This is a genomic window from Azospirillum sp. SYSU D00513 (assembly GCF_017356015.1).
In the GTDB taxonomy this organism is placed as follows: Bacteria; Pseudomonadota; Alphaproteobacteria; order Azospirillales; family Azospirillaceae; genus Azospirillum.
Window position 1 is genome coordinate 1 of the sequence record NZ_JAFIQV010000003.1, and the last position, 108,536, is coordinate 108,536.

Below are 108,536 nucleotides of genomic sequence, written 5' to 3' on the forward strand. Positions count from 1 at the left end.
TCCGCAGTTGCGCTTCACTTCGCTCGCCGTGATCAGCTTACGATGGGACTTGCACCCACAAGAGAACGCCCATGCTGGGCGCACCAAGAGAACGCCCATGCTGGGCGCACAAACCTGAGAAGGCGGGGCCATTGAGGCCCCGCCCCTGACGAAAACAGCCTCAGATCACCCGGCGCAACGACCGCAGGAAGCCGTCCATCTCGCTGCCCAGCCGTTCGGACTGGTGGGACAGTTCGGTGGCGGCGGCGAGGACCTCGCGGGAGGCGGAGCCGGTCTCCGTGGCGCCGCCCGTCACGTGGTGGATGCGCTTGGCGACCGACGCCGTCCCTTCGGACGCCTGCTCCACGTTGCGGGCGATCTCGTCCGTGGCGGCGCGCTGCTGTTCCAGCGCGGTGGAGATGGTCACCATCGTCTCGTCCACCTCGGTGATGGCGTGGCCGATATTCCGGATGGCGTCCACGGCGTGGCGTGTCGCGTCCTGCATGGCGGCGACCTGGAGGGAGATTTCCTCCGTCGCATGGGCGGTCTGGTTAGCGAGGTTCTTCACCTCGTTGGCGACGACGGCGAAGCCCTTGCCGGCCTCCCCCGCGCGGGCCGCCTCGATGGTGGCGTTCAGCGCCAGCAGGTTCGTCTGGGCGGCGATGGTCCGGATCAGCGTCACCACCTCGCCGATGCGGGCGGCACTCTCGTCCAGGCCGCTCACGTCGCCGTCGGCGGCGCGGGCGCGCTCCACCGCGTGGCGGGCGACCTCGGCCGAACGGACGACCTGACCGGCGATCTCGCCGATGGAGGCCGCCAGCTCGTCCGCCGCCGTCGCCACCATCTGCACGTTGCCCGACGCCTGTTCGGCGGCCGAGGCCACGGCCAGCGCCTCCCGGCTGGTCGAGCCTGCCACGTCCGACATGCCGCCGGCGGTCGCGCACAGCTCGGTCGAGGCCGACGCCACGCTGGACACCACCCCCTTCGCGGTCTCCTCGAACCGGTCGGTGACGCCCTTGAAGGTCACGATCTTCCGGTCCATGGCCGCGATGGCGCGGTTGATCACGGTGGCGCCCTGCCGGAATCCGCCGACCATGCCGCGCTCGATGACCGTCCGGTGGTAGCGCTGCTCGGTCACCGCCTCCAGCGCCGCCTTGGCTTCGCGCACGAAGGCGTCCGTGCGGTCGGCGAAGGCGTTGATGGCGTGCAGCAGCGCGCCGGTCTCGCCCCCCTCGCGGATGTCGATGACGCGGGCCTCCATGTCGCCCTTCTCCAGCCGCCTTAGCACGGCGAGGCCGCGCGCGACCTCGCGCCGGACCGCCCGCGCGCACAGGAAGGCGGCGAGGATCGCCAGGAGCGTGAGGGCATACGGAATCAGGGCGATGCCGCCGGAGCCGCCGGCCAACGCCAGCGCGCCGCCGGTGAGCGCCGCGAGAAGGGCCGCCGCGACCGCCGCCTCAAGCCTGAAGAGAGAAGATGAAGCGTTCATAATCCAGCCCCTTGGCGTTCAGCACGTCGGTAAGGCGGCCGATGGCCGCGTTCATGCCCTTGGCGCGGCTGTCGTGCCGGCCTTCCTCCTCGAGAAGGGTTTTGTAGAGGGGCGCTATGACCTCGGAGACGACCTTCGGGTCGGGCACCCGGCGGTTCGAATGGTAACCGGTGATGGCGCCGGAGTTGTCGTAGGTCGGCGTCACATGGGCGAAGACCCAGTAATGGTCCCCGCTCGCCGCGCGGTTCAGCACATAGGCGAAGATCTCCCGCCCCTGCTGGATCGTGTCCCACAGCAGCTTGAAGACGCAGCGCGGCATGTCCGGGTGACGGATCAGGTTGTGCGGCTTGCCCAGGACCTGTTGCTCGGTCATCTGGCACATGCGCAGGAACACCTGGTTGGCGTAGGTGATGCGCCCGCCCGTGTCCGTCTTGGTGACGATGACCTCATCCTCGCCGAAGAAGCGCTCCTTCCCCGTCAGGGTGGGCCTCGCCAGCTCCGTTTCCGCCATGCCTGTTTCCCCCTCGTTCGTTGGGGATACAGCTAAGGCCGCGCCGCAAGGCCGGGCCATGACCTGAATCAATTGGGGTGTGATCACGCCCCTTCGGACGGCGTGCCCTCGGGCCGCTTCTCCTCGGCCAGGGCGTGGGCGAAGTCCGCGACACCCTTGGCCCCGGCCTCCGTCAGGCTGTAGACGCCCCGCCCCGCCCGCTCGAACCAGCCATAGACGTTGCGCTGGAGGATCGCGGCCACGTCCGCAGGCGCACCCGCCGCGCGCATGGCCGCCAGCGCCATAGGTCCCTCCCGCAGCAACCGGGCGCAGCGCAGCGCGTCCTGGCGGTAGGCGGTGACGATGGGCACGCGGGTGGAGCCTCCCCGGTTCGGGTCGCCCGCCCGCCGCTTGTGCTCGCCCAGCAGCCGGGTGGCGCGCTTGCGGTCCTTGCGCGGTGTGTAGGGCGTGGGGTCGAGCAGCACCTCCACATGCGCGCCGTCGGCCCGCGCCGGATCGACGATCAGCAGCCCGAGCCCGAGCCGCCGGCACAGCTTCTTCACGCCCGTGTCGTAGGGGGAGGGGCCGGTCGCCTTCCGGCCGGGCTGCGGCACGGCCAGATAGACGGCGTCCGTCACCGCCAGCCGGTCCACCCCCTGCAGTAGAAGCTCCAGCGTGAAGCGCTTCTTGAGCTCCACGATCACCGGCGGCTCCGCCTCCCGCACGGCCACGAGGTCGCAGCCGTGCACCTCCGCCTTCACCTCGTAGCCCCGGGATTCGAGGAACGCCTTCACCGGGGCGTAGAGGTCTGTCTCCGCGGCGATGGGCACGTCAGGCGGTCTGCCTCTGCCCGCGCAGGATGCCGAGGATCTCGGCGGCGGCCCGGGGAATGTGGGTGCCCGGCCCGTAGATCGCCGCGACGCCCGCCTCCTTCAGGAACGGGTAGTCCTGCGGCGGGATGACGCCACCGCACACCACGAGGATGTCGCCCGCACCCTGGCGGCGCAGCTCCTCGATGAGCTGCGGCACCAGCGTCTTGTGCCCGGCGGCCTGGGAGGAGACGCCGACGACGTGCACGTCCGCCTCGATAGCCTGGCGGGCGGCCTCCTCCGGCGTCTGGAAGAGCGGGCCGATGTCCACGTCGAAGCCGATGTCGGCGAAGCTCGTGGCGATCACCTTGGCGCCGCGGTCGTGGCCGTCCTGCCCCATCTTGACGACGAGGATGCGCGGCCGGCGCCCTTCCTCCTCGGCGAAGGCGGCGATGTCCCGGCGGATCGCCTCGAAGCCCTCGTCGCCCTCGTAGGCCGCGCCATAGACGCCGGAGACGGAGCGGATGACCGCCGTGTGCCGGGTGAAGACCTTCTCCAGCGCCTCGGAGATCTCGCCGACGGTGGCGCGGGCGCGGGTGGCCTCGACCGACAGGGCCAGCAGGTTGCCGGTGCCGTCGGCGGCGGCCTTGGTCAGGGCATCGAGCGCCGCGCGGCACGCCGCTTCATCACGGGTGGAACGGACGCGGTTCAGCCGGGCGATCTGGGATTCGCGGACCGCGGCATTGTCGATGTCCAGCACCTCGACATGGTCCGGGTGTTCGGGGCGGTACTTGTTGACGCCGACGATCACCTCCTCCCCCCGATCGATGCGGGCCTGACGGCGGGCGGCGGCCTCCTCGATCAGCAGCTTCGGAAAACCGTTGTCCACGGCCTTGGTCATGCCGCCCATCGCCTCGACCTTGTCGATCAGCTCCATGGCGGCCTTGGCGAGGCTGTGTGTCAGATGCTCGATGTAGTAGGAGCCGCCGAGCGGATCGATCACCTTGGTGACACCGGTCTCCTCCGCGATGATGAGCTGGGTGTTGCGGGCGATGCGGGCGGAGGTCTTGGTCGGCAGCCCCAGCGCCTCGTCGAAGGCGTTGGTGTGCAGCGACTGGGTGCCGCCCAGCACGGCGGCCATCGCCTCCACCGTCGTGCGGATGACGTTGTTGTAGGGGTCCTGCTCGGTCAGCGACACGCCCGACGTCTGGCAGTGGGTGCGCAGGGCGAGCGAACGCGGGTCCTGCGGGTCGAACTCCCGCTTCATCAGCGTCGCCCAGAGCAGCCGCGCCGCGCGCAGCTTGGCGATCTCCATGAAGAAGTTCATGCCGATGGCGAAGAAGAAGGACAGGCGCGGCGCGAACTTGTCCACGGCCAGCCCCTTGGAGCGGGCGGCGCGCACATAGTCCAGCCCGTCGGCGATGGTGAAGGCCAGCTCCTGCACCGCCGTCGCCCCTGCCTCCTGCATATGGTAGCCGGAGATGGAGATGGAGTTGAACTTCGGCATGTGCGCCGCCGTGTAGCCGATGATGTCGGCGATGATCCGCATCGAGGGCTCGGGCGGGTAGATGTAGGTGTTGCGGACCATGAACTCCTTCAGGATGTCGTTCTGGATGGTGCCGCTGAGCTTGTCCTGGCTGACCCCCTGCTCTTCCGCCGCGACGATGTAGCCGGCCAGAACCGGCAAAACCGCCCCGTTCATCGTCATGGACACCGACATCTTGTCGAGCGGGATGCCGTCGAAGAGGATCTTCATGTCCTCCACGCTGTCGATGGCGACACCCGCCTTGCCCACGTCGCCGACGACGCGCGGGTGGTCGCTGTCGTAGCCCCGGTGGGTGGCGAGGTCGAAGGCAACCGACAGCCCCATCTGGCCGGCCCGCAGGTTGGCCTTGTAGAAGGCGTTCGACTCCTCCGCCGTGGAGAAGCCCGCATATTGCCGGATGGTCCAGGGCCGCACCGCGTACATCGTCGCGCGCGGGCCGCGGGTGAAGGGGGCGAAGCCGGGCAGGCTGTCCGTCTCCATCCCCTCCAGGTCCTGCGCCGTGTAGAGCGCCTTGACGTCCAGCCCCTCCGGCGTGCGCCAGGTCAGGCGGTCCAGGGACCCTTCCGCCCCGATGTCCTTGGCCGCCAGGGCTTCCCAGTCGGACAGGGACTTCTTCGGAAAATCGCTCATGGTCGGCTCCTGAAAGAAGGACAAAGGCGCTGGAGGTAAAACCAGTTGCAGGACGCGACGTCGGTCACGGACCACCACTTTCCGTCATCCCCGCTTTAGCGCTACGGAATGCACATATCTCCAGAGCAGAATTTTCTGAAAACCAACCACTTGACCGTCACCCCCGCGAAAGCGGGGGTCCAGGACTCTTCCACAGCGTTCGCTCTGAGGCGTTCTGGATCCCCGCTTTCGCGGGGATGACGGAAAGGTAGCTGCTTATCGGTATGTTGCTGCCTTTGGAGATCTGTACACTCCATAGCCTTTTGGCTGGAACGACGGGTTCATCATGGCGGGGAGCAATCTCCGCTTCTTAACGCCTCACGCGAACTCGACGATCTTCTGGTCCACGGCGAGGCTGTTGCCGGCCTCCGCGTGGATCTTGGCGATGACGCCGTCCTGGGGAGCGCGCAGGATGTTCTCCATCTTCATCGCCTCCACCACGGCCAGCACTTCGCCGGCCTTGACCTCCTGCCCTTCCGACACAGCGAGCGAGACGAGCAGGCCCGGCATCGGCGACAGCAGGTACTTGGACAGGTCGGGCGGCGCCTTGACCGGCATCAGCGCGTCGTACTTCGCGACCAGCGGGCTCAGCACCTTCACCAGCGCCTGGGCTCCGCCGTGGAACAGCCGGTAATGCAGGCCGACCCGGTCGATCTGGAGGCTGACCGGCTCGCCGTCCACCGTGCCCCGGAACAGCGGCTGGCCGGGGCGCCATTCGCCGCGCACGGTGTGCGCCTTGCCGTCGAGCGTGACGGTGCAGCCGTCCCCCTCGCCCTGCACGGTCACCACGTGGCGGTCGTCGTTCACGACCACCACCCAGTCCTGACGCAGCCGCGCCCGGTGGCCCGGCATCTGGCCGGAGATGCGCAGCTCGCGCTCCACCACGGTACGGTGAACCGCCGCGGCGACGGCGACCAGCACCGCCGGGTCCTTGGGTGGCAGGTCGGCGGCGCGGAAGCCGTTCGGGTATTCCTCGGCGATGAAGTTGGTGGTCAGCCGCCCTTCCACGAAGCGCGGGTTCGCCATCAGCGAGGCCAGGAAGGGAATGTTGTGGCTGACGCCCCGGATGTAATACTGGTCGAGTGCGGCCCGCATGCGCGCCGTCGCCTCGTTCCGCGTCGGCCCCCAGGTGCAGAGCTTGGCGATCATCGGGTCGTAGAACATCGAGATCTCGCCGCCCTCGTAGACGCCCGTGTCCACGCGCACGTTCGGGTCGTCCGACGGCGGGCTGTAACGGGTCAGCCGGCCGGTGGAGGGCAGGAAGTTGCGGAAGGGGTCCTCGGCGTAGACGCGCGCCTCGATGGCCCAGCCGTTCAGCCGGACCTCCTCCTGCCGCAGGGTCAGCCTTTCGCCGGCCGCGACGCGGATCATCAGCTCGACCAGGTCCAGCCCGGTGACCAGCTCCGTCACCGGATGCTCGACCTGGAGGCGGGTGTTCATCTCCAGGAAGTAGAAGTTCCGCTCGGCGTCCACGATGAACTCCACCGTGCCGGCGGACTTGTAGTCCACGGCGCGGGCGAGCGCCACGGCCTGCTCGCCCATGGCCTTGCGGGTCGCCTCGTCCAGGAAGGGGCTCGGCGCCTCCTCGATGACCTTCTGGTGACGGCGCTGGATCGAGCATTCGCGCTCGCCCAGATAGAGCGTCGTGCCCTGCCCGTCGGCCAGCACCTGGATCTCGATGTGGCGCGGCTGCTGGATGTATTTCTCGATGAAAACGCGGTCGTCGGCGAAGCTGGAGCGCGCCTCGTTCTGGGCGGAGCGGAAGCCCTCGCGCGCCTCCTCGTCGTTCCAGGCCACGCGCATGCCCTTGCCGCCGCCGCCGGCCGACGCCTTGATCATCACCGGATAGCCGATGTCGCGGGCGATCGTGACCGCCTCGCCGTCGTCGGCGATGACGCCGAGATAGCCGGGGACCGTGGAGACGCCGGCCTGCTTCGCCAGCTTCTTGGATTCGATCTTGTCGCCCATGGCGGCGATGGCGTGGGCGTCCGGCCCGATGAAGGCGATGCCGGCCGCGGCCAGCGCCTCCTGGAACTCGCGCTTTTCCGACAGGAAGCCGTAGCCCGGATGGACCGCCTGCGCGCCCGTCTTCCGGCAGGCCTCGACGATGCGCTCCACCTGGAGGTAGCTCTGCGCCGAGGGGGCGGGGCCGATGTGGACGGCCTCGTCGGCCATCTCGACATGCAGGGCGTTGCGGTCGGCGTCGGAATAGACGGCCACCGTCTTGATGCCCATGCGGCGCGCCGTGCGGATGACCCGGCAGGCGATCTCGCCGCGGTTGGCGATGAGGATCTTCTCGAACATGGCGGCCGGCCTCAGAGCGGGATGTTGTCGTGCTTGCGCCAGGGATTCTGGAGCTGCTTGTTCCGGAGCATGTTCAGCGCCTTGCAGACGCGCCGCCGCGTGCCGTGCGGCATGATCACGTCGTCCACATAACCGCGCGCGGCGGCGATGAAGGGGTTGGCGAATTTCTGCCGGTATTCCTCGGTGCGCGCCTCGATGGCGGCGCTGTCGCCGAGGTCCGCGCGGAAGATGATCTCCACCGCGCCCTTCGGCCCCATCACCGCGATCTCGGAGGTCGGCCAGGCGTAGTTGATGTCGCCGCGCAGGTGCTTGGAGGCCATCACGTCGTAAGCGCCGCCATAGGCCTTGCGCGTGATGACGGTGACCTTCGGCACGGTCGCCTCGGCGTAGGCGAAGAGCAGCTTGGCGCCATGCTTGATGATGCCGCCATACTCCTGAGCGGTGCCCGGCAGGAAGCCCGGCACGTCCACGAAGGTGAGGATCGGGATGTTGAAGCAGTCGCAGAAGCGCACGAAGCGCGCCGCCTTGCGCGAGCTGTCGATGTCCAGGCAGCCGGCCAGCACCATGGGCTGGTTGGCGACGATGCCGACGGTCGAGCCGTTCATGCGCGCGAAGCCCGTCAGGATGTTCGGCGCGAAGTCCGGCTGAAGCTCGAAGAAGTCGCCCTCGTCCACGACCTTCAGGATCAGCTCCTTCATGTCGTAGGGCATGTTGGGGTTGTCCGGGATGAGCGTGTCGAGCGACGGGTCGTCGCGGTCGATCGGGTCCGCGCAGGGCCGCTCGGGCGGCTTCTCCCGGTTCGACGCCGGCAGGAAATCGACGAAGCGGCGCGCCTGGAGCAACGCCTCCACGTCGTTCTCGAAGGCGAGGTCGGACACGCCGGACTTGGCGGAATGGGTCACGGCGCCGCCCAGCTCCTCGGCGGTGACGACCTCGTGCGTGACGGTCTTCACCACGTCGGGGCCGGTCACGAACATGTAGGAGCTGTCCTTCACCATGAAGATGAAGTCGGTCATGGCCGGCGAATAGACGGCACCGCCGGCGCAGGGCCCCATGATCAGCGAGAGCTGCGGGATGACGCCGGACGCGATGGCGTTGCGCTGGAACACCTCGGCATAGCCGCCGAGCGAGGCGACGCCTTCCTGGATGCGGGCGCCGCCGCTGTCGTTCAGCCCGATCACCGGCGCCCCGACCCGCATGGCCTGGTCCATGATCTTGCAGATCTTTTCGGCGTGCGCCTCCGACAGCGAGCCGCCGAACACCGTGAAGTCCTGGCTGAAGACGAAGACCAGCCGGCCGTTGATCGTGCCGTGCCCGGTGACGACGCCGTCGCCCGGCACCTTCTGGCCTTCCATGCCGAAATCGGTGCAGCGGTGCTCGACGAACATGTCGAACTCCTCGAAGGAGCCCTCGTCGAGCAGAAGGTCGATGCGCTCGCGCGCCGTCAGCTTCCCCTTGCCGTGCTGGGCCGCGATGCGCTTTTCACCGCCCCCCAGCCGCGCCGCCGCGCGCATGGACTCCAACTTGGCCAGAACATCGTGCATCAGGCGTTTCCCACAGTGACGTGCGGCCCCTAGTCCGCCGGTTCGGTTGGATTATTCACAGGATTTGCAACGGGGCAACCAGACGACCGGATGATTCGTGCGAACTTGCGAACATCTTTGCGACTGCGTTACAAGAATTGCGAATCTTGCGAAGTCACCTTTCACGACACTCCGGCCGCCGAGGTAAACCCATGCAGAAGAAGCTTTATCTCGGTCACAAGCTGCGCCGCCTGCGCGAGCAGCGCGGCCTGACCCAGGCGGCCCTTGCGAAGGCGCTGGAACTCAGCCCCAGCTACCTGAACCAGCTGGAGAACAACCAGCGCCCGCTGACCCTCGCGGTGCTGGTGAAGATTTCCGGCGTGCTGGAAGCCGACATCACCCACCTGCTGGAGGACGAGGACTCGCGCCTCGTCTCCGACCTGCGGGAGGCGCTGGCCGACCCGCTCTTCGCGGGGGCGGCACTCGGCACGGCCGAGCTGCGCAACGTGGTGGGGGCGAGCCCGGAGACGGCGCGCCGCATCCTCAGCCTCCACCAGGCCTACCAGAAGCTCCATGAGCGGGTGCAGTCGCTGGCCGACAGCCTGCACAGCCAGGATCTCGGCGACCCGACCGGCGCGCAGTTCCCCTACGAGGAGGTGCGCGACTATTTCCACTACTGCAACAACTACATCGGCCCGCTGGACGAGGCGGCGGAGCGGCTGTGGGACGCGGAGGGGTTCCGGTCCGGCGACCTGCAGAACGACCTGATCGCCTATCTGAAGCGCCGGCACGACGTGCGGACCACCGTGCTGACCGACGTGGCGGCGGAGACGGCCATGCGGCGCTACGACGAGGCCACCGGCACCCTGACCCTCTCGGCCCTGCTGAACGGCCCGTCGCGCGCCTTCCACCTGGCGCACCAGATCGCATTGCTCGGCTGCGGCGCGATGATCGAGGATCTCGTGGCCGCGGCGAAATTCTCCAGCGAGGACGCGCGGAGCATCTGCCGCGTCGGGCTCGCCAACTATTTTGCGGGCGCGCTGGTCATGCCCTACCGCGCCTTCCTGGCGGAGGCGCGGGCGCTGCGTCACGACGTCGAACAGCTGCAAAGCCGCTTCGGCGCCAGCTTCGAACAGGTCTGCCACCGGCTCTCCACGCTCCAGCGGCCGGGCGCGCGCGGGCTGCCCTTCTATTTCGTGCGGGTGGACATGGCCGGCAACATCACCAAGCGCCATTCCGCCACGCGCTTCCACTTCGCCCGCTTCGGCGGCGCTTGCCCCCTGTGGAACGTGCATGAGGCTTTCGCCCAGCCCGGCAAGATCCTGGTGCAGTTCGCCCGGATGCCGGACCGGACCGCCTACATCTGCATCGCCCGCACGGTCACCAAACGCGGCGGCGCCTACCTGAAGCCGTCGCGCCAGTTCGCGGTCGGGCTCGGCTGCGAGGCGAGCTTCGCCAGCGAGCTGGTCTACGCCGCGGGCATCGACACGGCCGACGAGGCCGCCGCCGTCCCCATCGGGGTGAACTGCCGCATCTGCGAGCGCACCGACTGCCAGCAGCGCGCCTTCCCGCCGATCGGCAGCCAGCTGACGGTGGACGAACACCACCGCAGCTTCGTGCCCTATCTCTTCACCCAGCCGGGCCGGGTCGAGGAGGAGGTCTGACGGGCCAAGTCCGAGAGGCCGGCTCAGCGGAAGGCGCGCAGGCGGGCGAGAGGGATGAACTCGTCGTCATAGTCCGAGTCCTCGTAGCGCACCACGCAGCCGCGCACACCCTGCCCGGCTTTCTCCTTGGTCCGCGCGAGGACGCCCGGAAACCAGACTCCGTCCTCCTCGGCGAGCACGGCGGCGCCGGGGCGGCAGCCGCGCAAAGGGTCGCCCGGCCCCTCCGGCGTCCAGGGCATCATCCGGTCGGGACCGGCCACCTCGTCCTCCTCCGCCGAATAGCCGTCGAACCGCACCCGGCATGCGCCGGCCTGCCGCGCCGGGCCGCGCGCCCGCGCCGGATACCAGGCGCCGTCCGAAAAGACGAAGAGCCGCTCGCGCTCGGCGCAGCCGGCGGCGGAAGCGGGCTGCGGCTCGGGCACGGCGGCCGGCTTGTCCGGCCTCACCCAGGCCTGCGGGGCCTCGGCCCCGGCATTCTCGGCGAAGCGCGTGCCGGGGAAGATGGAGGCGACCCAGCTCCGCACGCCCGACACGCGGGTGAACCAGGAATGGTCGCCGTACTGGGCCGTGCCGTCACCGGCGGCGTTGATGCCGACGATGGCCCAGCCGCCGCCGACCCTCATCCAGGCGGAACCACCGCTGTCCCCGGCCCCGAGCAGTCCGGCATAGCGCGACACGGGCCGGCGGGAGCCGCCCAGGCTGTTCTCGACGCGCCCGTCCTCGCGCGGCAGAACGATGGTCAGGTAATTGCCGGGATCGCCGTCCTTGCCGAAGGAGCGGCGGAGCGCCACGACCTCGTCCACCACGCCTTGCGCGGCGGCCTTGTCCGTGCCCTCGTGGTAGCGGTCGTCCTCGCCGCTCGTGCCCGTGCCGCGCATGCCGAACCCGAGAAAGGTGATGGTCTGCCCCTTCTCCGCCGTGCCGCCATAGAGGGCCGGCGGCTCCCCGGCGTCGGTCACCGGGCGGTCGAGCCGCACCACGGCGACGTCCACGCCGGTGCGGTCCTCATCGGCGCTGTAGCCCGGATGGACCCAGCCCCGCACGCCGCGCAGGACGGTGCCGCCCTCCGTCCGGAAAAGGGTTTCGCCGGGCTCGGCGCCGTCGAAATTGTGCGCGGAGGTCAGCACGTAGCCGTGCGAGGCGTCGTTGCCGATCCAGGTGCCGGAGCCGTCGCCCCACGTCTTCCCGCCGTCGAAGGACAGCGTGACCAGCGCCCGGAACTGCGGCTCACGGGCGAGCCGGATGTGGGCGCCGAATCCCTCGGCCTCGCGACCGCGCCCGCCACCCTCCTCCCGCCAGGTGCTTTCGAGGATGACGACGGCGGGCAGGGGCCGGGGCGCCAGCAGCCCGGCGATCACGCACAGGGAAAGAACCCAGCCCGAACCGCTCCGCCGCATCGCCGCCCCTTGCCCCCTTAGGCCCGCTCTACCGGCCTTACTTCTTCTTCCAGACCTCGGTGCCCTTGCTGCCTGGATCGGTCCGGCGCCACCAGGGGCCCTGGAGGCTTCCGTCGGCGTTCACGTTCATCAGCATGACGGTGTTCTTGCCGTCGGCGATGGCCGCGACGGCGAGCACGTTGCCGGTGAGCTGGCCGACGCCCACGAAATCGCCGCTGTCCCACTTGAGGCCGAGCGCGCCCGACTTCTCGGCCGAGATCACCAGCGTGCCGGCATCGGTGTAGGGGGTGCCGTCCGTTTCGGTGCCGGTGTAGCTATAGGTTCCGACGAGGTTGGAGGCGGACTGCGCGAAGGCGGGCGCCGCGAGACCGGCGACGAGAAGCGTGGATAGGGCAACGGCGCGAAGCATCGAAGTCTCCGAAGTCTTTCAGGAAGGTCCAGCTGGCGACCGCCGCCAAGCATCGGAGGAAAGACTACGCCGAAGTGGTTATTCCGCAAGAACATTCGGGTTACGTCTTCATGTCGAAATCGACATGTTCTTTTCTTTCCAGCGGCCCGCCATGTCCTTGCGCGCGGGGGCTTCGCAAAGATCAGCCCGGCGGACCGGTCAGGCGCCGGCCGCGGCTTCGCACTCGGCCACGGCGCGGTCCTTCACCGCGCCGATCAGAAACTCCTTGTTCCCTTCCGGCCCGGTGATCGGGCTTTCCGTGACGTCCAACACGCGCCAGCCGGGAAGCCCGTCGAGCCAGGCACGGATGCGGTCGCAGACCTCCTGGTGCAGTTCGGGCTCCCGCACGACGCCGCCCTTGCCGACCCGGCCCTTGCCGACCTCGAACTGCGGCTTGATCAGGGCGACCAGCCGTCCGCCGGGCACCGTCAGGTTCAGCGCCGCCGGCAGAACGGTCTCCAGCCCGATGAAGCTGGCGTCGCAGACGACGAGATCGACCGGATCCGGGATTTCCGCGTTGGTGAGATTGCGGGCGTTGGTCTTTTCCAGCACGACCACCCGCTCGTCGGTGCGCAGCTTCCAGGCGAGCTGTCCGTGCCCGACGTCCACGGCATAGACCTTGGCGGCGCCGCGCGTCAGCAGCACGTCGGTGAAGCCGCCGGTCGAGGCGCCGACATCCACCGCCGTCAGGCCGGCGGGGTCGATGCCGAAGGTGTCGAGCCCCTTTACCAGCTTCAGCCCGCCGCGCGACACCCAGGGATGGTCCTGCCCCTTGACGGACAGGGGTGCCTCGGCGGGGATCAGGTCGCCGGCCTTGGCGATGCGCTTGGTGTCCGAATAGACCAGCCCCGCCAGGATCAGCGCCTGCGCCTTGGCGCGGCTTTCGGCGAGTCCCCGCTCCACCAGGGCGACATCCACCCGCACGCGCGCCATCGCTCAACTCCATTCACTCGACCGGGAGTGATGCATGGCGCAGGACGGCCACGGAGGCAAGCGCGCACTATCCCTGAGCGGCTCCGGTCAGCCCGGCAGGTCCACCGAGAAGCGGGCGCCCGGCCCGCCATCCTCGGCGCGCAGCTTGCCCTTGAGCTGGCCGGCGAAGGCGCGGATGACCTTCATGCCCAGCGTGTCGGAGCGCACGGGATCGAATCCCGGCGGCAGCCCGCGCCCGTGGTCGGAGACGCTCAGGCGGTAGCCGCCCTCCGGCAGGGCGTGCAGCCCGACCTCCACGTCGCCGGGCACGCCCGGCGGGTAGGCGTATTTCAGGGCGTTGTTGACCAGCTCGTTGACGATCAGCGCCAGTGGGATGACCGATTCCGGCGGCAGCGACACCCGGTCGGCCGTGGCGACGATGCGGCGCTCCGGCCCGCTCATGGAGGCGCCGGCCTCCATTTCGGCGCAGAGGTCGCGCAGATACTGCCCGAAATCGACTTTGACCTCCTTCTCCCGCTCGGCCATGTGGACGCGCTGGTGGGCCTGCGTCACGGTGCTGATGCGCCCTCCGGCCTCCTGGAAGGCGCCGCGCATGACCGGGTCCTTGGTGGTCAGCGCCTGGAGCGTCATGAGGCTGGAGACGAGCTGGAGCGTGTTCTTGACCCGGTGGCTGACCTCGCGCATCTGCTTGTCGCGCTCGGCCAGCGTGGCCGCCAGCTCCTCCGCCGTGAGGCGGCTGTCGTTGGCGGCACGGGCGGACACCAGGATGCCCCGGACCTCCCCGTCGGTGCCGCACAGCGGCGTCGCTTCCAGCTCCCAGGAGCCATTCCGGCGCTTCTGCGGCTGGCGGCTGGCGGTGGCCTCGTCCAGCAGGGTTCGGTCGATGGCCGGAAAGGCCTGCGTCAGCACGGCGCCCGGCACCACCCCGCAGTTGCGGAAGGCCGCGTTCGCGTAGGTGCAGCGCTGGTCGCGTCCGTCGAGGATCGCGTAGCAGGTCGAGGCATGATCCAGCACCGCGCGCAGAACGGCCGGGTCCTCCATGTCCACGCCCGTGCCCCGCGAGGCCGGAAGGACGATCGGTTCGGCCTGAGCCGTCCGGCCATGATCGGACGCGAGGACGTGAGGCATGCGGGAAAACCCTTTGACCTGGGAAACAGGGGCCGTCGCGGGAAACCGCCGTCTTTCAGAACGGTAACCCGTGACCACGAGTCGTACCAGTGAAGGCGCGGCTCGTTTACCCCGCTAATGGAGCTAGGACCTTTGTGAGAATCCAGATGAATTCATCCGGATTTTCACACACATTCGATCAGCGGAGCCGCCGTCAGGCGCGGACCGCCGCGGCCTCCAGCCCCAGGGCCTGGAGCGCCGTCGCGACGATGCCGCGCGCGTTGAGCCCCGTCCGCTCGTACTGCTTGGCCGGCGAGTCATGGTCCAGGAACACGTCCGGCAGCACCATCGGCCGGATCTTCAGCCCGTTGTCCAGCAGGCCGGCGGTGGCGAGATACTGCAGCACGAAGCTGCCGAACCCGCCGACGGAGCCCTCCTCGATGGTGATCAGCACCTCATGCTCCAGCGCGAGGCGGCGCACGAGATCCTGGTCCAGCGGCTTGGCAAAGCGGGCGTCGGCCACGGTGGTGGACAGGCCCCGCGCACCCAGCTCCGCCGCCGCCCGGCGGCATTCGGCCAGCCGCGTGCCGTAGCTGAGGATGGCGACCTTCGTGCCTTCCTGGACGATGCGCCCCTTGCCGATCTCCAGCACGCTGCCGCGTTCCGGCAGCTCGATCCCGATGCCTTCGCCGCGCGGGTAGCGCAGGGCCGAAGGCCGGTCCTCGATGGCCGCGGAGGTCGCGACCATGTGCATCAGCTCCAGCTCGTCCGCCGCCGCCATCAGCACGATGTCGGGCAGGCAGCCGAGATAGGCGATGTCGAAGGAGCCGGCGTGGCTCGCCCCGTCCGCGCCGACGAGGCCGGCGCGGTCGATGGCGAAGCGCACCGGCAGGTGCTGCAGCACCACGTCATGGATAACCTGGTCGTAGCCGCGCTGGAGGAAGGTGGAATAGAGCGCGCAGAAGGGCTTGTAGCCCTCCGTTGCCAGGCCGGCGGCGAAGGTCACGGCGTGCTGCTCCGCGATGCCGACGTCGAAGCAGCGGTCGGGGAAGCGCTCGCCGAACAGGTCGAGCCCGGTGCCCGAGGGCATGGCCGCCGTGATGCCGACGATGGTCGGATCGGCCGCGGCCTCCGCGATCAGGGCGTTGGCGAAGACGCGGGTGTAGGTCGGGGCGTTCGACTGCGGCTTGGACTGGGCGCCGGTGATGACGTCGAACTTGGCGACCGCGTGCAGCTTGTCGGCCGAGGCCTCCGCCGGGGCGTAGCCCTTGCCCTTCTTGGTGACGACGTGGATAAGGACCGGCTTGTCGCCTTCGGCGTCGCGCACGTTCTGGAGGACCGGCAGGAGATGGTCCAGATTGTGTCCGTCGATGGGGCCGACATAGTAGAAGCCCATCTCCTCGAACAGCGTGCCCCCGGTGACGAGGCCGCGCGCGTATTCCTCCGCCCGGCGGGCGGCGGTGCGCAGGGGGCGCGGAAGCTGGTCGGCGATGTCCTTCGCCAGATGGCGCAGGGACAGGTAGGGCTTGGAGGAGATCAGCCGCGACAGGTAGGCGCTCATCGAGCCGACGGGCGGCGCGATGGACATGTCGTTGTCGTTCAGGATGACGATGAGGCGCGAATTGGTGGAGCCCGCGTTGTTCATGGCCTCGTAGGCCATGCCGGCGCTCATCGAACCGTCGCCGATCACGGCGACGACATGGTTCTTCTTGCCCTTCAGCTCGCTCGCCACCGCCATGCCGAGCCCGGCGGAGATGGAGGTGGAGCTATGGCCGGCGCCGAAAGGATCGTAAACGCTCTCCGACCGCTTGGTGAAGCCCGACAGCCCACCGCCCATGCGCAGCGTGCGGATGCGGTCGCGCCGGCCGGTCAGGATCTTGTGCGGGTAGCACTGGTGGCCGACATCCCAGATGAGCCGGTCATCCGGCGTGTCGAAGACGTAATGCAGGGCCACCGTCAGCTCGACCACGCCCAGCCCGGCACCGAGATGCCCGCCGGTGACGGACACGGCGTCGATGGTCTCGGTGCGCAGCTCGTCGGCGAGCTGGCGCAGGTTCTCCTGCGGCAGCGCGCGCAGGTCGGCGGGCTCCTGCACGAGGTCGAGAAGCGGCGTCTTGCTGGTGGCGGTCACGAGTGTTCGTCCTCCCTTCAGGCGCGCCGCGCGACGACGAAGTCGGCAACGGCCTTCAACATATCGGCACGGCCCTCGAAGATCTCCAGGTGCTCGGCGGCCTGGCGCGCCAGCATTTCCGCCTGCGCGCGGGCGCGGTCGCGGCCCAGGATGGACACGAAGGTGGCCTTTCCGGCCTGCGCGTCGCGCCCGACCGCCTTGCCGGTCTCCGCTTCCGTCCCCTCGACGTCCAGCAGGTCGTCGGCGATCTGGAAGGCGAGGCCGAGGTCATGGGCGTAGGCGCGCAGGGCATGGTGCTGCGGCGGCGAGGCCTTGCCGAGGATGGCGCCGGCCTCGCTGGAAAAGGCGATCAGTTCGCCGGTCTTCATGCGCTGCAGGCGGGTCGTCGTGCCGAGATCGAAGGTCTCGTGCTCGGCGATGAGGTCGAGCATCTGTCCGCCCACCATGCCCTGCGGCCCGGCCGCCCTGGCGAGTGCGGCGACGAGCTGGCAGCGGACGTTCGGGTCCTCGTGCGTCGCGGGATCGGCCAGCAGCTCGAAGGCGTAGGTCAGCAGGCCGTCGCCCGCCAGGATCGCGGTGGCCTCGTCGAACTGCCGGTGCACCGTCGGGCGGCCGCGCCGCGTCGTGCCGTCGTCCATCGCCGGCAGGTCGTCATGGATCAGCGAATAGCAGTGGACCAGCTCGACCGCCACGGCGACGCGCAGCGCGCAGTCCGGGTTGACGCCGAACAGGCTCGACGACTGCATCACCAGGAAGGGGCGCAGCCGCTTGCCGCCGCCGAGGCTGCCGTAGCGCATCGCCTCGAACAGCGGCGCCTCGGGCAGGTCGGTGACGGGCACCAGCCGGGCGATGGCCTGCTCCAGCAGGTCGGCCATTTCGGCCATGGCGTTCTTGAGGGTCATCGGGTTCCCGGAATCCGTCGGCACGTCAGTCGATCCGGGCGGGTTCGGTGCCGAGCGTTCCGTCGGCGGCCACGGTGATGCGGTCGATCTTGGCCTGGGCCTCGCGCAGCTTTGCCTCGCAATGGCGCTTCAGCGCCGTGCCCCGCTCGTATGAGGCGATGGACTCGTCCAGCTTGCCGCGCCCTTCCTCGAGCTGGCGCACGATGCGCTCCAGCTCGGCCAGGGCGTCCTCGAAACTGAGGGCGGCGACGTCGGGGGGGATCTGTGCGAACTCGGCCATCATCGAACCATGGGTGAAAAGAGTTCCCGAAAGTATGACCACGCGCGGGCATGCGCAAGGCTCGCGGCGGACGTATGACCGGGCAAGCGGGGGCGCACGCCTCTGCCGGGCGGGGTAAGCCGGGCGGCGCAGCCATCGGCCTAAGGTACGGCGCGCACCGGCGACAGCACGGTCAGGCGCACATCAGCTCGCGCACATGCGCCACGCTGGCCGAGGCCAGTGCGCGCAGGTTGTAGCCGCCCTCCAGCACCGACACGATGCGGCCGCCGCAATGGAGGCGGGCGAGATCGGCCAGCTTGCGCGTGGCCCAGGCGAAATCCTCGTCGGTCAGGTGCAGGTCGGCCAGCGGGTCGCGCGAATGGGCGTCGAAACCGGCGGAGATCATCAGCAGGTCCGGCCGGAAGGCATCGATGGCCGGGAGGATGCGTTCGGTCATGGCGTGCCGGAACTCCGGCGACCCGGCGAGCGCCGGCAGCGGCGCGTTCACGCAGTTGCCGAAGGCGCCCCGCTCCCGCGCGTCGTCCCCGGTCCAGGGAAAGAGGGCGGCCTGGTGGGTCGAGCAATAGAGCAGGTCCGGATCCCGCCGCACCAGGTCCTGCGTGCCGTTGCCGTGGTGGACGTCGAAGTCCAGGATGGCGACCCGCTTCAGCCCGTGCGCGGCGCGCGCGTGGTGCGCCCCGATCACGACGTTGTTGAACAGGCAGAAGCCCATGATCCGGTCGTGCTCGGCGTGGTGCCCCGGCGGGCGGACGGCGCAGAAGGCGTTGCGGACATGGCCGGCGGCCACGGCGTCCACGGCCGCCACCACGGCCCCGGCCGCGCGCAGGGCCGCCTCTCCCGAGCCGCGCGACAGGATGGTGTCGTCATCCACCCCGACATGCCCATCCTCCGGGATCAGGGACAGAACATGCTCGATGTGGTCGCGGGAATGGGCGCGCGCGATCTGCTCCAGCGTGGCGCGCGGCGCCTCCTGCCGTTCGAGGAGGTGGAACTCCTCCGCCTCCAGGGCGGCGAGCACGGCGCGCAGCCGGTCGGCGCATTCCGGATGGCCTTCCCCGGTGTCGTGCTCCAGGCAGGCCGGGTGCGTGAACAGCATGGTGAACATTGTTTGATCGTTCCGCGGAGCGTTTCCCCGCCGGCATTCTTCCCGGAACGGCACTGAAAGTACAGGAGGATTCCCGCCACGCGGGCATCCCCGGCGGGCCGTGTCAGGCCCGCCGCTCGATGACGAAGCGGTAGACGCCCGCCTCTTCCCCGCTTGACAGGAGCGCGTTGCCCGAGGCTTCGCAGAAGGCCGCGAAATCCTTGGGCGCGCTCGGGTCGGTCGCCTCGACCGTCAGCCGGTCGCCGACGGCCGCCGCCTTCAGCGCCTTGCGCGCGCGCAGGACCGGCAGCGGGCATTGCAGTCCCTTGGCGTCGAGATGATGCTCGTTCATGTCCGGTCTCCCTCGAAGCGGTGGCCGCCACGGGCGGCGGGCAGGACGGCCGCGACCGCCAGCAGCAGCCAGCCGGCCATCAGCGCGGTCCCGCCGAGCGGCGCGGTCGAGCCGACGGGTGGCGTGGCACCGCTGCCCAGCATGTAAAGCGTCCCGCTGAACAGGACGACTCCCGCCACGAACAGCCAGCCGGCCAGCCGCAGGGCGAGGCGCTGCGCACCCGCCGCCCGCCCGGCCAGCAGGACCGCCCCGACCAGCGCCAGTGCGTGCCACATCTGGTACTGCCCGGCGGTGCGGAACAGCTCCTGCGCGCGCGGATCGCCGGCCAGCCCGTGACTGGCGTAGGCGCCGGCGCCGACGGCGACCCCGCCGTTCAGCGCCGCGAAAACAATCCAGAACCGGTCCACCAGACCCATGCCCGTTCCCTTCCTCCACTCACCGGCGCGACCATAGCCAATCGCCGCCGGCTGGAACAGGGGCGCGGGGTCGCACCCATCGGAGGGATCAGAAGGACGAGTTCGGCTCCGACAGGAAGGCGATCTCGTCGGGCGTGCTCGCGCGGCCCAGAATGGCGTTGCGGTGCGGGAATCGGCCGAAGCGCTGGATGATCTCCAGGTGGCGCTCGGCGTAGAGCACGGAGTCCGGCTCGGCGACCCGGTCGCGGAACAGCGCCACGGAGCGGCGCTGACTCTCCATGTCCTCGTGATGCTCGAAGGGCAGATAGAGGAAGACCCGTTCGGCCGGGTCGAAGTCCATGTCCATGCCGGCGGCGACGGCGTGCGCCGCGACGGCGCGGGCCTTTTCGTCGGTGGCGAAGGCGCGCGGGGTTCCCCGGAACATGTTGCGCGGCGCCTGGTCGAGCAGGATGCAGAGCGCCAGGCAGCCGTCCGCCTCCTCCATCCAGTGATCGAGGGCGCCGGACGCCGCGGCCTCGTGCGGGGCCAGCAGCCGGTCCGTGACGGCGCGGTCGAAGCTGTCCGACCGCTGGAACCAGTAGGGCTTGCTGGTCTCGTCGAACCAGAAGCGGATCACCTCGTCGATCAGGCTGTCGTCCATGGGCGCTCCTTCACCGTCGCACCCCAATAACGGAACAGGGCGCCCGAAGGCGCCCTGTCCGTCACGATTTTCCGCGAAGCGGCGATCTCCCGGCGATGCCGGTCAGTGGATCGTGCTCCAGAGACGGCGCTTGACGGCGTACATCAGGCCGGCCAGCACGATCAGGAACAGGATCACCTTCACGCCCATCTGCTTGCGGGCATCCAGGTGCGGCTCCGCGGCGAAGGTCAGGAAGACCGAGACGTCGTGCGCCTGCTGCTCCACCGTCGCTGCCGTGCCGTCGGAGTAGGTCACCCCGTCCGGAACCAGCACATTGGGCATGCCGACCTGATGGCCGGGGAAGTACTTGTTGTAGTTCATGCCCGGCATCAGGTTCACGCCCTCGGGCGGGTCCTCGAAGCCGGTCAGGAACGCATAGATGTAGTTCTCGCCGCCGACGCGGGCCTTCGCCATCAGCGACAGGTCCGGCGGAAGCGCGCCGCCGTTCGACGCGCGGGCCGCGTTGTCGTTCGGGAACGGGCTCGGGAAGCGGTCGGCCGGGATGCCCGGCCGCATGAACATCTCGCCCTCGTCGTTCGGGCCGGCCTGCACCTCATAGCCGGCGGCGAGCGCCTTCAGCTCGTCCTCGGTGAAGCCGATGCCCGCCAGCGTGCGGATGGGGACCAGATGCATGGAGTGGCAGGCGGCGCAGACCTCCTTGTAGACCTGGAAGCCGCGCTGGGCCGACGGCTTGTCGATGGTGCCGAAGACACCGTCATGCGACCAGTCCTGCGAGGGAATGTGGACGCCCTCCGCCGCCTGGGCGGCGCCGGCCAGACCCAGGGCGAAGGCCGCGGAAAGGATTGCAGACTTCAACGCGCGCATCACGCCTTCTCCTTGGGCTTCAGAACGGCTTCGCTGATGCTGGCCGGCAGCGGCAGCGGACGCTCCAGCTTGCCCAGAACAGGCAGCAGAATCAGGAAGTGGAAGAAGTAATAGGCGGTGCCGAGACGGGCCAGCCACAGCCACAGCCCCTCGGCCGGCATTGCGCCGGCATAGCCGAGCAGCAGGGCGTCGAGCGCGAGCAGCCAGAAGAAGATCCGGTAGATCGGGCGGAACTTCGTGCTGCGCACCTTGGAGGTGTCGAGCCACGGCAGGACGGCCAGAACGGCGATGGCGCCGAACATGGCGAGAACGCCGCCCAGCTTGTCCGGGATCGCGCGCAGGATCGCGTAGAAGGGCAGGAAGTACCATTCCGGAACGATGTGCGCCGGGGTCACCAGCGGGTTGGCCGGGATGTAGTTGTCCGGATGGCCGAGGTAGTTCGGGGCGAAGAAGACGAAGGCCGCGAAGAAGATGAAGAACACGACGACCGCGAAGCCGTCCTTGATCGTGACGTACGGGTTGAACGGCACGGTGTCCTGCGGGCCCTTCGGGTCGATGCCCAGCGGGTTGTTCGAACCGGACACGTGCAGCGCCGCGGTGTGCAGGATGACGAGCGCGAACAGCACGAACGGCAGCAGGAAGTGCAGCGCGAAGAAGCGGTTCAGCGTCGGGTTGTCGACCGAGAAGCCGCCCCACAGCCAGGTCACGATCGGGTCGCCGATGATTGGGAAGGCCGAGAAGAGGTTCGTGATGACGGTGGCGCCCCAGAAGCTCATCTGACCCCAGGGCAGAACGTAGCCCATGAAGCCGGTCGCCATCATGACGAGCAGGATGATCACGCCGAGGATCCACAGGATCTCGCGCGGCGCCTTGTAGGAGCCGTAATAGAGGCCGCGGAACATGTGGATGTAGACGGCGATGAAGAACATCGACGCGCCGTTGGCGTGCACGTAGCGCAGCAGCCAGCCGTAGTTGACGTCGCGCATGATGCGCTCGACCGACTCGAAGGCGACCTGCGTGTTGGCCGCGTACTGCATCGCCAGGAACAGGCCGGTCAGGATCATCACGATCAGCATGACCATGGCGATGGCACCGAACGCCCACAGATAGTTGACGTTCCGGGGCATCGGATACTGGTTGTACTCGTGATCCAGCATCGTGAAGATCGGCAGGCGGCTGTCGATCCAGTTCACGACCGGATTCTTGAACTTGGGCGTGTGAGCCTGAGCCATTCTTGGGGTCTCCAGAACCTAGGGCCGCTTAGCCGAGCCGGATCGCGGTGTCGCCCGTGAAGGCATACTGCGGAATGACCAGGTTGGCGGGAGCCGGGCCCTTGCGGATACGCCCAGCGCTGTCGTAGTGCGAACCGTGGCAAGGGCAGAACCAGCCGTCGAAGTCGCCCTTCGGATCGGCGGGCTTCTGCCCCAGCGGCACGCAGCCGAGGTGCGTGCAGATGCCGATCATGACCAGCCATTCCGGCTTCACGACACGCTCGGAATCGGGAGCCGGGTCGGGCAGGTCGCCGAGATTGACGGACTGCGCCTCCTGGATTTCCTTCTCCGTGCGGTGCCGGATGAAGACCGGCTTGCCACGCCAGGTGACGGTGATCGCCTGGCCGACCTCGACCGGTGCCAGATCGACGTCGATGGAGGCCAGCGCCAGCGTGTCGGCGGCGGGGTTCATGCTGTCGATGAAGGGCCACGCCACGGAACCGAGGCCCACGACCCCGGCGCCGGCGGTGACCAGGTACAGGAAGTCGCGGCGGTTCGTACCGTCACCGCCATGGGCCCCATGGGCACCCGTCCCGGGCGGATGCGTGGTATCAGCCATAAGCTCTTCTCTCCTCAAGCATACGCAGCGCGACAAGGCGCCGGATGACACGTTTGATCGTCCACGAACACGATTTGACGAGCCTGTCCGCCGTTAGGGTAAATCCGGGCACGCCGCGTCGGCCGGGGTGTGGGCCCCGATGATTCCGGGTGGGGTATACCGCCGCGCCACAGCCTTGAAAAGGTTTGTCTGCGGGCAGAGTGTCGCACCGTGAAATAGGGCACCCGCTGTTGCCCGGAATCATCGTCTGACAGGAGGACCGTTGCATGCGTCTCGTGCTCTTCGAACCGGACATCCCGCAGAACGCGGGCGCCATGATGCGGATGGCCGCGGGACTCGGGGTGCCCATGGACCTGATCGAACCCTGCGGCTTCGTCCTCGACGACCGTCGGCTGCGGCGGGCGGGCATGGACTATCTCGACCAGCTCGACCTCACCCGGCACAGCAGCTGGGCCGCCTACGCGCAGGCCACGCACCAGGGGCGGCTGGTGCTGTTGACAACGCGCGGGGCCATTCCCTACACCGACTTCGCCTTCGCGCCCCAGGACCGCATCCTGGTCGGCCGCGAGAGCGCCGGCGTTCCCGAGGCCGTGCACGAGGCGGCCGATGTCCGTCTCGTCATCCCGCTGAAGCCGCCGGCGCGTTCCCTTAATGTTGCACTCAGCGCGGCGATGGTGCTGGGTGAAGCGCTGCGACAGAGTGCCGCAGCCACCCCATAGAGAGACGCCCGCCCATGCCGACCGTCCCCACCGAGGAGCAGAAGGCCCGCGCGACCGCCTGGTTCGCCGAGCTGCGCGACCGGATCTGCGCCGCCTTCGAAGCGATCGAGGACGAGCTGACCGGCACCCACTCCGACATGGCTCCCGGCCGCTTCGAACGCAAGGCCTGGACCCGCCCGGACCATGGCGGCGGCGAGGGCGGCGGCGGCACCATGGCGATCATGAAGGGCCGGGTGTTCGAGAAGGTCGGAGTGAACATCTCCACCGTGCACGGCACCTTCAGCCCGGAATTCCGGGGCAACATCACCGGCGCGGGCGAGGACGGCCGGTTCTGGGCGGCGGGGATCAGCCTCGTGGCGCACATGCGCTCGCCGCTGGTGCCGGCCACCCACATGAACACGCGCCACATCGTCACCAGCGTCGGCTGGTTCGGCGGCGGCGCGGACCTCACCCCGATGGTGCCGGACGAGGGGGACACCGCCGACTTCCACGGCGCGCTCCGGGGTGCCTGCGACGCGCACGACCCGGCCTACTACCCGAAATACAAGGAGTGGTGCGACCGCTACTTCTTCCTGCCGCACCGCAACGAGACGCGCGGCGTGGGCGGCATCTTCTACGACAACCTCGACAGCGGGAGCTGGGACGACGACTTCGCCTTCACCCGCGACGTCGGGCTGGCCTTCCTGGACGTCTACCCGAAGCTGGTCCGCCGCCACATGAACCGCCCCTGGACGCCGGAGCAGCGCGAGCACCAGCTCGTCCGCCGCGGCCGCTATGTGGAGTTCAACCTGCTCTACGACCGCGGCACGACCTTCGGGCTGAAAACCGGCGGCAACGTGGAGGCCATCCTCATGAGCATGCCTCCCGAGGTGAAGTGGCCGTAACCCCGAATTCAGGCCTGAGCGGCGAGTTGCCGTGCCCGTTCCAGACAGGCCTCCCGGCCGGGCCGGAAATCCTCGGCGATCCACCACTCCTCCGCGCGCTTCAGCAGGGCGCCGAGCCCCGGGCCGGGCTTGAGGCCGAGCGCCAGCAGGTCCCGTCCGGCGACGGGGAAGCGCAGGGACGGCAGTTCGTCCGCCGTGGCGAGCGCCGCCCGCACCCCGTCGAGCGCCAGCGGCCCCGGCGCCCCGGCGGCCGACAGCAGCACGAGGTCCCGGTACAGCCCGGCATCGCCCAGCCGGTAGAGCGCGTGGCGGCGCCTGGGTTCGTCGTCCATCGAATTTATGGCCTGCGGTGGCTCGGCCAGGGCGGCGAGGCGGTCGCGGTCCGCGTTGGACAGGCGCAGCCTTTCGGCGGCGGCGAGCGCCCCGGCCCGATCCACCGCGAGCGCGGCGGCAAGCCGGCGCAGAGGGTCGGCGGGTTCGCCCAGCGCCCTCTCCAGCCGGACGAGGCCGTCGAGCCGCCCGGTGTTCGTGGCGTTCGGCAGCAGATGCTCCATCACCCCGGCCCCGATCATCAGCCGCCAGACCGGTGCCGGGTCGGCCGCCGTCAGCAGCCGCAGGGTCTCGGCCTGGAGCCGTTCGCCCGAGAGGGCCGGCAGGAGCGGCGCCAGCTCGGCGCAGGCCTCCAGCGCTTCCGCCTCCGGCTCGCCCCGGCCGTAATGGGCGTGGAAGCGGAAGAAGCGCAGGAGGCGCAGCACGTCCTCCCGGATGCGGGTGCGCGGGTCGCCGACGAAGCGGACGCGGCCCGCCGCCATGTCCTCGATCCCCCCGAAAGGGTCGTGGACCGTGCCGTCCGGCGCGCAGCTCAGCGCGTTCATGGTCAAGTCGCGCCGCGCCGCGTCCTCCGTCCAGTCGTCGGTGAAGGCGACCAACGCGTGACGCCCGTAGCTTTCCACGTCGCGGCGCAGGGTGGTGATCTCGAAGGGCACGCGGTTGACGAGCGCCGTGACGGTGCCGTGCGCCAGCCCCGTGGGGATCGCCCTAACGCCGGCAGTATTCAGCAGCTCCATCACCCGCTCCGGCGGGGCGGGCGATGCGATGTCGATGTCCTTGACCGCACGGCCGAGCCAGCCGTCGCGCACGCAGCCGCCGACGAAGCGTGCTTCCACGCCCCCGGCGGCGAGGGCGGCGAGCACGGCGCGCGTCTCGGGCGCGGTCATCCAGGGCTGCGGGTCGAGGCGGGCGGTGCGGATCATGGCGCGAAGGCTAGCCCGGCGGCCGGGCCGATGCCAATGGGTTCAAGTGGCCTGGGGCTTTAGGGCATGCAGCTTCAGGGCGTGTCGCCCACCGGCTCCCCGCCCAGTGACTCATCGCCGAGCGGCCCAGCGGACAGCACGTCGCGCAGGTTCACCAGCATGCCGGCGGTCGCTCCCCAGATGTAGCGCTGCTGGTAAGGGAAGGCATAGAAGAAGCGTTCCCGCCCCTTGAACTCGCGGCTGTGGCGCTGCGGGTTGGCCGGATCGAGGATGACGGCCAGCGGCACCTCGAACACCTCGGCCACCTCGGTCGGGTCGGGCCTCAGCTCGAAAGGCGGGTGGACGAGCCCGACCACCGGCGTCACCTGGAAGCCCGTGCTGGTCACGTAGGTGTCCAGCCGCCCGAGGATCTCCACGGAGCCGCGGGCCAGCCCGATCTCCTCCAGCGTCTCGCGGAGCGCCGTCTCCTCGGGGGAGGCGTCCTCCGGCTCCCGCCGGCCGCCGGGGAAGCTGATCTGCCCGGCATGGGCGGACAGGGTCGCGGTGCGCTGGGTGAAGATGACCGTCACCCCCTCCGGCCGGTCCACCAGCGGCACCAGCACGGCGGCCTCGCGCAGGCTGTCCGGGGGCGCCGAACTCGGGTTCAGGTCATGGTCGCCGCGGATCTTAGCGGCGGCGGTCAGCTCCGCCTCGTCGGCGACGTGCAGGCTGGCGGCGGCGCTGCCGGGAAAGCGGCGGCGCACCTCGTCCAGCGTCAATCGCCAGGCAGCCTGCCCAGCGCGAAGAAGGTCTTGTTGCTCCATACTCCCACCTCAGCCTCGGCATCTTCACCCTTCGGCACGGCGCGGTCCACCAATTCATAGAAGACGGACCGCAGGATGCGCGCTTCCAGCCCTTTCCTGATCTCGACATAAGGGGCAGGCTCGCCCGTTTCGGGATTGTGGACGACCCGGATGGGGTGGTCCGGCCCGGCCTCGGCCCAGTCGTCCAGGTTGGTGCGGAAGGCCAGGACCTGCTCCTCCCCTTCCCCGCGCGCCGTCATCTCCACGGCGACGAAGGGCGCGTCCTCCACCAGGATCCGCCCGCGCTCGGCGGGGGTGATCAACCAGTAATCGCCGGCGTCGTCGCGCCGCAGCACCGTGGCGAACAGCTTCGCCAGCTCGATCCGGCGGATCGGCTCGCCCTCATGGTGCCAGGTGCCGTCGCGGGCGATGCGTATGTCGTAGGCCTCCTCCGTCGGCCCGAACGGCAGGGCCGCGGGTCCTTCCGACGGCATCGTACCACTTGCCCGCTTGCCAACGCCCTCTCCGTCACCGACCTTCATCATGCCGCCCTCCGGTACCAGCCGGGGGATCCGCTGGCAGGGCGGATCGTTCCCGCGGCGCAACGTAATTTCGCCACAGTCGTCACATAGGTCCGTAAAGCCGGATTTTGAATGGGAGTAGAGACGTGAGCGCCACCGACCTCACCCGCCCCGCGCCTGAGAACCCCCATCAGCTGATGGCCGAGATCGAGGCGCTCGGCGGCCGTCTGGCCACGGTGCGCGAGCGCATCGGGCGCGTCATCTTCGGCCAGCAGGAGGTGATCAACCTGACTCTGATCACGCTTCTGGCCGGCGGTCACGTTTTGTTGATCGGCGTTCCGGGCCTTGCCAAGACCCGCCTGGTGGAGACGCTGGGCAAGGTGCTGGGCATGGAGGAGAAGCGCATCCAGTGCACGCCCGACCTGATGCCCGCCGACATCCTGGGCTCCGAGGTGCTGGAGGAGGATGAGAGCGGCCGCCGCTCCTTCCGCTTCATCCCGGGCCCGGTGTTCAGCCAGCTGCTGATGGCCGACGAGATCAACCGCGCCAGCCCGCGCACCCAATCCGCCCTGCTCCAGGCGATGCAGGAGCGCCGCGTGTCGGTCGGCGGCCAGTACCATGACCTGCCCGCCCCCTTCCACGTGCTGGCGACCCAGAACCCGCTGGAGCAGGAAGGCACCTACCCGCTGCCCGAGGCGCAGCTCGACCGCTTCCTGATGCAGGTCGAGGTGGTCTATCCGGACCGCGACGCCGAACGGCGCATGATGATCGCGACGACGGGGTCCACCGACGAGCAGGCGGTGACGGTGCTCACCCCCGCCGACCTCCAGGCCGCCCAGCGGCTGGTGCGCCGCGTGCCGGTCGGCGAGAGCGTGGTGGAGGGCATCCTCGACCTCGTCCGCCGCGGCCGTCCGGAGACCAGCGACCTGCCCGAAGTGCAGCGCCACGTCGCCTGGGGCCCCGGCCCGCGCGCCAGCCAGGCCCTGATGCTGGCGGCCCGCGCCCGCGCGGTGCTGGACGGCCGCATCGCCCCGTCGCTCGACGACGTGGTGGCGCTCGCCAAGCCCATCCTGCGCCACCGCATGGCGCTGAACTTCGCGGCCCGCGCCGACGGCATCACGCTGGACGACGTCATCGACCGCCTCTGCGCGCCGCTCGCGTGAGGGCGCGGGGCATGGCGTCCTCCAACACCGGCCAGCCCGGAACGGGCCAAGCGCGGGCCGGGACGGCCCAGGCAACCGAATCCCTGCGCACGCGCCAGCGGGCGGAGGGGCTGGCCTCCACCCTGCCGCCGCTGCTGGTCGCGGCGGAGCGCGTCGCCTCCACCGTCGCGCAGGGCGTGCACGGGCGGCGGCGCGTCGGGCTGGGCGAGACCTTCTGGCAGTTCCGCCGCTACCAGCCGGGCGATTCGCCGACCATGATCGACTGGAAGCAGTCGGCCAAGACCCAGCCCGTCTATGTGCGGGAGAAGGAGTGGGAGGCCGCGCAGAGCGTCTGGCTGTGGCGCGACCGCTCGCCCTCCATGGACTACCGTTCCGCCCCCGGGCTGCCGACCAAGCGCGAGCGCGCCGACCTGCTGGTTCTCGCCACCTCGGTGCTGCTGGTGCGCGGCGGGGAACGGGTGGCGCTGCTGAATTCCGGCGCCCGGCCGGACCATGGCCGCCACGCGCTGGACCGCATGACCAACCTGCTGACCGATCCGCGCGCGGCCAGTGCCCCCGATCCCCTGCCCCGGCCGGAGCCGCTGCCCCGCCACGCCCAGGTGGTGCTGTACGGCGACCTGCTGTCACCCCTGCCGGAGATCCACGCCACCGTATCGGCCCTGGCCGGACGGGGGCTGCGCGGCCATCTGGTCCAGGTGCTCGACCCGGCGGAGGAAACCTTGCCCTTCGACGGGCGCGTCGAGTTCGAGGGGCTGGAGGGCGAGGACGAGCTGCTGGTGCCGCGCGTGGAGGCGGTGCGGCAGGCCTATCTGGAGCGGCTGCACGCACACCGGGACGGGCTGGCGGCGCTGGCGCGCACGGCGGGCTGGAGCTTCGCCACCCACCGCACCGACCGGCCGCCGCAGGCTGCACTGCTCGCCCTCTGGGGCGCCCTCGCCCAGGCGCCGGTCTAGCCGGTGCGGGGGACCGGTTCGAGCGCTTGCGCCGGGGCCATCGAGGGCACAGGTGAAGATTTCGCGCGCTGGACGCAACCTATGACGCTGGAACGCTGATGCTGGGCTTGGGACCGTTCGCCTTCGCCGCACCCTGGGTGCTCGCCGCCCTGGTGGTGCTGCCCGCCCTGTGGTGGCTGCTGCGGGTCACCCCGCCGGCACCCCGCGTGGTCCGCTTCCCCGCGATCCGGCTGCTGCGCGACCTCACGGCACCCGAGGAAACGCCGGCCCGCACCCCCTGGTGGCTGCTCCTGCTGCGGCTGCTGGCCGCGGCGCTGCTGATCCTGGCGCTCGCCGGCCCGCTGCTGAACCCCCGCGCGGCGCTGCCGGGCGGCGGGCCGCTCCTGCTGGTGGTGGACAACGGCTGGGCCGCCGGGCGCGACTGGCCCGCCCGCCGTCAGGCCATGGAGGAGCTGGTCGGTCAGGCCGAGCGGCAGAACCGCAACGTCATCCTCCTGCCGACGGCACCGTCGGCGAGCGGCGAAAAGCTCCAGGCGACGGCATCCCTGCCGCCGGTCGAGGCCCGCCGCATCATCCAGGCCATGGAGCCCCTGCCCTGGCCGGCCAACCGCGCCGCGGCGCTGGAAGCCGTGCGCGCCTTGAGGCCCGAAGGGGCCCTGCACGCTGTGTGGCTGTCCGACGGCCTTGGCGACGCCTCGGCCGCCGCCCTGGCCGAGGCGCTGCAGCGGCTGGGCTCGGCCGAGCTGCTGGACGACCTGAACCGCGTGCCGGCCCATCTGCTGCTGCCCCCGGCCATGGAGGATTCGGCGCTGATCGCCCGCGTCGCGCGGGCCGACGCCACGCGTCCGGAACCGGTGACCGTGCGGCTTTCGGCCGACGACGGGCGGCTGCTGACGCGGCAGACCGCCGCCTTCGAGCCGGGCCAGAAGATCCGCGACATCCGGCTGGAGATCCCGAGCGAGCTGCGCAACGAGGCGGCGAGCCTGCGGGTGGAGAACGACACCACCGCCGGAGCCACCGTGCTGCTCGACGAGCGCTGGCGGCGGCGCCCGGTCGGGCTCGTCTCCGGCCGTGCCGAGGGAGAGACCCAGCCGCTGCTGTCCGACCTGCACTACCTGGAACGGGCGCTGGCGCCCTACAACGAGGTGCGGCGCGGCGGCACGCTCGAACTTCTGGAACGCGACCTGTCCGTGCTGATCCTGTCCGATGTCGGCTCCCTGACCGGAGAGGAGGCGGAGCAGGCCGAGGAATGGGTGAGGGAGGGTGGCGTGCTGCTGCGCTTCGCCGGGCCGCGGCTGGCCCAGAACGCCGACACGCTGGTCCCGGTGCGGCTGCGCATCGGCGACCGCGCGCTGGGCGGGGCGCTGTCCTGGTCCGAGGCGGCGCGGCTCCAGCCCTTCGACGCCAAGAGCCCCTTCCACGGGTTGCGCATCCCGGACGACGTGACGGTCAGCCGGCAGGTGCTGGCCGAGCCCTCGCTCGACCTCGCGGACCGGAGCTGGGCACGGCTGGCCGACGGGTCGCCGCTGGTGACCGCCGAGAAGCGCGGCGACGGCTGGATCGTGCTGGTCCACACCAGCGCCAGCCCGGACTGGTCGAACCTGCCCATCTCGGGCCTGTTCGTGGACATGCTGCGGCGTGTCGCGGCCTTGAGCAGCGGCGTCGCCGGCAGCGGGCGCGCCGTGGCGCTGGAACCGTTGGAGCTGCTGGACGGCTATGGCCGGCTGGTGCCGCCGCCAGCCACGGCCTTCCCCATCCAGGGCGACGCCGCCCCGGCGGAGCTGATCGGGCCGCGCCATCCGCCGGGCTTCTACGGCACCGACGATTCGCGCCAGGCCCTGAACCTCAGCGCCGCCGTGACCGCCATCGAGCCCTTGGGCGGCCTGCCGCCGGGCATCGCCCGGTCGAGCTTCGGCGGGCGCGGGGAGATCGCGCTGAAGCCTTCGCTGCTTGGCTTCGCGCTGGCGCTTCTCACCATCGACCTGCTGATCGCGCTGGCGTTGCGCGGGCTGCTCGGCCGCTGGGGCGGGCGCCGGCGGGCCGGTGCCGCAGCCGCGGCAATCTTGCTGGCCGCCAGCTCCCTCGCCGCCTTCGCCGTTCCGTCGCGGCCGGCCCTGGCCGACGATGCCCGCGCGGTCGAGGTGACGGCGGAAACCTACCTCGCCTATGTGCAGACCGGCGACGCCACGGTGGACAACCTGTCCCGCGCGGGGCTGGAGGGGCTGGTGGACGTGCTGACCCGGCGTACGGCGGTGGAGGCAGCCGGCGCCCGGGCGGTGAACCTGGAAACCGACGAGCTGGCCTTCTTCCCGCTGCTCTACTGGCCGGTGTCGCAGGGCCAGGCGGCGCTGAGCGACCAAGCGCGCGGACGCGTGAACGATTACCTGCGCAACGGCGGCACCATCCTGTTCGACACGCGCGACCGCGGCACCGGCATGGGCCTGAGCGGCGGAGGCGGCAGCCAGTCGCTCCAGCGGCTGGTTCAGGGCATCGACGTGCCGGCGCTGGCGCCCGTGCCGCCCGATCATGTGCTGACCAAGTCCTTCTACCTGCTGAACGACTTCCCCGGCCGCTACGCCGGCGGCGAGCTGTGGATCGAGGCGCGCGAGGGGCAGGCGAACGACGGCGTCTCGCCGGTCATCATCGGCAGCAACGACTGGGCCGCCGCCTGGGCGGTCGATCAGGCCGGCCGGCCTATGTACGCGGCCGTGCCCGGCGGCGAGCGCCAGCGCGAGATGGCCTACCGCTTCGGCGTCAACGTCGTGGTCTATGCGCTGACCGGCAACTACAAGGCCGATCAGGTTCATGTCCCCTCGATTCTGGAAAGGCTCGGCCAGTGATGTTCGAAGGGACCTCGATCGCCTTCGCCCCGCTTCTGCCCTGGGCGATTCTGCTGCCCTTGCTGGCGCTGGCGCTGGCGGTGGTGGCGCTGGCGCTGTTCCGGCGCGCGCGGGGCACGCTGCTGCGCCTCGCCGCCGTCGCGGTGCTCGCCGTGGCGCTGCTCAACCCCTCGCTGGTGAACGAGAAGCGCGACCCGATCAAGGACGTGGCGGTGGTGGTGGTGGACGCCTCCCCCAGCCAGAACATCGGGGAGCGGCGGGCCCGCGCCGAACGGGCACTGGCCGATCTGACCGAGCGGCTGAAGGCCTTCGACGACCTGGAAGTGCGCGTCGTGCGGGCCGGGGCCGAGGCCGGCGGCGCCATCAACGAGACGCACCTGTTCGAGGCGCTGGCCGCCGCCACTTCCGACGTGCCGCGCCGCCGGCTGGCCGGCGCGGTGCTGATCACGGACGGCCAGGTGCACGACGTGCCGGAGAACGTCGCCAAGCTGGCCGAGGGCGGGCCGGTCCACACGCTGCTGACCGGCAACCGCGAGGAAGGCGACCGCCGCCTCGCCATCGTGCAGGCGCCCGCCTACGGCATCGTCGGCAAGCCGGTGGAGCTGACCCTGCGGGTGGACGACATGCCCGGCCGGCAGGCGGACACCGCCAGCGTCACGATGCGCCAGGACGGCGGCGCCCCGACGACGGCGCGGGTGCCCGTGGGCCGTGACTTCACGCTGGATCTGCCCGTCTCGCACGGCGGGCAGAACGTGCTGGAGATCGAGGTGGAGGCGGCGGGTCAGGAGCTGACGCTCGCCAACAACCGCGCGGCCGTGGTGGTCAACGGCGTGCGCGACCGGCTGCGCGTGCTGCTGGTGTCGGGCGAGCCGCACGCCGGCGAGCGCACCTGGCGCAACCTGTTGAAGGCCGACCCCTCGGTCGATCTCGTCCATTTCACCATCCTGCGCCCGCCCGAGAAGCAGGACGGAACCCCGATCCGCGAGCTGTCGCTGATCGCCTTCCCTATCCGCGAGCTGTTCGAGGTGAAGCTCGACGAGTTCGACCTGATCATCTTCGACCGCTACCGCCGGCGCGGCGTGCTGCCGCAGATGTATCTGGAGAACATCGCCCAGTATGTGCGCAACGGCGGCGCCCTGCTGGAGACGTCGGGCCAGGGATACGCAACGCCGCTGTCCCTGTTCCGCACCCCGCTCGGCGACGTGCTGCCGGCCGAGCCGACCGGCGAGACCCTCGACCAGCCCTTCCGCCCGAAGGTGACCGAACTGGGTCGCCGCCACCCGGTGACCAGCGGCCTGCCCGGCGACCGCCCCGACGGCGAGCCGAGCTGGGGACGCTGGTTCCACCAGGTGGAGGTCCTGCCGGGCGAGGGTTCCGTCGTCATGGAGGGTGCGCAGGGCAGCCCGCTGCTGGTGCTCCAGCGCGTCGGCGAGGGGCGCGTGGCGCAGCTCGCGTCCGACCAGATCTGGCTGTGGAGCCGCGGCTTCGAGGGCGGCGGCCCGCAGGCGGAGCTGCTGCGCCGGCTCGCCCACTGGCTGATGAAGGAGCCGGAACTGGAGGAGAACGACCTCCGCGCCCGCGTGGACGGCAGCCGCATCACGGTGGAGCGCCGCTCCCTGGAGCCCGATCCGCGTTCCGTCACCCTGACCACCCCGTCCGACGAGACGCGGACGCTGGAGATGACGGCAAGCCAGGGCGGCCTCACCAGCGCCACCGTGCTGGCGGGCGAGCCCGGCATCTACCGCGTCACGGACGGCGAGCGCACCGCTCTGGCCGTGGTGGGTGCGGTGAACCCGCCGGAGCTGGCCGACGTGCGCTCCACCGGCGACAAGCTCGCCCCCGTGGCCGAGGCGACCCGCGGCGGCATCCAGTGGATTGCCGACACCGAAAGCGGCCCCCGCCCCGGCGTGGAGGTCCGCCGCACCCGCCCCGACCGCGACCAGTCCGGCAACGGCTGGATCGGCCTGCGCGCCAACGGCGACTATGTCGTCACCGGCGTGACCGAAGTCCCCCTGCTGCCTGTCGCCGCCGTCCTGGCGCTGGCGCTGGGCGCCCTTCTGCTTGCCTGGCGCCGGGAGGGCAAATAGGCGAAAAAGGGGTGTTGCAGCCGGCCGGCTTTCCGGTTAGTTTGCCGACCCTTCCGGCCTTCAAGGCCGGTCTGCTGGGGCGTCGCCAAGCGGTAAGGCAGCGGTTTTTGGTACCGCCATTCCCAGGTTCGAATCCTGGCGCCCCAGCCATCTATATAAATCAATGACTTAGCAGCTGTTACAAACAGTGTGCGTAACACCCCGACGGGGTGGTCATGCGGGGCACTTCTCCCTCTCTGTTCATACACGTTAAGCGCATCGTTTGTATTCTTGTCATCGGCTCAGGCGACCGAAGTTGGTGATCGCTGTCACAGCCGTCCTTGGCCGCGTCGCATTTTCACAAAAAATCTTGTAGTTTCTTTCGATATGCGCAACAATATTACATTCTTCCTTGCGACTTTAGGCGCCCCATGCTTCCCGTCGAGCCCTTCGAGTTCTGGCCCGAGCCGGCTACGGCCTTCGCCGTCGAGCTGTCCAGCCCGCCTCCTCCGATTGACACCGCGCAGGCCAGCGAACAGGAGTCGGCGCCGTGGGCATGAAGCTGACCGGCACCGGCAATCTCGCCACGATCCTGCGCCGGGTCCAAGCCAACGTGACGCGGGCCGCCGCCGCCGAGATCCATCGGCAAGGCGAGACGATGAGGACTGTCTCCCAGCTCAACGCGCCGGTCGATGAAGGCGATCTCGAAGCCGCGCACTTCGTCGAGACCACGACCCGCCCCGGCGGCAGCACGACGACGGTCGGCGTCGGCGGTGATGACGTCGATCCCTACGCCCTCCAGATGCACGAAGGCCTCGGCCCCTACGGCTCCGGCGCCTTCCAGCCCGGCCCCGGCACTATCGCCAAAGGGCAGCAAGCCGGCGGCAAGTTCCTGGAGCGCGCCTTCGACGACCAGAGGGGCGAGATCGCGCCCGCCGTCGCCGACGCCGTTCGCAAGGCGCTGACATGACCACCGCCACGGCCAAGCGCAGCAAGATCGCCGATTGGCGCGACGGCAGCGCCGGCTTCTTCCTGTGGCTCGACGACGTCAAGCCGCTGGTGCCCAGCGCCAAGGGCGGCTTTGAGCCCTACGTGCCCGGCCAGCGCGAGCGCGAGGAAATCGCCAAGGCGCTCGACGGCGGCTTCTCGACCGTCGTCTTCTGCTGGCCGCGCCGGCACGGCAAAACGCTCGTCTCGGCGCTGATCATCGTTTGGCGGTTCCTGACGCGCCAAACGCAAAACGTCGCCGTCGTCGCCAACAGCGAGCGGCAGACGACCGACACCGCCTTCCGCACGATCCGCACCGTCATCGAGCAAACGCCCTACACGAAGGCGCTGGTCAAGGCCGGCTCTATCTCGATCACGGCCGACAAGATCGAGTATGCCGCCCTCGGCAACGTGATCCAGGGCTTCGCGTCGTCGCCGGCTGCGCTCTACGGCAAAAAGATCACCATCGCGCAGATCTCCGAACTGCACGCCGCGCGCACCGATGACGCCTATCAGGTGCTCGCCAGCTCGACTATCGACACCGACGACGGCCTGGTTCTGGTGGACAGCACGACCGGCTCACGCAGTTCGCCCTTGTTCGCGCTCTACGGCAGCGCCCAGCGAGGCGACGATCCGACGCTCTTCTTCAGCCATATCAGCTATCGGGATCTCGAAGACGCCTGCGCCAACGCGCCACGCTGGATCTCCCCGGCAAAGCTCCGCTCGCGCGCGTCCCAGATGCTGCCGGCGGAGTTCGCGCAACAGCACCTCAACCTCTGGACCGCGTCATCCTCGGCGCTGTTCCCGGCCGACGTGATCGAGCGGTGCCGCGACAGTTACCGGATCGACCTTCCGTCAATCACCGGCGGCGCGGCCCATATCGTCGGCGCCGGCCTCGACCGCGCCTTCGGCTTCTCGATCCACGGCGACGCCACCGTGACGACCGCCGTCGTCAAGCTGCTGGTCGGCGAAGATGACCACTTCTACGTCCTGGCCTCCGACAAGGTCCGCTTCAGTGGCGCCAGCGGGATCAAGAGCAACTTCTCGCGCTACGCCCGCGACTACGGCCTGAAGCGGGCGGCAATCGAATCCTACAACGCGCAGGACATTTCCGCGTGGTGCGGCGATCAGGCCTTCGACCATGAAGTGATCCACCCCACCGCCGAGAGGCAGGCCAACGCCTTCACGACCCTGCACACCATCGCGGCGGAAGGCCGGCTCCACATTCACCCCAGCTTTGAGAGCCTGCTCGCCGAGCTGGGAACCTTCGAGTACCAGCACGACGGCGGCGGCTTGCCGAAGTTTGAGGCGATCAAGGGCGCCCACGACGATTTCGTTTATTCGCTCGCATGGGCGGTCTACAGCCTGCGCGACGTCGAGCTGAATCCGTACGAGCTGAAGGGAATCGACTGCAACGGCCCCGGTCCGGCTCCGACCTTGTGCCTTCTCAACGGCGGCGGCGAGATCCCACCGTGCGCCGACGGCTGCCGCTCGATGCGGGCGGCCCGCGACCTGTACCGCGCTTATCGGGCGCGCGGCAGCCTGATCCCGTTGGCCTTTGATGACTTCGCCATCACCAAGCTGAAGAACGTCGGCGCGCACGTTACGCCCCGGTGACGCGCAATAATATTGCTTGACTGTTTCGGCTAATATTCCTAGCATTTAGGAATGCAGTCCAAGAGCTGCTGTGATCGAAGCTGCACGGCAGTACTTCCATGTTTGGTCGCGTCTTCAACTCCGTTGATCCCGTCGTCAGCCTTGTCATGGCTTCAAGGGCTCGCAAGCAGCGCGCCGAAAAATGGCTGCGCTACTACCACGATCAACAATCCGACGAGACGCTTCGCCTGATCGGGCAGAAGTGGAGCAAGCCTGAAGCCTTCCGGCTGTTCCAAGTCAACATCGTGAAGAAGACGATCAACAAGCGCGCCAACCTCTACCGATTGGCGCCGCGCCGTATCTTTACTGGTCTCGATCAGGAAGCCGGCGACGCGCTCTATCGGGCGATGAATGCCGACGTCGTGCTGAAGCGCGCCTCCCGGCTGGTCAAGCTGCTGAAGACCGGCGCCCTTCAAGTTGGTTGGAGCGCCACCGGCCCGACGCTGCACGTCGTCACCCCGAACGTTCTCGACGCCATCGCGCCGGATCCTGAATTCCCCAATCGCCTGATCATCACGCACAACGCCGAGCGCGAGATCGACCGGACCTTCTCCGACTGGACCGCGACAACCTACCAGCGGCGCGACTACCGTGGCGCGCCCCTGGCGATCTCCGGCAACCCTGGCAACGTGAACCCCTACGGCGTCTTGCCGTTCGTGGCGCTCTTCGACCGTCACCCCGACGACTGCTTCTTCCTGCCGGGCGGCGACGACCTGATCGAGGCGCAAGAGGCGATCAACGTCGCCCTGACAAACCTTTGGCGCGCCGTCGAGCTGCAAGCGCACGGGCAGGCATGGGCAACCGGACTGCCGGCGGGCGAAGCCGTCCGCATCGGTCCCGAGCGGGCGATCACCCTGCCCGATGGCGGGAAGTTCGGCTTTGCCGCGCCCAACGCGCCGATCAGCGACATTCTTGAAGCGATCCAGTTCGTCATGCGTCAGACGGCGGCTGCGAACGATCTCTCCGCCGACGTCTTCGATCTCGACCGGGCGTCGGAAAGCGGCGCCGCGAAGCACGTCGAGCAGATCGACCTCAAGGAAGCCCGGCTCGATGACATTGCGCTATGGCGCACCTTCGAGGCGCGGCTGTGGAACGTGATTAAGGCCGTGGTCAACACCCACCGGCCCGGCACCATTCCGGCCGACGCGACCATGACCGTCGATTTTGCTGAGCTTCAGGAGAACGTCAGTGAGACCGAGCGCCTGACGAACGCCCGCACGCGGATCGAGCTGGGCGCGTGGTCGCCGGTGGATCTCCTGCGCGCCGAGAACCCCGACGGCTTCCCCACCCGCGAGGACGCCCTCGCCGAGCTGATGAAGCGCAAGGCCGAGACCGAAACCCTGCGGCCGACGCCCGCCGTCGCCGTACCCGCCCCCGTCGAGCCCGTCGCGGCCGACACCGACACCCAGGAAAACGACGATGACCACGCCGCCGAATGATGCGGCGCCGGCACCCGCCGACGCGCCCGTTCCCGCCCCGGCCGACACGCCCGCCGATCCGATGGCCGCGATCCTCGCCGCCGTCACGGCGCTGACCGCCGAAGTCGCATCGCTGAAGGCCGCCGCTGCCCAGCCCGCCGCGCCCGCTCCGGCAGCCCCGGCGCCCGTCGTGCCGACCACCGACACCGCCCGGCCGGCGATCACTCCGACCACCCCCGATCTCTCGACCTTGCCGCCGGTGGCCCGGATGGCGGCGGGCTACCGCTCCAAGTAAAAGGAACCTGGAAAAATGCTGACCGTCAATGAATGGGCAAAACTCAACCCGTCGCCGCTGGCGTCGGGCGTTGTCGAGATCTTCGCCCGCGAGAACCCGGTTCTCGCCCTGCTGCCGTTTGCCAACATCGCCGGCAACTCCTTCCGCTACAACATCGAGCAGACCTTGCCCGGCATTGCCTTTCGCGACTTCAACGAAGGCTATGCGGAGTCCACCGGCGTCATCAACCCGATGACGGAGAAGCTGACCATCGTCGGCGGCGACTCCGACTATGACGTCGCGCAGATCGCGATGCAGACCGGCGACAACAACAGCCGCGCCGTCCATGACGCCATGAAGGCCAAGGCCCTCACCCTGGAATGGCTCAAGACCTTCTTCCACGGCGACACCGCCGTGAACGCGAAAGCCTTCGACGGTCTTAACAAGCGCCTGACCGGCAATCAGGTGCTCATCAGCGGCGCCAACGGCGCGCCGATCTCCCTGTCCGCCCTGGACGAGCTGATCGACGCCGTGACCGGCGCCCCGTCGGCGATCTTCATGCCGAAGGCCGTAATCCGCCAGCTGCGCGCCCTGCTGCGCGCGTCGGGCGGCACCGCGCCCGATCAGCTCATGGTCCCCGACTTCGGTCGCCCGGTCATGTCCTACAACGGCGTGCCGGTTCTGCCGATTGAGGAAGGCGCCGACGGTGCCGCGATCCTCGATTTTAACGAGACCGTCGGCACAAACGAAGAAACCGCCAGCGTCTACGCCGTCCGCTTCGCGCCCGATGCGCTGCACGGCATCCAGACGGCGCCGATCAGCGTGCGCGATCTCGGCGAGATCGACAGCAAGCCGGCGCTGCGGACCCGCACCGAGTGGTATTCGGGCGTGGTGCTGAAGCACCCGAAGTGCGCCGCCCGCCTGACGGGCGTCGCGAAGGCGTAACCCCTGCTGATCACCCGGCGGTGGCGCCTTGCGCGCAGCGCCACCACCGGGTGCCGGGGTCTCCGTCGGGCCATCGTCCCGCCTCCCAAAAGCAACCCCGACCGCCCGCGGCACGCCTCTAGGTCTCCCAGTGTGCGCGGCGGGCTTCTCCCCTTCAGGACCGCCGTCATGCTCGAAGCTCTCGCTGCCCGTCTGCAATCCGCGCTCAGCCTACCAGTCTTCGTCGGCTTCAAGCCGCCGAGCCATGGCCGTTGCGTCGTGCTGCGCGCTCTGCCGACGGCGATTGACGCCGAGCTGCCCGGCCTGCACCGGCTCGACTTCGTCGTGACGGCCTTTTCCGACGATCTCGCCGACGCGCTGCAGACAGCCGGCGCCACGTCGGCCGCGATCAACCTTCTCGGCGCGCCGCTCGCCGAGTGGTGGGTTCTCCACTGCCGGCCGCTGACCTTGCCTGTCCCGAACAACCCGGCGCCGGGCGTGACCACCGCCGAGTTCCGCGCCACCGCCCGTTGGAGGCTCGCTTGATCGACGATCTCGCCGACCTGATGCCCGATGTTGTCGAGCATGCGCCGGCAAACGGCCATGACGTCTACGGTGCGCCGAGCTACGGCCCGGCCAGCACCTACCGCGCCCGCGTCGCCTACCGCTCGCGCCTGGTGCGCGACCGTAACGGCGACACCGTCGCTGCGCGCGGTTCGGCCTGGTTGGCTGGCGCGCCCGTCGTCGGGCTCGACGACCGGGTGACGCTGCCCGACGGCACAAGCCCGCCCCTTCTCGCCGTGGACCGCCTCACCGATGAGCGCGGCGCCACCGTCGTCAAAATTCACTTCGGATGACTGCGCCATGCTGACCGTTGGAACGAACGCCTACCTCGACGCCGCCACGGCCGACGCCTACTTCGCCGACCAGCTGCGCGCCGACGGCTGGACCAAGGCGAGCGCCGAAGACCGCGACCGGGCGCTGATCATGGCGACAGCCGCTCTCGATCGCCTCAGCTTTGCCGGCATGATCGTCAAAACCGAACAGCGCCTTGCATGGCCGCGCGCCAACGTCCGCGACGGCGAACGCCGTTCACTTCCGGCCAACATCGTGCCCGACGCGATCCGCCGCGCCGTTTGTGAATGGGCACTCACGCTTTTGACCGCTGCGCCCAGCTCCGGCCCGGCAATCAGCTCGCGCAGCGTCGGCGATCTCCGCGTTGATTACCGGCCGACCACGGCCGACGGCGTGCCGCCAACCGTGCGCGCGATCCTGTCGCCCTTTCTGCGCTCCGGTGGGCATGACGCCGACCTGATCGCCTGACGTCGCCAAGATCGGACAAGCCGCCATGCTTGAAGACCGCGATCAGATCAACGGCGAGCGCCACCTCTGGCGCGCCGTCATCCTCCAAGCCCTTCGGGATGCGACAAGCCGGATGCCGGCGGGCATCCATCAACCCAAGCGCGCCAATCTCGTGCGCCTCGCCGCCCGCGAATGGTTTGAAGCGGCCGATCAAGACTTCATTGAAGCGTGCCTGCGCGCCGATCTCGATCCCGACGCCGTGCGTGAAGCTGCGCTCTTCGCCATCAATGCGCCACCACCACTGCACCGCCGGAACCGTTCATGCACAAGCCAGAAGCCGAAGCGCAAAGCCCAGCACTGACAGAGGACACCGCCGGGGCGTAGCCGCTACGGCCGGAAGGGACATAGGAGATCCCTCCCAACTCCGCCGGTGAATGGATACGCCCAAGTTCCATCAACGCTCCCGCCCGCGAGCAATTCCCCGATCAGCCGAAAGCCCAGCGTTCCCAAGGGCCGGAGCTGCCAAAAACGTTATTATGTAACATTCATGCCCGACCGATAGGAGCCCGTCATGCCCCGCACCGCCACCGTCCCGGCCGACCTTGCGCCGAGCCTTGCCGAGCCCTTCGATCTCGTCTTGAACGGGGAGAAGATCGACGGGCGAACCCAACTCGCCCGCCGCTACAAGACCATTGCCGGCGATCTCATGGCGCAGCTGGGCAACGCCGTCACGCCCGCCGAGAAGATCCAGTTGCGCGCGGCTGCCGTCCTGGCCTTGCTGATCGAGCGCGACACCGCCGCGCTGTTGGAGGGGCAGGAGATCGACGCCGAAGGCCTGCGCCGGAACGTAACGGTGCTGGGCGCGCAGCTGATCCGATTGGGCATGGCCGCGAAGTCGAGAGACATCACGAAAGGCAACCGGAAGGCCTTCGACGCCCATGCAAGCGCGATCCTCGACGCCGACGAATGAGCCCCTTCCGGCGGCAAGAGTGAAACCGCCCGTAAAGATGTTCTACCTATACGGGACGTAATAAGATGAATTATGGAAAATAAAATCTAGGCGCGCCGAAAACGGAAAGCGAGGGCTTCCAACGGGTCCAGCGTTTGGGCTTCTGGTGGGCGTGGCGCGGCGGACTCTGGTCTCAGCATCCAGGGCATTTCGTCACCCCGGAGCGCCCCTTTTGGCCCGTCCTTGTGACCGCTGTCCTAGATTTCTTGTCGGCCGGGCGCCGGCCTCACGCTGCGCGGCGCGGCTTAGATCACGCGCGGTTGTACCGTTCGGGCGCTGCGGATCAGTCAACGATCTCAGCGGAAGGCTGGATCGCGGGCAGCTGTCCTGACGTCCGAATGTAGCGCGGCTTCCCCGCTTCCAGGCGCAACAGGATCTCGCCCACGACGTTGTTCGAGCTTCGGCCCCAGCCCCAGGAGACGCCGAAGACATGATCGCCGGGCGGGAGGTAGAGGGTTGCGCGCTCGCCCGCCTCTAGCGTGGCGGCTTCAACCCCATCAACCTTGATCGTGTGAGAGGCGCCGCCTCCCGTGAAGCCGCTGTCACGCACGATGATGACAGTTGCCGCGCCGGGTGCTTCCTGCCCGTACGCGTAGACGCGATCCGCCGGCACCAGAGCGGCTTTTGATGCCTTCACCGGCTCCGTCGCGCATCCCGACACAAACAAAGCCGCAGCAAGCGCCGCTGCCGGCAAGCCGTACCGCATCATCCTACCCCGAAGCTGAACCATGGCGGCCGGATTGTAGGGCGGCCATCAACGGGCAGCAACGCCCGCCTAGTTCCGGTCGAGCGTGCCGGCGCGGCGCCCGCCCCGGTCGCGGATCACCAGCTGATCGGAGCCACGGTAGAGCGGCGCCACGCTGCCAACGCTCCGGCCCGCCCGGTCGCGCAGCGTGTAGCTGTCGCTGCCCTGGTAGAGCGGCCGGGCCGTGCCCGTACTGCGGCCGGCGCTGTCGCGCAGCTGGTAGGTCTCGGATCCCTTGAAGAGCGGCCGAGCGCTGCGGGTCTCGCCCAGGCTATCCAGGCTGCCGGCATCGGCGGGCGTCATGACAAAGGTTGCCGCCGCGATCAGTAAGGCAAGGGTGACGATGGCGCGCAGCATGGCAAGGACTCCGCTGGTTTCACCCTGACGTGAACACGTCGCCGGCCCGTGGCAATCCCTCGACCGTGGCAGGACGGGGCGGGCGCGGCACCGTGCCGCAGGCGGGCCGGGCCGGGCGCTGCCGGCCGCCCGGCACCCCATCCCCTCCCCAGGGGACTCGTCCGGCAGGTGGTGCACCCACGAAATAACTCGGACCGCGCTCTTCTAAAAGGCATAATCATCGTATTGATGTCTGGAGCGCCTTACGATGGAAGCACCTGAAGCTTTGAAAATAAAAAGAGCGCACTGCAACGGCTGCTTAGGATTGCGAAAACAATTCATACTTGGCGAGACGAAATGGCGCTCAGGTTCGGTTGTGGCAGCTGGCTATGAATTCGAGTACCATAGATGCCTATTTGCGCTTAAGTGTTGCGGATGCGATCACTTCAACATCAAAGAAGAAGGATACTTCACAGATATAGGCGAAGAACCATCAGGAGATCCTGAATACGAAAATTATTACCCGAGCAAAATGTTTAGAAAACTGCCTGGGCGCTCAAGCTTCCACAGCTTGAGGAAGCATGCGCATATATATGATCTTCTTGAGGAAGTAATCCATGCTTATCATGGAGAACATTATAGACTTGCAGGAATGGGGCTTAGATCCGTATTGGATTATGTGCTTACAGATATACTCGAAGGCGACAAGGGATTTCAAGAGAAGATTGATTGGATGGTTGAAAAGGGGCATATATCACAGCGGGATAAAAGTACATTGGCAAAATTCATTGAGATAGGGAACGCAGCAGTTCATAGGGGGTTTGCGCCATCGCAAGAAGACGTCGATATTCTTCTTGACTATGCGATGACCTTCCTAAGAAATTTCTACGATTTTGACGCTTCTTTGGCAGAAATACATGGGCGCGTGCCACCCAGTGCACCGAAACTTCCTAAGTTGCCAAAGAGTCGCACGCCGTCTGATGGTTCGGCAGCATAAGTTTGCATCATCGTCCTACAAGCAACGAGGGCTTATGGTATCTAAATAACTGAAGCAATCAGAGCCGACATACGCGCCAGCCGTCGGCTCACATGCGCCCTATGCTGCCCGCTTCAGCGCGTCGGCCGGCATGTCTGCCCACGGCCCACCTTCGCCGTACAGCTGCTCTAGCATGTCGAGCCATGCCGGCGGCTTCAGCACCCTCAGAACAGCCAAGGCGGTCTGATCCTGCTTGAGGCGCTTCTCAAATTCCTTCAGCAATGCCTCACGGCTGGCGCCCTGGTCACATTTCCCCAAGGCTGTCCAAGCCGCCATGATCGCAGAGGCATGGGCGCGCGCCCACGCTTGACCCTCCTCGTTGGGCTCGGCGGCCGTCCACGTTTCCAACTTCCTACGAGCGTTCTCCTGTTGTCCGTGCACGTGCGTAACTCTCTTGGCGAACCTAATGGGGTCATAGCTGACCGGCTTTGCCCTGGCCGGCTTCGGCTTGGCCGCCTTCTCGGCTTCGAGTTGCTTGGCGAAATGATCGTGCCGGCTTGCCACGTCACGCGCCGCACGCTCCCACGGCCCGCCTTCGCCGTGCAGCTGCTTCATCCGGTGCACATAGCGGTCAATGGCGTCGTCGGACCCTGCCACCAACTCTGCGGCGCCCTCGATCTTCGCGAGTTCATCCTTGAAGTGGCGCGGTCGCACCTTGGGACCATGCGCCTGCATGCAGCTGAGATACGCGACCGCCGCCATCAGCAGATCGTCAACGCGGCCCTTGAGCTGGCGTGCTACCGGCGCCGGCTGTTGATCGAGCCAAATCCTCAGCTCATCTCTGCGGGCGTCAGAAACGATCTCCAGCATCGGCGGCGGCTTGGGCGTCATTGCCTTGGCCTTGGCGCGCTGGGAGCGCTTGTATCTGGCATCGCGGATCAGAAGGGCGATGGCAGCGGACGGCAAGGCACCCTCCTCGACGTGCCGATTCCAGATCTCCGCGTCCTGCGCGGCGTCGGCGCACTCTGCGCCCTTGGCCTTCGCGTAGGGCTCAAGCGCCGCGTAGGCGGCGGCCGGGTCACTGAACCCCTTCCAGTCGAAGGCGCCCGGCTCCGGCTGCCAGCTAGGATCGCGTAGCGCGTCCTGCATCCGGCGAATATCCTCAGCGCGGCACTCAGCTTGCGCCTTTTCCTTCACGGCCTTGCGTTCCGCCTTGAACGCTGCAAACGACCGGCCCAGCTCGGTTCGCTCGGGCGTCCCTTTCTCCGCCAGTTCATAAGCTGAACGTTGCAGTTCCTCCCGGCGGTCATCTAAGAGCCTCAGACGCTGGACCATCTCGGGCGTCAGCTGGTCCACCATGCGCTTTTCGAGCTTGATGATTCCAGCAAAGACCCTGCGCAGATATGCAAACTTGGCTATAAAGTCATCGTCAGATGCGCCACCCGTTGTCTTGGTATTAGGAGGTAGATCGACCACGACAGAAGAGGATTCGGCGACTGCATCCGGGTGATCGTCACCAAGCTTGTCAATGATACTGAAAAGATCGTCGTTATCTCCATTGCCTTCGGCGCCACAGGAGATAGATAGATGGGGCGATAAAGGCGGCTTTCCCTCTAGAAAGTCGTTGAAATCGGCGATGTTCATAGATAAATTCCTTCTCGTGCTGTAGCAGCGGCATCAAGCAGGGGCGCCTGTCGCCACGGGCACCCATCGAAAAACCCGACCTCTCCCTGGGGTCGGGTTTTTTGTTACGCGGCCGGTGAGTCGAGCTTCCCGGCCTCACGGCGCAACTGGCGCGCCAGATCCCGCGCGAGCGCCCGCGACATGACGCGTTTGCCGGCCTCGGCATACCCTTCAGCCTTGATCAGCATCCTCATGCCGCGCCCGTGCCGAACGACGGCAATGATGCACCCATCGGCCGTCTTCAGCGCGGCCGATGGTGGGTTCGTGGTGTAGCTGGTGCCCTCCAGAGCCTCGGCGAACGCGCGGGCTTCGGTCGGGTTCAGGCCGACAATGGGACAGGCGATGGCCGAAAAATGGACGAAGCATTCTCCCTCGTCCGCACAAGCGAGAACCTCATAGCCGGGCAGCGCGTCGGATACCCCGGTCTCGGCGATGGCGCTTGAGATCCATTCGTCCAGCAGCTCGGCGGCGCTGACGCCGTAGAACGCGACAAGCCGGCGGAGCTGTTCGCCGCGCTCGGCAGGAATCATGATCGTGGAAACGTTGCGCGACATCGGGCCGCCCCTTCAATGCTATAGCTTGGATCCTCTATAGCGGCCGGAGCATCAAGCTACGCCGAAACAGGCATTATCTTTAGCAATGTAACAAAGGTCATATGTTGCGGCGGCTGGCGGTGACGCCCGGAGCGGCCAAGCTCCTCGACCGGGCGGCGGCTCGTGCGAGGCTTATCTCCCGGAGAAGGCCGCGAGGAATCCGTCAGATCTCTTCCCCGCTCCCGGAGAGGGTCGCGGAAAATCTGTCCGGTGCGCTCCATATTAAGAAAGAAAGAGGAAGAGGAATGGAGAAGAATTTAATAGAGCCCATCGGACAGATTTCCCGCGACCCTCTCCGGGAGCCACGGCGGATCCGCTTCGCTGAGTTGAGGGTGAACCCGTCCCGGTCGCGTCTCCGGGCTCCGGGCGAAGGATCCGGCCCCCGCCCTGCCCCCTGGATCACTCAGTTTTGACTGACCTTCGGCCCCTGACCCCTCTAACCCCCTCCGGCCGCCCCATACGATGCCCCTGGCAGTCCGCCAGAGCGCCGCTGAGTGCGTTCTGGTCATGCGCCGGCTAAAACGGGTAGCCAAACACCATCAGACCGCATCCAGCGGCCGTTTTTTCAGGATTGGCCCTGCCGCGCTCGCCCCGCTCGTCAATCCCGCGATCCCGGCCGGTCGAACCGACGGCGGCGCCCTCTCCCAGCGCCGGCACGCGACGGGCTCGCCACCGGCGGCGCTGACCGGCGCTCAAGCGTCGCTCGACAGCGAGACGGCCTCGCCGGGCGCGGCTCAATCCACAACGCGGCGGGTTAAGCGCGAGTAAACCGCCGACGGCGTCTTTTGGCCGCTGGTAAAGCGCGGCAAGGGCCGCGCAGAGGCGACAAGATCCGCAAGGCGGCCTGTCACGCCCGACCAGCGCGGCGGAACGCCGATTTCAATCTTGTAATCTGCGCGGCAAGCCTCGAGAGGGGCGGCAAGATCCGAAACGTGGGCCGTTGCCGGCAATCAGCGCGCTGCTGAGGAATACTGAGCGACTGCTTCTGAAAGCCAGAAGCAAAAGATAGCATGCACCGAGCGCTGCCTACGGCGCACTTACAATAACAACCGTTCTGACTAATATTTTTTCCTGTAAGTCGTTATCATTTGGTTTAGATTCGATAGCATTTCATCGGCAGACTGCCGAGCCTTTCCTTCCTCAACGCTAGAACACTCTGCAGCTATCCATTGTCGTGTAAGTGGATTCTGGCAGCATCGGCTTTGTTCGTCTTCAAGCTTCAAACGAACAAAATCAACCGTACTAACAACCATATATGCAACAGAGACTAGTCTTGCCTCGTATTCTGCCGCAACATGGGGTTTATCACATCGCATAGCATGCCATTGCGCCTTAGCAACTGGGTAATAAATCCCTACATCAAGGTAGCTTGATATTCTTTGCTCCATTTGCTTTTTGCTAAGCTTATCAAGCTCTTGCGCAGAGATGTCGCTTGAACAGAAACAGAACAATAAGACTATGACAGCGCAGTGCTTTAGCATGGCGGGTCCTCTATGATTCGGCTGCGTAAATTAGAAATTTATCAATTCTCCGTCAATCGGAAGCTTAGAGAAGCCTACCGCAAACGCAGTGGCGTGCGAAAGATCGTAAACACACTAACCCGGCGCATGTAGGTGGCTAAGATCCAACTCACCGTAGCGGACCTTTTCCACCATCATGGCGCGTTCTTTCGGCCCGAACTCGGTGAGCGAGCCGTAGCTGGCGGTGACGGTCACGTTCGCTTGGCCGATAATCGATGCTATGGTGCTATCGGGATAGCCTGCCAGCCGCATCGCGTCGGCAAAGCTGTGGCGGAATGAGTGAAATGTCAGGCGCTCGTCCGTTTTGACGCCGACGCGCCGGGCATACTTGGCGAAGGTCTTGCTGTAGTCGCTGGAGATGCGCCCCAAAGCATCCGGCTCAATCTCTGGAAAGAGCCGGTCGGCGCCGTCGGCACGCTTGCGCTCGATGAACTCAAGAAAGCCAAGGCGCTTCAGTTGCGGATGAATGGGCACGATGCGCTTTGACGCCTTGCGCTTCACTCGCTTGCCGCCGATGGTGTTGATGTTGATGCAATCGACGCCTTGAAGGCGCTGAACGTCGCTAATTTGAAGCTGAGCTAGCTCACCAAGGCGCGCGCCTGTCCACAAAGCCAGCAGCGGAAGCCAAAACCGGTGATCCCGCACTTCAACGCGGCCGGCAATGTGCAGCTCGCGATTGTCGTCGGACTTGCTGCCGGTGAACAGCGGCGACGTGAACAGTTTTTGCAGCTGCTCGACGGTGAAGGGATCGCGCTTGTCCTGATCGTCGCCTTCCGACAGCGACATATCGTCCGAGACCGGGTTCGCGTCTATGTATTCGTGCGTCTCGAGCCATTGCGCGAACTGGCGTAACGCGCTCAGGTATTTGTTGATTGTCCGGGCGCTTAGGGTCGGGCGCCCCTCTTGCTTGTTGCGGGCGATGATCTCCTGGAAGCTTCCCTTTTCGCCGCGCATGGTGCCGCGCGAGGGGAATTGAAGAAGCGCCTCCTTCCAGGCGCGCACGTCGCGCTTCGTGATCGAGCTAACTGCCCGGCCAGCGCCGATATGCTCGACGAAAAGGCGGATGATGGCCCGGTTCGTCAACCGCCATTCGGCTGTGATGTCCTGGCGCTCGGCAAGGTACTTCTCGTGCAACTCAGCGAGTGTTTCGCCGGGCTGAGCCACAGGCGTCGCCACTAACGGCGCTGGGGGCGGGCCGCTCGACGAAGCCGCCGGCGCGGCAGGCGCCAGCACTGAATCCGCGGGCCGACCGCCAAAATTGCCCCGGTCGCGTTCGCTCATCCGATGGAATGCTTCGGCCTTCGCGCGCATGAGCCACTGGCAAACCTCCCGATAGCTTGGATCGTCGCGGCGCAGGATCGGCGTCCCTTCCTTGCCCTGCCCGGTATCCTCCTCTGTCGGCGGCCGTACCTGCCAACCGTAGCGCTCGAAGATTGCATCCGCCGCGTGGTGAACGTGGACGGAGTTACCCGTCATGCCGAGATCCTGGCCTTGGATCTGAGCTGTCCGCTGGCGCAGCTGCACCATTTCGACGGACAGCCCATTCACCCGCTCGCGCGCGTCCGTCGCAAGCTCATGCTCGTAAAACTCCTGCGCAAAGCGCCGCAACTCGTCAGCGCTGAAGCGTGGCGGGCTCGTGCTGGGTGGCATCGCCGCTCCATCGTGATCGCGCTGCAAACGGCAGTCGTCAAACAGCCGGTGCAGGTCAGCCATGGCGGCAGGAAGAAGCCGGCGCGCCTCCTGCGGATCCTTGGTTCCCAGTGACCGCCAGATCTCGGCGCGCCCCATGTGCGCCAGCAAATCCTTGGGCACGCGGGCGCGGACATAGTAGGTTGCGCCGCGCCGGACAAGGTTGGTTGCAAGACACATGGCATTCTCGCGCGTAGCTGCATTGAGGTGCATCTATGCGTAACAGCATGCCTGAAAAAGTCCAATTATATCAGCTACAAAGGCGTTGATGCATGCTGGATTAGAATCCTGGCGCCCCAGCCATTTCTCAAAATATCAAAACCCGTTCCATTCCACTGGCCAAGCTTTGGGACAATGCTTGCCTCGGGACAACATGTGTCCTGGCCATTGATGCGGAGCGGTAGACGGCTATCGATCTCAAAAACGGTAAGCACCGCGTTCGAGCACGATTCAAGGGTATTGGCTACACGGCACTGTTCACAAGCCGCTCACAAGACGTGGAGTGAGAAGCAAGAGCCAAGGCCAGGCAACTGCCCGAACAGAGCGAAGCTCGTCTTGAAGCGGCACCTAAGAATGTCCGTACGGTGTTGTTTGGAGAGGAAGCCGAAAGCTCTCTCGTGCGCATCACCCCAAGCGAAGAACGGCGCTCGCTCCGAGTCATACCGGCTGAAACGGCTTATGGATGGCACACTCGGTCGGATGCCATTGGCCGATTTTCGATTCCATCATACTCAAGCGTACGCGGATGCTCTCGCGGCGGCTGGCGCTGCTTTCAGCATCATTTACGACAATCTCTCCCCCATTTCTGAAGTTTTCAAAGAGGCCATGCGGCAAGAGCAGTATGCATGTCTACGGACTGGCAGCGGCTGAGTGCCGGCGACATTGCCAAAGGGCCGCGGTTGTACGACTGGGCGCACAGGACCTATCCATCACTCCATGATGGCTGTTGCCGCGGCCTGCTGGTACGGCGTTCCTTGAGCGAACCGGACACGCTGACCTACTGCCTGACCTATGCCCCGGAGGGCACGCCGCCGGCCACGCTGCTTGTTGTCGCCGGCTCACGCTGGACCATTGAGTCCTGTTTTGAAGCCGCCAAGGGCGAAGTCGGGCTCGACCAGTACGAGGTGCGCTCCTGGACCGGATGGCACCGGCATGTGACGCTCGCCATGCTGGCCCTGGCCTTCCTGACCGTCGTGCGAGCAGCGGCCATCGGGGGGAGGAGACCCTCGACCTGAACGCCGACCTTCTACCGCTGACTGTCCCCGAGATCCGTACCCTCCTGGCTGCCTGGCCCGGCCGGTCACCCGCGCCACCAGACGCCGTTATCGCCTGGTCCCTCTGGCGAAGACGACACCAGCAGGGTGCGCGCCGTTCACATTGGAAACGACGAACTCGAAACGGTAGAGACCGGCTCTAGTACTAAGCGTTTTAGCAAAAACTAAGCGCATGTTAAAACTTGTCCTCTACACTGGCGGCGCGCCTCTTTCAGGTCTGAAACGCTATCTCCGTTCACGAAGGAACCATCCCATGCAGGCCCAGCTCGATGTGAGCCGCTATGTCCTCGAGCCCTACAAGTTCGGGTCCGGTGCATTGATCACCTACAGCCTCGATTCCCTCCGCAACTACACCAATGTCGAGGAGAACGGGGCGCGCGGCGACCGCCACCCCTTCGACTACCGCCTCAACCTTCCGGGGTTCGACTGGCGCGGCGCGATCCGGGAGGCCTTCGCCACCTGGTCGAGCGTCGCAAACGTGAATTTTCAGGAAGTGTCCGACGCGAGCACGGTCGACATTCGGTTCGGGCAGGACGACATCGACGGCCCGTCGCAGACGCTCGGCATCTGCTACACCATCTACGCGCAGGATAACGTCCTGTGGGCCGACATCGCGTTCGACGCCGCCGAGACCTGGACCCACGAGTTTTTCCGCACCGTCGCGATCCATGAGATCGGGCACGCGCTGGGGCTCGATCACGAGGACCGCGCGCAGACGATCATGTCGAGCTTGGTCAACCCCTCCATCACCACCCTGACGCAGGACGACATCAGCGGCATCCAGTTCCTCTACGGGGCCAGGAGCGCGCCCGGAACGCTGCTGAACGGAACCACCGGGCCGGATAACCTGCTGGGTGGTGTCAACGCCGATACCCTATCCGGCAGCGATGGCGACGATATCCTGACCGGGCTCGACGGCGGCGACTCTCTGTCGGGAGGGGCGGGCAACGATGCTATCTACGGCAATGCAGGCGACGATATTATTAATGGCAACATTGGCGCAGACCTTCTCCTAGGGGGAAAGGGAAATGACCTATTACAAGGAGGACAAGGGTTCGATACTATTCAGGGCGCACTTGGTTCTGATACTTTAACCGGGGGTCTGGGCGACGACAATCTTCGCGGCGGCGGCGACAACGACCTGCTTGTGGGTTCAGCCGGGAATGACATATTAACTGGTGGACTAGGGGCCGATACGTTCTCTATTTCCGCTCGGCACGGCTCTGACATCATAACTGACTTCGATTTCAATTCCGGCGACCGCATAAAACTGGAGGCTAACGCTCACTTTACCGCTTTCGGTACAGAAAGCGATACTTTTCTAACGATTACATTTGCGGATGGCAGCACATCAGATCTTACCTTTACTGGCGTGAACGCCTCTACTTTCGTCAACACTTGGGTGATTGTTTAACCCCGACCCCAATGGACAGCGTATGGAGCATGATTTAGAGCGCAAATCAAAAAACTCTGCTTAGGGGAGCCAAGCCGTTGATCTGACTGAGAGCCTGATTGGTTTTGAAAGGCACTTTAGGCGAGACCCTCAAGCCGCCCTATCAAGTTTTAATAAGATCGCTTCTACAAGGGGCATGGCACTACCGGGATACGACAAAGCCTGCGGTGCCATGCTCCGCTGGCATTCACATTGAATGGGCTCTTGGTTTTTTTACTGCTTTAAGCAAAAGTCCGCACGCATCTTTGTTCCAAATGAACCCTACGCCTTACGACAGCCTTATTTTCTTGTGAATTTTTTCTTTCGATGCCGCTCTGCGGTGCCCATCTTATAGATCCGAAACTGCCACACCTGCGATTCAGTTCTGTGCTTGAGATCCCGTTCACGGCGGAACAGGTCATCCAGCTGGGTCAAAGCAAGAGGTGTGATGGATACGGGGCGACTCGCGCGGGCCTGGATGCTGTGTGAGAAGACATGGAAAGCAACCGTTCCACAGGAATCATAGCCGATAAACACGCGGATCATGTCCAACCTCGATGAATAAAGCCGGGTGACGCCACCCCCATGAACGCCCCCGGACAATGCCCCCTGACTCCATCCAATATCCGTCACGGGCGGATGCCGGACCGGTTCCGTGGACGGCTGTCGGAGCCAAAGGACGATTGCGGTGATGGCGGCGACGGCGAGATAATTCCTGGCGGTTTTCTCGTATCGTCTGGCCGGGCGCCGGAACCGCTTGAGCTTTGCAAAGCAACACGTCCAGAGGGAGCGGCACAGCATGACCGGCAGCAGCGAGTTCTCCTGGAGCGAGCACGCGCTCACCGACGTTTCGCAGGCCATGCCGGGTGCGAGAGTCATTGCCGCCGACACATCCCAGGACAGCAACTGGGCCGAGCTTCGGACGGTTGCCCGCCGCACGCCGTCGGGCCGGATCGTGCTGGACAATGGAGCCGCTTACCAGCAGCAGGACGGGATGACGTTCGAGGGCATTGAGCCCGCCAGGGGCACGCTGTTCGCCGCCACGCCCCAGACGCTGGCGGAGGCGGAGCGCCGCATTGCCGACATGCGCGCGAACGGGCCGAAGGAGCGCTTCCGGGATGCCGCCCGTGCGCTCCGCGAGATCGCCGACCGCGCCCATGACCTGGAGCGCAACGCCCTCTCCCTTGCGGAGCGGTTCAGCCGCGCCGAGGCAGCCGACGCTCGGGCGCTGGAACTGTTGCGGGACGCTCACCAGCGCATAGGCTCTCTGCTCGGATCGGTGCCGCAGCCCGCGGCCGCGGAGACGCAGACGGACAGGGAGGAGGGCTGAGAGGCCACCGGGCGGTTGCGCCTCGCGAAGGAGAGGCTTCCGTTCCCGCGAACAGCGTGGAGCAGCCGGGTGTGGAGCACCCGGGTATGTTGCAATTTGTGTAAATTTTATCCTGGATGCCAGCAATCAGGCGATACACCCTCCGGCATAGGTCCCATACTTATGTCTGAAAAGAAGGGGAGTCCGGACGATGCCCGAGGATGGTTTATCCGAAGACGATTTAGCCCCCGGCTATGATCCAAAATTCGACATGCTGGTCGCCATCAGCGGCGAGCCCGCGAGCCACCTCCGCCGGCAGATCGCGCGCATCCTGGAGAAGCCGGACACGGGCGGGACAGCCGCCCCGGCGCGCCGCACGTCCGTACCCCGCCTGCCCGCGACGCTGCGTTCTCGGGGCGCAGGCAGCCCGCCATGACACCCAAGCAATGCCGAAAAGCCTGCCAGTCGGTGGGCTGGCCGATGCGCGAGCTTGCCGAACGTTCGGGCGTCTTCCTCAGCGCGATAAGCTGCTACGAACGGGAACTCAGGCCTCTGGCGCCCGACAGGATCGAGAAGGTCCGCAAGGCCTTCGCCGACGCGCGCATCGACGTGGATGCGCTCTGAGCGCCCGCAGGTTGTCCGGAAACATCAGACGCCCTCCGCGGCGACCGCATTGATGATGGTTCTAAAAAACCGTTACAGAATGGAAACATTCCTTAGGAGTTTATCTGTAAAGCGATACTATCTTTTATGCCCAGGTCTCTTGTAGCCTGCGACCCGCCCGGTGGCAGTGCCTATAATCAACGAAGAGGGAGGGGTGTATGGTCGCGTTTCTGAACGGTTCCGAGTTGAGTGCTAAGCTCAACGCTCTGGACAAGTCTCAGGCGATCATCGAATTCGATCTCGACGGCACGGTCATCACCGCCAACGAAAAATTCCTGAAAGCGGTGGGCTACTCGCTCGACGACATCAAAGGGAAGCATCACAGCCTCTTCGTCGCCGAGAGCGACCGCGACACGGATAGCTACAAACAATTCTGGGAGAGTCTTCGGAGCGGCCAATACCTGACTGGAACATTCAAGCGGATCACCAAGGCCGGAAGCGAAATCTGGATCCAGGCCAGCTACAACCCGGTCCTCGGCCGTAACGGCAGGCCCTACAAGGTGGTCAAGTTCGCGACCGACGTCACCGAACAGACCTTGAGATTCGCGGACTACCAGGGACAGATCAACGCCATCAACAAATCGCAGGCGGTCATTCATTTCCAGCCGGATGGAACCATCCTCGATGCGAATGACAACTTCCTGCGCGTGGTCGGCTACACGATCGGGGAAATCAAGGGCCGGCATCACCGGATGTTCGTCGATCCGGCGTTCCGCGAAAGCGAGGAGTACGGCCGCTTCTGGGACTCCCTGAACCGGGGCGAGTACCAGGTCGCGGAATACAAGCGGCTCGCCAAGGGCGGCCGGGAGGTCTGGATCCAGGCGAGCTACAACCCGATCTTCGACCCCGCGGGCAAGCTGCTGAAGATCACCAAGTTCGCGACGGACGTCACCACCGAGGTCGAGGAACGGCTGCGGCGCGCGGCGGTGCAGAGAGACATCGACACCGACATCGGCGCGATCACGCAGTCCCTAGCCTCGGCCAACGAGCAGGCCAGCACCGCGGCCGGTGCTTCCGTGCAGATATCGTCCAATGTTCAGGCCGCGGCGGCCGGGGCGGAGCAGCTTGCGGCCTCCATCACCGAGATCGGCCGCCGCATGGCGGATGCCGCATCGGTGACGGCCCAGGCAGTGGATCAGGCGAACAGCACGGCCGCCATCGTGGCGAGCCTTACCCACGCGGCGTCCCGCATCGGCGACGTCGTCAAGCTCATCCAGGACATCGCGAGCCAGACGAACCTGCTCGCCCTGAACGCCACCATCGAAGCGGCCCGCGCGGGAGAGGCAGGCAAGGGCTTTGCCGTGGTCGCGAACGAGGTGAAGAACCTGGCCGGACAGACCGCCAGGGCCACCGCCGATATTTCCGAGCAGATTTCCAGCGTGCAGAGCGCCACGGGCAAGGCCGCGGCCGCCATCAGCGACATCTCGGACGTGATCAACCAGATCAACGACATCTCCACGACCATAGCCGCGGCCGTGGAGGAGCAGGACGCGGTGACCCGCGAGATGTCGTCCAACATGCAGTCGGTCGCGCAGGGCGTCAGCGGCATCAGCGACAGCATGAGCGGCATCGCCTCGGCCACGCGGGCAGCGAACTCCTCGACCCGCAAGGTGAAGGAAATCTCGCAGTCGCTCGTGCGGTGACAGCCGGCCGCCCCAGCCTGACGGAAGGACTCGGCCCCGGCCCGTTCACCCGCGGCCGGGGTCCGGCAGGGGTATGTCCGCGTCGGATTTCAGCGTGTCGAGCACGATGCTGGACTTCACGTGGGCGACGCTGCGGTGGGGCAGCAGCACGTCGCTGATCAGGGTGGACAGGCCGCGCAGGTCGGCAACGATCACCTGCAGCACGTAATCGGTATCGCCGGTCACCGACCAGGCCTTCTGAATCGCCGCGATGCGGCCGACCAGCGCACGGAACTCCGTCGAGGTGTCGGGGCTGTGGGTCGCCAAGGTGACCTGCACCAGCGCCGTGACCGTCATGCCCAGCCTTTCCGGGTCGAGCTCCGCCCGGTAGCGCCGGATCACCCCCGCCTCCTCCAGCGCCGTCCGGCGGCGCGAGCATTGCGAAGGCGACAGGTGGACCTCCTCGGCGAGCTGCTGGTTGCCGAGCCTGCCATCGCGCTGCAAGGCGTGCAGGATACGGACGTCGAATTCGTCCAAAGTGCGGGCAGTCACGTCATTTCTCCTGTTCCATGCACGATCCGTGCATGACTAGCCCATTTTCTCCACCGCTTTGCAAACCTGTTTCATGCCCTCCGACGCACAATGGCGGGATGAGTGGTCCGGCGCCCCCCATGTGTCCGGATCGGCCGGCCAAGCAAGAGCGAGCCCGGCGGTGCCGAACCGGCCCCCGCGCTCCGAAGGAGGAAACGCCATGGGTCCCTTTCCGCAGGACGCCCCGACCGCCCGGATCACCGACGACAACCCGGCGGGAACCGACGGTTTCGCTTTCGTCGAATACACCCACCCCGACCCGGAAAAGCTCCATTCGCTCTTCCGCCTGATGGGCTTCACGGCGGTCGCCCGGCACCGGACGAACGGCAGCACCCTCTACCGCCAGGGGGACATCGATTATCTGGTCAGCGCCGGCGCGGGCACCCAGGCCGCGGGCTTCGCCGCGCTGCACGGCCCCAGCGTGCCCTCCATGGGATTCCGGGTGGTCGATGCCCGGCACGCCTACGAGCGCGCGCTTTCGCTCGGCGCCGAGCCGGCTGATCCGGCCGACGGCGCCAAGACCCTGGACGTGCCGGCGATCAAGGGCATCGGCGGGAGCCTGCTGTATTTCGTGGACGTCTATGGAAAGAAGGGCTCCGTTTATGACGCGGAGTTCGAATGGCTGGGCGAGCGCGACCCGGCGCCGGCCGGGCGCGGGCTGTTCTACATCGACCACCTGACGCACAACGTCTACCGTGGCCGCATGGATGTCTGGTACGACTTCTACAAGCGCATCTTCAACTTCCGGCAGATCCGTTATTTCGACATCGAAGGCAAGATGACCGGGCTTTTTTCCCGGGCCTTGACCAGCCCCGACGGCCGCATCCGCATCCCGCTGAACGAGTCGGCGGACGAGAAAAGCCAGATCGAGGAGTATCTGAACGAGTATAAGGGCGAGGGCATCCAGCACATCGCCACGGGCTGCCGCGACATCTACACCACCATCGAAAGGCTCCGCGAGGACGGGCTGCCCTTCATGCCCTCGCCTCCCGGCGCCTATTACGACCGCATCGACACGCGTCTGCCGGGCCACGGGCAGGACGTCGCCCGGCTGCGCCGGTCCGGCATCCTGATCGACGGCGAGGGGGTGGTGGAACGGCGCGAGGCCCGCATCCTCCTGCAGATCTTCTCGGCCAACATGATCGGCCCGGTCTTCTTCGAGTTCATCGAGCGCCGGGGCGACGACGGCTTCGGCGAGGGCAATTTCCGCGCCCTGTTCGAATCCATCGAGGAAGACCAGATCCGCCGCGGCGTCCTGAAACCGCGGGACGCGGCATGAGCGAACCGGCTGCGGACGTTCCAGGCCAGGAAAACCACAGCCGGGAGAGCCACGAGCTGCGGCCGGGGGGCGTCTCCCTCGGCCGGGTCGGGGATTACCCGGAGGGCGTGACTCCGGTCCGCCGCACGGTCGGGGAGGAGGAATTGCCGCTGCTCGTCCTGCGGCAGGGCGGTGCGGTGCGGGTGTTCCGGGACCTCTGCCCGCATGTCTTTCTGCCGCTCACCTACCGCGGCCCCCGCGTGCTCAGCGCCGACGGGCTGCGGCTGCGCTGCACGAACCACGGGGCCGAGTTCGACGCGGAGACCGGCGCCCCGGTCGCGGGCCCGGCCTGTGAGCCGCTGATGGCGGTAACGGTCCGGCTCTCGCCCGACGGCGGCATCATCGCGGATCTCGCATAGGCGACGATGGCCGCCGGGGGTGTTCCGGCGGCCATCCGCACAGCTCCGGAAAGGCCGCAGCCCAACCACGGGATCAAGCCAGCAGGCCGGCGATCAGCTCCGCCGCCGCGGCCACGCCGGAGGGCTCCACTGGTGCCGGCGCCGGGCCGTCCAGCAGGGCGAGCAGCCGGTCCCCGTAGCCGCCCTCCGCAAGGTCCGAACGGCCGATCATCATCGCCCTTCCCTTCGCGCGCGCCCAGCCGTCCATGCCCGCGGTCTCCGGCCAGTCCGGGCGCTCGCAATAGACCACGCGCGTCCCGTTGCACACGGCCTCGACGATGGTCCCGTAGCCTGGCTTGGTGACCACCAGGTCGCAGCTCCGCAGCACGTCGAGAAAACGCAAGGGAACCGCCGACACCGGGGTGACGTCGTCGCGGCCGGGGAGGCTGGCGGCGAGGTCGGGATCGGCCAGCCACCGCAGCCCCGGCACCCGCGGCAGGCGGCACATCGAGGCGGGACCCTGGATCCCGCCCAGGGAGGCGAGCGCGAACCGGTCGGACGGCCGTCCCCCGAGGGCGTCGGCCAGTTCCGCGCGCCGGTCGGTCCCGAGCCGCGCGACCGGGCCGACGGAGCGTCGGTTGGGCAGATCCGTCATCGGCAGATGCGGCTCTATCTGCAGGAACATCCGCGCGCTGCGATAGGCGTCGAGCATCTGCCCGTGAACCGCCGCGGCACCCGGAAAGCCGAGGCAGTAGGTCCGGTAGATGTCGGCCCAGTTGAGGGAGGACAGGGCCACCGCCGGCAACCCGGCGCGTGCCGCACCCGCAAGCCCGGCATAGCCGACGCCCGACAGCAGCAGGGTGGGCGCCAGCGCCGCCAGCTTTTCCGCCTCCTCCGCCACGACGGCCGGCCAGGCGGCGTGGAGCGCCGCGTAGGCCTCGGCACTGCGCTCCCCATCGACGTCGATGGGGCTGTGCATGGCCATGCCGAAGTCCGGCGGAGGTGGTGCGAACCCGCAATCCTCGCCCAGGAAATCGCGCACGATCTCCGCCCTCAACAAGCTGCGCACCGTGAGCCGAAGACCCGGCACGCGGTTTCGCAGGGCGAGAACGACGGGTGTGACCTGGCTCAGATGGCCGTAGCCATGGCCGGTGACGTCGACGACGAGATGCGGTGTCACGCAAGCGCCCCAAGAAGTTGGCCCGGATCGCGGCGGGCCGCCGTTCCCGGCACTCCTCGCGCGGGCCACACCCTTACCGCCGGGCGTCGGGACGTCAACCAGCCCAATCGGGCAGCACGCTCAATTCTGAGGGGCGAACAGGCCATTCCCGTCGGGCAGCCCACCGGAATCGGCGTCCCCGTCGCGCAACTCTCCCTGCCCATGGGTCTGAGAGGCGTTCATGTTGAGACCGCCTTCCCGGTCGACTCCGTACAGGCTGCGCCCACCCTCCCCCGCCATGCCGCAGGCGGCGCACAGGTTGAGCAGCGCCAGCAGGGCGGCGGCCGTCATCGTGGGTTTCGTCATGGGGTGGTCTCCAGCGGGTTCCCGGGCGGGTCTCCCGGCAACACGCGCTGCTCCACCAGGGTTCCGGCCGGACCGAACCAGTCCCCGGTCTGTTTACCGGTCAACACCACGGAAATCCCCAGGAGACCCGCCATGCAGGAAAACGACCGCGATGACCCCACCTTCGCCAACGACATGGACGGCCTGCCGACGCCCTCCACCGAGACATCGCCGGGCATCATTCCCCAGACGCCGCTGCCCGGCCGGGCTCCCTCCCGCCCGCAGGCGGACGAGAACAGCGAAGTGACGGGCGCGAGGAACCGGCCCTGACCGTGTTGTAGGGGTGCGCCGCCGGCTTTCCAGCCGCGAACGGCGCCGCAACAACGGGAAGAACTCCATCATGTCAGCACAGGCACTCAAGGAACTTTTCATCAAGGAATTGCAGGACACCTACAGTTCCGAAACCCAGATCATGGAAGCGCTGCCGAAGATGGCCGAGGCGGCCTCCTCGCAGCAGCTGAAGCAGGCGTTCCAGACCCACATCCAGGAAACGCAGGGCCAGATCCAGCGGCTGGATCAGGTCTTCCAGATGCTGAAGGCCGATCCGGGCGGGAACACCTGCGAGGCCACCCAGGGCCTCGTCGAGGAGGCCGAGGAAATCATGGGCGAAGGGCTCGCCCCGGAAGTGCTCGACGTCGCCCTGATCATGGCGGCGCAGAAGGTCGAGCATTACGAGATCGCCGCCTACGGATCGCTCCGCACGCTCGCCGAGACCTGCGGGATGACGGACGTCGCACGCCTGCTCGAGGAGACGCTGGAGGAGGAGAAGGCGACCGACCAGAAGCTGAACCAGCTCGCCGAGGGCGACGTGAACATGCGCGCCTTCAAGGCCGCGTGACCGGGCGATCGGGACTCCATCATTCCGGAAGCGTCTAAGTCGAAAAGCGCCTGAGTCGAAAGGGCCGTGGCCGCGAAAGCGGCCACGGCCCAATCATTCATCCTGATCATTCAGGGGGCTTGATTCAGGGCGGCATGAAGAACGCCTTACTGGTAGCCGCCGTTCTCGGCCCGCTCCTTGGCGGCGTCTTCCTGCGCCTCGCTCATCTTGTCATCGATCTTTCCGGCATTCGGGGTTTGTGCCGGCTTGTCGCCGGATTCGTCCGTCATACCGCTGTTCTCGCCACGCTTCTCGTCCATGCCTGTCTCCGGGTTGGAATGTTCCTCCCTCGTGAACACGCCCGGACGGCTGGCGTCACGGCGCCGGCATCACGGATTCGGGCGGGGCTGTTCCGGTTGCCCGTCGCCGCGGGCGGCGTCGCGAGCGCCCTCTTCGATGGAGCGGCCGGCGTCCTGAAGCATCTCGCCCGCCCCCTCGGTCACCTTGCCGACCGCATCGCCGATCCGCTCCGCCGTCTGGTCGACGGCGCGACCGATCTCTTCCCCCGTCCTCTCCGCGGCCTGCTGGTCGTCGCAGGCGGCCAGGACGGGGAGGCCAAGCAGCAGCAGGGCCGCCGCACCCGCACGGATTTTGGGTTTCATGGCTGTCATCGCTGTCTCTCCTCGATGGGATGTCACGAACGGAACGCACCGGTGCCGGGAAAGTGCCCGGCACCTCCCGTCAGGACAGGCGGCCCGTCAGGACATGCGGCGCCAGTCGCCGTCGATGACGGTGGACGCGCCCGTCCGGCCCGACCCCGCCTTGGAAGCGCCCGCCCCCGGTCCGGTGCGGTCGATGTGCTCCGCAAGCAGAGCCATGTTCTTGCGGTTCGCCTTCCAGAAGACGTCGGCCACGGTGCCCAGCACGGGAACCGAGCTGACCACGCTGTCCAGCGCCACGTTCGCCGCCATGCGCGCGATGGTGCCGCGCGGAACGCCCAGCCGCCAGGCTTCGGCGATCAGGTAGGCGGACACCGCCGTGGTCGCGAGATTGCCGGCCACCGGCACCATGCCGAGCAGGGCGTCGGCGCCCAGGCGGATGTTCGTGCCGGGAACGCGCAGGGCGCTATCCATCGCCCAGGTGAGCCGCTCCAGCCGTTCGCGCAGATTGCGCCGCGCGGGGCCGTCGTAAACACCATACTGATTTGAAAAGAAAGACGCGGCGGTCACTGAACCCTCCAGATGGGGACGGCGCTTCCGTCCTCGCAGGTGAAGGGCTCCGACATCGCGGTCCGCGCAAGAGCGGACCGCCAGAGGGGCCCGGAGCCGATGCCACCCCAGATGGCCCCGTCCCGACCCCGCTGCAAGAGGCCAGCACACCCGAAAAGAGCGGATCCGTCTTTGAGCCCCCGCAAGGCGGACCTTTCCAAATATCGGGCGAGCCTGGGCGGCGGAGGTACCGACACGGATCAGGGCAAGGAAAGCGTCGACGGTGGAATAAGACTTGGACCCCTCACGTTCATCCTTGCACAACCTCCCCGACACGCCTCCTTCTCGGAGAAGAGCCATGCGCTTACGCTTGTGGGCCGCCGGCCTGTGCCTGATCGCGTCCGCCATTCTGCCAGCGCCGCTGCAGGCGCACGATCATTGGCGGGGCCATCGTGGCGACGGGCCGTCCTTCGGCGAGGTCCGGCGCGCCTGCGACTGGGGCAACCGCCGCGCCTGCGTCCGTATGGGCCAGATGATCGAGCAGCGCCGCGACGCCCACCGGGAATGGCGGCGGGAGCGCTGGCGCGAGGAGCGCCGCTGGAACCGGGAGCGCGAAAGATATTATCGCGGCTGGTAATCGTTTCCGTCGTCGTAACGAATTGCTAACCATGCGGAGCCTACAAAGGGCGTGTCCGCCTTTGGACGTGCCCTCTGGACCGAGCCGCATGCACAGCCAAGCCGTCGCCGCCGCAAACGACCCGACCGATGCGGCCCTGGAAGTGATGGACGAACTGTCGAGTGCCATGATGCGCGACCGGACGGAGCCCGGCTCCCTGCGGGACCTCGTCAAGGGCAGCTTCGGCCGGTTCGAAGAGGTGCTGACGGCCGCCATGACCGACGCGCCCTGGCGCAGGCGGCAGTTCTACCTCAGCGTCCGGCTCTGCCTGCGCGCCATCCACGCGGGCCAGGACCTCGACATGGCGCTCGCCATGTCCTGGCACGCGGACGAAGGCGCGCTCCGGGTCCAGTGAGAATGATCGGACCGTCCCGGCGCAAGGGGCGGTCATGAACCCGGTGTCCGGCGGTTGAGTCTCTCGACGACCACCGGAGAGCGCGATGCGCATGATCCCCGCCCTCACCCTGTTTCTTGCCATGACGGCGCTGGCCGCGACGCCCGCGCGGGCCGGCGACGCGTTCGGCCGAAGCATGGGAAATGCTACGACCGGGACCGCCAGACCCTTTCATCCGGGCTCTGAAAGCTACCAGCTGCGCGACGGCGCCGGGCGCCCGGCCGGGACGGTCCGGCCCCTGCATCCGGGGTCCGACCAGATGGTGGTCCGCGACCCGGCTGGACGCGTTCTGTCCCCGGTGAAACCGCTCCATCCTGGTTCCGACCGGTTCGTGATCCGTGACGGCGCCGGCCGCCTGACCGGCACGTTGGACCGGCGCTAGCCGACGGCGCGGAAGGATTACCGAAAGAGGACCGCCCGTTCGGGCAGGGCACCGGGCCGGGCCGTGCTGGCGATTGCGCGGCCTTCGTCCTTTTCATGGTCCCGCTCCCCACCCTGCCCTCGGATTTCCGCCCTACCCTTGCTGCGGCGCATCGACGCAAACGTTTGCGCAAACGTTTCGGCGGTGATAGGAGGTCATCGTCCGGTCGCGGAACGCTGCCGCCGGACACAGCTTCCCCGCCGGATTGCGGAGCCTTCGAACGATGAAACGGTCCACTCTCCTGAACGCGCCGCTCAGCCATGCGGTCGCATGCCTGGGCCACACCCAGACGCTGGTGATCGCCGATGCCGGGCTGCCCATTCCGGCCGGTCCGCAACGGATCGACCTGGCACTGGTGCCCGGCCTTCCCTCCTTCCTGGACGTGCTGGCGGCGGTGGCCGGTGAGATGATGATTGAGGGGGCGGTGATCGCCACGGAGATGGCGTCGGGCAACCCCGTGCTGCGCCATCAGCTGGACGAGGTGCTGGCGGCCATCGGCGCCGCCCAGGGCCGCCCCATCGAGATCGAGGCGGTTCCGCACGAGGAGTTCAAGCGGCAGACCGCCTCCGCCCTGGCGGTGGCGCGGACGGGGGAATGCAGCCCCTACGCCAACATCATCCTGAAATCCGGCGTCACCTTCTGAGGGCGGACGGCATGCCGAGCGAGCGCGACACGGCGGTTCCGCCGGGACCGGCGGACCAGGATGGACGTCCCGTCCTTCTCGACCTGTCGGGGGTCAGCAAAGCTTTCAACGGCGTCGGCGTGCTGTCCGGGGTCGCCCTGCGGGTCCATGCGGGCGAGGTGATGGCCCTGATGGGCGAGAACGGCGCCGGCAAATCGACGCTGATGCGCATCGTCACCGGCATCATTCCGGCCGATCCCGGCGCCACCATCCGCCTGCGCGGCCGGCCCGTGCAGTTCACCACGCCGCGCCAGGCAATCGACGCGGGCGTGGCGATGATCCACCAGGAACTGAACCTGCTGCCGCATCTGACGGTGGCTGAGAACATCTTCCTGGGCCGCGAGCCGCTCAACCGGCTGGGGCTGACCGACGGCGCCCGGATGCGGCAGGAGGCCGCACGGCTGCTGGACCGGCTGCGGCAACGGATCGACCCGGACCGCCGGGTCGGGACCTTGAGCGTCGGCCAGCAGCAGATGGTGGAGATCGCCCGCGCCCTGGCGCTTGACGCCGAACTGATCATCATGGACGAGCCGACCGACGCCCTGACGGACGTCGAGACGGACGTCCTGTTCGAGGTGATCCGCGGCCTGCGGGCGGAGGGCAAGGGCATCATCTACATCTCGCACCGGCTGGCGGAGATCTTCGCGCTCTGCGACAGCGTGACGGTGCTGCGCGACGGTCAGATGGTGCACCGGGCGCGCGTCGCCGATCTGGACGAGGCGGAGCTGATCCGCCACATGGTCGGCCGCACCATCGCCGACCAGTTCCCCTACCTGCCCTGCGCGCCCGGCCCGGAACGGCTCGCGGTGGAGAATCTCCGTGCGGCGGGCGTGAACGACGTCAGCTTCACGGCAGCCGGCGGCGAGATCGTCGGCTTCGCCGGGCTGATGGGCGCCGGCCGGACCGAACTCGCCAAGGCCATCTACGGCGCCAACCCGCTCAGCGGCGGCCGCGTGCGCGTGGACGGCGCCGAGGTCAGGCTCGGCCACCCGCGCGACGGCGTGCGGGCCGGCATCGCCTATGTGCCGGAGGACCGCAAGTTCGAGGGGCTGATCCAGGCCCATTCGATCCAGACCAACATGTCGCTCGCCGCACTGGAGGGTCTGAGCCGGCCCGGCGGGCTGATCCGCCGGGGCGAGGAGCGCTCCGCCGTGCGCCGCTTCATGGACGCCTTCTCGGTCAAGGCGCGGGACATCGACGCGGAGATCCGCACCTTGTCCGGCGGCAACCAGCAGAAGGTGTCGCTGGCGAAGGCGCTACTGCTCGCGCCCAAGGTGGTGATCCTGGACGAGCCGACGCGCGGCGTCGACGTGGGCGCGCGGCGCGAGATCTACACGCTGATCAACGAACTGAAGGCGAAGGGGCTGTGCATCCTGCTGATGTCCTCGGACATGCCGGAGCTTCTGGGGCTGGCCGACCGCATCCTGGTGATGTCCGGCGGCCGCCTGACCGGCCGCTTCGACCGCGGCGAGGCGACCCAGGAGAAGATCCTGGCCCGCGCCGTCGCCTGACCTGACAGCCGCCGCCCGACGCTGGGAATAGAGACGATCATGGACCCGCTGAAGACCTTCCTGTCCCGCAACAAGCCCCTCGTCGGCCTCGTCCTGCTGATGGCGGCCGTCTCGCTGCTGAGCCCCAGCTTCCTGACGGTGGACAACCTGCTGAACATCCTGCGGCAGACCTCAATCAACGCGGTCATCGCCGTCGGCATGACCTTCGTGATCCTGTCGGGCGGCATAGACCTGTCGGTCGGATCGGTCCTGGCGATCTGCGGGGCGGTCTGCGCCTCGCTCGTCGGCGCGGACGTGAACCTGTGGCTGGCGGTCGCCCTGGCCCTGACGCTGGGCGCCGGGCTGGGGGCCGCCAACGGCATTGCCGTGGGCGTGGGCGCGGTGCAGCCCTTCATCGCCACGCTGGTGTCCATGACCATCCTGCGCGGCGCCACGCTGGTCTACACCGACGGGCGGCCGATCACCACGGGCGAAGGCGCGGCGGCGGACGCCTTCTGGTCGGTCGGCGGCGGCTATGTGCTGGGCCTGCCCGTGCCGGTGCTGATCGCGGCCCTGGTCTTCGCCCTGGGCGCCGTGGTGCTGACGCTGACCCGCTTCGGCCGCTACACCTACGCGGTGGGCGGGAACGAGGTGGTGGCGCGGCTGTCGGGCATCGGCGTCAACCGGGTGAAGACCGCCGTCTACGCGCTTTCCGGCCTTCTGGCGGCACTCGCCGGCGTCATCCTGACCGCCCGGCTGGAGAGCGCGCAGCCGACCGCCGGCGCCAGCTACGAGCTGGACGCCATCGCCGCGGTGGTCGTCGGCGGCACCAGCCTGTCGGGCGGCCGCGGCTCCCTCTTCGGCACCCTGGTGGGGGCGCTCATCATCGGCGTCCTCAACAACGCGCTCAACCTGATGGACGTGTCCTCTTATTACCAGATGATCGCCAAGGGCGCCGTCATCCTGCTCGCGGTCCTGCTGGACCGCCGCAAATCCCACTGAACCGGCGCTGAAAGACCGGTTCGGCAAACCTCGAAGGAAGGAATCACCATGCGCAAGTTCCTCACGGCGGCCCTCGCGGCCACGGCCATCATGGCGTCGGCCTCGGCCCAGGCGGCGGACAGCATCGCCCTGGTCGTCTCGACCCTGAACAACCCCTTCTTCGTGAACCTGAAGAACGGGGCGGAAGCCAAGGCCAAGGCGCTCGGCTATGACCTTCTGGTCCTCGACTCCCAGAACGACCCGGCCAAGGAGCTGGCGAACGTCGAGGACGTGGTGAACAAGAAGGTCAAGCTGCTGATGGTGAACCCGACGGATTCGGACGCCGTGCGCTCGGCCGTCCGCGCCGCCAACCGGGCCGAGATCCCGGTCATCACGTTGGACCGCTCGGCCAGCGGCGGCAAGGTCGCCGCGCACATCGCGTCCGACAACGTCGCCGGCGGGCGCATGGCCGGAAAGCTGCTGGTCGACACGCTGGGCGGCCAGGGTTCGGTGGTCGAGCTGCAGGGCGTGCCCGGCGCCTCGGCGGCGCGCGAGCGCGGCCAGGGCTTCCACGAGGTCGTGGACAAGGCGTCCGGCATCAAGGTCGTCGCCAGCCAGCCGGCGGACTTCGACCGCACCAAGGGCCTGACCGTGATGGAGAACATCCTCCAGGCGCAGCCGAAGATCGACGCCGTCTTCGCCCACAACGACGAGATGGCGCTGGGCGCCGCCAAGGCAATCCAGGCCTCGGGCCGCGAGATCCCGGTGATCGGCTTCGACGGCACCGAGGACGGCGTGGCCGCCGTCCGCGACGGCAGCCTGCACGCCACCGTCGCCCAGCAGGCGGCGCTGATCGGCGAGCTGGGCGTCGAGACCGCCGCCAAGCTGCTGAAGGGCGAGACGGTCCCGGCCTCCCTGCCGGTCGAACTGAAGCTCGTGACGAAGTAAGGCCGCCGGCGCCTCCCTTGCCGCCCGCCGGCCGGGGAGGTGCTTGCGCCGGAACGGCTTCCTTCTGCGAGCAACCGAACATGGCGACCATCAGGGATGTGGCCCGCGCCGCCGGCGTGTCGGTCAGCACCGTCTCCCACGTGATCAACGGCACGCGCTTCGTGGCGCCGGAGACCGCACGGCTGGTCCGGGACGCCATCGGAACGCTCGGCTACGCGCCGAACGGCATCGCCCGCGCGCTGAAGGGCAGCCGCACCCGCACGCTGGGCATGATCGTCACCGCCAGCTCCAACCCCTTCTTCGCCCAGGTCATCCACGGGCTGGAGACCGCCGCCTTCGAGCGCGGCTACAGCCTGATCCTCTGCAACTCCGACGACGATCTGGACAAGCAGCTGCGCTGCTTCGATTCCCTGCACAGCCGCCGCATCGACGGTCTGGTGGTGATGACGTCGAACGCCGACCTCGCCTTCCTGGAGGTGGTGGAGGCGCGCGCCCCCGGCCTGCCGCGCCTGCTGCTCGACAGCCCGCCGCGGGACGGCTGCTGCGCCGTCGCCGACGATTCGGTGCGGGGCGGCCGGCTGGGGGCCGGGCTGCTGCTCGGCTGCGGCTTCCGCCGCATCGCCTGCATCACCGGCCCCGGCCCACACCAGCGCTCCCGCAGCCGGTTCGAGGGCTTCGCCCTGGGGCTGGAAGAGGCCGGGCTGGCCGTGGACCGGTCGCTGGTCCGCGAGGCCGACCTGACGATGGCCGGCGGCTATGCCGCGGCCCTGGAGCTGCTCGCCCTGCCCGAACCGCCCGACGCGGTCTTCGCCTTCAACGACATGATGGCCGTCGGCGTCCTGCGGGCGGCGCAGGAACGCGGGCTGAGGGTGCCGGACGCCCTTTCGGTGCTGGGCTACGACGACATCGAGCTTGCCGCCTATCTCACCCCGCCGCTCAGCACCGTGCGCCAGTCGGCGGGGGCGCTGGGCGCGCGCGCGGCCGAACTGCTGATCGACCATCTCGAAGAGGAACGGCCCCTGCCGGACCTGATCTCCCTGCCGCCCGAACTCGTCCTGCGCGGGTCCGTGGGCCGGCCTTCCACGAGGCAAGCATGACCGACACCGGTACGTCCCCGATCGCCGTCTTCGGCAGCGTCAACATCGACGTCTGCGCCTACAGCGGGCGTCTGCCCCGCCCCGGCGAGACCATCCACGGCAACCGCTACAGCATGGGGTTGGGCGGCAAGGGCGGCAACCAGGCCGCCGCCGCCGCCCGGCTGGGCGCGCGGGTGGAGATGGCCGGGCGCACCGGCACCGACGCCTTCGGCGAGATGGCGCGCGCGCGCCTCGCCGGGTTCGGGGTCGGCACCGGCCACCTGCGGGCCGACGGCGGCAACCCCACGGGCATCGCCGTGATCGGCGTGGAGGATTCGGGGGAGAACTGCATCACCGTGATCGGCGGCGCCAACATGGCGGTGGACCGCTCCGACGTGGAGGCTGCGGCACCCCTGTTCAGAAACGCGTCGGTCCTGCTGCTTCAGCTGGAAATCCCGCTGGCCACGGCGCTGGCGGCGGCGGCCCTGACCCGCGCGGGCGGCGGGCGGGTCATACTGGACCCGGCACCGGCGCCGGCGGCCGGCCTGCCGGAGGAGGCGCTGCGCGCCGCCGACATCATGACGCCCAACGAGACCGAAACCGAGGCCCTGGTCGGCATCCGGCCGAGAACGCCGGAGGAAGCCGCCGCGGCCGCGGCCCGGCTGGCGGAGCGCGGCCTGGGCATCGCCGTCGTGAAGATGGGCGCGCAGGGCGTCTATTTCCGCGGGCAGGGCGCGGAGGGCTTCGTGCCGGCCTTCCCGGTCCGCGCCATCGACACGGTGGCGGCCGGGGACTGCTTCAACGGCGGGCTGGCCTTCGCGCTGGCGCGCGGCGATGAACTGCCGGCAGCGGTGCGCTTCGCCGCCGCCTGCGGCGCGCTCGCCACCACCCGGATCGGAGCGGCCGATGCGGCTCCGACCCTGGCGGAGGTGAAAGCGCTGCTGGGCTGATGCTTGCGCCGTGGAGACAGCGGGGCGCCGGCGGTCAGCCGCCGGCCCCTTCCTCCACCTCCGTCCGTGCCGCCGCGCGCGCCGCGGCGTAGCCGGCCAGCACGACACCGACCGCCCCGACCAGCGGCGCCACGAGATGGAGCGAGGGCATGGAATGCTCGACCCACCCGTGCAGGCTCGGATCGCTGACGATGACCTCGCCCGCGATGTAGCCCAGCAGGGCGGCACCCGCCGTGACGAGCAGCGGGAAGCGGTTGATGGCGGCGAGGACCAGCGTGCTGCCGAAGATGATCATTGGGATGCTGACGCCCAGACCCAGGATCAGCAGCAGCATGTCGCCCTTGGCCGCCGCCGCGATCGCGATGACGTTGTCGAGGCTCATCACCGCGTCGGCGATGACGATGGTCTTCACCGCGCTCATCAGCGAGCCGCCGGCCTTGACGTCATGGCCGCCCTCGTCGCCCGGCGCCATGAGCTGATAGGCGATCCAGAGCAGGAGAAGGCCGCCCACCAGCTTCAGGTAGGGCACCTCCAGCAGATAGACGATGAAGATCGTGAAGAGGACGCGCAGCACCACGGCCGGCGCGGTGCCCAGCACGATGCCCAGCTTCTGCTGGTGCGGCGGCAGCGAACGGCAGGCGAGCGCGATGACGACGGCGTTGTCGCCGCTCAGCAGGATGTTGATCCAGATGATCTGGGCGAGTGCGAGGAAGAAGGTGCTGTAGTCCCCCATGTCCCGGTGAACTCCTGTCCTTGTCTGTTTTCCCATGCCCGGTCCTCGCCTTGGCGGGCGCGTCCGGACCTGCCGGGGATCCTTGGAACCCGTCGGCAATCCGGCCCAGCGAGGCGGGCGGCTGCGATGTCGGAGGCACGTCCAGACGCCACCTTAGCATCGCCCAGTTTGGTATCCAACATATTAGACTCTACATGGCGCTTGCGTACGGGCATGCGGAGAGTGGAACCCTTACGGTTACGGTCCTGTTTCAGAGGGGAGATTTCACAAAAAACGCGGGCTGGATCATGGGCAAGGCGAAGAAACAGGCGTTCAAACTTCCGAAGAAGATCGCGGGCATCAAGATTCCGAAGGCCATCCGCAAGTCCAGTGGATCGATCGTGCAATTCCTGGAAACGCCGCAGGGCCGCGAGATCGCGGCGAGCGCGTTGGCGGCCATGGCCGCTGCCATCACCAGCAACAAGAAGGCCCGCCACGCCGTCGCGGACGCTGGCCGCGGCACCGCGAACACCGGTTCGAGCCTGACACGTGGCATCGCGGAGGCGGCGACCGGCGTGGCGACGGGGGTGCTGGTGGAGGCCGCGCGCCACATACTGCCGTCGCGCGACGATGGCCAAGGCGCTGATACCGCCGGGAGGGATGGCGGCGAAGCGCGCCAGACCATGGCTCCGGCCCAGGTCGCGGCCCCGCGCAACGTCAGGCCGGCCCCGGACGGGGATAAGGCGCGCAAGCACTAATACCCGCCCGCCGGGCCGGAGCGCGTCAGCGCGGCCTGGCGGCGCCCTTGCGGTCCACGTCGATGCCCAGCGCCTTGATGCGCGACGCCAGGGTGGTCGGGCGCAGGCCCAGAAGCTCGGCGGCCCCGCCGGGGCCGGACACCTTGCCGCCCGTCCTGCGCAACGCCGCCATGATGTTGGCCCGTTCCCGCTCCCGCCGCTCCGCCTCCGTCTCGACCGGCGCCACCGCATCCGCCGCCCTGTCCACGGGGCCGGACGCCGGGAGGCGAACCGGAGCGGCTGCGTCGGGCTCCTCCGCCGGGCTTTCCGGAATGTCCAGATGGATGCGCCCGTTGCGGGCGAGGATGGCCGCACGCTCGATGACGTTCTGGAGTTCCCGGACGTTGCCCGGCCAGCGGTAGGCCGTCAGGCGCCGGACGTCCCCTTCGCTGAGGCTCGCCTCCCCCGTGTTCAGCTTGCGGGTCACGTCCCGCAGGAAATGCGACGCCAGCAGAGGGATGTCCTCCGGCCGGTCGCGGAGTGGCGGGGACTCGATGGGGAAGACGTTCAGCCGGAAATAGAGGTCCTGGCGGAAACGTCCCGCCGCCACCTCGGCGCGCAGGTCGCGGTTGGTCGCGGCGACGATGCGGACGTCCACCTTGCGGGTGCGCTCCTCCCCCACCCGCTCGAACTGGCCCTCCTGGAGGACGCGCAGCAGCTTGCCCTGAAGCTCCAGCGGGATCTCGCCGACCTCGTCCAGGAACAGGGTGCCGCCGTCGGCCAGCTCGAACCGGCCGACCCGGTCGCGGAGCGCGCCGGTGAAGGCACCCCGCGCATGGCCGAAGAACTCGCTCTCGAACAGCTCGCGCGGGACGGCGGCGCAGTTCACGCGGATCAGCGGCCGGCCGCTGCGGCGGCTGGAGTCGTGGATGGCGCGTGCGATCAGCTCCTTCCCTGTGCCGGACTCTCCGGTCACGAGCACGCCGGCGTCAGTCGGGGCCACCAGCTCCACCTGGCTCAGGATCTTCTGGATCGCGGCGCTGCGGCCGATGATGCCCCGATGGTTGCCGGTGATGCGGATCTCCTCCTGAAGGTAGGCGTTCTCCAGTTCCAGCCGCCGGCGCAGCCGGTCCACCTCGGCTAGCGCGGCGCGCAGCCGCTCGTCCGCCTCGCGCCGTTCGGTCACGTCGCGGAAGACGATCACCGCGCCCACCACCATGCCGCCGGCGCGGATCGGCGTGCTGGTGTATTCCACCCAGACCGGCCGCCCGTCGCGGCGCCAGAACACCTCGTCGGAGACGCGCTGCACCTTGCCCTTCCGGAAGGCCGCGTAGATCGGGCATTCGTGCGAGGGATAGTCGGTGCCGTCGGCGCGGTGGTGATGGACCTTCCCATGCATGTCGCGCCCCAGCATCTCCTCCGCCGTCCAGCCGAGGATGCGTTCGGCGGCGGCGTTCACGAAGGTCGTCCGGCCCTCGGCGTCCACGCCATAGATCCCCTCCCCCGCCGCCTGGAGGATCAGCCGGTTCTCCCGCTCGATGTCCTGGAAGACGCGTTCCACCCGGCGCCATTCGCCGATGCCGTCGCGCATGTACAGTTCCGCCTCCGCGTCGATGTCGCGGCGGCGCTGGGCGTCCAGGTCGCGGAGCGTCAGCAGCAGCAGGGGCGTCCCGCCCGGCGCCGGGTCCGGCAGGACGGCCCCCGCATATTCCAGCGCCAGCGTCTGTCCCGCCGCGTGCCGGGCGGACAGGCGGCGCGTCCAGTAGCCGCCCTTGCTCAGCACCGCCTCGGTGAAGACGACGAGATCCGCCTCCTGCCCGCGGTGCAGTTCCGTGACGGGCATGCTCCGCAGCAGGTCGCGGTCGTAGCCGAGCAGCCGGCAGGCCGCCGGGTTGGCGTCGAGGATTCGCGCCGATTGCGGATCGACGACCAGCGCGGCCTCCAGCCCATGAGCGAAGGCGGGGCCGAAGCGGGACGATGACGAATTCTCGTGAAGCATCTCACGATAATTCGTGATTTACGAAATCCCGTCAAGCCGGGATTTCGCGAAGCCCTTGGAAAGCTTGGATTTCCACCAGCGCCGCTTCTGGTACGCGGCTTGCTGAGGAAGGGGCCATGGACGCGGGACCGCGTCGCCTTCCACGGGGAGAGACAGCCATGGCCACCTTCGACGATCCCTTCGATCCCGCGCACCGCCTCGCCCGCGCCGGCTGCTCCTGCGGCCGCCACGCGTCGGAGTCCGAGCACGCGTCGGCCATCGAGGGCGAGCAGGCGCGGCTGGGCCGCGTCGTCGAGGGCGCCGTCGTCCGCGCCCTGTTCCCGCATGACGCCACCCGCCGCGCCTTCCTGCGCGCGGTCGGCGGCTCGACCGCCATGGCGGCCATCGCAGCCGCCCTGCCGCTGGGATTCGCGACGGAGGCGCTGGCCGAGGGCGGCCCGCTGGAGAAGAAGGACCTGAAGGTCGGCTTCATCCCCATCACCTGCGCCACCCCCATCATCATGGCGCAGCCCATGGGCTTCTACGCCAAGCACGGGCTGAACGTGGACGTGGTGCGCACCGCCGGATGGGCGGTGATCCGCGACAAGACGCTGAACAAGGAATACGACGCGGCGCACATGCTGTCGCCGATGCCCATCGCCATCTCGCTCGGCGCCGGGTCGAACCCGATCCCCTACACCATGCCTGCGGTGGAGAACATCAACGGCCAGGCGATCACCCTGTCGGTCAAGCACAAGGACAAGCGCGACCCGAAGCAGTGGAAGGGCTTCAAGTTCGCCGTGCCCTTCGACTATTCGATGCACAACTACCTGCTGCGCTACTTCCTGGCCGAGCATGGCCTCGATCCCGACACCGACGTGCAGATCCGCGCGGTGCCGCCGCCGGAGATGGTCGCCAACCTGCGGGCCGACAATCTCGACGGCTTCCTGGCGCCAGACCCGGTCAACCAGCGCGCCGTCTATGACGGGGTGGGCTTCATCCACACCCTGTCGCGCAGCATCTGGGACGGCCATCCCTGCTGCGCCTTCGCCGCCAGCCGGGAGTTCGTCACCACCATGCCGAACACCTACGGCGCGCTGCTGAAGGCGATCATCGACGCCACCGCCTACGCCTCCCGGCCCGACAACCGCAAGGGGATCGCCGAGGCGATCGCCGGGCAGAACTACCTGAACCAGCCGGTCACGGTGGTGGAGCAGGTGCTGACGGGCACCTTCGCCGACGGGCTCGGCAACGTGGTCCGGCAGCCCAACCGCATCGATTTCGACCCCTTCCCCTGGCACAGCTTCGCGGTCTGGATCATGACCCAGATGAAGCGCTGGGGGCAGGTGAAGGGCGACCTCGACTACCGCAAGGTGGCGGAGGAGGTGTTCCTGGCGACCGACGCCGCCCGGCTGATGCGCGAGAACGGGCTGACCCCGCCGGCCGAGACCTACAAGGGCTTCTCGGTCATGGGCAAGCCCTTCGACCCGGCCCGGCCCGAGGAGTACATCGCCAGCTTCCCGATCCGGAGGGCGTGAGGATGGCCGCCGGACTCATCGGTGAGCGGGGCTCGGCCCGCCTGAGAGGCTGGCTCCTCTCGGCCGGGCTCCTGCTGGCCTTCATCCTCGCCTGGCACGTGGCGACCCTGCCGGAGGCCGGGACCGGGGCGGTCGATCCGGAATACGCCAAGCTGCTGGGTGCCGCCGCCGCGCAGGGCCAGAAGTCGGCCTTTCCGACGCCGGCCGAGGTGGGCGCCGCGCTGTGGAAGCATGTCGCCGACCCCTTCTACGTGCGCGGCACGAACGACATGGGAATCGGCATCCAGCTCGCCTTCTCCATCGGGCGGGTGCTGACGGGCTATCTGCTGGCGGCGCTGGTGGCGATCCCGCTGGGTTTCCTGATCGGCATGTCGCCGCTGCTGCACCGGGCGCTCGACCCCTTCATCCAGGTGCTGAAGCCCATCTCGCCGCTCGCCTGGATGCCGCTGGCGCTCTACACGATCAAGGACAGCGCGGTGTCCGCGATCTTCGTCATCTTCATCTGCTCGATCTGGCCGATGCTGATGAACACCGCCTTCGGTGTCGCCGCCGTGCGCAAGGAGTGGCTGAACGTCGCCCGCACGCTGGAGGTCGGCCCCCTGCGCCGGGCCTTCACCGTGATCCTTCCGGCGGCCGCCCCGACCATCATGACGGGGATGCGCATTTCCATCGGCATCGCCTGGCTCGTCATCGTGGCGGCGGAGATGCTCGTGGGCGGGACGGGCATCGGCTACTTCGTCTGGAACGAGTGGAACAACCTGTCCATCCCCAGCATCGTGACCGCGATCCTGCTGATCGGGCTCGTCGGCATGGCGCTCGACCTGGCGCTCGCCCGCCTCGCCCGCCTCGTCACCTACCCCGAATAAGGCCCCTTGCCATGACCGAACGACCCCTCATCAGCGTGGAGGGCCTCGCCAAGCGCTATCCGGCGGCGTCCGGCAAGGGCGAGACCACGATCTTCGAGGACCTCTGGTTCTCCGTGAAGCGCGGCGAGTTCGTCTGCCTCATCGGGCATTCGGGCTGCGGCAAGACCACCATCCTGAACGTGCTGGCGGGGCTGGAGCGCGCCTCGGGCGGAACCGCCATCGCCGACGGGCGGGAGATCGCGGGGCCGAGCCTCGACCGTGCCGTCATCTTCCAGGGGCACGCGCTCATGCCCTGGATGTCGGTGGCGGGAAACGTCGCCTTCGCCGTCCGCTCCCGCCACCCGGACTGGAGCCGGGCGCGGGTGCAGGAGCACGCCCGCCATTACGTGCGGCTGGTCGGGCTGGCCGGGTCGGAGGACAAGCGCCCGGCCCAGCTCTCCGGCGGCATGAAGCAGCGGGTGGGCATCGCCCGCGCCCTGTCGGTCGAGCCGAAGATGCTGCTGATGGACGAGCCCTTCTCGGCGCTGGACGCGCTGACGCGCGGCATGCTCCAGGACGAGGTGCTGCGGCTCTGCCGCGAGGCGCAGCAGACGACCTTCATGATCACGCACGACATCGACGAGGCGATGCTGCTCGCCGACCGCATCGTGCTGATGACCAACGGGCCGGGCGCCCGCGTCGCCGAGATCGTGGTCAACACGCTGCCGCGCGACCGCAGCCGGCACGAGATGCACCGGCACCCGCACTACTACCGGATCCGCAACCACCTGCTCGACTTCCTGGTGGACCGCTCGCGCGACTTCGCGCGGGAGGCCGCCGAGGGCGGGTGGGACCCGAGACACCCGCCCGAGGTCCGGCCCGGCGAGGCCGAACCCGCCCTGGCGGTGAACAACGCCGCGCCCGAACGGGCCCGGTCCTCCCACCACACCGACGTCGCATAAGGAGACCCCGACCATGAAGCGCGAAGACCTCACCGAGAAGATCCTGAGCAGGAAGCGCATGAAGCGGATGAGCTGGGCCGAGATCGGCGAGCGCATCGGCGGCTGCTCCCCCATCCTCATCACCGCGGCGCTGCTCGGCCAGATGAAGCTGACCGAGGCGCAGGCCACCGTCGCCGCCGACCTGTTCGAGCTGGACGAGGAGGAGACGCTGATGCTCCAGGAGATTCCCTACCGGGGCTCCCTGCCCACCGCCGTCCCCACCGACCCGCTGATCTACCGGCTCTACGAGCTGGTGTCGGTCTACGGCACCACCTGGAAGGAGCTGATCCAGGAGGAGTTCGGCGACGGCATCATGAGCGCCATCGATTTCGACATGGTGATGGAGCGGCTGCCCGACCCCAAGGGCGACCGGGTGAAGATCACCATGTCCGGCAAGTTCCTGCCCTACCGGAGCTACTGACCGGACGGAGCGCCCTTTCCGCCCGCCGGGGAGGGCGTCCCAACCAGCGGAGGAACCGCCCATGAAGGAATCGCCCATGGCTACGGCACCCCTGGAGGAAAGGCCGCCCTTTCCCCCCTTCACCTTCGAGACGGCCGTGCGGAAGGTCCGCATGGCCGAGGATGCCTGGAACCGGCGCGACCCGGAGCGGGTGGCGCTCGCCTACACGCCGGACAGCCGTTGGCGCAACCGGTCGGAGTTCCTGACCGGCCGCCCGGCCATCGTCGCGTTTCTCACCCGCAAGTGGGAGCGGGAGCGCGACTACCGGCTGATCAAGGAGCTGTGGGCCTTCCACGGGAACCGCATCGCCGTCCGCTTCCAGTATGAATGGCGGGACGGCGCCGGGAGCTGGTTCCGCTCCCACGGCAACGAGCAGTGGGAGTTCGACGAAAAAGGCCTGATGCGCCGGCGCGAAGCCAGCATCAACGACGTCCCCATCCGGGAGGAGGAGCGCAAGTTCCTGTGGGAGGCCGGACCGCGCCCCGACGGCCATCCCGGCCTCACCGAGCTGGGCCTGTAGGGCCGGGGCGTTACTGCGGCGCGCCGGCCGGCTTGCCGCCCCGCTCCTTGGCGATGCCCTCCCACAGGCCATTCAGGTAGACGGCCCCGAGCGCCCGGTCGTGCAGGCCGTAGCCGGGTTTGCCGGTCTCGCCCCAGATCATGCGGCCATGGTCGGGACGGGCGTAGCCGTCGAAGCCCGTCTCGTAATAAGCCTTCACGATCTCGGCCATGTCGAGCGAGCCGTCCGCCGAGCGGTGGCTGGTCTCGTGGAAATCGCCAGCCTCGTTGACCTTCACGTTGCGCAGATGCGCGAAATGGATGCGGCCGCGCGCGCCGAACTCGCGCACCATCGCCGGCACGTCGTTGCGGATGTCGGCGCCGAGCGAGCCCGAGCACAGGGTGAGGCCGTTGGCGGGATCGTCCACCACGGCGAGCAGCCGAGCTAGGTCGTCGCGGTTCTTCACGATGCGGGGCAGCCCGAAGATCGGCCGGGGCGGGTCGTCGGGATGGATCGCCATGCGGATGCCCGCCTCGGCCGCCGCCGGGATGACGCGCTTCAGGAAATGTTCGAGGTTCCGCCACAGGGCCTCCTCGTCCACCGACGCGTATTCGGCGAGAAGGCGCTTCAGCTCCTCCGGGCGGTAGCTGCTGTCCCAGCCCGGCAGCGAGATGCCCTGGCTGATGTCGATGCCCTCCACCGCCGCCACGTCGAAGGCCAGCGTGGTCGAGCCGTCCGGCAGCCGCATTTCCAGGTCGGTGCGCGTCCAGTCGAAGACCGGCATGAAGTTGTAGCAGACGACCTTGACGCCGCATTCGGCGAGGTTGCGCAGGGTCGTGCAGTAATTGTCGATCAGACGGTCGCGCGTCGGCTTGCCGAGCTTGATGTCCTCATGCACGGGCACGCTCTCGATGACGTGGAGCGCCAGGCCGTGCGCCTCGACCTTCTCCTTCAGCGCGCGGATGTTGGCGACCGGCCAGGCCTCCCCCACGGGCACGTCGTAGACGGCGGACACGATGCCGTGCATGCCCGGAATCTGCCGGATGTGGGCGAGCGGGATCGGGTCGGAATCGCCGTACCACCTGAAACTCATCTTCATGCGCTGTCCTCCTCGAAAGGCTCGTTCTCCCGGCCTGATGGACCAGTGGCCTGACCAGTGATGCCGGCAGTCTTGGCGAAGCGCGGTTGTGCTTCAAGGGAAAACTTGATACTCGCAGGGGTGCGACCTCCGCCGGAGCCCCGACTCATGCTGTTGCCGACCGTGAAGGTCCAGCGCCTGTACCGCCAGATCTCGAACCTCCTGATCCAGGCGATCCGCGACGGGCGATTCGCCGCCGGCCAGCTTCTCCCGGCGGAGCGCGATCTGGCGAAGCAGCTCGGCGTCAGCCGCTCGTCTGTGCGCGAGGCGCTGATCGCGCTGGAGATCAACGGCTGGGTCGAGATCCGCACCGGAAACGGCGTCTATGTCCGCTCCGACCTGCCCGACGCCAGCGAGGTTCCCGCCGCCGAGGATGTCGGTGTGGAGCAGCTGCTGGAAGCGCGCGAGGCCATCGAGGGCGAGGTCGCGGCCCTGGCCGCCCGCAACGCGACCGAGCCCCAGTTCGGGCGGATGGACGCCCTGATCGGGATGATGGAGGGCGAGACGGCGGACATGGACGCCTTCCACACCCATGACCGGCGCTTCCACCTGCTGATCGGCGAGATGACCGGCAATCCCGTCTTCACCGAGGTGGTCGAGCTGATGTGGAAGAAGCGGGAAACCTCCTTCTACGCCAGCTTCGAGCGGGCCTATTCGAACCGGGAGATCATGGCCTCGATGTGCAGCGACCATCGGCTGATCCGGGAGGCGCTGCGCAGCCGCGACCCCGAGCGGGCGCGGGCGGCCATGCGCGGGCACCTGAAAAGCGCTCACGACAAGCTGTTCGGCGGCAAGGACCGGACCGGCTGAGCCGCGCACGACGCTTTTTCACGGCCGGCCGGCAACAGGGCGGGTCCGGGAACTGTTACACGGCGCGAGTGCTGATCCAGCGCTCACCCCAACTCACCTTGGCCCGCCTTCCCCCTGGGGAGGCGGGCTTTGTTTTGCCCTCCGTCCCGGCAGTCCAGAACAACGGGGTGGACTGAAGGTTAGGGTTAACCCCAATTGCGCAACCTCCGGCTTTAGCGACAACATGCCGCATCGTGGCCGGGAAGCCCGGCGCGCCGGTCCGCTGCATTTCACATCCGGGGGGATGATCATGAGGCGCCTGCTTTCGAACCTGCCGCTGCTGGGCAAGCTTGCCCTGCCGCTCGCCGTCATGCTGGCGGTGGTCACCGCCATCGCGTGGCAGGGGATTTCCGGCATCACGCAGCTCAACGACGCCGCCAACGACGGTCTCGGCCGGGTCGCCCGGCGCCAGGTCGTGGCCCTGACCATCATGGCGCGCGCCAACGACGCCACGGTCGCCGAGAAGAACATCATCATCGAGACCGACCTGGCGATCATGCAGGCCTCGGCGAAGGACTACGACGCCGCGATCCGGGAAGCACGCTCCCTGGCCGACGAGTTGGTGTCCCTTTCCCACGACCCGGCGCGCCGCGCCATCAACGAGGGGCTCCGCGACGCGCTGGCCGCCTTCGACGAGGCGGCCCGGCGCTCCATCGATCTCGGGCTACGGAACAAGAATGAGGACGCCAGCGCCGTCTCGCGTTCGGTTGTGCGGCCCGCGCGCCAGAGGGTGATCGAGTTGGCGGCGGACGTCGGCGCCTTCGCGGCCGCGCGCATGGAGCGGACCGTGACCGAGACCGACGAACTCGCCGATGCGGTCCACCGCAACCTGCTGGCCGTTTCGGTCGTCGGCGTGGCCGGCGGCCTTCTCCTGCTCGGCTGGATCGTGCTCGGCTTCGTGGTGGGACCGCTGAGGCGCATGGCGGCGGCGATGGCGACGATCGCGCAGGGTGACCTGACCCTGACGGTGGAAGGCGTCGAGCGGAGGGACGAGGTCGGGTCGCTCGCCCGCTCGCTCCAGGTCTTCAAGGACAACGGTCTTGAGATGCGCCGCATGCAGGCCGAGCAGGAGGAGCTGAAGGCCCGCAGCGAGCGTGAGCGCCGGCAGGCGATGCTGAAGCTCGCCGACGCGTTCGAGATGAGCGTGAAGGGCGTGGTGGAGACGGTGGCCTCGGCGGCCTCGCAGATGCAGGGTGCCGCCACCGCCATGTCCGGCACGGCGGAGGAAGCGAGCCGCCAGGCCATGGCCGTGGCGTCGGCGTCCGACCAGGCCAGCAGCAACGTGCAGACGGTGGCGACCGCCACCGAGGAGCTGTCCGCCTCCATCCAGGAGATCGGCCGCCAGGTCGCCAACTCGACCGAGATCGCCGGCCGGGCGGTGAGCGAGACCCAGCGCACGGGCGAGACGATCAAGGGGCTGGTCGAGGCGGTCCGCCAGATCGGCGACGTCGTCGGCCTGATCAACTCCATCGCCAGCCAGACCAACCTGCTGGCCCTGAACGCGACGATCGAGGCGGCGCGGGCCGGCGACGCCGGCAAGGGCTTCGCGGTGGTCGCGACGGAGGTGAAGAGCCTCGCCGGCCAGACCGCCAAGGCGACCGAGGAGATCCAGGCCAAGGTGCAGGAGATCCAGCAGGCCACCGGCGGCGCGCAGGCCGCGGTGGAGGGCATCGAGGAGACCATCGCCCGCATGAACGAGATCGCCGGCGCCATCGCCGCGGCGGTCGAGCAGCAGGGTGCGGCCACCCGCGACATCTCCAGCAACGTCCAGCAGGCCGCTCGCGGCACCCAGGAGGTGTCCAACAACATCGCCGGCGTGAACCAGGCCGCCGCCGAAACCGGCTCGGCCGCCAGCCAGGTGCTGGGTGCGGCCGGCGGTCTGTCCAGGGAGGCCGGCGTGCTCCGCCAGGAGGTTGAACATTTCATCGCCACGGTCCGAGCGGCCTGAGTGCAGGAGGCCTGAGTGCGGGCGGCCTGACGCTGGAAGGGGCGGCCGAGGGGCTGCCCCTACCCTTTCCGGCGGGATGCTTCCCTTTTTTCGCCTTTTCCACCGGGTTATTCCTACCGACTCTCCTCCCGTGCAACGGGAGCGCCGGAAGCGCATGGTGTTGCCGGTGCCGTTCACGCGGCGCCAGACGATACAGGAAACTCACGCCCGCCCCGGCCATCCACGGGGCGGGCTTTTCTGTGCCCGCTTCACCGAAGGCAGCGTCAAAAGCCTGCGGGCCGGTGCCAGCTGAGCTGGCCGAGTTCCCGCCGCACCTTCCGGCAGGCCTGCCGAGCCTGGGCCGCCGCCTGCCGCAGCATCGCCTCCGCCTGGCGGGTCATGCGGTCCGGCCCGACCGCGATCCAGTTCATGGGGGCCTGTGCGTTGGACAGCAGGGGCTTGTGGCCCGATGGGGTGGACATGAAGTCGTAGCAGCTCTCGCCGCGCGCCAGCGCGTCCTCGATGGCCAGCACATGGCTCAGCACGCCGGGTTTCAGGCGGTTGTCCTGCTCGTAGGCGAAGCCACCCTGGTAGTTCAGCACCCGGCCGCGGTGAACGAAGTTGTAGAGCACCCCGATGGTCGCCCCGCCGACCGAGGTGCGGCACATCCGCACCGCGCCGGTGGGAACCCCCTGCTCGATAAGATTGTGGTGAAAGGGCCGGAAGGCCGGGTTGTCGAAGGCCCCCGCCTGGCCGCGCGCGCTCCAGCGCGCCTGGTGCATCTTTTCCAGCAGGGCGAAATCGGCCAGGGCCTCCTCGACGCTTTCCGCCACACGGAACTCCACCGCGCCACGTTCGGCGTAGAGCTTCGCGGCGCGGTTGACGGCGGAGCGTGTGTTGCGGCCGAGCGAGGCGCGGTAGCCGCCCTTGCCCCGGCGGACGAGGTCGAGGTCCACCCACTGCGCGCAGTCCGCGGCGCGCAACTGGACGCTGTCGCCGGACTCTGCGGCGACCCGGCGGACGGCGCGCTCGGCCTCCTCCTCAAGCCCGCCCAGGATCAGCTCCTCCCCATCGGCCAGCGTCCGGTCGAGCCAGCGGAAGCAGGCGAGCTTCACGGCCTCGGCGCAGCTCTGGTCGGCCAGGATGCCGTTGTATTCGACGAACAGGCGGTCGAACAGCGCGTCGCCGGTTTCATGCAGGAACCAGCAGCGCGTGCGCAGGAACCCGAACCGCCAGATCGTGCGCGGGCACAGGATGGCCAACCCGACGATCCAGCCCTCCCGGCGGGCGATCAGCAGATGCGGGCGGGCGCGGCGGGGAAGCTTCTCCAGCCAGTTTCCGACCCACAGCCAGGACAGGAAGAAGGAGCCGTCGGCGCGGCTTTCCAGGTCGGTCCAGCGCCCTTTCAGGTCGGGAACGCGATCCAGGGGTAAGAAATCGATATCGATAAGGGCTTGCCCCTCGTCGATGGACGGCCCGGTGTTCATGTGCGAGGGTCTCCGCAAGCGATTTCGATCGGTCCTGCTCAGTACGGCGTGTTCGGAGCGACGGATCAGCCGAGACCGCTCCGCCTTATGTCGCGTCGATGCGTCCGCCGCTTCTCGGGCGCGTCAGCCTCTTCGCCAAGTCGTAGATTCCGAGCGCGCGCATGCCCTGAATGAGCTTCCAGCGGATGGGTGCGGGCACCTGCGAGAAGCGGGGCGCGAGCCCCGCCCGCCGCGTCTTCGCCAGCGCCGCCGCCCTGTCGTAAGGAACGCGGCGGAGAGCCACGCTGTGCCGCTCCGAGTCGAAAATAAGATAAGCCGCGCGCCAGTCCCGTCCACGCGGCTCGCCCACCGTTCCCGGATTGATCAGGTACAGGGCGTCCCGCCGCAGATCGATGTCGTCGCCGGACAGCGCGCGCTCCTTGCCGTCCCGCCATTCGTACACGCCCTGGCGGTGGGTGTGGCCGAAGACGCAGACCCGGGCACCGGAGGGATGGGCGGCGAGCGCCTCGAAGCTGAGCCGCCGGCGCTCCTCATTGTCGAGCCGGACGATCTCGCAGCCCACGTCCGGGTGCAGCGCGCCATGGACGGCCACGATCTGCCCGCCGGCCTCCGCCTTCAACGGCAACCCGGCCAGCCAGCCGATGTCCTCCGCATCCAGCCGCCGCCCGGTCCAGCCCACGGCGCGGGCGGCGATGCTGCTGAACCCCTCCGTCGTGATCTGGCCGGTGACGGCGCGGTCGTGGTTGCCGGCGACGCAGAGCGCGTTCCGTTCGCGCAGCAGGCGGATGCAGTCGGAAGGATCGGCGTTGTAGCCGACGACATCGCCGAGGCAGACGATGCGGTCGGCCCCCTCCTGGTCGATGCGGTCCAGGACGGCGCGCAACGCCTCCAGGTTGGCGTGGATGTCGGACAGGATGGCGAACTTCATGTGCCGGCCCAGCCCTTGCCCTTGCCTTTGCCCTCGGTGCCGGCGGCCTTCCGGCCGGACAGGCCGAGGCGCGCGAGCTGGTTCCGGAGGAAGGGCATCGGGTCGTCCCAGACCAGCGACTTCGCCTCGCAGCGCAACATCCAGCTCGCCCAGGCCAGGGTGGGCATCCCCGCCTCGCGGGCGGCCAGCCGGTCCTTGGTGATGTGGCACCAGCTGGCGCCGACGCGCGGGCGCTGCACCAACGGGCGCGGCTGGCCGGTCAGGTCGGCCTGCACCAGGGCCGGCAGGTTCACGCCGGAGACGGCGCCCAGATGGTGCCAGAGGTTGAAGCGCGGGTTGATCTCCAGCAGATGGAGGCGGCCGTCCGGCGCACGCTTGAAGTCGAGCTTCGCCGTGGCGCCCCGCAGCCCGATCCGGGCGACCACGTCGCGGCCGAGCGCCGCGACATCGGACTCGTCGGTGATGGTCAGGGCGGTGCTGTGCCCGTAGGTTCCCGGGTAGGTCCGGATCTTCCGGCCGGTGAACTCGCCGGCGACCTCGCCACGGGCATCGACATAGACGTGATAGCTCTCGATCCGGGTTTCCGGTCCGGGAACCAGTTCCTGGGCGAGGAAGGCGAGCCCCGTGGCGGCCAGCCGAGGCCATTCGGTCCGCAAGTCGTCCGGCGCGTCGATCCGCAGGGCCTTGCCCGCCTCCATCTCGTCCCACGCCTTGCAGCGGGTCAGCGGCTTCACGATGATCGGGTAACGCAGCCCGAGATCGACGGGTGCCGCGTCGCGCGACGGGTGCAGGCGCCGTGTGGCCGGCACCGGCAGGTCGAGACGTTCCGCCAGGGCCTGGAAGCGGGACTTGTCGACGAGGTTTTCCACAAGCTCCGCATCGGCCATGATGAAGCGGAAGACGCGCGAGAGCCGCTCCCGCTCGCGGGACAGAAGGAGAAGCTGCGCGTCCTCCTCGTAATAGAGGACGGGTGGCTCCGGCTGGGCCGATCCGAAGCGGACCAGCGCGTCCAGCAGCCCCTCGGGATCGGTCGCCGCCTCGCCCGCGGGTATCACGGCTCGCGTATAACGCGAATGCGTGATCGGGCTACCCGGCTGTGCGACCACCGCGCACGGGATTCCGGCGAGGCCGAGCGGCCGGACCAGGTCCATGTCTCCCAGAACACAGGCCAGCGCGCGGCTTTTGGTCGGTTCGGTCATGGTGTTCATCCTGTGCGGGACTTTCCAGGGCACAGATCTGGAAATAATAACGAGACCGGGACCCGACCACGAAGGAAGTGAAGTACCCCCTACCCAACAAGATCTTCCTGCCCCTCGCACGGTTCGCGAGGTTTCGGATGGTTCCCATTTCTTTTGGCGGTAGTTGAATTTTGTCGGCGGGAAAAGCGGTGGAAGCCAACCCCGCGCGCGCCGGTTGCATGACCTTTCGACGACAGCCCTCCACCAAAGGCCGAAGAACCTGCGGATCGGGTGGGTCCGCCACCCCGACCGGGTTCTCGGCCCATCTTTCGGCGGCACACCCCCGATCAGGCGTGTAACGCTACCGCACAATTGCGGGGCGGCGCCCGATCGGCCAGATTATGGTCAGTCGCTGCGGACAACAGTCGGATGGCCAAGACCCTCGACAACGGGAGGTGAGGCGGAGCCGGCCCGCGGAGGATCCGAACCGCAAAAGCCCGTTCCCGCAGACGCCGGGGACGGGCTTTTTCGCTGGTCTACTCCAGAAGGGGCCGGGCAGCGAAAACCGCTTTTGGTGCGCATTCCTTCGCCGCCAAAGGACCGGTTCCGCCCGTCGCCTGCATTTTCCGAAAATTTCAGCTTAGTTCAACCTGCGGTGCGTTGCGCATCGCCGATTGCTTGGACGTGATGGATGGAGTTCCTGGCATGGAACCTGAACTCACCCGCCGTTCCCCGGAACGGCGGTTTTTTTTGGCGCCAGTGCCGGTGAGGCTTCGATCAGGTGGACGTCGCCGGCCCCTTGCGCTGGGCCATGTCCGGCTTGTCCTCGGACGAAGCGCCCTCCTCCGGGGCCGGCACTTTCCGGTTCGGATCCTGGTTCGGGCTGTCGATGTTCTGCCGGGTCTGATCCTGGTCCTTGTCGGTCGTCATGTCGGAACGCTCCATGGGGGGTGTTGTCCGTCCAACCCCGCGAAGAAGCGCTTTGTTCCGACCGCGCGACCCAGGCGATCAGCCCAACCCGTTCAGGATCACGGCACGCTGCCGGGCCTCGGCGCGCGAAAGCCCGAACTCGACGATTTCCAGCACGCCGGTGCGTTGCGTCTCCATGGCGTCGTAAACGGCCCAACCGCCGCCGCCCGGGTTCTTACAGATGTCATATCTCTCAGTCATACGAACATTCTAGCTGAGTGATATTACAGCAGTGTTAACGCGACGGATTTTTTGTGTGAGGTGTCATGGTTTGAAGGAGAGGGCAGCGGGCGACGAGCGTCATGGCCGCGTCCTCCAACGACATAACCATGAGCACCGGTCCCGTTGCATGCAACGCGAGCACCCAGCAACCGGCCACCCTCCTGACGGACATTCATCCGTCAACCCGCGCACGCGCTTCCATCGGGCAAAGAAAAAGCCCCGGAACCCATGAGTTCCGAGGCTTTTCCATCCGGTCCAGTGTTGGTCGGAGCGACAGGATTCGAACCTGCGACCCCCAGACCCCCAGTCTGATGCGCTACCAGGCTGCGCTACGCTCCGTCAGTGGACCGCCCTTCGTTCTGAAGGGAGCGGGACTATAACCTTGCCCCATTGGCTGCGCAACAGGTTGTTTTGCCCTAAACGGAAAAATTTTCGCTTTCTTCTGCGGGTTCCCGGATGAGGGCGCGCAGCGCCTTCAACTCGTTGATAACGTGGGCGATTTCCTGGCGGACATGGTCGGGGATGGCAGTCTCGGACGGTGCCGCCAGCTCATCAGACGCGGACGGCGCGCAAGATGGGGCGGCATCGGTCGCCGTTTCGGACGGCATGGCCGGATCGTCGCACGGGGGCACGTTCCCGGTCCCCACCGGCCCGGCGGGCGCGTCCTGAGAGGGTGCCGTACCGACCGTGAGGCTCGCCTGCGGAGCGGCGGGCAGGACGGAGGAACCGCGCCCGCCGGCCGCGCGGGCGTCCTTCAGCAAGCGCTGGACGCCCTTGATGGTGTAGCCGTCATTGTGCAGCAGGCTCTGGATGCGGCGCAGCAGCTCAACGTCATCAGGACGGTAATAGCGCCGCCCGCCACCGCGCTTCAGCGGGCGGATCTGCGGGAAGCGGCTTTCCCAGAAGCGCAGGACATGCTGCGGCACGCCGAGATCGGCGGACACCTCGCTGATCGTGCGGAACGCCGTCGCCGACTTGACGGCCGCTTGCGGTCTCATGGGCGGGAACCTTATCGGTCGGGCCGGGCGGCCGGACGGTGCCGCGCGGCTCAGGATGGCACGTGGGCGCGCTGCTGTTCGGCGGCGGCGAGACCCTCGTTGATCCGCTGCTTGAGGACATGGCTGGCGCGGAACACCAGAACCCGGCGCGGCAGGATCGGCACCTCCTCGCCCGTCTTCGGGTTGCGGCCGACCCGCTCACCCTTCTGGCGGAGCTGGAAGCTGCCGAAGGACGAGATCTTCACGATCTCGCCGCGCGCGAGCGCCTCGGAAATTTCGTTGAGAACGCTTTCGACCAGGTCGGCGGATTCGTTCCGCGACAGGCCGACTTCCTGGTAGACGGCCTCGCTCAGCTGGGCGCGCGTGACGGTGTTCTGGGTCATGATCGGTTTTCCCCCGCAACCACCCGGAAAACGGTAATGCGGAGGAAGAACCCCGTCAATTCAAAAGCTTGGCGGATTTTACAGGCCGGGATGCGGCCGCCGCCGCTTACCAGCGGACCAGCGCGGAGCCCCAGGCGAGGCCGCCGCCGATGGCCTCCATAAGGATCAGGTCGCCGCGCTTGATCCGGCCGTCATGGACGGCCTCGCTGAGCGCCAGCGGGATGGAAGCGGCGGACGTGTTGCCATGCCGGTCCACGGTCAGGACGACCTTGTCGGTGGACAGCTTCAGCTTGCGCGCGATGCCGTCGATGATGCGCTGGTTGGCCTGGTGCGGCACGAGCCAGTCGATGGCCGCGGGCTCCAGCCCATTGGCGACCAGCGCCTCCTCCACGACCGAGGACAGCTTCGACACGGCGTGGCGGAAGACCTCCTGCCCCTGCATGCGCACATGGCCGGCGGTGCCGGTGGCGGACACGCCGCCGTCCACGTAGAGCAGGTCGTACTGGCTGCCGTCGCTGTGCAGGTGGGCCGACAGCACGCCACGGTCGCCGGCGTTGCCGTTGCCGTCATAGCCTTCCAGCACCACGGCACCGGCGCCGTCGCCGAACAGCACGCAGGTGGTGCGGTCGCTCCAGTCGAGCAGGCGGGAGAAGGTCTCGGCGCCGATCACCAGCGCGCGCTTGGCCTGGCCCGTGCGGATGAAGTTGTCGGCGATGGAGAGGGCATAGATGAAGCCGGAGCAGACCGCCTGGATGTCCAGCGCGAAGCCCTTGGCGCCGAGTGCCGCCTGCACCTTGGTCGCGGTGGCCGGAAAGGTGTTGTCCGGCGTGGTGGTCGCCAGCACGATGCAGTCGATGCTGCCCGGCTCGACGCCCGCATGCTCCAGCGCGCGGACGGCCGCGGCGAGCGCCAGGTCGGAGGTCAGTTCCCCCTCGGCGGCGAGGTGGCGGCTCCGGATGCCGGTGCGCTGGACGATCCACTCGTCCGAGGTGTCGACGCGCTTGGCAAGATCGTCGTTGGTGACGATGTTGGCCGGCAGGTAGGACCCGCAGCCGAGAATCCGGGACCGTTTGACCATGTTCAGACCGCCGCCGCCTTTGTGTCGGGAAGAGGTGGGTTGGCGTTGGCGAGACGCTGCATTTCTTCCCTGATCCGGTCGTTGAAACCGTGAGCCGCCAAATTGACCGCCACGCCGATGGCGTTGGCGAAGCCCAGCGCGTCGGTGCCGCCGTGACTCTTCACGCAGACGCCGCGCAGGCCGAGGAACATCGCTCCGTTGTAGCGGCGCGGGTCGGTGCGGAGCTTCAGCTTCGCGAAGGCCGAACGGGCCAGCAGATAGCCGATCTTCGCCAGGACCGAGGAGGCGAAGGTCCGGCGCAGGAACTCCGTGAAAAGTTTCGCCGTGCCCTCGGCCGTCTTCAGCGCGACGTTGCCTGTGAAGCCGTCGGTGACGATCACGTCCACCGTGCCGGCGGCGATGTCGTCGCCTTCCACGAATCCGTGAAAACGTCCGGGCAACGGCGTTTCACGCAGGCGGGCCGCCGCCGCGCGCACCACCTCGGTGCCCTTCACGTCCTCGGACCCGATGTTCAGAACACCGACGGTCGGTTCCGGAACGCCGAGCACGGCGCGCGCGAAGACCGATCCCATGATGGCGAACTGGACGAGGTTTTCAGGCTGGCACTCGGCGTTGGCGCCGAGGTCGAGCATGACGCTTTCGCCCCGCTGCGTCGGGAAGAAGGACGCGATCGCCGGCCGGTCCACGCCGGGCAGCGTCTTCAGGGCGAATTTCGCCATCGCCATGAGCGCGCCGGTGTTGCCGGCGGACACCACGCAGGCGGCTTCCCCCTGGGACACCGCGTCGATGGCGAGCCGCATGCTGGACTGGCGCCCGGAGCGAAGCACCACCGACGGCTTGGCGTCGGCGGCGACCGCTTCGGAGGTGTGGCGCACTTCGGCCAAGGCCTTCAGAGCGGGCCGCTGCGCGAGGAGCGGCTCGATCCGTGCGGCGTCACCGTAGAAGAGATACCGCACGTCCGGATGGCGTTCGCGGGCGATATCCGCTCCGGCAACCACCATCTCGGGCGCGTGGTCGCCACCCATGGCGTCGAGTGCGACGGTCAGGCGCTGGCTCACCGCGAAGAAGCTCCCTGGCTAAGACGAGGGGCGGGCGGCCGGACCGGGGTCAGGCCGCTTCCGCGGTCTCCAGGACTTCGCGCTTGTCGTACTGGCCGCACGAGCCGCAGACATGGTGCGGGCGCTTCAGCTCGCCGCAGCTCGGGCACTCGTTGTAGGCGGCCGTCGACAGGGCGTGGTGCGACCGACGCATGTTGCGACGCGACTTGGACGTTTTCTTCTTCGGAACAGCCATGACCGTGTACTCTCTTGATTGTAAAAGGCGGCCCGCGAGGGGGCCGCCTGATGCGAGCGGCATTCAATAAGGCAATTGCCCCCGAAGGGCAAGCCCGTTCCGCTGGAAATTCGCGGCTAGTTTTTCTGCTTCAGGCTCTGCAGCACGGCGAAGGGGTTCGGCTTCTCCGGCTCGGCCGCCTCGGCCTCGGCCTCCCCTTCCTCGTGCTCGGCGTAGCCGGCGAACTCGACGCCTTCCGCGTGCGGGTAGGGGTCGAGCCCCAGCGACAGGTGCTGGGCCGTCAGCTCGCCGATGTCGATGCGGCCGTTCTCCATCGGCTCCGGCTGGTCCTCGTCGGACAGCAGGGCCTCAAGGTCGATCTCCTCCTCGTCGAAGTCCTCGACGAGATGCTCGGGCGCGAAAAGGGCGGAGAAACGCTCCGACACATGGGCCGGCACCGGCTCCAGCGTCACGACGCAGGTCTGCACGACGTCGGCCTCCAGCGTCCCGTTGACCTGGACCATCTGCCCGCCGCGCGCCGACTTCAGGGTCACGGTGGCGGTCAGCCGGTCGATGGATTCCAGCTCCAGCCGCGCGGCCAGCGCATGCCGCTCGGCCTCCGTGGCCTCGATGGTCTCGGTCACCGGGCTGCGGTGCACGGCGTCCGCACGGATGACGCGCGAGAATTCGGGCGCCGCGCCGCCGTTGAGCTGCCCACCGTTGTGCTGCATCGTTCCATTCCCCTTCCAGCCGCCGGCCAACCCCGGGCCGGCCCGCCTATATAGGCACCCGTGCCGGGCGCGTCAGGTTCCATCGAAACAGACCTGACATGAAAGCGCCGGAGGGCGATGGCAAGCCCCCGGCGCGCCGATTCGCCGTCTTTCCGCGTCCGTCCGGCACTCAGCCCGGCGCGGGACCGGCGGCGGGCGGGTCGGCGAAGCGGATCTCGCCGGCGAGCAGCCCTTCCAGCGGCTGGCCGGCCAGGGCGGACACCGTGGCGCGGACGTAGCCGGCCATGGCGGCGAGCCAGGCCGGTTTCGTGTCCGGCACCGTGCCGTAGAGGTTGTTGTCGAGCGCCACCTCCAGCACCCGGCTGTCTGTGCTGCCGCCCTCCAGCGCCTTGTGGTAGGCGTCGATCCGCCCGGCCATGCCGCGCGCGATCTGCTTCATGCGGCGCGGGATGCCGCTGTCGCCGGCGCCCAGCTCCATCAGCGATTTCTCGAAATCGTCGAGCATCACCTCATAGAGCCGCCGCGACCAGGACTCGGCGGCCTCCCCCTGCCCCTTGAGCCGGTGCATCACGAGGAAGACGTGAAGCGCCACCATGTCGAAGCGGCCGTCGAGACTGTCGGGAACGCCAAGGTCACGGTAGAATTCGGGCCGGCGGGCCTGCGCGACGATCCTTCCAAAGAATTCGGCCGCCGCGCGTGCTTCGCGCTGGCGCCGGAACAGACGGTCGAGCACGGTCTCTCCCTCACTCGGAGTTTCGTTGACAGAACAAAGCGCCCGGTGCGATTGTCCCGGCATTGCTGGAAGCGGCGCGGCCATCGGCGCGGCGCTCCCCTCATGCCGAGCCATGATAGCCTGAGCACCATGAAGAGATCGATTCCTTCGACGATGACCGCCCTCTGCCTGCTGGGCCTCGCCGTCTCCGCCTGCGCCCCGACCGTGGTGACCCGCGGAAACATGGTCGATCCGGAAACCGTTTCGGTGATCAAGCCCGGCGTGAGCCGCGACCAGGACGTGGTCGCCTTCCTCGGCACGCCGACCTCCGTCGGCACCTTCGACCAGAAGGTCTGGTACTACATCGGGCAGAGAACGGAGAAGGTCGCCTTCTTCGAGCCCGAAGTGACCGACCGCCAGGTGGTCGTCGTCCATTTCGACGATGCCGGCGTGGTCACGGACCTGAAGACCATCGACGAGAGCCAGGGCCAGCAGATCGAGGTGGTGGACCGCACCACCCCGACCGCGGGCCGTGAACTCGGCTTCCTGGAGCAGGTGCTCGGAAACGTCGGCCGCTTCTCCAGCAAGGAGAACAGTGGGCCGGTCGGTCCCAGCAGCGGCCGCATCGGCCGCTGATCCGCACGGCCTTCGGCACCGAAAATCAAAGGCCCCGTCCTCGCGGCGGGGCCTTTTCCATGCCTGGGGTTTCCCTGGCCACGGTTTTCAATGTCCGCAGTTTTCAGTATCCGGGCGTGGCGCTTACAGATTGCGCTGCATCACCACCTGGAGCAGCACGTCAGTCACCAGCCCCTCGCCGACCGTCTTGCCGGCGGTTTCCTTCAGCTTGCCCTTCACCGCGGCGATGTCGACGATGCCGTTGTTCAGGACGCTCTTGTCGTCCAGCGCGCCGTAGAGCGCGGTGAGGAAGGCGTCGGACAGGCGCGGCTGGTTGGCCTGGACGACCGGCGCTTTCTCGGCGATCACCTCCAGCGTCACGACCACGGTCACGAACTGTTCCACTTTCGCGGCCCCGATCACCGGGACGACCACGGAACTCATGCGGACGAAGGAGGTGGGCGGTGGCGGCGGGGGGGGAGGAGGTGCCGCCTCACCTTCGACCAGATACATGGTGTAGAGCTTCCAGCCGCCGAAACCGGCTCCGCCCAGCAGGGCGATGCCGAGCACCAGAACGATGATGGCCTTGAACACGCGACGCCGCCTTCCTTTTGAGCGGCGTCAGCCTGCGCGCCTCATGCTTTCGATTGCGTTAAGGTGAGCGTTCCGGCGGATGCCGGACGGAGCGGCGGCACCGGTCGGCCCTTCGCCGCCGTGAACAGATCCAGGACCGCGGCCAACCGCCCGTCCGGGTGATCCATGACGGAATCGGGTCGACTTCGCGAGAAACGGGGAACCCCTCAGAAATGCACCCAGCCGCGCGCGGACAGCGGCAGGACATTGCCCTCCCCGTCCAGAACGGTCACCTGGCCGGCGGGCCCCTCGGCCATGCGGCCGATTTCGGTGATCGGAACATCCGTCTCCTCCGACAGGGCGCGCAGCGCGTCCCTCGCCTCCTCCGGTGCGGTGAAGAGCAGCTCGTAATCGTCGCCGCCGGTCAGCGCCGTGGCGAGCAGCGCGGGGTCCCTATCCACCAGGGCGCGGGCGGCGGGCGATAGCGGCACCGAACCCGCCCGGATCACGGCGGCACGGCCGGACTCCTCGCAGAGATGGGCAAGGTCGGCGACCAGCCCGTCCGACACGTCCAGGCAGGAGACGGCGAGGCCCGGCAGGCGCGGACCAACGCTGCTGCGCGGATCGGGCCGGCGCAGGCGGCGGACCAGATGAGCCCGGGCAGCCTCGTCGGCGACTTCCAGGCCTTCGAGCACGACCTTCAGCCCGAGCGCCGCGTCGCCGATGGTGCCGGTGACGAAGACGGGATCGTCCGGCCGTTCCGACCGGCGCGGCAAGGCGCGGCCCGCCGGCACGAGGCCGAAGGCGGTCACGGACAGGGTCATCGGGCCGCTGGTGGACACCGAGTCGCCGCCGCTCAGGTGGATGCCGAACTCCCGCTGGTCGGCGGCCAGCGAACCCGCGAAGGCGGCCAGCCAATCGTCGCCGATGTCCCGCGGGAGCGAGGTCACGAGGCTGTAGGCGTAGGGCCGCGCACCCATGGCGGCGAGGTCGGACAGGTTGACCCGCAGCAGCTTGGCGGCGATGTCCGCCGGCGGGTCGCCGGGCAGGAAATGGACGCCGGCCACCATGGCGTCGGTGGTGACGACCAGCTCATGGCCTGGCGGCACGCCGAAGACGGCCGCGTCGTCGGCCAGGCCGCGGGCGCCGGGGAAACCGGCGGCCAGTGGCTTGAAGAAACGGGCGATCCGGCCGAACTCGCCGAGCGGCGCGGCCGGGGTCGCGGAGTCGAAAGGTGTCTTATCCCTCGGGCTGGGCACGGCTCGGGTCCGGCTGGGCCAGATCGTCCGGCCGCAGCACCCGCGCGACATGGTCGAGCACGCCGTTGACCATCGCCGGTTCGCGGCCCGCGAAGAAGGCGTGCGCCACGTCCACATACTCGCTGATCAGGATCCGCGGGTGAGTGTCGGCGTGCACGAACATCTCGTAGGCGCCGGCGCGCAGGATGGCGCGCAGGATCAGCTCCAGACGCTCGACCGGGAATTTCGGATCGAGCGCGCCGGCCAGGATGCGGTCCACCTCGTCGCGGCGCACGGCGGCGCCGCGCACGATGTCGGCGAAGAGCTGCGGGTCGCCCGCGACGAACTTGGCGCCGTCGATCTCCTCGCCCAGCCGGTGCTTGACGAACTCGCCCACGACGTCCTCGACGCCCTGGCCGGACTGTTCGATCTGGTACAGGGCCTGGACGGCGGCCAGACGGGCCGCCTTGCGCCGGGCCTTGGCCGAACCGCCGCCGGTCTTCCGGGGGCCGCGCCTGCTTTTCGCGCGGCCGGCCGCGTCGTCGTTGCTCATGGTTCTCTTGCTGTCAAATATCGGGAGCGGATGAATCGGACACCCTCTTACCGCAGGGCGGTCAGCGGGGATAGAGGCGGAATTGGCGCTTCAGCTCGATCATGTCAAGGCAGGCGCGGGCCGCGAAGCCGCCCTTGTTCTTGGCGCCGGTCGAGGCGCGCGCCCAGGCCTGCTCGCGGTTCTCCACGGTCAGGATGCCGTTGCCGATCGCCAGCGCGTAGCGCAGCGCCAGATCCTGGAGGCCGCGGGCGCTCTCGTTGCAGACGATGTCGTAATGGGTGGTCTCGCCGCGGATGACCACGCCCAGCCCGACATAGCCGTCGAAGCGCTTCTGCGCGGTGTAATAGTCCATCGACCGCAGCGCGTAGAGCATCGCCGCCGGGATCTCCAGGCAGCCGGGAACCGAGACGCGCTGGTAGGTGGCGCCGTCCTTCTCGATCTCGGCGATGGCGCCCCGGACCAGCTCGTCGGCCAGATCCTCGTAGAAGCGCGCTTCCACGATCATGATGTGCGGCTTGTCCGTCATCTCAGTTCTTCCCGGTCTCGGTTGCGGTGTCGGCCCGGCCCGGAAGGGGGATCGGGCGGCGGCCCATGACCGTCAGGCCATAGCCCTCCAGCCCGACGATCGCCTTGTTGCGGTTGGTCAGCAGGATCATCTTGCGCACGCCGAGATCCAGCAGGATCTGCGCGCCGATGCCGTAGTCGCGCAGTTCGCCCGGCCCGGCATGGCCGTCGATGCGCGCCTTCAGCGTCGCGGACAGGCCGTTCGCCATCGGTTCGCGCAGAAGCACGATGACGCCCCGCCCTTCCCTGGCGATCAGGTCCATGGAAGCCTGAAGCTCCCCGTCGCGCGCTCCGCTGCGGTCGCCCAGCACATCCTCCAGCACGGAGAGCGCGTGCATGCGGACCAGCACCGGTTCATCGCCGGAGATGTCGCCCCGCACCAGCGCGATGTGCTCCGCGTAGGCGATCTTGTTGACGTAGACGTACATCTGGAAGCGCCCGCCGTAGCGGCTGTCCAGCCCGGCGGCCAGGCGCTGCTCGACGATCGTCTCGGTGCGGCGGCGGTGGGCGATCAGGTCGGCGATGGTGCCGACCTTCAGACCGTGGAACTGGGCGAACTTCACGAGGTCCGGCAGGCGGGCCATGCTGCCGTCGTCGTTCATGATCTCGCAGATCACGCCGGCGCCGGTCTTGCCCGCCAGGCGGGCGATGTCCACGGACGCCTCGGTGTGGCCGGCGCGCACGAGCACGCCGCCCTCGCGGGCGAGCAGCGGGAAGACGTGGCCCGGGGTGGTGATCGCGTCCGGTCCCGCCTCGGGGTCGATGGCGACCTGGATGGTGCGGGCGCGGTCGGCGGCCGAGATCCCGGTGGAGACCCCCTCGCGCGCCTCGATGGAGACGGTGAAGGCGGTCTGGTGGCGGGTGCCGTTCTGCTGCGCCATCAGCGGCAGGCGCAGCCGCTCGATGTGCTCGCGGTCCATGGCGAGGCAGATCAGGCCGCGCCCGAACTTCGCCATGAAGTTGATCGCCTCCGGCGTCGCGCATTCGGCCGGAATGACGAGGTCGCCCTCATTCTCCCGGTCCTCGTCGTCGACCAGGATGAACATGCGGCCCTGCCGCGCCTCTTCGAGGATTTCCTCGGCCGAGGACAGGAATTCGTGAAACTCGGAGCTCATTCCCTACCCACCAGACGCGCGACGTAGCGCGCGAGCATGTCGACTTCCATGTTCACCCGGTCGCCCGCCTTCAGCGCGCCGAAGGTGGTCGCCGTCTGGGTGTGCGGGATGAGGTTCACGCCAAAGCGGTCGCCTTCCACCTCGTTCACCGTCAGGGACACGCCGTCCAGCGCCACCGACCCCTTCGAGGCGACGTAGCGGGCGAGTTCCGCCGGCGCCTGGAAGGTGATGCGCAGCGAGTCGCCTTCCGGCCGGACCTCCGCCACCGCCGCCACCCCGTCCACATGGCCGTAGACGAGATGGCCGCCCAGCTCGTCGCCGAGCTTCAGCGAGCGCTCCAGGTTGATGCGCGTGCCCTCGGCCCAGCCGCCGAGCGTGGTCTTCGACAGCGTCTCGGCGGAGACCTGCACGTCGAACCAGCCCGTCCCCTTCTCGACCACCGTCAGGCAGCAGCCGTTGTGGGCGATGGACGCGCCGATGGCCACCTCCTCCATGTCGAAGGCGGTCTCGATGGTGAAGCGGGTGTCGCCCTGCCGCTCGACGGCACGCACGCGCCCGATGTCGGTGATGATTCCGGTGAACATGGCGCGGGAATTTAGCAGGTTTTGCGCCGGTGGGAAGGAGCATGCGCCCCCGGGCCGCGCAACGGACTGTTGCGCGGCGGCGCTCAAGCCGGAGGGACGGCCTGCCGCACGTAGCTCTCCGCGAGATCAGCGCCCGCGTGCCGCACGGAAACCCGTTCGAAACCGGGCATTCCATCGAGCCGGTCGAGCCCGAAGCCGGCCACCGCCGCCGTGCCGTCGCCGCCGATGACCGAAGCGGCGCGGAACCATTCCAGCCGGTCCACCAGCCCCGCCCGCAGCAGCGAGGCGGCGAGCGTCGCGCCGCCCTCCACCAGCACCCGCGTCAGCCCGCGCCCGGCCAGTGCGGCCCCTGCGGCGGCGAGGTCCGGCAGGCCGGCGGCGTCGGCCGGAACCGGAATGACCTCCGCCCCGCAGTCGGCGAAGGCCTGGAGCCGGGCGGCGTCGGCGTCCTCGCGCGCGACGATCCAGGTCGGCACGTCGCGCGCGCCCTTGGCGAGCCGGCTGTTCAGCGGCAGCCGCAGGCGGCTGTCCACGACGATGCGGACGGGGGAGCGGTGTTCCAGGCCGGGCAGCCGGCAGGTCAGCTCCGGATCGTCGGCCAGCGCCGTGCCGATGCCCACCATGATGGCGTCGTGCCGCGCGCGCAGCCCGTGGCCCCAGGCGCGCGCCGTCGGGCCGGTGATCCATTGCGAGGCGCCGGTCCGCGTCGCGATACGCCCGTCGAGCGTGGTCGCGAGCTTCAGCGTGTAGAGCGGGCGGTCCTCGCTTATCCGGCTGAAGAAGCCTCGGTTGAGGGCGAGCGCCTCGGCCGCGCAGACGCCCACCACAACCTCCAGACCGGCCTCCTTCAGGCGGCGCAGTCCGCCGCCGGCCACGCGCGGATCGGGATCCTGGCAGGCGACGACCACCCGGCGGACACCCGCCGCGATCAGCGCCTCGCTGCAGGGCGGGGTCTTGCCATGGTGATTGCAGGGTTCCAGCGTCACGTAAGCCGTGGCGCCACGCGCCGAATCGCCCGCGCGGGCCAGCGCCTCCGTCTCCGCGTGCGGCCGCCCGCCGGGCTGCGTCCAGCCGCGCCCGACGACGGCGCCGTCACGAACGATCACGCAGCCGACCGCCGGATTCGGCCAGGTCGTGCCGAGCCCCCGCGCCGCCAGCGACAGCGCCGCGCGCATGTGGTGCAGGTCGTCGGGCTGGACCGGATGGATGGACATCGGCGGGCTCCCGGCGTGTGGATGCCATTCTGACGGCCGCATTCCCTCTCCCCTCCGGGGAGAGGAAGGGGCCCAAGCCGCCAGGCTTGGGAAGGTGAGGGCTGGCGTCCTTCGGACGCCGCAAAGGAGCAATCGGCTCCTTTGCCTAAGCTTGCACCCTCACCCTAGCCCTCTCCCCGGAGAGGGGAGGGGATATTCCTGCTGACTTTCGCGGCCCGCCTCACCCCGGCTGTGACTCCGGGGCGAGCTGGCCGACAAACTCGTTGAAGTCGGAGGCTTCGCGGAAGTCCTTGTAGACCGAGGCGTAGCGGATGTAGGCGACCGGGTCGAGTTCCTTCAGCGCGTCCATGATCATCTCGCCGATCTGCTTGGACGGGATGTCGTTCTCGCCCGAGGATTCGAGCTGGCGCACGAGGCTGTTGACCACCCGGTCGATGCGGTCGGCATCGACCGGGCGCTTGCGCAGCGCGATGCGCATGGAGCGCAGGAGCTTTTCGCGGTCGAAGGGCTCGCGCTGCCCGCTGCTCTTCACCACCGTCAGCTCGCGCAGCTGGACGCGTTCGAAGGTGGTGAAGCGCGCGGCGCAGCCGGGGCAGAAGCGCCGGCGGCGGATCGCCGAGTTGTCCTCGGTCGGGCGCGAATCCTTGACCTGGGTGTCCTCGTTTCCGCAGAACGGGCAGCGCATGTCGGGCCTCTCTCAGGCTGGGCCGCGAGGGCTCAGAGCGTCGGGTAGATGGGGAAGCGGCGGCACAGTTCCCGCACGCGGCCGCGCACGGCCTGCTCCACCGCCGCGTTGTCGCCCGAGTTGCTGGCGGCGAGACCGTCCAGCGTCTCCACGATCATGCGGCCGACCTCCTCGAACTCGGCCACGCCGAAGCCGCGGGTGGTCGCCGCCGGGCTGCCCAGACGGACGCCGGAGGTGATCATCGGCTTTTGCGGGTCGAAGGGCACGCCGTTCTTGTTGCAGGTCATGCCGGCATGCTCCAGGCTCGCCTCGGCGGCCTTGCCGGTGAGGTTCTTCGGGCGCAGGTCCACCAGCACGATGTGGCTGTCGGTGCCGCCCGAAACGATGTCGAGGCCGCCCGCCACCAGCACGCGGGCGAGCGCCTGGGCGTTGTCGACCACCGCCTGGGCGTAGACCTTGAACTCGGGGCGCAGCGCCTCGGCGAAGGCAACCGCCTTGCCGGCGATGACGTGCATCAGCGGGCCGCCCTGAAGGCCCGGGAAGACCGCCGAGTTGATCTTCTTGGCGATCTCCTCGCTGTTGGTCAGCACCATGCCGCCGCGCGGGCCACGCAGGGTCTTGTGGGTGGTGGTGGTCGCCACGTCCGCGTAGGGGAAGGGGTTCGGGTACACGCCCGCGGCGATCAGGCCGGCGTAGTGGGCCATGTCCACCATGAAGATCGCCCCGACCTCGTCGGCGATGGCGCGGAAGCGCTGGTAGTCGAGCACGCGCGGGTAGGCCGAGCCGCCGGCGATGATGAGCTTCGGCTTGTGCTCGCGCGCCAGCCGCTCGACCTCGTCGAAGTCGATCAGGTGGTCGTCGCGGCGCACGCCGTACTGGACCGCCTTGAACCACTTGCCGGACATGTTGGGGGCAGCACCGTGCGTCAGGTGGCCGCCGGCGGCCAGCGACATGCCGAGCACCGTGTCGCCGGGCTGGAGCAGGGCCAGCAGGACCGCCTGGTTGGCCTGGCTTCCGGAGTTCGGCTGGACGTTGGCGAAGCTGCAGCCGAACAGCTTGCAGGCGCGTTCGATCGCCAGCGTCTCGGCGACGTCCACATACTCGCAGCCGCCGTAGTAGCGGCGGCCCGGATAGCCTTCGGCGTACTTGTTCGTCAGGACCGAGCCCTGGGCTTCCAGCACCGCCTGGGAGACGATGTTCTCGGAGGCGATCAGCTCGATCTGGTCCTGCTGGCGGACCAGTTCGTCGCGCACCGCGCGGGCGAGTTCGGGATCCGTCTCGGCGAGCGAAGCGGCGAAGAAGCGGCCGATCTCGGCTTGGTGGGCGGCGGTGCTGGCGGTCATGGGAAGCAGTCCTCGTTCACTCGGTCAGTCGTGTGTCTTGTTGCCGGTCCCGGTGCGCCGGACCGGCCGCTGTCGTCTCAGCCCATCTTGGCGATGCGGCGGCTGTGCCGCTCGCCGCCTTCGAACTCCGTCGCCAGGAAGGCGGCGACGCAATCCTTGGCGACCTCGATTCCGATCACCCGGGCGCCGAGCGCCAGCACGTTGGCGTCGTTGTGCCCGCGCGCCAGGCGCGCCGTGGTCATGTCGTGGGCCAGCGCCGCGCGCACGCCTGGATGGCGGTTCGCGGCGATGCTGATGCCGATGCCCGTGCCGCAGATCAGGACGCCGCGCTCGGCCCGGCCCTCGGTGACCGCCGCGGCCATGGCGGCGGCGAAGTCCGGGTAATCCACCGATTCCGTGCCGTTGGTGCCGAGATCGATCACCTCATGGCCGAGTCCGCCCAGCCAGGTCTTCAGCTGGGCTTTCATTTCGATTCCCGCATGGTCGGAGGCGATCGCAAGGGTGCGGACGGTCATGGGGCGGAACTCCTGGCGGGCAATGTCGGGCCGGATCGCCCCAGGTCGAAGGCAAGGGGGACCGGCGGGTCGCGTGGAAACTACCAGATATCGGCAGAAATCGCCAGACAAGCACAACGCACGGGGCATTTGTGCCCTGCGCGGGGATCGGTCCGGCCATGCGATGGAAAAACAACCGGCGCGGCTCGCCTTTTCGTTGCTTTCTCCGACAGAGTAAGCAGGGCTTATGCAAGATTATAGAGGGTAGCGGCGCGCAATGACGATGCGGCGCGGCATTGCGCCCTCCTGTTTCCCGCCACTACATATGCGCTAATGACAGGTTCGGGTCCTCAACAGGGCGCCGGCTTTGAACCGTGTCTAGTTCGTGACACTGTCGTCAGTTCTGCCGCCAGAATAAACAGTATTTTCCAGGACCCCTGAAACGTATTGACAGACAAATCACGGTGTGCAACTTGAATGCTATCGAATTAAAGAATTAACCAGGAATTTAGGCAATGAGTGACCAGCTTCGCTCCGATCTGCCCGAGGATGCGCTGCTGCGGATGACGGCTGACATCGTTTCGGCGTATGTCAGCAAGAACGCGCTGCCAGCCCAGCAGATCCCCGAGGTCATCAACACCGTCTATTCGTCCCTGACCGGCCTGACCGGCGAGCCCGCCGACCTGCCGGCGGAGCCGCTGAAGCCCGCCGTTCCCATCCGCAAGTCGGTCACGCCCGAGTACATCGTCTGCCTCGAAGACGGCAAGAAGCTGAAGATGCTGAAGCGGCATCTTCGGTCGACCTACAACATGTCGCCGGACGAGTACCGGGCCCGCTGGGGCCTGCCGGCCGACTATCCCATGGTCGCTCCCAACTACGCCGCCCAGCGGTCGGAGTTCGCGAAGCGAATCGGGCTGGGCCGCAGCCGCGGCGAGTGAGCGCGGGACGTCGGTGCCGAAGGCGCCGACGCCTTAAGGAAAGGGCCGGCCCAGCAATGGACCGGCCCTTTCCTTATGCGGCGCGTCTCCCGGGATCCGGATCATGATCCGGATCGGGTCCCGTCAGCCGCACTGCTTGCCGCCGGACAGATGGCAATTGAAGCGTTCGACGTTGCGCGTCATTTCCTGCCCGGTGGAGATGTTCTCCGCGTTGAGGCAGTTCAGATAGGCCATGGTCTTGTCGATGTAGTCCTTCACCTCGGACTGGCAGCTCGACATGCGGTCCGCGCTGACGAAGGTCGTGCTGTCCGACATGCACATTGGAACGCCGGGCTTCACGCAGAGCGTGGAAACCGTCGCCGGCCCCGCCGCAGCCGCGGTGCCGGCCATCATCCCGAGCCCGAGAAGCCCAATTCCCAGCCCCAGGATGGCCGGCCGCAGAACCGCGCAACGCATATCGTCATCTCCCCTCGGCTGTGGCCGCCACGGCGGCCTCCAAGCGTTCAGAGCGCGTCTTTTACAGAGCTTGCGCCGCTCGCGCCAGCCTCCTGCGGCCAACTGTCCCAGCCAGGGTTGCAGGAGAATGTCCGGAGCGTCTCAGCGGCCCGCCTTCTTCTGCTCCGCCTCGCGCTTCAGGACGAAGCGCAGCTTGTTCACGGCCGTCCGCGTCAGCAGCTCGCGGCTGCCGGTCGCCGGGCCGGCGACCGACACCTCTCGGCCCGTCTTGGGGTCGATGGCGATCGCCTTCATGTAGTTGCCGATCCGCTGGTACTCGATCAGGACCTCGCCGTCGCCATCCGCCATGTCCGCCTCCAATCCTCACGCCGTACCCGAACGCCGGTCCGGCCCATCTTGTCGGCGGTGCGGTAAAGGCACCGTGAAGCTTTCGTGTCCGCCCGCCGCACCGTCGTTTTCCCCGGAACCCGATCCGGCCTGCCGTGTTCTGGATGGCACCAGTCCAAACCCGCACGAAGGCACGGAGCAGAACATGGCGACCAAGACGATGCAGGACCTTCTCATCGAGGATCTGCGCGACATCTACCATGCCGAGAAGCAGATCGCGAGGGCGCTGCCGAAGCTTGCCAAGGCGGTCCAGTCCGAGACGCTGCGCCAAGCTTTCGAACAGCATGTCGAAGAGACCAAGGGCCAGATCGAGCGCCTCGAGCAGGTCTTCGAGGAACTGGACACCCGCACCCGCGGCAAGCATTGCGACGCGATGGAAGGCCTGATCAGCGAGGCCCGCGAGATCCTGGAGATGGGCCTGGAGCCCGAGGTCCAGGACGCCGCCCTCGTCGCCGCCGCGCAGAAGATCGAACATTACGAGATCGCCAGCTACGGCACGCTGCACGCCTACGCTACGGCCTGCGGCCTGGAGAAGGTCGCCCAGCTCCTCGAGGAGACCTTGAACGAGGAGAAGAGCACGGACCAGAAGCTGAACAAACTGGCCATCGGCGACATCAACAAGAAGGCCCTGGCGGTGAGCGGCAAGAAGGCCGCCTGATCGCCCGAGCCACCGGCTCGCCGAAACGAAGCACGGACGCCTTCCCGGCCGGGGAGGCGTCCGTTTTCCGTTGGGCCTGCCCGCCATTGAACGGAGGAGGCCGAGCCGGTAGAGTCGCGGACGTTCACGCCATTCCTTTTCGCCGGTACCGGTCCATGCGCATCATCTCCTCCGCCGGTCTGTTCGGCCTTGCGCTGACCGCCGCTCTCAGCGCGCCGTCCGCAGCATGGGCGGCGGAAGGTCCGGCCCCCCTGCCGCCGTCGGTGAAGATCAAGCCGCTCCTGGTTCCGGTGATCGCCGCCGGACGCATCGAGCGGTACACCCAGTTCGAGGTCATGCTGGAGGTGGGAGACGCGACCCGGCTGGGCGAGGTGCAGGTCAAGCTGCCCAAGCTGCACGACGCGATCCTGTCGGCCGTCTACCATGGCGTCGGGGAAGGCTGGATCGTCCGCGGCAACATCGCCAATCTGCCCGCCCTGCGCCGCATGATCGACGAGTCCAACACGAAGCTGATGGGCAAGGACGTGATCACGCGGATCATGATCACGCCGGTGGCGCGCCAGTCCTCGCTTCCCTGACCAACCCCGGCGCGGAAGACCGCCTTCCCCAAGAACCTCAGGACGTAGAGAGGATAGCGATGAGCGTGATCTACGTGGCGCGCAGCGCCGCGTTGTCGAAATGGGCGTCCGATGTCGGACAGGGCAAGCACGTCTTCAAGCTCGGCCTCGCCGAGGGCGACGCGGAGGCGAAGGCCGCGGTCGCGGCCGGTTGGGCCGGGGAGCAGGACTGGAAGATCGTGGCCACCCGCGAGGCCGAGGGCATCGCGGAGGAGGATCTCTTCGCCCGCCTTGGGCGAAAGGAAAAGGCCATCGACCCGACCTACTACCCGAAGCTCAAGGGCACGCCGGGTGTGTTCCGGATCAATCTCGTCAACGTGCAGAACAGCCTGCTGGTGGCAAAGGCCATGTCGTCGGAGGAGCCGTTGGCCGACGTCAAGGCCAAGCCGAAGGACATCGCCGACTACATGATCCGCAACGCCCTTCCCGCCCAGGCGTCCGATGAGTGACGGGGCGACGCCTCAAAAGCCTGCGGTGAAGGACACGCCGGTCGTCTTCACGATCGGCTACGAACGCGCGTCGCTCGACGGCGTGCTCGCCGCCCTGCGGGAGCGGGGTGTCGCCGTCGTTCTGGACGTGCGCGAGCTGCCGCTGTCGCGCCGCGCCGGCTTTTCCAAGCGGCAGCTCGCCGCCGGGCTGGAGGAGGCGGGAATCGGCTACGTCCATCTGAAGGGGCTCGGCACGCCCAAGGAAGGGCGGGTCGCCGCGCATCAGGGGGAAATGGACCGCTTCTGGGACATCGTCGAATCGAAGATGGCGACGCCGGAGGCGGAGCACGACCTGCAGCGCGCGGCCACCATCGCGCGCGAGAAGCCCGCCTGCCTTCTGTGCTACGAGGCGGACGCCCATGTCTGCCACCGCGCCCGCGTCGCCCGCGCGCTGACCGAACGCTTCGGCTTCCGGGTCGAAGACTTGAGCGTCTAGGAGTCACCCGCCCATGCGTTTCCAGTGGTCCACCTTCGCCGAGCTGTCCACGCCGGACCTCCACGAACTGCTGATGCTGCGGAGCAGCGTTCTGGTGGTGGAGCAGGCGTCGCCCTACCCCGACATCGACGGCAAGGATCCGGCCAGCCATCACCTGCGGCTTTGGGTGGAGGGCCATCCCGGCCTGGCCGGCTGCGCCCGTTGCCTGGGGCCGGACCTCGTCGCGGGCGGCGTCGCCTTCGGGCGGCTGGCGCTGGCGCCCGGTCTGCGGCGGCACGGCTATGGCCGCGCCCTGGTGGCCGAGGCGCTCCGCTTCCTGGAGGAGCGCTGGCCGGGCCAGGACGTGGTGATCGGCGCCCAGGCCTATCTGGAGGAGTTCTATGGGTCCTTCGGCTTCCGCCGCGAGGGCGACCTCTACGACGATGTCGGCATCCCGCATTACGACATGCGGCTGCGCCGGTAAGGATCTCAAGGAGGTTCAAGTGTCCTTGATGCAAGCGCCCACATGGGTGAAGGCGAAGCGCGCATCGATCGGCACCTCCGGAAAGGGACAACCGTGCGGCGCGTGCGCGCTGTCATGCACGAGGCAGCGGCCCTCGATCAGCGGCCAGACGAACCGCCCGAGGAAACGCTGGTCCTGAAGACGCCCGCCATCGAGGGAGGCGACGCCGCGCACCAACGGCGCCAACGGTGGCAACATCCCGGCGCGGCCACCCCACATGCCGGCCAATATCAGGTCCGTGTGCATGATGTGATCGCGCATGACGTGAAAGGGCAAGCCGGAGGCGACCCATTCGTCCACCGCCGCCCGTTCCCGGCTGTTCAGGCGGGAGTCGGCGTCCCGGCAGAGAAAAAGACCGACCGCCGGATCGTCGGAAGCGAGAAAGCGCCAGTACAGGCCCTGTGACGGACCGCTGCCCGCCTCCATGGCGATCAGTTCGGCGCTCAATCCGGCGAGTTCCTGGAGAACGGCTTCCGGCACGGAATCGTCATGATAGATGCGGCAGGTCCAGCCCGGATAGAATTCCGCCGTGAGCCGCGCGTTCTCGATCGCTCCCCGTGTGTAGATGGAGGATTGTCCCCACAGGCTGAAGGCAATGACCCGCTTCGAGCCGCCTGCGGACGCGGAAGCCCGGAGAAGTTTAAGGCCCGGCGGAGCCCTCATTGCCTCCCGCTTCTTCCAGGCGAGAAGATCGTTGGCCACGCGCGTTGCCTCGCCAAACCGGCCGGCATGATAGAGGGTCGCGACGAGGTGCTCCCGCGTGTCGAGATGGTCCGGCTCGATCACGGCGGCGCGCCCGAAGAGCATGGCGGCCTCGGCCATCGAACCGGCCTTGAGGCGTGCCGATCCGGCGTTGTAGTGCAGGCGGTGCGATGACGGAACGGCAAGCAGCGCGGCCCGGTATGCCGCCGCCGCCGCCGCCCACGCTCCCTGGTCGTAGCAGGCATCGCCCAGGCCGGAGAGCGCGCCCACGTCATCGGGCTGCAAGGCAAGAGCTTCGCGGAAAGCCGCCGCGGCATTCGCGGGGCTGGCGGCGTTCAAATGATGGCGTCCCTGGTCACGGAGAAGCTCGGCCAGCTGGCCGGACAGGGCTTTCGCGCCGTGCGCGACGGCCTTGCGGAAGGCGTCGACAGCGGCTTCGGTCCGGCCGGCGGCGAGCAGCAGCTTGCCATGATTGGCGTGAAATTCGGCGGACTCCGGCCGCAGGAGAACGGCCTGGGAAAGACGAGCCAATCCGGCGTCGAGCCGCCCCGACTGCCCGAGCAGGAGCCCGGAAAGATGAAGCGCGTCCGGGTTCTTCGGATCGACGGCGAGCACGCGGTCGTAAAGGGTTTCCGCTTCGGCGATGCGCCCGGCGCATTGCAGGTCGAAGGCCAGCAGGATCGCTTCAGATACGGTCGCCATGCCGGATAAGTAGCACAAAGCCGGACGCTGAACAGCCGGCCTCCACGGTCTGTATGCGGCGCACGGACGGAAAAACGGCGCCGGGATCTCCCCCGACGCCGTTTTCTGTTCCTGTGCTCTGACGGTTCGGGGCGGACCCGTCAACCAAGCGGCACGGCCACGAAGCGCAGGTCGCCCTGGCGATCGACCAGAAGCAGGATGGACTTCTTGCCCTGCTGCTTGGCCTGGTCGATGCGGGACTTCACGTCCTCCGGCTTGGTGACGGCCTCCTGGCCCACCTCGATTATGACGTCGCCGGGGCGCACGCCCTTCTCGCCGGCGGTCGAGCCGCCCTGCACGTCGGTCACGACCACGCCGTTCAGTTCCGGCTTGATTTCGAACCGCTGGCGCAGTTCCGGGGTGATGCCGGTCAGCTTGAGCCCCAGCACCTCGGTCGAGGACGGGGTGGCGGGCTGCGGGGCCTCCGGGACGTTGGCGAGCAGGCCGGATTCCTCGGCCGCTTCCAGCTCGCCCACCTCCACCTGGAGGCTGAGCTTCTTGCCCTTGCGCCACACTTCGACGGGGACGGCCTTGTCGATGGGGGTCTCGGCGACGACGCGCGGCAGGCGGCGCATCTCGTCGATCTCCTTGCCGTCGAACTTGGCGACGACGTCGCCGGCCTGGATGCCCGCCTTCGCGGCCGGGCCGTCCGGCGTGATCGAGGCGACGAGCGCGCCCTTGTGGGCCTGGAGGCCGAGGCTCTCCGCGATCTCCGGCGTCACCGCCTGGATGCGCACGCCGAGCCAGCCGCGGCGGGTCTTGCCATAGTCGCGGAGCTGCGCCACGACCTGCTTGGCGAGGTTCGCCGGGATGGCGAAGCCGATGCCGACCGAGCCGCCCGTCGGCGAGAAGATCGCCGTGTTGATGCCGATGACCTCGCCGTTCAGGTTGAACATCGGGCCGCCGGAATTGCCGCGGTTGATCGAGGCGTCGGTCTGCAGGAAGTCGTCGTAGGGGCCGGCGTTGATGTCGCGCTGGCGGGCCGAGATGATGCCGGCCGTCACCGAGCCGCCGAGGCCGAACGGGTTGCCGATGGCCAGCACCCAGTCGCCGACGCGCATGGCGTCGCTGTCGCCGAAGGGAACGGCGACGAGCGGGTGGTTGGTCTTGATCTTCAGCAGGGCCAGGTCGGTCTTGCTGTCGCGGCCGACCAGCTCGGCCTTGATGTTGGTGTCGTCCTGGAGGATGACCGTGATCTCGTCGGCGTCCTGGATGACGTGGTTGTTGGTGACCACGTAGCCGTTCTGCGCGTCGATGATGAAGCCGGAGCCGAGCGAGGTGGACCGGCGTTGCGGCTGGTCCTGCTGCTGCTGGCGGTCGAAGAAGTCCTTGAAGAACTCCTCGAACGGGGAGCCCGGCGGGAACTGGGGCATCTCGGGCCGCTGGCCGGGGGCGCCCGGCGGGCCGCCCTGCGGACGCTGCGGAGCCGCCTGGCTGGTGGAAATGTTGACCACCGCGGGCAGGAGCTTTTCGGCGAGGTCGGCGAAGCTCGTCGGCGCCGGGCGCGACTGCGCCGCGGCGGGGCTGCTGACGGCCGTCATCAGACCCCAGAGGAGAGCCGCGATCAGCGGAAGGACACCCGCCCAGAAGACCAGGCGGTTGCGACGATCGTCGGCGACCGCGACCCGGACGGCGTGCTTGGTTCGATGGTGACGATTCAACTCAACTCTCCCTGCCGGACGTCCCGCCGGTCATCTGCGGAACGCGTGCCGCGGCGGCCATGCACACCCGTTTTCAACAGCGGATGTAGGCGTCGCGTCGCGCCGCTTCAAGCAACGGTGTCCGGACCCGAACACAGGTTTGTCCGCAAACCGGATCATCGTCCGAATATGCGGTGACGAGTATGGCTGGAAAATGGCGCCTTGGTCCATATGTCGCACGGCCGAACGGGCGCTGCAAAACGGAAGGAAGCGCCCTTCCCGGCGCCGTTTCCGGCGCTGAAAAGGGCGCTTCCCGTCCGGTCGGGCCGATCAGGGCGTCGACGGCGGCGCCATGGCGGGAGCCGCTGCCGGAGCGGCCGCCGTGCCGGGGCCCGCGGCGGGGCCGCTGGCCGCACCGCCGGTTCCGCCGCCGGTGATGTCGCCGAAGTAGCGGAAGAACTCGCCGGTCGGGGAGAGGACCAGGGTGGTGTCGTCCTGGTTCAGCGAGTTCCGGTAGGCCTCCAGCGTCCGGTAGAAGCTGTAGAACTGCGGGTCGGCGGAGGTCGCCGAGCCGATCAGCTTCAAGGCCTGATTGTCGCCTTCGCCGCGCAGGATCTGCGAGTCGCGCTGCGCCTCGGCCAGGATGACCGTGCGCTCGCGCTCGGCGCGGGAGCGGATCTGCTGCGCCTGTTCCTGGCCCTGGGCGCGGGCCTCGGAGGCCTCGCGCTCACGTTCCGAGCGCATGCGGGCGAAGATCGCCTGGCTGGTTTCCTCCGGCAGGTCGGCGCGGCGGATGCGGACGTCGACGATCTCCACGCCCAGCCGCTGGGCGTCGTTGTTCACCTGCGTGCGGATCTCGTTCATGACGCGGGTCCGCTCGTCCGACAGCACGGCCAGCAGCGTGACGCTGCCGAGCACGCGGCGCAGGGCCGAATTGACCGTCGCGTTCATCCGCGTCTCGGCGATCGCCTCGGTTCCCACCGTCTGGTAGAAGCGCAGGGGATCGGTGATCCGGTAGCGGGCGAAGGCGTCCACGTCCAGGCGCTTCTGGTCGGCCAGGATCACCTGCTCGACCGGGGGGTCGAGGTCGAGGACGCGCCGGTCGAGCATCCGGACTTCCTGGATGAAGGGGATCTTCGCCTTCAGGCCGGGCTCCTGGATGACGCGCACCGGCTCGCCGAACTGGAGGAGGAGCGCCTGCTGCGCCTCGTTCACGGTGAACAGGGACGAGGCGGCGATGATGGCGCCCAGGACGGCGGCGACGCCGCCGACGACAAGAGTTCGGTTCATGGTCCGGGGCTCCTCACTGGGTCCGCTGGCTGGTCTGGGCCGGGGCCGGCGCGGTCGGCGACCGGCTGGGCACGGACTGCGGCTGCACCGCCCTGGGCTGGGACGGCGCCGGCTGGAGGTCGTTCAGCGGCAGGTAGGGCACCACGCCCTGGGCGCC

Annotated in this window: 117 protein-coding genes, 2 tRNA genes and 2 pseudogenes (1 of these 121 running past the window's edge); 53 read left to right on the forward strand and 68 right to left on the reverse strand. The window is 68.1% G+C overall.

Features of this window, described 5'->3' with window-relative positions:
* Nucleotides 1-160: 160 nt before the first annotated feature.
* From JUB11_RS33105 to JUB11_RS02880, 6 genes are all read right to left on the reverse strand, one after another.
* Nucleotides 161-1,468: a methyl-accepting chemotaxis protein gene (locus JUB11_RS33105; protein WP_207456017.1), complete on the reverse strand. Its 1,308-nt coding sequence runs from the start codon at nucleotides 1,466-1,468 to the stop codon at nucleotides 161-163.
* Entirely contained in the window at nucleotides 1,437-1,979 is a 543-nt protein-coding gene (locus JUB11_RS02860) for a PAS domain-containing protein (protein WP_207456019.1), read from the reverse strand. The genes JUB11_RS33105 and JUB11_RS02860 overlap by 32 nt, the downstream gene beginning before the upstream one ends.
* A gap of 83 nt (nucleotides 1,980-2,062) precedes the next feature.
* A complete protein-coding gene (locus JUB11_RS33340) occupies nucleotides 2,063-2,788 on the reverse strand; it encodes a DUF2161 family putative PD-(D/E)XK-type phosphodiesterase (protein ID WP_207456021.1) in 726 nt (241 codons plus the stop codon).
* 1 nt (nucleotide 2,789) lies between these two features.
* A complete protein-coding gene (gene scpA, locus JUB11_RS02870; protein WP_207456026.1) occupies nucleotides 2,790-4,943 on the reverse strand; it encodes a methylmalonyl-CoA mutase in 2,154 nt (717 codons plus the stop codon).
* A gap of 357 nt (nucleotides 4,944-5,300) precedes the next feature.
* Nucleotides 5,301-7,286 carry an acetyl/propionyl/methylcrotonyl-CoA carboxylase subunit alpha gene (locus tag JUB11_RS02875; RefSeq protein WP_207456027.1) on the reverse strand — a complete coding sequence of 662 codons (1,986 nt, stop codon included), beginning with the start codon at nucleotides 7,284-7,286 and terminating at the stop codon, nucleotides 5,301-5,303.
* 11 nt (nucleotides 7,287-7,297) lie between these two features.
* The gene (locus JUB11_RS02880) at nucleotides 7,298-8,830 is read right to left on the reverse strand and encodes an acyl-CoA carboxylase subunit beta (RefSeq protein WP_207456028.1); all 1,533 of its coding nucleotides are present in this window, start codon (nucleotides 8,828-8,830) and stop codon (nucleotides 7,298-7,300) included.
* Between the two features lie 191 nt (nucleotides 8,831-9,021).
* Between JUB11_RS02880 and JUB11_RS02885 the strand changes: the two genes are divergently transcribed.
* Entirely contained in the window at nucleotides 9,022-10,473 is a 1,452-nt protein-coding gene (locus JUB11_RS02885; RefSeq protein WP_207456029.1) for a short-chain fatty acyl-CoA regulator family protein, read from the forward strand.
* Between the two features lie 23 nt (nucleotides 10,474-10,496).
* Here JUB11_RS02885 and JUB11_RS02890 read toward each other — a convergent pair whose 3' ends face one another.
* The 14 genes from JUB11_RS02890 to petA all read right to left on the reverse strand — a co-directional run bounded on the left by JUB11_RS02890 (nucleotide 10,497) and on the right by petA (nucleotide 22,857).
* Entirely contained in the window at nucleotides 10,497-11,870 is a 1,374-nt protein-coding gene (locus tag JUB11_RS02890; RefSeq protein WP_207456030.1) for a hypothetical protein, read from the reverse strand.
* A gap of 37 nt (nucleotides 11,871-11,907) precedes the next feature.
* Nucleotides 11,908-12,279, reverse strand: a complete 372-nt coding sequence (locus JUB11_RS02895) for a hypothetical protein (RefSeq protein ID WP_207456031.1) — start codon at nucleotides 12,277-12,279, stop codon at nucleotides 11,908-11,910.
* A 198-nt stretch (nucleotides 12,280-12,477) separates the two neighbouring features.
* Entirely contained in the window at nucleotides 12,478-13,251 is a 774-nt protein-coding gene (locus JUB11_RS02900) for a TlyA family RNA methyltransferase (protein WP_207456032.1), read from the reverse strand.
* An 87-nt stretch (nucleotides 13,252-13,338) separates the two neighbouring features.
* Nucleotides 13,339-14,379 carry a PAS domain-containing sensor histidine kinase gene (locus JUB11_RS02905; protein ID WP_247886808.1) on the reverse strand — a complete coding sequence of 347 codons (1,041 nt, stop codon included), beginning with the start codon at nucleotides 14,377-14,379 and terminating at the stop codon, nucleotides 13,339-13,341.
* Between the two features lie 193 nt (nucleotides 14,380-14,572).
* Nucleotides 14,573-16,489 (reverse strand): 1-deoxy-D-xylulose-5-phosphate synthase, encoded by a 1,917-nt coding sequence (gene dxs / locus JUB11_RS02910; RefSeq protein WP_207456033.1) that lies wholly within the window; start codon nucleotides 16,487-16,489, stop codon nucleotides 14,573-14,575.
* A 17-nt stretch (nucleotides 16,490-16,506) separates the two neighbouring features.
* Nucleotides 16,507-17,391, reverse strand: coding sequence for a polyprenyl synthetase family protein (locus JUB11_RS02915; protein WP_207456034.1), 885 nt, complete (start codon nucleotides 17,389-17,391; stop codon nucleotides 16,507-16,509).
* A gap of 25 nt (nucleotides 17,392-17,416) precedes the next feature.
* The gene (locus tag JUB11_RS02920; RefSeq protein ID WP_207456377.1) at nucleotides 17,417-17,671 is read right to left on the reverse strand and encodes an exodeoxyribonuclease VII small subunit; all 255 of its coding nucleotides are present in this window, start codon (nucleotides 17,669-17,671) and stop codon (nucleotides 17,417-17,419) included.
* 172 nt (nucleotides 17,672-17,843) lie between these two features.
* A complete protein-coding gene (locus tag JUB11_RS02925) occupies nucleotides 17,844-18,776 on the reverse strand; it encodes a histone deacetylase family protein (RefSeq protein WP_207456035.1) in 933 nt (310 codons plus the stop codon).
* 103 nt (nucleotides 18,777-18,879) lie between these two features.
* Nucleotides 18,880-19,107, reverse strand: coding sequence for a sulfurtransferase TusA family protein (locus JUB11_RS02930; protein ID WP_207456036.1), 228 nt, complete (start codon nucleotides 19,105-19,107; stop codon nucleotides 18,880-18,882).
* On the reverse strand, nucleotides 19,104-19,523 hold the full coding sequence (locus tag JUB11_RS02935) for a DUF423 domain-containing protein (protein WP_207456037.1): 420 nt from the start codon (nucleotides 19,521-19,523) through the stop codon (nucleotides 19,104-19,106). Before JUB11_RS02935 ends, JUB11_RS02930 begins: the two co-directional genes overlap by 4 nt.
* 88 nt (nucleotides 19,524-19,611) lie before the next feature.
* The gene (locus tag JUB11_RS02940; protein WP_207456038.1) at nucleotides 19,612-20,163 is read right to left on the reverse strand and encodes a DUF924 family protein; all 552 of its coding nucleotides are present in this window, start codon (nucleotides 20,161-20,163) and stop codon (nucleotides 19,612-19,614) included.
* Nucleotides 20,164-20,265: 102 nt separating this feature from the next.
* A complete protein-coding gene (locus tag JUB11_RS02945) occupies nucleotides 20,266-21,027 on the reverse strand; it encodes a cytochrome c1 (RefSeq protein ID WP_207456039.1) in 762 nt (253 codons plus the stop codon).
* A complete protein-coding gene (locus JUB11_RS02950) occupies nucleotides 21,027-22,259 on the reverse strand; it encodes a cytochrome b/b6 (protein ID WP_207456040.1) in 1,233 nt (410 codons plus the stop codon). The genes JUB11_RS02945 and JUB11_RS02950 overlap by 1 nt, the downstream gene beginning before the upstream one ends.
* 28 nt (nucleotides 22,260-22,287) lie before the next feature.
* Nucleotides 22,288-22,857 (reverse strand): ubiquinol-cytochrome c reductase iron-sulfur subunit, encoded by a 570-nt coding sequence (gene petA, locus JUB11_RS02955; RefSeq protein ID WP_207456041.1) that lies wholly within the window; start codon nucleotides 22,855-22,857, stop codon nucleotides 22,288-22,290.
* A 266-nt stretch (nucleotides 22,858-23,123) separates the two neighbouring features.
* Between petA and JUB11_RS02960 the strand changes: the two genes are divergently transcribed.
* Together JUB11_RS02960 and hemF are read left to right on the forward strand one after the other, a co-directional pair.
* On the forward strand, nucleotides 23,124-23,576 hold the full coding sequence (locus JUB11_RS02960; RefSeq protein WP_207456042.1) for a tRNA (cytidine(34)-2'-O)-methyltransferase: 453 nt from the start codon (nucleotides 23,124-23,126) through the stop codon (nucleotides 23,574-23,576).
* 14 nt (nucleotides 23,577-23,590) lie between these two features.
* On the forward strand, nucleotides 23,591-24,460 hold the full coding sequence (gene hemF / locus JUB11_RS02965) for an oxygen-dependent coproporphyrinogen oxidase (RefSeq protein ID WP_207456044.1): 870 nt from the start codon (nucleotides 23,591-23,593) through the stop codon (nucleotides 24,458-24,460).
* Between the two features lie 8 nt (nucleotides 24,461-24,468).
* Here hemF and JUB11_RS02970 read toward each other — a convergent pair whose 3' ends face one another.
* The 3 genes from JUB11_RS02970 to JUB11_RS02980 all read right to left on the reverse strand — a co-directional run bounded on the left by JUB11_RS02970 (nucleotide 24,469) and on the right by JUB11_RS02980 (nucleotide 26,989).
* Nucleotides 24,469-25,713 carry a CCA tRNA nucleotidyltransferase gene (locus tag JUB11_RS02970; protein WP_207456047.1) on the reverse strand — a complete coding sequence of 415 codons (1,245 nt, stop codon included), beginning with the start codon at nucleotides 25,711-25,713 and terminating at the stop codon, nucleotides 24,469-24,471.
* A 74-nt stretch (nucleotides 25,714-25,787) separates the two neighbouring features.
* The gene (locus JUB11_RS02975) at nucleotides 25,788-26,471 is read right to left on the reverse strand and encodes a CoA pyrophosphatase (protein WP_247886809.1); all 684 of its coding nucleotides are present in this window, start codon (nucleotides 26,469-26,471) and stop codon (nucleotides 25,788-25,790) included.
* Entirely contained in the window at nucleotides 26,468-26,989 is a 522-nt protein-coding gene (locus JUB11_RS02980) for a DUF1285 domain-containing protein (RefSeq protein ID WP_247886823.1), read from the reverse strand. Before JUB11_RS02980 ends, JUB11_RS02975 begins: the two co-directional genes overlap by 4 nt.
* Nucleotides 26,990-27,213: 224 nt before the next feature.
* Here JUB11_RS02980 and JUB11_RS02985 point away from each other — a divergent pair, with 224 nt between their 5' ends.
* From JUB11_RS02985 to JUB11_RS03055, 15 genes are all read left to right on the forward strand, one after another.
* The gene (locus JUB11_RS02985) at nucleotides 27,214-28,179 is read left to right on the forward strand and encodes a MoxR family ATPase (protein ID WP_207456384.1); all 966 of its coding nucleotides are present in this window, start codon (nucleotides 27,214-27,216) and stop codon (nucleotides 28,177-28,179) included.
* Between the two features lie 11 nt (nucleotides 28,180-28,190).
* On the forward strand, nucleotides 28,191-29,132 hold the full coding sequence (locus tag JUB11_RS02990; RefSeq protein WP_207456050.1) for a DUF58 domain-containing protein: 942 nt from the start codon (nucleotides 28,191-28,193) through the stop codon (nucleotides 29,130-29,132).
* Nucleotides 29,133-29,230: 98 nt separating this feature from the next.
* Nucleotides 29,231-31,972 (forward strand): DUF4159 domain-containing protein, encoded by a 2,742-nt coding sequence (locus tag JUB11_RS02995; RefSeq protein ID WP_207456051.1) that lies wholly within the window; start codon nucleotides 29,231-29,233, stop codon nucleotides 31,970-31,972.
* Nucleotides 31,972-34,059 (forward strand): hypothetical protein, encoded by a 2,088-nt coding sequence (locus JUB11_RS03000; RefSeq protein WP_207456052.1) that lies wholly within the window; start codon nucleotides 31,972-31,974, stop codon nucleotides 34,057-34,059. Before JUB11_RS02995 ends, JUB11_RS03000 begins: the two co-directional genes overlap by 1 nt.
* Nucleotides 34,060-34,134: 75 nt before the next feature.
* Nucleotides 34,135-34,209: transfer RNA gene (locus JUB11_RS03005), tRNA-Gln, on the forward strand.
* Between the two features lie 379 nt (nucleotides 34,210-34,588).
* Nucleotides 34,589-35,008 carry a hypothetical protein gene (locus tag JUB11_RS03010; protein WP_207456053.1) on the forward strand — a complete coding sequence of 140 codons (420 nt, stop codon included), beginning with the start codon at nucleotides 34,589-34,591 and terminating at the stop codon, nucleotides 35,006-35,008.
* Complete coding sequence (locus JUB11_RS03015; protein WP_207456054.1) at nucleotides 35,005-36,642, forward strand: terminase large subunit; 1,638 nt, start codon at nucleotides 35,005-35,007, stop codon at nucleotides 36,640-36,642. Before JUB11_RS03010 ends, JUB11_RS03015 begins: the two co-directional genes overlap by 4 nt.
* 98 nt (nucleotides 36,643-36,740) lie before the next feature.
* A complete protein-coding gene (locus JUB11_RS03020) occupies nucleotides 36,741-38,120 on the forward strand; it encodes a hypothetical protein (RefSeq protein WP_207456056.1) in 1,380 nt (459 codons plus the stop codon).
* Nucleotides 38,101-38,394, forward strand: a complete 294-nt coding sequence (locus JUB11_RS03025) for a hypothetical protein (RefSeq protein WP_207456057.1) — start codon at nucleotides 38,101-38,103, stop codon at nucleotides 38,392-38,394. The genes JUB11_RS03020 and JUB11_RS03025 overlap by 20 nt, the downstream gene beginning before the upstream one ends.
* Before the next feature lie 15 nt (nucleotides 38,395-38,409).
* Entirely contained in the window at nucleotides 38,410-39,318 is a 909-nt protein-coding gene (locus tag JUB11_RS03030; protein WP_207456059.1) for a major capsid protein, read from the forward strand.
* Nucleotides 39,319-39,486: 168 nt separating this feature from the next.
* Nucleotides 39,487-39,843, forward strand: a complete 357-nt coding sequence (locus JUB11_RS03035; RefSeq protein ID WP_207456062.1) for a hypothetical protein — start codon at nucleotides 39,487-39,489, stop codon at nucleotides 39,841-39,843.
* Nucleotides 39,840-40,154, forward strand: coding sequence for a hypothetical protein (locus JUB11_RS03040; protein WP_207456064.1), 315 nt, complete (start codon nucleotides 39,840-39,842; stop codon nucleotides 40,152-40,154). The genes JUB11_RS03035 and JUB11_RS03040 overlap by 4 nt, the downstream gene beginning before the upstream one ends.
* A gap of 7 nt (nucleotides 40,155-40,161) precedes the next feature.
* Nucleotides 40,162-40,620: a DnaT-like ssDNA-binding protein gene (locus tag JUB11_RS03045; protein ID WP_207456066.1), complete on the forward strand. Its 459-nt coding sequence runs from the start codon at nucleotides 40,162-40,164 to the stop codon at nucleotides 40,618-40,620.
* 25 nt (nucleotides 40,621-40,645) lie between these two features.
* Nucleotides 40,646-40,960 carry a hypothetical protein gene (locus tag JUB11_RS03050; protein ID WP_207456068.1) on the forward strand — a complete coding sequence of 105 codons (315 nt, stop codon included), beginning with the start codon at nucleotides 40,646-40,648 and terminating at the stop codon, nucleotides 40,958-40,960.
* 210 nt (nucleotides 40,961-41,170) lie between these two features.
* Entirely contained in the window at nucleotides 41,171-41,569 is a 399-nt protein-coding gene (locus tag JUB11_RS03055; RefSeq protein WP_207456070.1) for a hypothetical protein, read from the forward strand.
* Between the two features lie 322 nt (nucleotides 41,570-41,891).
* Here JUB11_RS03055 and JUB11_RS03060 read toward each other — a convergent pair whose 3' ends face one another.
* Together JUB11_RS03060 and JUB11_RS03065 are read right to left on the reverse strand one after the other, a co-directional pair.
* Complete coding sequence (locus JUB11_RS03060; RefSeq protein ID WP_207456071.1) at nucleotides 41,892-42,317, reverse strand: hypothetical protein; 426 nt, start codon at nucleotides 42,315-42,317, stop codon at nucleotides 41,892-41,894.
* Between the two features lie 66 nt (nucleotides 42,318-42,383).
* The gene (locus tag JUB11_RS03065) at nucleotides 42,384-42,656 is read right to left on the reverse strand and encodes a hypothetical protein (RefSeq protein ID WP_207456072.1); all 273 of its coding nucleotides are present in this window, start codon (nucleotides 42,654-42,656) and stop codon (nucleotides 42,384-42,386) included.
* Nucleotides 42,657-42,957: 301 nt separating this feature from the next.
* On the opposite strand from JUB11_RS03065, the gene JUB11_RS03070 reads away from it, so the two are divergent.
* The gene (locus JUB11_RS03070; protein ID WP_207456073.1) at nucleotides 42,958-43,686 is read left to right on the forward strand and encodes a DUF4145 domain-containing protein; all 729 of its coding nucleotides are present in this window, start codon (nucleotides 42,958-42,960) and stop codon (nucleotides 43,684-43,686) included.
* A 99-nt stretch (nucleotides 43,687-43,785) separates the two neighbouring features.
* On the opposite strand, the gene JUB11_RS03075 is transcribed toward JUB11_RS03070, so the two are convergent.
* The 3 genes from JUB11_RS03075 to JUB11_RS03085 form a co-directional block, all read right to left on the reverse strand.
* A complete protein-coding gene (locus tag JUB11_RS03075; protein WP_207456074.1) occupies nucleotides 43,786-45,309 on the reverse strand; it encodes a hypothetical protein in 1,524 nt (507 codons plus the stop codon).
* Between the two features lie 104 nt (nucleotides 45,310-45,413).
* Nucleotides 45,414-45,902: a hypothetical protein gene (locus JUB11_RS03080; protein ID WP_207456076.1), complete on the reverse strand. Its 489-nt coding sequence runs from the start codon at nucleotides 45,900-45,902 to the stop codon at nucleotides 45,414-45,416.
* Between the two features lie 1,634 nt (nucleotides 45,903-47,536).
* Nucleotides 47,537-49,363 (reverse strand): site-specific integrase, encoded by a 1,827-nt coding sequence (locus tag JUB11_RS03085; RefSeq protein WP_207456078.1) that lies wholly within the window; start codon nucleotides 49,361-49,363, stop codon nucleotides 47,537-47,539.
* Between the two features lie 635 nt (nucleotides 49,364-49,998).
* Here JUB11_RS03085 and JUB11_RS03090 point away from each other — a divergent pair.
* Nucleotides 49,999-50,554 (forward strand): annotated as a pseudogene (locus tag JUB11_RS03090) (IS701 family transposase); the annotation flags it as partial.
* 123 nt (nucleotides 50,555-50,677) lie between these two features.
* A complete protein-coding gene (locus tag JUB11_RS03095) occupies nucleotides 50,678-51,838 on the forward strand; it encodes a matrixin family metalloprotease (protein WP_207456080.1) in 1,161 nt (386 codons plus the stop codon).
* Between the two features lie 318 nt (nucleotides 51,839-52,156).
* Here JUB11_RS03095 and JUB11_RS03100 read toward each other — a convergent pair whose 3' ends face one another.
* On the reverse strand, nucleotides 52,157-52,402 hold the full coding sequence (locus tag JUB11_RS03100; protein ID WP_207456415.1) for a hypothetical protein: 246 nt from the start codon (nucleotides 52,400-52,402) through the stop codon (nucleotides 52,157-52,159).
* 120 nt (nucleotides 52,403-52,522) lie between these two features.
* Nucleotides 52,523-52,633, reverse strand: a pseudogene (locus JUB11_RS03105) (IS5/IS1182 family transposase); the annotation flags it as partial.
* 22 nt (nucleotides 52,634-52,655) lie between these two features.
* Between JUB11_RS03105 and JUB11_RS03110 the strand changes: the two are divergent.
* From JUB11_RS03110 to JUB11_RS03125, 4 genes are all read left to right on the forward strand, one after another.
* The gene (locus JUB11_RS03110) at nucleotides 52,656-53,186 is read left to right on the forward strand and encodes a hypothetical protein (RefSeq protein ID WP_207456082.1); all 531 of its coding nucleotides are present in this window, start codon (nucleotides 52,656-52,658) and stop codon (nucleotides 53,184-53,186) included.
* Between the two features lie 190 nt (nucleotides 53,187-53,376).
* Nucleotides 53,377-53,601, forward strand: a complete 225-nt coding sequence (locus tag JUB11_RS03115; protein ID WP_207456084.1) for a hypothetical protein — start codon at nucleotides 53,377-53,379, stop codon at nucleotides 53,599-53,601.
* Nucleotides 53,598-53,789, forward strand: a complete 192-nt coding sequence (locus JUB11_RS03120) for a helix-turn-helix transcriptional regulator (RefSeq protein WP_207456085.1) — start codon at nucleotides 53,598-53,600, stop codon at nucleotides 53,787-53,789. Before JUB11_RS03115 ends, JUB11_RS03120 begins: the two co-directional genes overlap by 4 nt.
* A gap of 197 nt (nucleotides 53,790-53,986) precedes the next feature.
* Nucleotides 53,987-55,471, forward strand: coding sequence for a PAS domain-containing methyl-accepting chemotaxis protein (locus tag JUB11_RS03125; protein WP_207456086.1), 1,485 nt, complete (start codon nucleotides 53,987-53,989; stop codon nucleotides 55,469-55,471).
* A 45-nt stretch (nucleotides 55,472-55,516) separates the two neighbouring features.
* Here JUB11_RS03125 and JUB11_RS03130 read toward each other — a convergent pair whose 3' ends face one another.
* Complete coding sequence (locus JUB11_RS03130; protein WP_207456087.1) at nucleotides 55,517-56,002, reverse strand: AsnC family transcriptional regulator; 486 nt, start codon at nucleotides 56,000-56,002, stop codon at nucleotides 55,517-55,519.
* Between the two features lie 199 nt (nucleotides 56,003-56,201).
* Here JUB11_RS03130 and hppD point away from each other — a divergent pair, with 199 nt between their 5' ends.
* Together hppD and JUB11_RS03140 are read left to right on the forward strand one after the other, a co-directional pair.
* Nucleotides 56,202-57,320, forward strand: coding sequence for a 4-hydroxyphenylpyruvate dioxygenase (gene hppD, locus JUB11_RS03135; RefSeq protein ID WP_207456088.1), 1,119 nt, complete (start codon nucleotides 56,202-56,204; stop codon nucleotides 57,318-57,320).
* Complete coding sequence (locus JUB11_RS03140; protein WP_207456089.1) at nucleotides 57,317-57,718, forward strand: Rieske (2Fe-2S) protein; 402 nt, start codon at nucleotides 57,317-57,319, stop codon at nucleotides 57,716-57,718. The genes hppD and JUB11_RS03140 overlap by 4 nt, the downstream gene beginning before the upstream one ends.
* A gap of 73 nt (nucleotides 57,719-57,791) precedes the next feature.
* Here JUB11_RS03140 and JUB11_RS03145 read toward each other — a convergent pair whose 3' ends face one another.
* Both JUB11_RS03145 and JUB11_RS03150 read right to left on the reverse strand, forming a co-directional pair.
* A complete protein-coding gene (locus JUB11_RS03145; protein WP_207456090.1) occupies nucleotides 57,792-58,877 on the reverse strand; it encodes a hypothetical protein in 1,086 nt (361 codons plus the stop codon).
* Between the two features lie 120 nt (nucleotides 58,878-58,997).
* Complete coding sequence (locus tag JUB11_RS03150; protein WP_207456092.1) at nucleotides 58,998-59,222, reverse strand: hypothetical protein; 225 nt, start codon at nucleotides 59,220-59,222, stop codon at nucleotides 58,998-59,000.
* Nucleotides 59,223-59,354: 132 nt separating this feature from the next.
* On the opposite strand from JUB11_RS03150, the gene JUB11_RS03155 reads away from it, so the two are divergent.
* Together JUB11_RS03155 and JUB11_RS03160 are read left to right on the forward strand one after the other, a co-directional pair.
* Entirely contained in the window at nucleotides 59,355-59,531 is a 177-nt protein-coding gene (locus tag JUB11_RS03155; RefSeq protein WP_207456093.1) for a hypothetical protein, read from the forward strand.
* A gap of 70 nt (nucleotides 59,532-59,601) precedes the next feature.
* Nucleotides 59,602-60,099 (forward strand): ferritin-like domain-containing protein, encoded by a 498-nt coding sequence (locus tag JUB11_RS03160; RefSeq protein WP_207456094.1) that lies wholly within the window; start codon nucleotides 59,602-59,604, stop codon nucleotides 60,097-60,099.
* Between the two features lie 146 nt (nucleotides 60,100-60,245).
* Here the strand turns inward: JUB11_RS03160 and JUB11_RS03165 are convergent, their stop codons facing one another.
* The 3 genes from JUB11_RS03165 to JUB11_RS32600 form a co-directional block, all read right to left on the reverse strand.
* Nucleotides 60,246-60,398: a hypothetical protein gene (locus JUB11_RS03165; protein ID WP_207456095.1), complete on the reverse strand. Its 153-nt coding sequence runs from the start codon at nucleotides 60,396-60,398 to the stop codon at nucleotides 60,246-60,248.
* 69 nt (nucleotides 60,399-60,467) lie between these two features.
* The gene (locus JUB11_RS03170; RefSeq protein WP_207456096.1) at nucleotides 60,468-60,740 is read right to left on the reverse strand and encodes a hypothetical protein; all 273 of its coding nucleotides are present in this window, start codon (nucleotides 60,738-60,740) and stop codon (nucleotides 60,468-60,470) included.
* 96 nt (nucleotides 60,741-60,836) lie between these two features.
* Nucleotides 60,837-61,307: a DUF4112 domain-containing protein gene (locus tag JUB11_RS32600; RefSeq protein WP_348771342.1), complete on the reverse strand. Its 471-nt coding sequence runs from the start codon at nucleotides 61,305-61,307 to the stop codon at nucleotides 60,837-60,839.
* 337 nt (nucleotides 61,308-61,644) lie between these two features.
* Between JUB11_RS32600 and JUB11_RS03180 the strand changes: the two genes are divergently transcribed.
* The 9 genes from JUB11_RS03180 (at nucleotide 61,645) to rbsK (ending at nucleotide 68,904) form a co-directional block, all read left to right on the forward strand.
* Nucleotides 61,645-61,923, forward strand: coding sequence for a hypothetical protein (locus JUB11_RS03180; RefSeq protein ID WP_207456099.1), 279 nt, complete (start codon nucleotides 61,645-61,647; stop codon nucleotides 61,921-61,923).
* An 88-nt stretch (nucleotides 61,924-62,011) separates the two neighbouring features.
* Nucleotides 62,012-62,317: a hypothetical protein gene (locus JUB11_RS03185; protein ID WP_207456101.1), complete on the forward strand. Its 306-nt coding sequence runs from the start codon at nucleotides 62,012-62,014 to the stop codon at nucleotides 62,315-62,317.
* Between the two features lie 85 nt (nucleotides 62,318-62,402).
* Complete coding sequence (locus tag JUB11_RS03190) at nucleotides 62,403-62,738, forward strand: hypothetical protein (RefSeq protein WP_207456104.1); 336 nt, start codon at nucleotides 62,403-62,405, stop codon at nucleotides 62,736-62,738.
* Nucleotides 62,739-63,000: 262 nt separating this feature from the next.
* Nucleotides 63,001-63,420 (forward strand): D-ribose pyranase, encoded by a 420-nt coding sequence (rbsD, locus tag JUB11_RS03195; RefSeq protein ID WP_207456110.1) that lies wholly within the window; start codon nucleotides 63,001-63,003, stop codon nucleotides 63,418-63,420.
* Between the two features lie 11 nt (nucleotides 63,421-63,431).
* Nucleotides 63,432-64,970 (forward strand): ATP-binding cassette domain-containing protein, encoded by a 1,539-nt coding sequence (locus tag JUB11_RS03200; protein ID WP_207456113.1) that lies wholly within the window; start codon nucleotides 63,432-63,434, stop codon nucleotides 64,968-64,970.
* 39 nt (nucleotides 64,971-65,009) lie between these two features.
* Complete coding sequence (gene rbsC / locus JUB11_RS03205) at nucleotides 65,010-65,951, forward strand: ribose ABC transporter permease (RefSeq protein WP_207456114.1); 942 nt, start codon at nucleotides 65,010-65,012, stop codon at nucleotides 65,949-65,951.
* Nucleotides 65,952-65,999: 48 nt separating this feature from the next.
* Nucleotides 66,000-66,878 carry a ribose ABC transporter substrate-binding protein RbsB gene (gene rbsB / locus JUB11_RS03210; protein ID WP_207456115.1) on the forward strand — a complete coding sequence of 293 codons (879 nt, stop codon included), beginning with the start codon at nucleotides 66,000-66,002 and terminating at the stop codon, nucleotides 66,876-66,878.
* Nucleotides 66,879-66,958: 80 nt separating this feature from the next.
* Nucleotides 66,959-67,975, forward strand: a complete 1,017-nt coding sequence (locus tag JUB11_RS03215; RefSeq protein ID WP_207456116.1) for a LacI family DNA-binding transcriptional regulator — start codon at nucleotides 66,959-66,961, stop codon at nucleotides 67,973-67,975.
* Nucleotides 67,972-68,904: a ribokinase gene (gene rbsK, locus JUB11_RS03220; protein WP_207456118.1), complete on the forward strand. Its 933-nt coding sequence runs from the start codon at nucleotides 67,972-67,974 to the stop codon at nucleotides 68,902-68,904. Before JUB11_RS03215 ends, rbsK begins: the two co-directional genes overlap by 4 nt.
* 34 nt (nucleotides 68,905-68,938) lie before the next feature.
* Here the strand turns inward: rbsK and JUB11_RS03225 are convergent, their stop codons facing one another.
* Nucleotides 68,939-69,637 (reverse strand): TerC family protein, encoded by a 699-nt coding sequence (locus tag JUB11_RS03225; RefSeq protein WP_207456120.1) that lies wholly within the window; start codon nucleotides 69,635-69,637, stop codon nucleotides 68,939-68,941.
* Nucleotides 69,638-69,924: 287 nt separating this feature from the next.
* On the opposite strand from JUB11_RS03225, the gene JUB11_RS03230 reads away from it, so the two are divergent.
* Complete coding sequence (locus JUB11_RS03230; RefSeq protein ID WP_207456122.1) at nucleotides 69,925-70,374, forward strand: hypothetical protein; 450 nt, start codon at nucleotides 69,925-69,927, stop codon at nucleotides 70,372-70,374.
* Nucleotides 70,375-70,399: 25 nt separating this feature from the next.
* Here JUB11_RS03230 and JUB11_RS03235 read toward each other — a convergent pair whose 3' ends face one another.
* Nucleotides 70,400-72,352: a sigma 54-interacting transcriptional regulator gene (locus JUB11_RS03235; protein WP_207456124.1), complete on the reverse strand. Its 1,953-nt coding sequence runs from the start codon at nucleotides 72,350-72,352 to the stop codon at nucleotides 70,400-70,402.
* A 158-nt stretch (nucleotides 72,353-72,510) separates the two neighbouring features.
* Here JUB11_RS03235 and JUB11_RS03240 point away from each other — a divergent pair, with 158 nt between their 5' ends.
* The 5 genes from JUB11_RS03240 (at nucleotide 72,511) to JUB11_RS03260 (ending at nucleotide 76,695) form a co-directional block, all read left to right on the forward strand.
* Nucleotides 72,511-73,869, forward strand: a complete 1,359-nt coding sequence (locus tag JUB11_RS03240; protein WP_207456126.1) for a CmpA/NrtA family ABC transporter substrate-binding protein — start codon at nucleotides 72,511-72,513, stop codon at nucleotides 73,867-73,869.
* A 2-nt stretch (nucleotides 73,870-73,871) separates the two neighbouring features.
* Nucleotides 73,872-74,735 carry a nitrate ABC transporter permease gene (gene ntrB / locus JUB11_RS03245; protein ID WP_207456128.1) on the forward strand — a complete coding sequence of 288 codons (864 nt, stop codon included), beginning with the start codon at nucleotides 73,872-73,874 and terminating at the stop codon, nucleotides 74,733-74,735.
* An 11-nt stretch (nucleotides 74,736-74,746) separates the two neighbouring features.
* Nucleotides 74,747-75,676, forward strand: coding sequence for an ABC transporter ATP-binding protein (locus JUB11_RS03250; RefSeq protein ID WP_207456130.1), 930 nt, complete (start codon nucleotides 74,747-74,749; stop codon nucleotides 75,674-75,676).
* Nucleotides 75,677-75,689: 13 nt separating this feature from the next.
* Complete coding sequence (gene cynS, locus JUB11_RS03255; protein ID WP_207456131.1) at nucleotides 75,690-76,136, forward strand: cyanase; 447 nt, start codon at nucleotides 75,690-75,692, stop codon at nucleotides 76,134-76,136.
* A 76-nt stretch (nucleotides 76,137-76,212) separates the two neighbouring features.
* Nucleotides 76,213-76,695 carry a nuclear transport factor 2 family protein gene (locus JUB11_RS03260; RefSeq protein ID WP_207456133.1) on the forward strand — a complete coding sequence of 161 codons (483 nt, stop codon included), beginning with the start codon at nucleotides 76,213-76,215 and terminating at the stop codon, nucleotides 76,693-76,695.
* 10 nt (nucleotides 76,696-76,705) lie between these two features.
* Here the strand turns inward: JUB11_RS03260 and uxuA are convergent, their stop codons facing one another.
* Nucleotides 76,706-77,773: a mannonate dehydratase gene (gene uxuA, locus JUB11_RS03265; RefSeq protein ID WP_207456135.1), complete on the reverse strand. Its 1,068-nt coding sequence runs from the start codon at nucleotides 77,771-77,773 to the stop codon at nucleotides 76,706-76,708.
* 147 nt (nucleotides 77,774-77,920) lie between these two features.
* Here uxuA and JUB11_RS03270 point away from each other — a divergent pair, with 147 nt between their 5' ends.
* The gene (locus JUB11_RS03270) at nucleotides 77,921-78,622 is read left to right on the forward strand and encodes a FadR/GntR family transcriptional regulator (protein WP_207456137.1); all 702 of its coding nucleotides are present in this window, start codon (nucleotides 77,921-77,923) and stop codon (nucleotides 78,620-78,622) included.
* A 289-nt stretch (nucleotides 78,623-78,911) separates the two neighbouring features.
* Nucleotides 78,912-80,609: a methyl-accepting chemotaxis protein gene (locus tag JUB11_RS03275; RefSeq protein ID WP_207456138.1), complete on the forward strand. Its 1,698-nt coding sequence runs from the start codon at nucleotides 78,912-78,914 to the stop codon at nucleotides 80,607-80,609.
* 263 nt (nucleotides 80,610-80,872) lie between these two features.
* Here JUB11_RS03275 and JUB11_RS03280 read toward each other — a convergent pair whose 3' ends face one another.
* The 13 genes from JUB11_RS03280 to JUB11_RS03340 all read right to left on the reverse strand — a co-directional run bounded on the left by JUB11_RS03280 (nucleotide 80,873) and on the right by JUB11_RS03340 (nucleotide 90,567).
* Nucleotides 80,873-82,075: a GNAT family N-acetyltransferase gene (locus tag JUB11_RS03280; protein ID WP_207456139.1), complete on the reverse strand. Its 1,203-nt coding sequence runs from the start codon at nucleotides 82,073-82,075 to the stop codon at nucleotides 80,873-80,875.
* Between the two features lie 85 nt (nucleotides 82,076-82,160).
* Entirely contained in the window at nucleotides 82,161-83,003 is an 843-nt protein-coding gene (locus tag JUB11_RS03285; protein WP_207456140.1) for a metallophosphoesterase family protein, read from the reverse strand.
* On the reverse strand, nucleotides 83,000-84,202 hold the full coding sequence (locus tag JUB11_RS03290) for an ATP-grasp domain-containing protein (protein ID WP_207456141.1): 1,203 nt from the start codon (nucleotides 84,200-84,202) through the stop codon (nucleotides 83,000-83,002). The genes JUB11_RS03285 and JUB11_RS03290 overlap by 4 nt, the downstream gene beginning before the upstream one ends.
* A gap of 756 nt (nucleotides 84,203-84,958) precedes the next feature.
* Entirely contained in the window at nucleotides 84,959-85,111 is a 153-nt protein-coding gene (locus JUB11_RS03295) for a hypothetical protein (protein ID WP_207456142.1), read from the reverse strand.
* Between the two features lie 78 nt (nucleotides 85,112-85,189).
* Complete coding sequence (locus tag JUB11_RS03300) at nucleotides 85,190-85,351, reverse strand: hypothetical protein (RefSeq protein WP_207456143.1); 162 nt, start codon at nucleotides 85,349-85,351, stop codon at nucleotides 85,190-85,192.
* A gap of 283 nt (nucleotides 85,352-85,634) precedes the next feature.
* A tRNA-Pro gene (locus JUB11_RS03305) sits at nucleotides 85,635-85,711 on the reverse strand.
* Between the two features lie 77 nt (nucleotides 85,712-85,788).
* Nucleotides 85,789-86,370 (reverse strand): MerR family transcriptional regulator, encoded by a 582-nt coding sequence (locus tag JUB11_RS03310; protein ID WP_207456144.1) that lies wholly within the window; start codon nucleotides 86,368-86,370, stop codon nucleotides 85,789-85,791.
* 50 nt (nucleotides 86,371-86,420) lie between these two features.
* Entirely contained in the window at nucleotides 86,421-86,753 is a 333-nt protein-coding gene (locus JUB11_RS03315; protein WP_207456147.1) for an integration host factor subunit alpha, read from the reverse strand.
* Between the two features lie 106 nt (nucleotides 86,754-86,859).
* Nucleotides 86,860-87,831 carry a beta-ketoacyl-ACP synthase III gene (locus tag JUB11_RS03320; RefSeq protein ID WP_207456148.1) on the reverse strand — a complete coding sequence of 324 codons (972 nt, stop codon included), beginning with the start codon at nucleotides 87,829-87,831 and terminating at the stop codon, nucleotides 86,860-86,862.
* 2 nt (nucleotides 87,832-87,833) lie between these two features.
* Nucleotides 87,834-88,889, reverse strand: coding sequence for a phosphate acyltransferase PlsX (gene plsX, locus JUB11_RS03325; RefSeq protein ID WP_207456149.1), 1,056 nt, complete (start codon nucleotides 88,887-88,889; stop codon nucleotides 87,834-87,836).
* Nucleotides 88,890-88,938: 49 nt separating this feature from the next.
* Nucleotides 88,939-89,124, reverse strand: coding sequence for a 50S ribosomal protein L32 (gene rpmF, locus JUB11_RS03330; protein WP_207456150.1), 186 nt, complete (start codon nucleotides 89,122-89,124; stop codon nucleotides 88,939-88,941).
* 116 nt (nucleotides 89,125-89,240) lie between these two features.
* Nucleotides 89,241-89,834, reverse strand: coding sequence for a DUF177 domain-containing protein (locus tag JUB11_RS03335; RefSeq protein WP_207456151.1), 594 nt, complete (start codon nucleotides 89,832-89,834; stop codon nucleotides 89,241-89,243).
* A gap of 169 nt (nucleotides 89,835-90,003) precedes the next feature.
* Entirely contained in the window at nucleotides 90,004-90,567 is a 564-nt protein-coding gene (locus JUB11_RS03340) for a ubiquinol-cytochrome C chaperone family protein (protein ID WP_348771343.1), read from the reverse strand.
* 129 nt (nucleotides 90,568-90,696) lie between these two features.
* Between JUB11_RS03340 and bamE the strand changes: the two genes are divergently transcribed.
* On the forward strand, nucleotides 90,697-91,182 hold the full coding sequence (gene bamE / locus JUB11_RS03345) for an outer membrane protein assembly factor BamE (RefSeq protein ID WP_207456152.1): 486 nt from the start codon (nucleotides 90,697-90,699) through the stop codon (nucleotides 91,180-91,182).
* A gap of 123 nt (nucleotides 91,183-91,305) precedes the next feature.
* Here bamE and JUB11_RS03350 read toward each other — a convergent pair whose 3' ends face one another.
* From JUB11_RS03350 to rpiB, 10 genes are all read right to left on the reverse strand, one after another.
* Entirely contained in the window at nucleotides 91,306-91,755 is a 450-nt protein-coding gene (locus tag JUB11_RS03350; protein WP_207456153.1) for a hypothetical protein, read from the reverse strand.
* A gap of 206 nt (nucleotides 91,756-91,961) precedes the next feature.
* Nucleotides 91,962-92,993, reverse strand: a complete 1,032-nt coding sequence (thiL, locus tag JUB11_RS03355) for a thiamine-phosphate kinase (protein WP_348771344.1) — start codon at nucleotides 92,991-92,993, stop codon at nucleotides 91,962-91,964.
* Entirely contained in the window at nucleotides 92,974-93,525 is a 552-nt protein-coding gene (gene nusB, locus JUB11_RS03360; protein WP_207456156.1) for a transcription antitermination factor NusB, read from the reverse strand. The genes thiL and nusB overlap by 20 nt, the downstream gene beginning before the upstream one ends.
* A gap of 61 nt (nucleotides 93,526-93,586) precedes the next feature.
* Nucleotides 93,587-94,051: a 6,7-dimethyl-8-ribityllumazine synthase gene (gene ribH, locus JUB11_RS03365; RefSeq protein ID WP_207456158.1), complete on the reverse strand. Its 465-nt coding sequence runs from the start codon at nucleotides 94,049-94,051 to the stop codon at nucleotides 93,587-93,589.
* A gap of 1 nt (nucleotide 94,052) precedes the next feature.
* Nucleotides 94,053-95,204: a 3,4-dihydroxy-2-butanone-4-phosphate synthase gene (gene ribB / locus JUB11_RS03370; protein ID WP_207456160.1), complete on the reverse strand. Its 1,152-nt coding sequence runs from the start codon at nucleotides 95,202-95,204 to the stop codon at nucleotides 94,053-94,055.
* Nucleotides 95,201-95,788, reverse strand: coding sequence for a riboflavin synthase (locus JUB11_RS03375; protein WP_207456162.1), 588 nt, complete (start codon nucleotides 95,786-95,788; stop codon nucleotides 95,201-95,203). Before JUB11_RS03375 ends, ribB begins: the two co-directional genes overlap by 4 nt.
* Before the next feature lie 83 nt (nucleotides 95,789-95,871).
* A complete protein-coding gene (gene ribD, locus JUB11_RS03380; RefSeq protein ID WP_247886810.1) occupies nucleotides 95,872-97,002 on the reverse strand; it encodes a bifunctional diaminohydroxyphosphoribosylaminopyrimidine deaminase/5-amino-6-(5-phosphoribosylamino)uracil reductase RibD in 1,131 nt (376 codons plus the stop codon).
* A 220-nt stretch (nucleotides 97,003-97,222) separates the two neighbouring features.
* A complete protein-coding gene (gene nrdR, locus JUB11_RS03385) occupies nucleotides 97,223-97,687 on the reverse strand; it encodes a transcriptional regulator NrdR (protein ID WP_207456164.1) in 465 nt (154 codons plus the stop codon).
* Between the two features lie 32 nt (nucleotides 97,688-97,719).
* A complete protein-coding gene (gene glyA / locus JUB11_RS03390) occupies nucleotides 97,720-99,030 on the reverse strand; it encodes a serine hydroxymethyltransferase (RefSeq protein ID WP_207456167.1) in 1,311 nt (436 codons plus the stop codon).
* A 77-nt stretch (nucleotides 99,031-99,107) separates the two neighbouring features.
* Nucleotides 99,108-99,545 (reverse strand): ribose 5-phosphate isomerase B, encoded by a 438-nt coding sequence (gene rpiB / locus JUB11_RS03395; RefSeq protein ID WP_207456168.1) that lies wholly within the window; start codon nucleotides 99,543-99,545, stop codon nucleotides 99,108-99,110.
* Between the two features lie 494 nt (nucleotides 99,546-100,039).
* Here rpiB and JUB11_RS03400 point away from each other — a divergent pair, with 494 nt between their 5' ends.
* Nucleotides 100,040-100,462 (forward strand): MucR family transcriptional regulator, encoded by a 423-nt coding sequence (locus JUB11_RS03400; RefSeq protein WP_207456169.1) that lies wholly within the window; start codon nucleotides 100,040-100,042, stop codon nucleotides 100,460-100,462.
* Between the two features lie 123 nt (nucleotides 100,463-100,585).
* Here JUB11_RS03400 and JUB11_RS03405 read toward each other — a convergent pair whose 3' ends face one another.
* Nucleotides 100,586-100,918 (reverse strand): hypothetical protein, encoded by a 333-nt coding sequence (locus tag JUB11_RS03405; RefSeq protein WP_207456170.1) that lies wholly within the window; start codon nucleotides 100,916-100,918, stop codon nucleotides 100,586-100,588.
* Nucleotides 100,919-101,059: 141 nt separating this feature from the next.
* On the reverse strand, nucleotides 101,060-101,266 hold the full coding sequence (locus JUB11_RS03410) for a hypothetical protein (RefSeq protein WP_207456171.1): 207 nt from the start codon (nucleotides 101,264-101,266) through the stop codon (nucleotides 101,060-101,062).
* 184 nt (nucleotides 101,267-101,450) lie between these two features.
* On the opposite strand from JUB11_RS03410, the gene JUB11_RS03415 reads away from it, so the two are divergent.
* The 5 genes from JUB11_RS03415 to JUB11_RS03435 all read left to right on the forward strand — a co-directional run bounded on the left by JUB11_RS03415 (nucleotide 101,451) and on the right by JUB11_RS03435 (nucleotide 103,967).
* Nucleotides 101,451-101,963 carry a ferritin-like domain-containing protein gene (locus JUB11_RS03415; RefSeq protein WP_207456172.1) on the forward strand — a complete coding sequence of 171 codons (513 nt, stop codon included), beginning with the start codon at nucleotides 101,451-101,453 and terminating at the stop codon, nucleotides 101,961-101,963.
* A gap of 155 nt (nucleotides 101,964-102,118) precedes the next feature.
* Nucleotides 102,119-102,541, forward strand: coding sequence for a hypothetical protein (locus tag JUB11_RS03420; protein WP_207456173.1), 423 nt, complete (start codon nucleotides 102,119-102,121; stop codon nucleotides 102,539-102,541).
* 59 nt (nucleotides 102,542-102,600) lie between these two features.
* Nucleotides 102,601-103,029: a hypothetical protein gene (locus JUB11_RS03425; RefSeq protein ID WP_207456175.1), complete on the forward strand. Its 429-nt coding sequence runs from the start codon at nucleotides 102,601-102,603 to the stop codon at nucleotides 103,027-103,029.
* Between the two features lie 25 nt (nucleotides 103,030-103,054).
* The gene (locus JUB11_RS03430) at nucleotides 103,055-103,504 is read left to right on the forward strand and encodes a DUF488 domain-containing protein (protein ID WP_348771345.1); all 450 of its coding nucleotides are present in this window, start codon (nucleotides 103,055-103,057) and stop codon (nucleotides 103,502-103,504) included.
* A gap of 13 nt (nucleotides 103,505-103,517) precedes the next feature.
* Nucleotides 103,518-103,967, forward strand: a complete 450-nt coding sequence (locus JUB11_RS03435; protein WP_207456178.1) for a GNAT family N-acetyltransferase — start codon at nucleotides 103,518-103,520, stop codon at nucleotides 103,965-103,967.
* Nucleotides 103,968-103,982: 15 nt separating this feature from the next.
* Here the strand turns inward: JUB11_RS03435 and JUB11_RS03440 are convergent, their stop codons facing one another.
* The 4 genes from JUB11_RS03440 to hflK all read right to left on the reverse strand — a co-directional run.
* Entirely contained in the window at nucleotides 103,983-105,554 is a 1,572-nt protein-coding gene (locus JUB11_RS03440; RefSeq protein WP_207456179.1) for a tetratricopeptide repeat protein, read from the reverse strand.
* A complete protein-coding gene (locus JUB11_RS03445; protein ID WP_207456387.1) occupies nucleotides 105,551-106,990 on the reverse strand; it encodes a DegQ family serine endoprotease in 1,440 nt (479 codons plus the stop codon). The genes JUB11_RS03440 and JUB11_RS03445 overlap by 4 nt, the downstream gene beginning before the upstream one ends.
* A gap of 429 nt (nucleotides 106,991-107,419) precedes the next feature.
* Nucleotides 107,420-108,379 (reverse strand): protease modulator HflC, encoded by a 960-nt coding sequence (hflC, locus tag JUB11_RS03450; protein ID WP_207456180.1) that lies wholly within the window; start codon nucleotides 108,377-108,379, stop codon nucleotides 107,420-107,422.
* A gap of 13 nt (nucleotides 108,380-108,392) precedes the next feature.
* Nucleotides 108,393-108,536: the end of an FtsH protease activity modulator HflK gene (gene hflK / locus JUB11_RS03455; RefSeq protein WP_207456181.1), read on the reverse strand. The gene runs 1,071 nt beyond the window's last position; 144 of the gene's 1,215 nt are visible here — the last part of the coding sequence; the start codon falls outside the window, past its right edge — the gene reads right to left on this strand; its stop codon occupies nucleotides 108,393-108,395.

Bases quoted from the DNA above. Each gene is read 5' to 3' on its own strand.
- JUB11_RS33105 (WP_207456017.1), bottom strand. From the start codon at position 1,468: ATGAACGCTTCATCTTCTCTCTTCAGGCTTGAGGCGGCGGTCGCGGCG.
- JUB11_RS03080 (WP_207456076.1), bottom strand. From the start codon at position 45,902: ATGTCGCGCAACGTTTCCACGATCATGATTCCTGCCGAGCGCGGCGAA.
- JUB11_RS03020 (WP_207456056.1), top strand. From the start codon at position 36,741: ATGTTTGGTCGCGTCTTCAACTCCGTTGATCCCGTCGTCAGCCTTGTC.
- JUB11_RS03170 (WP_207456096.1), bottom strand. From the start codon at position 60,740: ATGAAACCCAAAATCCGTGCGGGTGCGGCGGCCCTGCTGCTGCTTGGC.
- JUB11_RS02875 (WP_207456027.1), bottom strand. From the start codon at position 7,286: ATGTTCGAGAAGATCCTCATCGCCAACCGCGGCGAGATCGCCTGCCGG.
- JUB11_RS03320 (WP_207456148.1), bottom strand. From the start codon at position 87,831: ATGGTCAAACGGTCCCGGATTCTCGGCTGCGGGTCCTACCTGCCGGCC.
- JUB11_RS03270 (WP_207456137.1), top strand. From the start codon at position 77,921: ATGCTGTTGCCGACCGTGAAGGTCCAGCGCCTGTACCGCCAGATCTCG.
- JUB11_RS03000 (WP_207456052.1), top strand. From the start codon at position 31,972: ATGTTCGAAGGGACCTCGATCGCCTTCGCCCCGCTTCTGCCCTGGGCG.
- JUB11_RS03295 (WP_207456142.1), bottom strand. From the start codon at position 85,111: ATGACGACCGACAAGGACCAGGATCAGACCCGGCAGAACATCGACAGC.
- JUB11_RS03095 (WP_207456080.1), top strand. From the start codon at position 50,678: ATGCAGGCCCAGCTCGATGTGAGCCGCTATGTCCTCGAGCCCTACAAG.
- glyA (WP_207456167.1), bottom strand. From the start codon at position 99,030: ATGACCGCCAGCACCGCCGCCCACCAAGCCGAGATCGGCCGCTTCTTC.
- JUB11_RS03165 (WP_207456095.1), bottom strand. From the start codon at position 60,398: ATGGACGAGAAGCGTGGCGAGAACAGCGGTATGACGGACGAATCCGGC.
- rbsB (WP_207456115.1), top strand. From the start codon at position 66,000: ATGCGCAAGTTCCTCACGGCGGCCCTCGCGGCCACGGCCATCATGGCG.
- JUB11_RS02900 (WP_207456032.1), bottom strand. From the start codon at position 13,251: ATGGCGCGCGTGCGGGTGGATGTCGCCCTGGTGGAGCGGGGACTCGCC.
- JUB11_RS03050 (WP_207456068.1), top strand. From the start codon at position 40,646: ATGCTTGAAGACCGCGATCAGATCAACGGCGAGCGCCACCTCTGGCGC.
- JUB11_RS03060 (WP_207456071.1), bottom strand. From the start codon at position 42,317: ATGATGCGGTACGGCTTGCCGGCAGCGGCGCTTGCTGCGGCTTTGTTT.
- JUB11_RS03335 (WP_207456151.1), bottom strand. From the start codon at position 89,834: ATGCAGCACAACGGTGGGCAGCTCAACGGCGGCGCGGCGCCCGAATTC.
- nusB (WP_207456156.1), bottom strand. From the start codon at position 93,525: ATGAGCAACGACGACGCGGCCGGCCGCGCGAAAAGCAGGCGCGGCCCC.
- JUB11_RS03030 (WP_207456059.1), top strand. From the start codon at position 38,410: ATGCTGACCGTCAATGAATGGGCAAAACTCAACCCGTCGCCGCTGGCG.
- JUB11_RS03215 (WP_207456116.1), top strand. From the start codon at position 66,959: ATGGCGACCATCAGGGATGTGGCCCGCGCCGCCGGCGTGTCGGTCAGC.
- JUB11_RS03045 (WP_207456066.1), top strand. From the start codon at position 40,162: ATGCTGACCGTTGGAACGAACGCCTACCTCGACGCCGCCACGGCCGAC.
- JUB11_RS02945 (WP_207456039.1), bottom strand. From the start codon at position 21,027: ATGCGCGCGTTGAAGTCTGCAATCCTTTCCGCGGCCTTCGCCCTGGGT.
- JUB11_RS02885 (WP_207456029.1), top strand. From the start codon at position 9,022: ATGCAGAAGAAGCTTTATCTCGGTCACAAGCTGCGCCGCCTGCGCGAG.
- JUB11_RS02920 (WP_207456377.1), bottom strand. From the start codon at position 17,671: ATGGCCGAGTTCGCACAGATCCCCCCCGACGTCGCCGCCCTCAGTTTC.
- JUB11_RS03070 (WP_207456073.1), top strand. From the start codon at position 42,958: ATGGAAGCACCTGAAGCTTTGAAAATAAAAAGAGCGCACTGCAACGGC.
- ribB (WP_207456160.1), bottom strand. From the start codon at position 95,204: ATGAGCTCCGAGTTTCACGAATTCCTGTCCTCGGCCGAGGAAATCCTC.
- rbsD (WP_207456110.1), top strand. From the start codon at position 63,001: ATGAAACGGTCCACTCTCCTGAACGCGCCGCTCAGCCATGCGGTCGCA.
- JUB11_RS03310 (WP_207456144.1), bottom strand. From the start codon at position 86,370: ATGAGACCGCAAGCGGCCGTCAAGTCGGCGACGGCGTTCCGCACGATC.
- JUB11_RS03400 (WP_207456169.1), top strand. From the start codon at position 100,040: ATGAGTGACCAGCTTCGCTCCGATCTGCCCGAGGATGCGCTGCTGCGG.
- JUB11_RS03200 (WP_207456113.1), top strand. From the start codon at position 63,432: ATGCCGAGCGAGCGCGACACGGCGGTTCCGCCGGGACCGGCGGACCAG.
- JUB11_RS02995 (WP_207456051.1), top strand. From the start codon at position 29,231: ATGCTGGGCTTGGGACCGTTCGCCTTCGCCGCACCCTGGGTGCTCGCC.
- JUB11_RS03280 (WP_207456139.1), bottom strand. From the start codon at position 82,075: ATGAACACCGGGCCGTCCATCGACGAGGGGCAAGCCCTTATCGATATC.
- JUB11_RS02990 (WP_207456050.1), top strand. From the start codon at position 28,191: ATGGCGTCCTCCAACACCGGCCAGCCCGGAACGGGCCAAGCGCGGGCC.
- JUB11_RS03150 (WP_207456092.1), bottom strand. From the start codon at position 59,222: ATGACGAAACCCACGATGACGGCCGCCGCCCTGCTGGCGCTGCTCAAC.
- rbsC (WP_207456114.1), top strand. From the start codon at position 65,010: ATGGACCCGCTGAAGACCTTCCTGTCCCGCAACAAGCCCCTCGTCGGC.
- JUB11_RS03315 (WP_207456147.1), bottom strand. From the start codon at position 86,753: ATGACCCAGAACACCGTCACGCGCGCCCAGCTGAGCGAGGCCGTCTAC.
- JUB11_RS03085 (WP_207456078.1), bottom strand. From the start codon at position 49,363: ATGCACCTCAATGCAGCTACGCGCGAGAATGCCATGTGTCTTGCAACC.
- JUB11_RS03055 (WP_207456070.1), top strand. From the start codon at position 41,171: ATGCCCCGCACCGCCACCGTCCCGGCCGACCTTGCGCCGAGCCTTGCC.
- hppD (WP_207456088.1), top strand. From the start codon at position 56,202: ATGGGTCCCTTTCCGCAGGACGCCCCGACCGCCCGGATCACCGACGAC.
- cynS (WP_207456131.1), top strand. From the start codon at position 75,690: ATGAAGCGCGAAGACCTCACCGAGAAGATCCTGAGCAGGAAGCGCATG.
- JUB11_RS02905 (WP_247886808.1), bottom strand. From the start codon at position 14,379: ATGCCTCACGTCCTCGCGTCCGATCATGGCCGGACGGCTCAGGCCGAA.
- JUB11_RS02950 (WP_207456040.1), bottom strand. From the start codon at position 22,259: ATGGCTCAGGCTCACACGCCCAAGTTCAAGAATCCGGTCGTGAACTGG.
- JUB11_RS02925 (WP_207456035.1), bottom strand. From the start codon at position 18,776: ATGTTCACCATGCTGTTCACGCACCCGGCCTGCCTGGAGCACGACACC.
- JUB11_RS03115 (WP_207456084.1), top strand. From the start codon at position 53,377: ATGCCCGAGGATGGTTTATCCGAAGACGATTTAGCCCCCGGCTATGAT.
- JUB11_RS03110 (WP_207456082.1), top strand. From the start codon at position 52,656: ATGACCGGCAGCAGCGAGTTCTCCTGGAGCGAGCACGCGCTCACCGAC.
- JUB11_RS03190 (WP_207456104.1), top strand. From the start codon at position 62,403: ATGCGCATGATCCCCGCCCTCACCCTGTTTCTTGCCATGACGGCGCTG.
- JUB11_RS02880 (WP_207456028.1), bottom strand. From the start codon at position 8,830: ATGCACGATGTTCTGGCCAAGTTGGAGTCCATGCGCGCGGCGGCGCGG.
- bamE (WP_207456152.1), top strand. From the start codon at position 90,697: ATGAAGAGATCGATTCCTTCGACGATGACCGCCCTCTGCCTGCTGGGC.
- rbsK (WP_207456118.1), top strand. From the start codon at position 67,972: ATGACCGACACCGGTACGTCCCCGATCGCCGTCTTCGGCAGCGTCAAC.
- JUB11_RS03445 (WP_207456387.1), bottom strand. From the start codon at position 106,990: ATGACGGCCGTCAGCAGCCCCGCCGCGGCGCAGTCGCGCCCGGCGCCG.
- JUB11_RS03285 (WP_207456140.1), bottom strand. From the start codon at position 83,003: ATGAAGTTCGCCATCCTGTCCGACATCCACGCCAACCTGGAGGCGTTG.
- JUB11_RS02895 (WP_207456031.1), bottom strand. From the start codon at position 12,279: ATGCTTCGCGCCGTTGCCCTATCCACGCTTCTCGTCGCCGGTCTCGCG.
- JUB11_RS02940 (WP_207456038.1), bottom strand. From the start codon at position 20,163: ATGGACGACAGCCTGATCGACGAGGTGATCCGCTTCTGGTTCGACGAG.
- JUB11_RS02980 (WP_247886823.1), bottom strand. From the start codon at position 26,989: ATGCCGTCGGAAGGACCCGCGGCCCTGCCGTTCGGGCCGACGGAGGAG.
- ribH (WP_207456158.1), bottom strand. From the start codon at position 94,051: ATGACGGACAAGCCGCACATCATGATCGTGGAAGCGCGCTTCTACGAG.
- JUB11_RS03035 (WP_207456062.1), top strand. From the start codon at position 39,487: ATGCTCGAAGCTCTCGCTGCCCGTCTGCAATCCGCGCTCAGCCTACCA.
- JUB11_RS03405 (WP_207456170.1), bottom strand. From the start codon at position 100,918: ATGCGTTGCGCGGTTCTGCGGCCGGCCATCCTGGGGCTGGGAATTGGG.
- petA (WP_207456041.1), bottom strand. From the start codon at position 22,857: ATGGCTGATACCACGCATCCGCCCGGGACGGGTGCCCATGGGGCCCAT.
- ntrB (WP_207456128.1), top strand. From the start codon at position 73,872: ATGGCCGCCGGACTCATCGGTGAGCGGGGCTCGGCCCGCCTGAGAGGC.
- JUB11_RS03155 (WP_207456093.1), top strand. From the start codon at position 59,355: ATGCAGGAAAACGACCGCGATGACCCCACCTTCGCCAACGACATGGAC.
- JUB11_RS03425 (WP_207456175.1), top strand. From the start codon at position 102,601: ATGAGCGTGATCTACGTGGCGCGCAGCGCCGCGTTGTCGAAATGGGCG.
- JUB11_RS03230 (WP_207456122.1), top strand. From the start codon at position 69,925: ATGGGCAAGGCGAAGAAACAGGCGTTCAAACTTCCGAAGAAGATCGCG.
- JUB11_RS03410 (WP_207456171.1), bottom strand. From the start codon at position 101,266: ATGGCGGATGGCGACGGCGAGGTCCTGATCGAGTACCAGCGGATCGGC.
- JUB11_RS03420 (WP_207456173.1), top strand. From the start codon at position 102,119: ATGCGCATCATCTCCTCCGCCGGTCTGTTCGGCCTTGCGCTGACCGCC.
- JUB11_RS02970 (WP_207456047.1), bottom strand. From the start codon at position 25,713: ATGATCCGCACCGCCCGCCTCGACCCGCAGCCCTGGATGACCGCGCCC.
- JUB11_RS02960 (WP_207456042.1), top strand. From the start codon at position 23,124: ATGCGTCTCGTGCTCTTCGAACCGGACATCCCGCAGAACGCGGGCGCC.
- JUB11_RS03275 (WP_207456138.1), top strand. From the start codon at position 78,912: ATGAGGCGCCTGCTTTCGAACCTGCCGCTGCTGGGCAAGCTTGCCCTG.
- JUB11_RS03120 (WP_207456085.1), top strand. From the start codon at position 53,598: ATGACACCCAAGCAATGCCGAAAAGCCTGCCAGTCGGTGGGCTGGCCG.
- hflC (WP_207456180.1), bottom strand. From the start codon at position 108,379: ATGAACCGAACTCTTGTCGTCGGCGGCGTCGCCGCCGTCCTGGGCGCC.
- JUB11_RS02860 (WP_207456019.1), bottom strand. From the start codon at position 1,979: ATGGCGGAAACGGAGCTGGCGAGGCCCACCCTGACGGGGAAGGAGCGC.
- scpA (WP_207456026.1), bottom strand. From the start codon at position 4,943: ATGAGCGATTTTCCGAAGAAGTCCCTGTCCGACTGGGAAGCCCTGGCG.
- JUB11_RS03300 (WP_207456143.1), bottom strand. From the start codon at position 85,351: ATGACTGAGAGATATGACATCTGTAAGAACCCGGGCGGCGGCGGTTGG.
- JUB11_RS03435 (WP_207456178.1), top strand. From the start codon at position 103,518: ATGCGTTTCCAGTGGTCCACCTTCGCCGAGCTGTCCACGCCGGACCTC.
- JUB11_RS03290 (WP_207456141.1), bottom strand. From the start codon at position 84,202: ATGACCGAACCGACCAAAAGCCGCGCGCTGGCCTGTGTTCTGGGAGAC.
- JUB11_RS03225 (WP_207456120.1), bottom strand. From the start codon at position 69,637: ATGGGGGACTACAGCACCTTCTTCCTCGCACTCGCCCAGATCATCTGG.
- uxuA (WP_207456135.1), bottom strand. From the start codon at position 77,773: ATGAAGATGAGTTTCAGGTGGTACGGCGATTCCGACCCGATCCCGCTC.
- JUB11_RS03415 (WP_207456172.1), top strand. From the start codon at position 101,451: ATGGCGACCAAGACGATGCAGGACCTTCTCATCGAGGATCTGCGCGAC.
- ribD (WP_247886810.1), bottom strand. From the start codon at position 97,002: ATGTCCATCCATCCGGTCCAGCCCGACGACCTGCACCACATGCGCGCG.
- rpmF (WP_207456150.1), bottom strand. From the start codon at position 89,124: ATGGCTGTTCCGAAGAAGAAAACGTCCAAGTCGCGTCGCAACATGCGT.
- JUB11_RS02930 (WP_207456036.1), bottom strand. From the start codon at position 19,107: ATGAACGAGCATCATCTCGACGCCAAGGGACTGCAATGCCCGCTGCCG.
- JUB11_RS02985 (WP_207456384.1), top strand. From the start codon at position 27,214: ATGGCCGAGATCGAGGCGCTCGGCGGCCGTCTGGCCACGGTGCGCGAG.
- JUB11_RS02935 (WP_207456037.1), bottom strand. From the start codon at position 19,523: ATGGGTCTGGTGGACCGGTTCTGGATTGTTTTCGCGGCGCTGAACGGC.
- JUB11_RS03240 (WP_207456126.1), top strand. From the start codon at position 72,511: ATGGCCACCTTCGACGATCCCTTCGATCCCGCGCACCGCCTCGCCCGC.
- JUB11_RS02890 (WP_207456030.1), bottom strand. From the start codon at position 11,870: ATGCGGCGGAGCGGTTCGGGCTGGGTTCTTTCCCTGTGCGTGATCGCC.
- JUB11_RS03100 (WP_207456415.1), bottom strand. From the start codon at position 52,402: ATGATCCGCGTGTTTATCGGCTATGATTCCTGTGGAACGGTTGCTTTC.
- JUB11_RS03250 (WP_207456130.1), top strand. From the start codon at position 74,747: ATGACCGAACGACCCCTCATCAGCGTGGAGGGCCTCGCCAAGCGCTAT.
- JUB11_RS03185 (WP_207456101.1), top strand. From the start codon at position 62,012: ATGCACAGCCAAGCCGTCGCCGCCGCAAACGACCCGACCGATGCGGCC.
- JUB11_RS02915 (WP_207456034.1), bottom strand. From the start codon at position 17,391: ATGACCCTCAAGAACGCCATGGCCGAAATGGCCGACCTGCTGGAGCAG.
- JUB11_RS03180 (WP_207456099.1), top strand. From the start codon at position 61,645: ATGCGCTTACGCTTGTGGGCCGCCGGCCTGTGCCTGATCGCGTCCGCC.
- JUB11_RS03160 (WP_207456094.1), top strand. From the start codon at position 59,602: ATGTCAGCACAGGCACTCAAGGAACTTTTCATCAAGGAATTGCAGGAC.
- JUB11_RS03065 (WP_207456072.1), bottom strand. From the start codon at position 42,656: ATGACGCCCGCCGATGCCGGCAGCCTGGATAGCCTGGGCGAGACCCGC.
- JUB11_RS03015 (WP_207456054.1), top strand. From the start codon at position 35,005: ATGACCACCGCCACGGCCAAGCGCAGCAAGATCGCCGATTGGCGCGAC.
- JUB11_RS03140 (WP_207456089.1), top strand. From the start codon at position 57,317: ATGAGCGAACCGGCTGCGGACGTTCCAGGCCAGGAAAACCACAGCCGG.
- JUB11_RS03260 (WP_207456133.1), top strand. From the start codon at position 76,213: ATGGCTACGGCACCCCTGGAGGAAAGGCCGCCCTTTCCCCCCTTCACC.
- JUB11_RS03235 (WP_207456124.1), bottom strand. From the start codon at position 72,352: ATGCTTCACGAGAATTCGTCATCGTCCCGCTTCGGCCCCGCCTTCGCT.
- JUB11_RS03025 (WP_207456057.1), top strand. From the start codon at position 38,101: ATGACCACGCCGCCGAATGATGCGGCGCCGGCACCCGCCGACGCGCCC.
- nrdR (WP_207456164.1), bottom strand. From the start codon at position 97,687: ATGCGCTGCCCGTTCTGCGGAAACGAGGACACCCAGGTCAAGGATTCG.
- JUB11_RS03075 (WP_207456074.1), bottom strand. From the start codon at position 45,309: ATGAACATCGCCGATTTCAACGACTTTCTAGAGGGAAAGCCGCCTTTA.
- JUB11_RS03375 (WP_207456162.1), bottom strand. From the start codon at position 95,788: ATGTTCACCGGAATCATCACCGACATCGGGCGCGTGCGTGCCGTCGAG.
- hemF (WP_207456044.1), top strand. From the start codon at position 23,591: ATGCCGACCGTCCCCACCGAGGAGCAGAAGGCCCGCGCGACCGCCTGG.
- rpiB (WP_207456168.1), bottom strand. From the start codon at position 99,545: ATGACCGTCCGCACCCTTGCGATCGCCTCCGACCATGCGGGAATCGAA.
- JUB11_RS03125 (WP_207456086.1), top strand. From the start codon at position 53,987: ATGGTCGCGTTTCTGAACGGTTCCGAGTTGAGTGCTAAGCTCAACGCT.